Annotated in this window: 88 protein-coding genes, 1 tRNA gene, 1 other RNA gene, 4 pseudogenes and 1 other annotated feature; of the genes and pseudogenes, 84 read left to right on the top strand and 10 right to left on the bottom strand. The window is 43.0% G+C overall.

Annotation, left to right across the window (positions count from 1 at the left end):
- The first annotated feature begins 445 nt into the window (after positions 1 to 445).
- Positions 446 to 2,689, top strand: a complete 2,244-nt coding sequence (locus ACESZG_RS14090) for a glucose PTS transporter subunit IIA (RefSeq protein ID WP_368210874.1) — start codon at positions 446 to 448, stop codon at positions 2,687 to 2,689.
- A gap of 290 nt (positions 2,690 to 2,979) precedes the next feature.
- Here ACESZG_RS14090 and ACESZG_RS14085 read toward each other — a convergent pair.
- A pseudogene (locus ACESZG_RS14085) lies at positions 2,980 to 3,042 on the bottom strand (DUF6783 domain-containing protein); the annotation flags it as partial.
- 92 nt (positions 3,043 to 3,134) lie between these two features.
- On the opposite strand from ACESZG_RS14085, the gene ACESZG_RS14080 reads away from it, so the two are divergent.
- Positions 3,135 to 3,968, top strand: coding sequence for a PRD domain-containing protein (locus ACESZG_RS14080; protein WP_025580122.1), 834 nt, complete (start codon positions 3,135 to 3,137; stop codon positions 3,966 to 3,968).
- An 85-nt stretch (positions 3,969 to 4,053) separates the two neighbouring features.
- On the opposite strand, the pseudogene ACESZG_RS14075 reads toward ACESZG_RS14080, so the two are convergent.
- Positions 4,054 to 4,335: pseudogene (locus ACESZG_RS14075) on the bottom strand (histidine kinase dimerization/phospho-acceptor domain-containing protein); the annotation flags it as partial.
- A 579-nt stretch (positions 4,336 to 4,914) separates the two neighbouring features.
- Between ACESZG_RS14075 and ACESZG_RS14070 the strand changes: the two are divergent.
- From ACESZG_RS14070 to ACESZG_RS14025, 10 genes are all read left to right on the top strand, one after another.
- Positions 4,915 to 5,970, top strand: a complete 1,056-nt coding sequence (locus tag ACESZG_RS14070) for a hypothetical protein (RefSeq protein WP_118574837.1) — start codon at positions 4,915 to 4,917, stop codon at positions 5,968 to 5,970.
- A 154-nt stretch (positions 5,971 to 6,124) separates the two neighbouring features.
- Positions 6,125 to 7,549, top strand: coding sequence for a GGDEF domain-containing protein (locus ACESZG_RS14065; RefSeq protein ID WP_368210875.1), 1,425 nt, complete (start codon positions 6,125 to 6,127; stop codon positions 7,547 to 7,549).
- 123 nt (positions 7,550 to 7,672) lie between these two features.
- Positions 7,673 to 8,365, top strand: coding sequence for an MgtC/SapB family protein (locus ACESZG_RS14060; protein WP_368210876.1), 693 nt, complete (start codon positions 7,673 to 7,675; stop codon positions 8,363 to 8,365).
- Between the two features lie 293 nt (positions 8,366 to 8,658).
- A complete protein-coding gene (gene glgX, locus ACESZG_RS14055) occupies positions 8,659 to 10,743 on the top strand; it encodes a glycogen debranching protein GlgX (protein WP_368210877.1) in 2,085 nt (694 codons plus the stop codon).
- Positions 10,744 to 11,024: 281 nt separating this feature from the next.
- Positions 11,025 to 12,587 carry a hypothetical protein gene (locus ACESZG_RS14050; RefSeq protein WP_368210878.1) on the top strand — a complete coding sequence of 521 codons (1,563 nt, stop codon included), beginning with the start codon at positions 11,025 to 11,027 and terminating at the stop codon, positions 12,585 to 12,587.
- Positions 12,588 to 13,298: 711 nt separating this feature from the next.
- Positions 13,299 to 14,000, top strand: coding sequence for a TetR/AcrR family transcriptional regulator (locus ACESZG_RS14045; protein WP_373218590.1), 702 nt, complete (start codon positions 13,299 to 13,301; stop codon positions 13,998 to 14,000).
- Between the two features lie 97 nt (positions 14,001 to 14,097).
- Positions 14,098 to 15,540, top strand: coding sequence for a hypothetical protein (locus tag ACESZG_RS14040; protein WP_373218588.1), 1,443 nt, complete (start codon positions 14,098 to 14,100; stop codon positions 15,538 to 15,540).
- Positions 15,497 to 18,997, top strand: coding sequence for a YDG domain-containing protein (locus tag ACESZG_RS14035; RefSeq protein WP_373218586.1), 3,501 nt, complete (start codon positions 15,497 to 15,499; stop codon positions 18,995 to 18,997). The genes ACESZG_RS14040 and ACESZG_RS14035 overlap by 44 nt, the downstream gene beginning before the upstream one ends.
- A gap of 868 nt (positions 18,998 to 19,865) precedes the next feature.
- Entirely contained in the window at positions 19,866 to 20,237 is a 372-nt protein-coding gene (locus tag ACESZG_RS14030; protein WP_368210881.1) for a hypothetical protein, read from the top strand.
- 399 nt (positions 20,238 to 20,636) lie between these two features.
- Complete coding sequence (locus ACESZG_RS14025) at positions 20,637 to 21,269, top strand: hypothetical protein (protein ID WP_368210882.1); 633 nt, start codon at positions 20,637 to 20,639, stop codon at positions 21,267 to 21,269.
- Between the two features lie 86 nt (positions 21,270 to 21,355).
- On the opposite strand, the gene ACESZG_RS14020 is transcribed toward ACESZG_RS14025, so the two are convergent.
- Positions 21,356 to 21,913, bottom strand: a complete 558-nt coding sequence (locus ACESZG_RS14020; protein ID WP_373218584.1) for a hypothetical protein — start codon at positions 21,911 to 21,913, stop codon at positions 21,356 to 21,358.
- Between the two features lie 301 nt (positions 21,914 to 22,214).
- Here ACESZG_RS14020 and ACESZG_RS14015 point away from each other — a divergent pair, with 301 nt between their 5' ends.
- The 7 genes and pseudogenes from ACESZG_RS14015 to ACESZG_RS13985 all read left to right on the top strand — a co-directional run.
- Positions 22,215 to 22,940: a hypothetical protein gene (locus tag ACESZG_RS14015; protein WP_373218582.1), complete on the top strand. Its 726-nt coding sequence runs from the start codon at positions 22,215 to 22,217 to the stop codon at positions 22,938 to 22,940.
- Between the two features lie 8 nt (positions 22,941 to 22,948).
- A complete protein-coding gene (locus ACESZG_RS14010) occupies positions 22,949 to 23,116 on the top strand; it encodes a hypothetical protein (protein ID WP_373218580.1) in 168 nt (55 codons plus the stop codon).
- A gap of 9 nt (positions 23,117 to 23,125) precedes the next feature.
- On the top strand, positions 23,126 to 23,527 hold the full coding sequence (locus ACESZG_RS14005; protein ID WP_373218597.1) for an SOS response-associated peptidase: 402 nt from the start codon (positions 23,126 to 23,128) through the stop codon (positions 23,525 to 23,527).
- 16 nt (positions 23,528 to 23,543) lie between these two features.
- Positions 23,544 to 23,777: pseudogene (locus tag ACESZG_RS14000) on the top strand (DUF4186 family protein); the annotation flags it as partial.
- A gap of 212 nt (positions 23,778 to 23,989) precedes the next feature.
- On the top strand, positions 23,990 to 24,373 hold the full coding sequence (locus ACESZG_RS13995) for a hypothetical protein (RefSeq protein ID WP_368210891.1): 384 nt from the start codon (positions 23,990 to 23,992) through the stop codon (positions 24,371 to 24,373).
- A gap of 11 nt (positions 24,374 to 24,384) precedes the next feature.
- The gene (locus tag ACESZG_RS13990; protein WP_368210892.1) at positions 24,385 to 24,708 is read left to right on the top strand and encodes a CAP domain-containing protein; all 324 of its coding nucleotides are present in this window, start codon (positions 24,385 to 24,387) and stop codon (positions 24,706 to 24,708) included.
- 302 nt (positions 24,709 to 25,010) lie between these two features.
- Positions 25,011 to 25,199: pseudogene (locus ACESZG_RS13985) on the top strand (hypothetical protein); the annotation flags it as partial.
- Positions 25,200 to 25,300: 101 nt separating this feature from the next.
- Here the strand turns inward: ACESZG_RS13985 and pduL are convergent.
- On the bottom strand, positions 25,301 to 25,939 hold the full coding sequence (gene pduL / locus ACESZG_RS13980; RefSeq protein WP_055059495.1) for a phosphate propanoyltransferase: 639 nt from the start codon (positions 25,937 to 25,939) through the stop codon (positions 25,301 to 25,303).
- 342 nt (positions 25,940 to 26,281) lie between these two features.
- Between pduL and ACESZG_RS13975 the strand changes: the two genes are divergently transcribed.
- The 3 genes from ACESZG_RS13975 (at position 26,282) to ybaK (ending at position 28,781) form a co-directional block, all read left to right on the top strand.
- The gene (locus ACESZG_RS13975) at positions 26,282 to 27,460 is read left to right on the top strand and encodes a transglutaminase domain-containing protein (protein WP_368210894.1); all 1,179 of its coding nucleotides are present in this window, start codon (positions 26,282 to 26,284) and stop codon (positions 27,458 to 27,460) included.
- A gap of 75 nt (positions 27,461 to 27,535) precedes the next feature.
- Complete coding sequence (locus ACESZG_RS13970; protein WP_118330399.1) at positions 27,536 to 28,312, top strand: DUF4203 domain-containing protein; 777 nt, start codon at positions 27,536 to 27,538, stop codon at positions 28,310 to 28,312.
- A complete protein-coding gene (ybaK, locus tag ACESZG_RS13965) occupies positions 28,296 to 28,781 on the top strand; it encodes a Cys-tRNA(Pro) deacylase (RefSeq protein WP_144137191.1) in 486 nt (161 codons plus the stop codon). The genes ACESZG_RS13970 and ybaK overlap by 17 nt, the downstream gene beginning before the upstream one ends.
- A 41-nt stretch (positions 28,782 to 28,822) precedes the next feature.
- On the opposite strand, the gene ACESZG_RS13960 is transcribed toward ybaK, so the two are convergent.
- Positions 28,823 to 30,463 (bottom strand): ABC-F family ATP-binding cassette domain-containing protein, encoded by a 1,641-nt coding sequence (locus tag ACESZG_RS13960; protein WP_008703297.1) that lies wholly within the window; start codon positions 30,461 to 30,463, stop codon positions 28,823 to 28,825.
- A 350-nt stretch (positions 30,464 to 30,813) separates the two neighbouring features.
- Here ACESZG_RS13960 and ACESZG_RS13955 point away from each other — a divergent pair, with 350 nt between their 5' ends.
- The 21 genes from ACESZG_RS13955 to ACESZG_RS13855 all read left to right on the top strand — a co-directional run bounded on the left by ACESZG_RS13955 (position 30,814) and on the right by ACESZG_RS13855 (position 57,951).
- Positions 30,814 to 31,221 (top strand): Rrf2 family transcriptional regulator, encoded by a 408-nt coding sequence (locus ACESZG_RS13955; RefSeq protein ID WP_008703296.1) that lies wholly within the window; start codon positions 30,814 to 30,816, stop codon positions 31,219 to 31,221.
- Positions 31,222 to 31,497: 276 nt separating this feature from the next.
- Positions 31,498 to 35,034, top strand: a complete 3,537-nt coding sequence (gene nifJ, locus ACESZG_RS13950) for a pyruvate:ferredoxin (flavodoxin) oxidoreductase (protein WP_118574845.1) — start codon at positions 31,498 to 31,500, stop codon at positions 35,032 to 35,034.
- Between the two features lie 505 nt (positions 35,035 to 35,539).
- Complete coding sequence (locus tag ACESZG_RS13945; protein WP_368210895.1) at positions 35,540 to 38,275, top strand: YfhO family protein; 2,736 nt, start codon at positions 35,540 to 35,542, stop codon at positions 38,273 to 38,275.
- A 160-nt stretch (positions 38,276 to 38,435) separates the two neighbouring features.
- A complete protein-coding gene (locus ACESZG_RS13940) occupies positions 38,436 to 39,371 on the top strand; it encodes a glycosyltransferase family 2 protein (RefSeq protein ID WP_368210896.1) in 936 nt (311 codons plus the stop codon).
- A 13-nt stretch (positions 39,372 to 39,384) separates the two neighbouring features.
- Positions 39,385 to 39,801: a GtrA family protein gene (locus tag ACESZG_RS13935; RefSeq protein WP_008703288.1), complete on the top strand. Its 417-nt coding sequence runs from the start codon at positions 39,385 to 39,387 to the stop codon at positions 39,799 to 39,801.
- A gap of 24 nt (positions 39,802 to 39,825) precedes the next feature.
- Positions 39,826 to 40,878, top strand: coding sequence for a nicotinate-nucleotide--dimethylbenzimidazole phosphoribosyltransferase (cobT, locus tag ACESZG_RS13930; protein ID WP_118339418.1), 1,053 nt, complete (start codon positions 39,826 to 39,828; stop codon positions 40,876 to 40,878).
- Positions 40,878 to 41,420, top strand: a complete 543-nt coding sequence (locus ACESZG_RS13925; protein WP_329286370.1) for a bifunctional adenosylcobinamide kinase/adenosylcobinamide-phosphate guanylyltransferase — start codon at positions 40,878 to 40,880, stop codon at positions 41,418 to 41,420. The genes cobT and ACESZG_RS13925 overlap by 1 nt, the downstream gene beginning before the upstream one ends.
- Positions 41,421 to 41,465: 45 nt before the next feature.
- Positions 41,466 to 42,242, top strand: coding sequence for an adenosylcobinamide-GDP ribazoletransferase (locus tag ACESZG_RS13920; protein WP_062807718.1), 777 nt, complete (start codon positions 41,466 to 41,468; stop codon positions 42,240 to 42,242).
- 10 nt (positions 42,243 to 42,252) lie between these two features.
- Complete coding sequence (locus ACESZG_RS13915) at positions 42,253 to 42,633, top strand: bifunctional adenosylcobinamide kinase/adenosylcobinamide-phosphate guanylyltransferase (RefSeq protein ID WP_329286374.1); 381 nt, start codon at positions 42,253 to 42,255, stop codon at positions 42,631 to 42,633.
- Positions 42,626 to 43,225 carry a histidine phosphatase family protein gene (locus tag ACESZG_RS13910; protein WP_329286376.1) on the top strand — a complete coding sequence of 200 codons (600 nt, stop codon included), beginning with the start codon at positions 42,626 to 42,628 and terminating at the stop codon, positions 43,223 to 43,225. The genes ACESZG_RS13915 and ACESZG_RS13910 overlap by 8 nt, the downstream gene beginning before the upstream one ends.
- A gap of 307 nt (positions 43,226 to 43,532) precedes the next feature.
- Positions 43,533 to 44,864, top strand: a complete 1,332-nt coding sequence (gene ssnA / locus ACESZG_RS13905) for a putative aminohydrolase SsnA (protein WP_008703281.1) — start codon at positions 43,533 to 43,535, stop codon at positions 44,862 to 44,864.
- Between the two features lie 113 nt (positions 44,865 to 44,977).
- Positions 44,978 to 47,977 carry a putative selenate reductase subunit YgfK gene (gene ygfK / locus ACESZG_RS13900; RefSeq protein ID WP_144137155.1) on the top strand — a complete coding sequence of 1,000 codons (3,000 nt, stop codon included), beginning with the start codon at positions 44,978 to 44,980 and terminating at the stop codon, positions 47,975 to 47,977.
- A gap of 428 nt (positions 47,978 to 48,405) precedes the next feature.
- Positions 48,406 to 50,988: a selenium-dependent xanthine dehydrogenase gene (xdh, locus tag ACESZG_RS13895; RefSeq protein ID WP_022380732.1), complete on the top strand. Its 2,583-nt coding sequence runs from the start codon at positions 48,406 to 48,408 to the stop codon at positions 50,986 to 50,988.
- A gap of 2 nt (positions 50,989 to 50,990) precedes the next feature.
- Positions 50,991 to 51,482, top strand: coding sequence for a 4Fe-4S binding protein (locus tag ACESZG_RS13890; RefSeq protein ID WP_062807715.1), 492 nt, complete (start codon positions 50,991 to 50,993; stop codon positions 51,480 to 51,482).
- A gap of 339 nt (positions 51,483 to 51,821) precedes the next feature.
- Complete coding sequence (gene xdhA, locus ACESZG_RS13885; RefSeq protein WP_173680888.1) at positions 51,822 to 54,095, top strand: xanthine dehydrogenase subunit XdhA; 2,274 nt, start codon at positions 51,822 to 51,824, stop codon at positions 54,093 to 54,095.
- Positions 54,096 to 54,110: 15 nt separating this feature from the next.
- Entirely contained in the window at positions 54,111 to 54,995 is an 885-nt protein-coding gene (gene xdhB / locus ACESZG_RS13880; protein WP_173705337.1) for a xanthine dehydrogenase subunit XdhB, read from the top strand.
- Positions 54,992 to 55,492 (top strand): xanthine dehydrogenase subunit XdhC, encoded by a 501-nt coding sequence (xdhC, locus tag ACESZG_RS13875; protein WP_022381429.1) that lies wholly within the window; start codon positions 54,992 to 54,994, stop codon positions 55,490 to 55,492. The genes xdhB and xdhC overlap by 4 nt, the downstream gene beginning before the upstream one ends.
- The gene (gene yqeB, locus ACESZG_RS13870) at positions 55,489 to 56,367 is read left to right on the top strand and encodes a selenium-dependent molybdenum cofactor biosynthesis protein YqeB (RefSeq protein WP_368210897.1); all 879 of its coding nucleotides are present in this window, start codon (positions 55,489 to 55,491) and stop codon (positions 56,365 to 56,367) included. The genes xdhC and yqeB overlap by 4 nt, the downstream gene beginning before the upstream one ends.
- Positions 56,327 to 57,043 carry a selenium cofactor biosynthesis protein YqeC gene (gene yqeC, locus ACESZG_RS13865; protein WP_368210898.1) on the top strand — a complete coding sequence of 239 codons (717 nt, stop codon included), beginning with the start codon at positions 56,327 to 56,329 and terminating at the stop codon, positions 57,041 to 57,043. The genes yqeB and yqeC overlap by 41 nt, the downstream gene beginning before the upstream one ends.
- Positions 57,044 to 57,049: 6 nt before the next feature.
- Positions 57,050 to 57,736 (top strand): NTP transferase domain-containing protein, encoded by a 687-nt coding sequence (locus tag ACESZG_RS13860; protein ID WP_368210899.1) that lies wholly within the window; start codon positions 57,050 to 57,052, stop codon positions 57,734 to 57,736.
- Positions 57,737 to 57,750: 14 nt separating this feature from the next.
- Positions 57,751 to 57,951 (top strand): DUF6783 domain-containing protein, encoded by a 201-nt coding sequence (locus ACESZG_RS13855; protein WP_373218572.1) that lies wholly within the window; start codon positions 57,751 to 57,753, stop codon positions 57,949 to 57,951.
- A gap of 27 nt (positions 57,952 to 57,978) precedes the next feature.
- On the opposite strand, the gene arcC is transcribed toward ACESZG_RS13855, so the two are convergent.
- The 4 genes from arcC to dpaL form a co-directional block, all read right to left on the bottom strand.
- Positions 57,979 to 58,923, bottom strand: a complete 945-nt coding sequence (gene arcC, locus ACESZG_RS13850; RefSeq protein WP_008703267.1) for a carbamate kinase — start codon at positions 58,921 to 58,923, stop codon at positions 57,979 to 57,981.
- A 201-nt stretch (positions 58,924 to 59,124) separates the two neighbouring features.
- Positions 59,125 to 60,318, bottom strand: coding sequence for a knotted carbamoyltransferase YgeW (gene ygeW, locus ACESZG_RS13845; protein WP_008703264.1), 1,194 nt, complete (start codon positions 60,316 to 60,318; stop codon positions 59,125 to 59,127).
- A gap of 206 nt (positions 60,319 to 60,524) precedes the next feature.
- Positions 60,525 to 61,835, bottom strand: coding sequence for a YgeY family selenium metabolism-linked hydrolase (locus tag ACESZG_RS13840; RefSeq protein ID WP_025581111.1), 1,311 nt, complete (start codon positions 61,833 to 61,835; stop codon positions 60,525 to 60,527).
- 145 nt (positions 61,836 to 61,980) lie between these two features.
- Complete coding sequence (dpaL, locus tag ACESZG_RS13835) at positions 61,981 to 63,210, bottom strand: diaminopropionate ammonia-lyase (RefSeq protein WP_118574855.1); 1,230 nt, start codon at positions 63,208 to 63,210, stop codon at positions 61,981 to 61,983.
- Positions 63,211 to 63,468: 258 nt separating this feature from the next.
- Between dpaL and ACESZG_RS13830 the strand changes: the two genes are divergently transcribed.
- The 41 genes from ACESZG_RS13830 (at position 63,469) to ACESZG_RS13630 (ending at position 114,552) form a co-directional block, all read left to right on the top strand.
- Positions 63,469 to 64,710, top strand: a complete 1,242-nt coding sequence (locus tag ACESZG_RS13830) for a DUF1015 domain-containing protein (protein ID WP_022381423.1) — start codon at positions 63,469 to 63,471, stop codon at positions 64,708 to 64,710.
- A 124-nt stretch (positions 64,711 to 64,834) separates the two neighbouring features.
- Positions 64,835 to 65,329: a hypothetical protein gene (locus ACESZG_RS13825; protein WP_373218569.1), complete on the top strand. Its 495-nt coding sequence runs from the start codon at positions 64,835 to 64,837 to the stop codon at positions 65,327 to 65,329.
- Between the two features lie 164 nt (positions 65,330 to 65,493).
- Positions 65,494 to 65,567, top strand: a tRNA-Pro gene (locus ACESZG_RS13820).
- A gap of 88 nt (positions 65,568 to 65,655) precedes the next feature.
- Positions 65,656 to 65,919: a binding site (T-box leader), on the top strand.
- Between the two features lie 94 nt (positions 65,920 to 66,013).
- Positions 66,014 to 67,669, top strand: a complete 1,656-nt coding sequence (locus ACESZG_RS13815) for a 2-isopropylmalate synthase (protein WP_025579023.1) — start codon at positions 66,014 to 66,016, stop codon at positions 67,667 to 67,669.
- A 405-nt stretch (positions 67,670 to 68,074) separates the two neighbouring features.
- A complete protein-coding gene (gene pflB / locus ACESZG_RS13810; RefSeq protein ID WP_055057724.1) occupies positions 68,075 to 70,330 on the top strand; it encodes a formate C-acetyltransferase in 2,256 nt (751 codons plus the stop codon).
- Positions 70,331 to 70,348: 18 nt separating this feature from the next.
- Complete coding sequence (pflA, locus tag ACESZG_RS13805) at positions 70,349 to 71,089, top strand: pyruvate formate-lyase-activating protein (protein WP_173703081.1); 741 nt, start codon at positions 70,349 to 70,351, stop codon at positions 71,087 to 71,089.
- Between the two features lie 462 nt (positions 71,090 to 71,551).
- Positions 71,552 to 74,065 (top strand): methyltransferase domain-containing protein, encoded by a 2,514-nt coding sequence (locus ACESZG_RS13800; protein WP_368210902.1) that lies wholly within the window; start codon positions 71,552 to 71,554, stop codon positions 74,063 to 74,065.
- A gap of 192 nt (positions 74,066 to 74,257) precedes the next feature.
- Positions 74,258 to 75,094, top strand: a complete 837-nt coding sequence (locus ACESZG_RS13795) for a cell wall hydrolase (RefSeq protein WP_243097383.1) — start codon at positions 74,258 to 74,260, stop codon at positions 75,092 to 75,094.
- A 435-nt stretch (positions 75,095 to 75,529) separates the two neighbouring features.
- Positions 75,530 to 77,020, top strand: a complete 1,491-nt coding sequence (gene thrC, locus ACESZG_RS13790) for a threonine synthase (protein WP_022381416.1) — start codon at positions 75,530 to 75,532, stop codon at positions 77,018 to 77,020.
- Positions 77,021 to 77,258: 238 nt separating this feature from the next.
- Positions 77,259 to 77,440: non-coding RNA, 6S RNA (gene ssrS, locus ACESZG_RS13785), on the top strand.
- Between the two features lie 78 nt (positions 77,441 to 77,518).
- Complete coding sequence (locus tag ACESZG_RS13780) at positions 77,519 to 78,580, top strand: aldose epimerase family protein (RefSeq protein ID WP_025579028.1); 1,062 nt, start codon at positions 77,519 to 77,521, stop codon at positions 78,578 to 78,580.
- 231 nt (positions 78,581 to 78,811) lie between these two features.
- Positions 78,812 to 79,708 carry a YihY/virulence factor BrkB family protein gene (locus ACESZG_RS13775; protein ID WP_025579029.1) on the top strand — a complete coding sequence of 299 codons (897 nt, stop codon included), beginning with the start codon at positions 78,812 to 78,814 and terminating at the stop codon, positions 79,706 to 79,708.
- Between the two features lie 109 nt (positions 79,709 to 79,817).
- Entirely contained in the window at positions 79,818 to 80,696 is an 879-nt protein-coding gene (locus ACESZG_RS13770) for an undecaprenyl-diphosphate phosphatase (RefSeq protein WP_195981110.1), read from the top strand.
- 42 nt (positions 80,697 to 80,738) lie between these two features.
- A complete protein-coding gene (locus ACESZG_RS13765) occupies positions 80,739 to 83,438 on the top strand; it encodes a DNA translocase FtsK (protein ID WP_243281260.1) in 2,700 nt (899 codons plus the stop codon).
- A gap of 13 nt (positions 83,439 to 83,451) precedes the next feature.
- Positions 83,452 to 84,543: a chitobiase/beta-hexosaminidase C-terminal domain-containing protein gene (locus ACESZG_RS13760; RefSeq protein WP_195480719.1), complete on the top strand. Its 1,092-nt coding sequence runs from the start codon at positions 83,452 to 83,454 to the stop codon at positions 84,541 to 84,543.
- Positions 84,544 to 84,593: 50 nt separating this feature from the next.
- A complete protein-coding gene (gene rlmH / locus ACESZG_RS13755; protein ID WP_195382511.1) occupies positions 84,594 to 85,073 on the top strand; it encodes a 23S rRNA (pseudouridine(1915)-N(3))-methyltransferase RlmH in 480 nt (159 codons plus the stop codon).
- 38 nt (positions 85,074 to 85,111) lie between these two features.
- A complete protein-coding gene (locus tag ACESZG_RS13750; protein ID WP_022381410.1) occupies positions 85,112 to 85,648 on the top strand; it encodes a DUF2284 domain-containing protein in 537 nt (178 codons plus the stop codon).
- Between the two features lie 73 nt (positions 85,649 to 85,721).
- The gene (locus ACESZG_RS13745; RefSeq protein ID WP_020993926.1) at positions 85,722 to 86,006 is read left to right on the top strand and encodes a YabP/YqfC family sporulation protein; all 285 of its coding nucleotides are present in this window, start codon (positions 85,722 to 85,724) and stop codon (positions 86,004 to 86,006) included.
- Entirely contained in the window at positions 86,000 to 87,184 is a 1,185-nt protein-coding gene (locus tag ACESZG_RS13740; RefSeq protein WP_118330373.1) for a sporulation protein YqfD, read from the top strand. Before ACESZG_RS13745 ends, ACESZG_RS13740 begins: the two co-directional genes overlap by 7 nt.
- Positions 87,185 to 87,324: 140 nt before the next feature.
- Positions 87,325 to 88,335, top strand: a complete 1,011-nt coding sequence (locus ACESZG_RS13735; protein WP_008703224.1) for a PhoH family protein — start codon at positions 87,325 to 87,327, stop codon at positions 88,333 to 88,335.
- Positions 88,332 to 88,826 carry an rRNA maturation RNase YbeY gene (ybeY, locus tag ACESZG_RS13730; protein ID WP_022381407.1) on the top strand — a complete coding sequence of 165 codons (495 nt, stop codon included), beginning with the start codon at positions 88,332 to 88,334 and terminating at the stop codon, positions 88,824 to 88,826. Before ACESZG_RS13735 ends, ybeY begins: the two co-directional genes overlap by 4 nt.
- Positions 88,827 to 88,930: 104 nt before the next feature.
- Entirely contained in the window at positions 88,931 to 89,788 is an 858-nt protein-coding gene (gene proB / locus ACESZG_RS13725; RefSeq protein WP_195981111.1) for a glutamate 5-kinase, read from the top strand.
- Positions 89,789 to 89,880: 92 nt separating this feature from the next.
- A complete protein-coding gene (locus ACESZG_RS13720) occupies positions 89,881 to 90,102 on the top strand; it encodes a DUF896 domain-containing protein (protein ID WP_008703220.1) in 222 nt (73 codons plus the stop codon).
- Positions 90,080 to 90,637, top strand: coding sequence for a 5-formyltetrahydrofolate cyclo-ligase (locus ACESZG_RS13715; protein WP_008703219.1), 558 nt, complete (start codon positions 90,080 to 90,082; stop codon positions 90,635 to 90,637). The genes ACESZG_RS13720 and ACESZG_RS13715 overlap by 23 nt, the downstream gene beginning before the upstream one ends.
- A gap of 14 nt (positions 90,638 to 90,651) precedes the next feature.
- Positions 90,652 to 91,902 carry a glutamate-5-semialdehyde dehydrogenase gene (locus ACESZG_RS13710; RefSeq protein WP_195382508.1) on the top strand — a complete coding sequence of 417 codons (1,251 nt, stop codon included), beginning with the start codon at positions 90,652 to 90,654 and terminating at the stop codon, positions 91,900 to 91,902.
- 137 nt (positions 91,903 to 92,039) lie between these two features.
- A complete protein-coding gene (locus tag ACESZG_RS13705) occupies positions 92,040 to 94,085 on the top strand; it encodes an LPXTG cell wall anchor domain-containing protein (RefSeq protein WP_373218562.1) in 2,046 nt (681 codons plus the stop codon).
- A 151-nt stretch (positions 94,086 to 94,236) separates the two neighbouring features.
- Entirely contained in the window at positions 94,237 to 95,136 is a 900-nt protein-coding gene (locus ACESZG_RS13700; RefSeq protein WP_008703215.1) for a M14 family zinc carboxypeptidase, read from the top strand.
- Between the two features lie 153 nt (positions 95,137 to 95,289).
- A complete protein-coding gene (miaB, locus tag ACESZG_RS13695; RefSeq protein WP_373218560.1) occupies positions 95,290 to 96,690 on the top strand; it encodes a tRNA (N6-isopentenyl adenosine(37)-C2)-methylthiotransferase MiaB in 1,401 nt (466 codons plus the stop codon).
- Positions 96,691 to 96,811: 121 nt separating this feature from the next.
- The gene (locus ACESZG_RS13690) at positions 96,812 to 98,131 is read left to right on the top strand and encodes an MATE family efflux transporter (RefSeq protein ID WP_055052823.1); all 1,320 of its coding nucleotides are present in this window, start codon (positions 96,812 to 96,814) and stop codon (positions 98,129 to 98,131) included.
- A 289-nt stretch (positions 98,132 to 98,420) separates the two neighbouring features.
- Positions 98,421 to 98,738: a metal-sensing transcriptional repressor gene (locus tag ACESZG_RS13685; RefSeq protein WP_373218559.1), complete on the top strand. Its 318-nt coding sequence runs from the start codon at positions 98,421 to 98,423 to the stop codon at positions 98,736 to 98,738.
- Positions 98,739 to 98,857: 119 nt separating this feature from the next.
- A complete protein-coding gene (locus tag ACESZG_RS13680; RefSeq protein ID WP_373218557.1) occupies positions 98,858 to 101,512 on the top strand; it encodes a heavy metal translocating P-type ATPase in 2,655 nt (884 codons plus the stop codon).
- Between the two features lie 19 nt (positions 101,513 to 101,531).
- Complete coding sequence (gene rsmH, locus ACESZG_RS13675) at positions 101,532 to 102,587, top strand: 16S rRNA (cytosine(1402)-N(4))-methyltransferase RsmH (protein WP_008703205.1); 1,056 nt, start codon at positions 101,532 to 101,534, stop codon at positions 102,585 to 102,587.
- 292 nt (positions 102,588 to 102,879) lie between these two features.
- On the top strand, positions 102,880 to 103,512 hold the full coding sequence (locus ACESZG_RS13670; protein WP_008703204.1) for an RNA polymerase sigma factor: 633 nt from the start codon (positions 102,880 to 102,882) through the stop codon (positions 103,510 to 103,512).
- Positions 103,499 to 103,867 carry a hypothetical protein gene (locus ACESZG_RS13665; RefSeq protein WP_020993919.1) on the top strand — a complete coding sequence of 123 codons (369 nt, stop codon included), beginning with the start codon at positions 103,499 to 103,501 and terminating at the stop codon, positions 103,865 to 103,867. Before ACESZG_RS13670 ends, ACESZG_RS13665 begins: the two co-directional genes overlap by 14 nt.
- On the top strand, positions 103,851 to 104,477 hold the full coding sequence (locus ACESZG_RS13660; protein ID WP_055057709.1) for a hypothetical protein: 627 nt from the start codon (positions 103,851 to 103,853) through the stop codon (positions 104,475 to 104,477). Before ACESZG_RS13665 ends, ACESZG_RS13660 begins: the two co-directional genes overlap by 17 nt.
- Entirely contained in the window at positions 104,474 to 105,097 is a 624-nt protein-coding gene (locus ACESZG_RS13655) for a PrsW family glutamic-type intramembrane protease (RefSeq protein WP_186995302.1), read from the top strand. Before ACESZG_RS13660 ends, ACESZG_RS13655 begins: the two co-directional genes overlap by 4 nt.
- Positions 105,098 to 105,249: 152 nt before the next feature.
- Positions 105,250 to 105,558: a hypothetical protein gene (locus tag ACESZG_RS13650; RefSeq protein WP_025579052.1), complete on the top strand. Its 309-nt coding sequence runs from the start codon at positions 105,250 to 105,252 to the stop codon at positions 105,556 to 105,558.
- A 32-nt stretch (positions 105,559 to 105,590) separates the two neighbouring features.
- Positions 105,591 to 108,872, top strand: coding sequence for a hypothetical protein (locus tag ACESZG_RS13645; protein ID WP_373218553.1), 3,282 nt, complete (start codon positions 105,591 to 105,593; stop codon positions 108,870 to 108,872).
- 274 nt (positions 108,873 to 109,146) lie between these two features.
- Complete coding sequence (locus tag ACESZG_RS13640; protein WP_373218551.1) at positions 109,147 to 110,403, top strand: RNA-guided endonuclease InsQ/TnpB family protein; 1,257 nt, start codon at positions 109,147 to 109,149, stop codon at positions 110,401 to 110,403.
- Positions 110,404 to 110,737: 334 nt separating this feature from the next.
- A complete protein-coding gene (locus ACESZG_RS13635; RefSeq protein ID WP_226840180.1) occupies positions 110,738 to 111,082 on the top strand; it encodes a hypothetical protein in 345 nt (114 codons plus the stop codon).
- Positions 111,079 to 114,552 carry an Ig-like domain-containing protein gene (locus ACESZG_RS13630; protein WP_373218549.1) on the top strand — a complete coding sequence of 1,158 codons (3,474 nt, stop codon included), beginning with the start codon at positions 111,079 to 111,081 and terminating at the stop codon, positions 114,550 to 114,552. The genes ACESZG_RS13635 and ACESZG_RS13630 overlap by 4 nt, the downstream gene beginning before the upstream one ends.
- Positions 114,553 to 114,636: 84 nt before the next feature.
- Here the strand turns inward: ACESZG_RS13630 and ACESZG_RS13625 are convergent, their stop codons facing one another.
- Positions 114,637 to 115,020, bottom strand: a complete 384-nt coding sequence (locus ACESZG_RS13625; protein ID WP_161234471.1) for a cation:dicarboxylate symporter family transporter — start codon at positions 115,018 to 115,020, stop codon at positions 114,637 to 114,639.
- Between the last annotated feature and the right edge of the window lie 323 nt (positions 115,021 to 115,343).

Genomic DNA, 115,343 nt, shown 5'->3' with positions numbered 1-115,343 from the left:
TGAATGGGTGTACATTTCTGTAGATCTGAATGGATTAAAATGGGAAGACAGAGTGATCAAGTTGAACGTGCAGCCTGCAGCAGTGGGAAATCAATAAATTTCTATCAGATCAGAAGGATGCAGAGAATGTTGCGGCTTTGAAAAATAATAAATGGTCATTACAGAGATCGATTCATGAAATGCAAAAATATTTTGTAAAAAATTTTCCTGAGTATCTTGACAGGGAATAAATAATCCTTTATAGTATAGCACAGATTTGGTGTGTTACTGGACAGGCAGGCATTAACCGGTCATAAATGTTATTTTTTAATGTTTATGGGGGTTAGTGCCTTTTTTTGATGTATTCTTTGTGGTAAAACGCGGAATAATCATATGTCAGAAGGTTTTAATCTCCCGGAAACAAGACGGTTTATTCGCACGAATAAGGAAAAGGAGACAAAAGAACATGAAAGACAAGATTTTTGGAGTTTTGCAGCGTGTGGGAAGATCCTTTATGCTTCCGATTGCAATTCTCCCTGTTGCAGGTTTGCTGCTTGGTATCGGCAGTTCCTTCACAAATGAAACAACTATCGCTACCTATGGATTGCAGAAGATCCTGGGAAGTGGAACATTATTTAATTCTCTTCTGATCATTATGAACAAGGTTGGAAGTGCTGTATTTGACAATCTGCCGCTGATCTTTGCTGTTGGTGTTGCCATTGGTATGGCAAAGAAAGAGAAAGAGGTTGCTGCTCTTTCTGCGCTGATTGCATATTTCGTTATGAATGTGGCTGTCAGTGCCATGCTTCTTATCAACAATGAAATCACAGCAGACGGTCAGATAGCAGCAGATGTACTGGAAGGAACCATTACTTCTGTATGCGGGATCCAGTCTCTGCAGATGGGTGTATTCGGCGGTATTATCGTAGGTCTTGGTGTTGCGGCACTTCATAACCGTTTCCACAAAATTGTGCTTCCGAATGCGCTGTCATTCTTTGGCGGCTCAAGATTTATACCGATCATTTCCACGATCGTATATATGTTTGTGGGAATCCTGATGTATTTTGTATGGCCGGCAGTTCAGAACGGTATTTATGCTCTGGGCGGTCTGGTAACAGGCAGTGGATATCTGGGAACTCTGATTTTTGGTATTATTAAACGAGCATTGATCCCCTTTGGACTGCATCATGTATTTTATATGCCATTCTGGCAGACCGCAGTGGGCGGAACTATGGAAGTTGCAGGACAGGTGGTGCAGGGCGGACAGAATATCTTCTTTGCGCAGCTTGCTGATTCTGCAAATATAGCACATTTCAGTGCGGATGCAACCAGATATTTCTCTGGTGAGTTTATCTTTATGATTTTTGGTCTTCCGGGAGCAGCGCTGGCTATGTATCGCTGTGCAAAACCTGAGAAGAAAAAAGCGGCAGGCGGACTTCTTCTTTCCGCAGCGCTGGCATGTATGTTTACTGGTATCACTGAACCGCTGGAATTCTCATTCCTGTTTGTAGCTCCGGCATTGTTCGTAGTTCAGGTGATCCTGGCAGGTGCGGCTTATATGATCGCACATATGCTGAATATTGCAGTAGGACTTACTTTCTCAGGAGGTTTCCTTGACCTGTTCCTCTTTGGCATTCTGCAGGGAAATGCAAAAACAAGCTGGCTGAGGATCATTCCGGTTGGTATTATTTACTTTATCCTGTATTATGTAATCTTTACATTTATGATCAGGAAATTTAATTTCAAGACTCCTGGACGTGAAGATGATGATACAGAGACAAAGCTTTATACAAAAGCTGATGTAAATGCAAGAAAAGAAGCCGGAAAGACAGCCGGTGCAGCTGCAGCAACCTCCGGTGATCTGGTAAGTGAACTGATCACCAGAGGCCTTGGCGGAAAGAAAAATATCGTAGATGTTGACTGTTGTGCGACCAGACTTCGTATCACAGTTGCAGAGCCTGAGAAAGTTCGTGATGAACTTCTGAAACAGACAGATTCCAGAGGAATCGTAAAAAAAGGACAGGGCGTACAGGTTATCTATGGACCTCATGTAACTGTTATCAAGGCGAAGCTGGAAGAATATCTGGAGACTGCTCCCAACGAATTCGCAGATGAGACACAGGATAATGTACAGGTACAGGAAAATGCTGCAGCAGGAAATGCAGATGGACAGAACAGTGCAGAGGTTGAGGACAAAAATGCAGGTACAGCACAGTCCTTGGCACCTGTAAAAGAAGAAAAGATCAGAAAAACAGCAATCATTTACAGCCCTGTAGACGGAATCGCAGCAGATCTTTCTACTGCACCGGATGAAGGATTTGCAGGAAAAATGATGGGTGACGGTGCAGTGGTGACACCAACAGAAGGTACTGTATATGCACCTGCAGACGGTGAAGTTGAGTTTATTTTTGATACAAAACATGCTATAGGTTTCCAGACAGATTCCGGTATCCCTATGCTTCTTCATATGGGAATCGACACTGTAAAACTGGAAGGAAAAGGCTTCGAAATCCTGGTAACAGAGGGTCAGAAAGTGAAAAAAGGTGATCCGATGATGAAACTGGATTTGGAGTTCTTAACAGCCAATGCTCCGTCCATCACTTCCCCTATCCTTGATACTGAACCGGAAGACAACCAGAGGATCAGACTTCTGGCAAACGGTGAGATTAAGGCTGGTGAACCGTTGTTTGCGGTGGAGACACTGGAATAATATTGTTATCAAAAAACAGTTGGATGATCAAAAGAGATGACATCTTGATTATCTGACTGTTTTTTTACCCTTTTTGCAGGGGGGATCTGGAAATCAAAAATGTAACAAATTTGTGTGACGGGTAGGATTCTTATTCAAAATATGGTAAACTATAGCAGTTCTGGTAAATAATGCATCTTAATCCAGCCCATCAGAGTATGAAATCCTGCGTCAGATATCTTTGTTGTGCGTCAGCACGCCTGCAGATATTTTCCTTGTCTTTCGTATTCTGCTGAACTGTCTTAAATGCATTATTTACTAGAGTGTGTTTGAAAAATGCTTTTCGCAAGATGTATGTTACAATTTGTAGTATTATTTTGCGTAAAGCATTTTTAAACATGTTTTATGATCAAAGAGAAAATTATTATAATGGCAATAAATTTTTATAGAGGGGATTACGACAGAGATGTACAGAGTTAGCAAGGTATTAAATAATAATGGTGTTATAGCCATTGATATGGATGAAAATAAGGAGTATGTGATTCTTGGCAAAGGTGTTGGCTTTGGAAAAAAGGTCAGCCAGCGTTTTGATAAGCCGGAGGGATGCACTACATATCGTCTGGAACAGGAGACAGAGCGTGGATCTGCGAAGGAACTGGTAAAGGGAATAGAGCCGGAGTATCTGGAGATTGCAGATGCAATTCTGACAGAGTCACAGAAAGTGTTTGGAGATTCCATAGACAGAGGAATTCTTTTTCCACTTGCTGACCATATTTCTTTTGCAGTCGCCAGAATCCGCAGAAATGAGCAGATCAGCAATCCGCTGACAGAGGATATCAAGGTTCTTTTCTACAGTGAATTTAAAGTTGCGGAAACACTGAAAACAATTCTGAGAGAAAGACTTCAGATAGAGATTGATGATCATGAGGTTGGATATGTGGCATTGCATATTCATTCTGCAATTGGTGACGAGAAGGTATCTGTTGCCATGCAGACTGCGAGAGCAGTGAGAGAGTGTATAGATATGATCGAGAAAGCAACAGGTAAGCCAATCGATGTACTGTCACTGTCCTATAATCGTCTGATGAACCATATGAAGTATATGGTAGCGCGTGCATCTACAGGAGAGAAGCTGAATCTGGACATGAATGAATATATGCTGGATCAGTATCCCCAGGCCTATAAGGTTGCCACTGACATCTGTAAAAACCTGGAAGGATGTATTGGACATAAGCTGGATGAAACAGAGACAGGATATCTGGCAATGCATATCCAGAGAGTGTATAAGGATGCGGTATGATAATCAGTGAAGAAAGAAATTCCCTGCCCGGCCGGAAATATTTTATTTCTGGTCTGAACAGGGAGTTTTTTTTATCAATTTCCAGCAGACCAATGATCCCATTCAGCGGTGTGCGCATATCATGTGACATGCGGGAAAGAAAATTGGACTTCTCTGCGTTGGCGCGTTCGGCAGTGTCAAGAGCTTCTTTAAGGAGCTTCTGGTGCCGGATTTCTGATTCCACCACATCGTCCACATTCAGAAATCCCAGAACAATGATACCGGAGTCTTCGTTTTTGATAAAGCGGAACTGATAGTAGTGGATACCATCCCTGTCATTTATCCGGTAATTTCCCTTGTATTCGGACTGACCGGACAAAACACCCATTACATTGCCCAGTTCCAGGGATTCTTCCAGCATTGTACGGTCATCCGGATGTACACGCTGCCGGATGTAGTCTGAGAGGAAAAGATCATAGGGGTATGTATCCTTGTGTTTTTTGTCCTGATCAGGGACATCATTGTCTTCACAGGCCACTGCAATTACGAAATCCCGATAGTCATCGGCGTTTCCGTTTCTGGCAATGAGCAGATAATAGTAATGGACAGTATCTGTGACAAGCCTGAAATGGAATTTGAAAGAGGCTTCCTGAGAGAGTCTTTCCAGCAGGGTTTCATAATTCAGGTGTCTGGACACATAGGAACGCTCATCCGGATGAGTGTGTGTTCATAATTTTGTACTCCTGATGTTTAGTATTTCAAAGTATACTCTTTTTACCCCAAAATAGCAATAAGCAGCCTCTTTTTCATTCCCTGTAAAATATCTTTAAGTAAAGTATATACTTTACTTAAAGATATTTTATAATATTCATGTTATAATGGTTTTGTAAAGTCATTACTTTCATTTTTGTTAAATATTTTGAAATATTAAATATAATATATAAATTTAATTAAAGGAGGTTTTACTATGGAAATTGGAGGCTTTTTCCCCTATCAACCTGTTGGCTCTGAGCCAAACAATTATGTGGAGCATACCTGCCCTGATCCCGGGGACACCGCTCATCTAATGTCCGGCCGTTGTGCCATTTATTACTGTCTGAGGGATCTGATGTTAACAGATCAAAAGCGTGTGGCATATCTGCCTTCCTATGACTGCGAAACAGTTCTGGGCTGCTTTGTAAAAGCAGGATATGAAATTCATTATTATGATTTTGACAAAAATCTTTCCCCTGTGTTTGAGGAAGAGATGATCCCGCAGATCAGTGTTCTCCTTGTCTGTGGATACTATGGTTATCCTACCTATGATGAGAACTTTGTCAAAAAATGTAAAGCCAGTGGCGTTTCTGTAATAGTGGATACTACCCATACAGCATTTTCTCCATTGCCGGCCTGTCCGGATGCTGACTATATTGCGGTCAGTCTCCGAAAATGGATGGGTGTTGCCTCCGGTGGTCTTGCCATCAAGCGAAAGGGTACCTTTGGCGTAAAACCTATTCCTATCAATAAAGAACAGTTTTCCCTTAGAGATCAGGCTCTTCAATCCCGAGAGACCTACGAGCATACGGGAAATGAGGATTATAATAAAGAAGGCAATGATGTTTTCTGGAAAGCGGAATTTATGCTTCGTGAGATTTTCGATATCCAGGAAGGGGATGAAGCTTCCCTTAAAACGATTCTTCATTATCCATTCCGGGATGCCATCCGTAAACGCCAGGAAAATTACCGTTACCTTCTGGAACACCTGCCGGAACGCTCCGATATCCGCCCGGTATTTCCTTATCTTTCAGATGATATCTGTCCTATGTTTTTCCCTTTCTTTGTGGAAAACCGGGACGCCCTTATCAAGCATCTGGCAGACAGGCATATTCCGCCTAAAGTATACTGGCCTGTACCACCTTTTGTAAAGGTTGAAGACTATCCAGGAGCTCAATATATTTATTCCCATATCATGTCTGTCAGCTGTGATGAGCGCTTTAACACGGACGATATGCAGAAAATTGTAGAAGCCTTTGAAAACTATTAAAGATCTTAAAGCATTTTGAGAATATCCGTTTGATAAATCTAATCAGGCCACAGACTGGAAATCACCAATCTGTGGCTTCTTCATCTTCCCAGGTTGACATCCCATCTGCCGTTTGCTACACTAAAACCACATATCTGACAAAGGAACGGGAAATATGAAGAAGAAAAAAATTATAATTTTATCTATTATGATAATTGTGGTTGCCTTACTCCTTGAAGCGAGCATTCTGAAATATGTTAATGACAGAAATGCCCATAGAACATCAAAGGTGCTTCTTGATCGTGTGATTACTGTGCTTGATAAAAATGATGAGAGCAGGAACGAGCTGATCGAATCGTTAAAGGACGATTATATTGTAAGGGCTAAAGCAGTGTCATATATGATTGATGCCGATCCGGCGGTAGAATATGATGTGGATGAGCTGCAGAAAATAGCAAAACTAATGGCTGTTGATGAGATACATCTTTTTGATGATCAGGGAACTATTTACAGTGGTTCTGCACCCAGGTATTTTGGCTATAATTTTGATTCCGGTGCGCAGATGGAGTATTTTAAGCCCATGCTTAAGAATAAATCGCTGACCATGTGTCAGGATGTTACTCCCAATACTGCAGAGGGAAAGAAAATGATGTATGCCATCACCTGGAACGAAGACGGAACCAAGATGCTCCAGGTGGGAATTGAGCCAAAGAGACTTCTCAATGAAATAAAGCAGAATAACATTTCCAATGTAGTTGCCGGAATGCCGGTATATAAAGCCATGGAAATTATGGTCGCAGATGCGGATACACAGGTAATAGAAGGATCCACGGACAGTAGCAAATTAGGGAAAAAACTGGAAGATGTGGGGATATCAGCGGATCATGTCAGTGCTGACGGTGCGACTGTAACACAGATCAGAATGGATGGAAAGCACTGCAGATGCATGATGCACCAGAATGATAACTATATTGTTATTGTAACTGTAGAGGATTCATTTTATCAGCAGGGCGGCATGATTGCTATTTTTATAGTAGGTGCATATTTGGTACTGGCATCCTGCTGTATAACCTATATGTTTTCCAAAGTGATGAAAGAAAGACTGGAAAAAGAAAAACTGATATACACCTCAAATACGGATGAGCTTACCAGATGTTTAAACAGGCACGCATATGAAAATGATATGAAAAAGCTTAATCTTAGTGAGGAATGGGTATACATTTCTGTAGATCTGAACGGATTAAAACGGGCAAATGATTCTTATGGCCATATGGCAGGAGACGAGCTTATATGCGCAGCGGCAGATTGCATGAGAGACAGCTTTCATGAGTATGGAAAGGTATACAGAATCGGTGGAGATGAATTTGCTGTTATCATTACAGAGAATACAAGACAGATGGAAGAACTGATACATGGCTTCGACTCCAATGTGGCAAACTGGCATGGAAAGTTTGTTGATTCAATGACTGTTTCGTACGGATGGGTTTTCAGCACAGAGAGAAACTGGGGTAGTGCATATGAAATCTCAAAAGCTGCAGATGCAAGAATGTATCAGAGTAAGGAACGCTACTATAAGGAAAGCGGTGCAGACAGAAGATAGGCAGTTTTTCCTTCAAATATTTGCAGAAAACCAAAACTCTGTCGGAATACATCGTTTACTAGAAAAACAGAAGAGACATCACCAGTTACCGTGGTAATAAACAGCACAAAGGAGAATAGAAATTTGAGTCATATACCTGCAATTGTTGATTATCTGAAAGAATTAAATATATTATCTGTAATAGTCAGGATACTTCTTGCCATTATCTGCGGAGGAGTTATAGGAATTGAGAGAAGACGGGCTCACCAGCCCGCAGGAATGAGAACATATATGTTGGTATGTATGGGTGCAGCTATTGTCATGGCAACGGGACAGTATATGTACGACACTTTCAAAACCGGAGATCCTTCCCGGCTTGGAGCCCAGGTGATCAGCGGTATTGGTTTCCTGGGTGCCGGAAGTATTATCACCTCTGGAAAAACGAAAGTAAGAGGCTTGACAACCGCAGCAGGATTGTGGGTTTCGGCCTGCATTGGTCTTGCCTTGGGCATTGGATTCTACAGTGCAGGTTTGATTGCTACGCTGGTCGTTTATTTTATCATGGCGCGACTAAAAAGACTGGAGTATCGATTTCTGGTAGATGATATTTATTTGGAGATTTATTTGGAGTATGACGATGCGCTTTCTGTTTCTGATATCGCACAGCAGGCTGAAAGAAACGGCCTGAAAATCGAGGAGGTGCAACATGGAACCAAAGGAAAAGGATTCCAGAAGGCATTGATCACTTTCAGAAATACCCAAAATGAAAGCAGGGATCATGTCCTAAAAATACTTGAGCATGTGGAAGGCGTGAAGTACGTAAAATATATATATTAATGTTGATCTGCGCCCAATGCTTCTTCCTCAGATAAGATTTTTTTCGTATCAGAAACTCCATCTTAAAATTTCTGCTATATTTTCCTTACCAAAGAGATTTTTCTTGCGCCATCTTGAAGATCTTTTTGGTAATGCTAACATACGGAGCTGCCAGCTACAGCTCCGCGGATTTTCTCCTTCGTGTTTCCGCGGCTCTGACCTATGGGGGTTAGGGCTGCGGATTTTGTTTATTATTAAAGATAATTGTGATATGATACAAAAAACAAAGAATTTGCAGGAAAGGATGGATAACTATGGATGATAAAAGGATTGCCGCCGCAGAACGTAAACACCTCATTCCTCTGGACAGCATCAACGGATATGAAGTCCGTCCCGGTTTCTACGGGATCAATGGGGCAACCGCCCTCAGGGAAGGTGTAAATTTTACCATCTGCTCTATGGAAGCAACAAGCGTGGAACTGCTTCTGTATTACAGAGGAGAAAAAGAACCATATGCGGTTCTTCCTTTTCCCAAACACTACCGGATCGGCGGCGTGTATTCCATGATTGTTTTTGGACTGGATATCTTTGATTTCGAATATGCCTATCGGGTAGATGGTCCATATGAGCCCAAAAAAGGTCTTATTTTTGACAGATCAAAGCCACTTCTGGATCCTTATGCAAAAGCAGTCACCGGACAAAGCGTATGGGGCGAAAAGCCTAATCAAGACCATGAGTACCGGGCAAGAGTGGTTGTCAATGATTTTGACTGGGGCGATCATGTGGATCCGGTCAGACCGATTGAGGATCTGATCATATACGAGCTTCATGTCCGCGGATTTACCCAAAATCCTTCCTCCAATGTCGCTCATCCCGGCACCTTTGAGGGAATCCGGGAAAAAATCCCCTATCTCAAGGATCTGGGGATTACCGCTGTGGAATTAATGCCTGTTTTTGAGTTCGATGAAACCATGGGAAAGAGAGAGGTTAACGGCCGGACTCTTCTGGACTACTGGGGATATAATCCGGTAAGCTTTTTTGCCCCGAACACCAGTTATACAGCCAAAAAAGAATTCAACCGGGAAGGGGATGAGCTGAAAGACCTGATCAAAGATCTGAATAGCAACGGTATCGAAGTGATCCTAGATGTTGTTTTTAACCATACGGCAGAAGGAAACGAAAATGGTCCCTTTTTCTCATTTAAAGGATTCGATAACCGCATCTATTATATTCTGACTCCGGAGGGCTGGTATTATAATTTCAGTGGATGCGGAAACACACTGAACTGTAATCATCCAGTAGTGCAGCAGATGATCCTTGAGTGCCTGCGGTATTGGACGATCGAATATCATGTGGACGGTTTCCGGTTTGATCTGGCCAGCATTTTGGGGAGAAATGAAGACGGTTCTCCTGCAAGCCAGCCTCCACTTCTGAAAAATCTTGCGGAAGATCCGATCCTTCGGAACGTAAAACTGATCGCAGAAGCCTGGGATGCCGGTGGACTTTATCAGGTCGGCAGCTTTCCGGCCTTTTCCCGCTGGGCGGAATGGAATGGTAAATACCGGGATGACATGAGGAGTTTCCTGAAAGGAGATTACTGGTTTGCCAAAGCAGCAGCAAACAGGCTCATCGGATCACCGGATCTGTATACCGGACAGTATCAGGGATATGCATCCTCTATTAATTTCCTTACCTGCCATGACGGATTCTCTCTTTGGGATCTCTACTCCTACAATGAAAAGCATAATGAGGACAACGGCTGGAACAACACTGATGGAAATGATGACAACCGAAGCTGGAACTGCGGAGTGGAAGGCGAGACAGAAGATGCGGAAGTCCTCAGGCTTCGCTTCAGGATGATAAAAAATGCCTGTGCAGTACTGATGTGCAGTCGTGGTACTCCCATGTTTCTTGCAGGAGATGAGTTTGGAGATACCCGTTTTGGAAACAATAATCCATATTGTCAGGACAACGAGATTTCATGGCTGGACTGGAAACGGCTGAAAACGAATCAGACCCTATACCAGTTTTTTAAAAAGATGATCCAGTTTCGGAGGGCGCATCCGGCAATCCGAAATAACCTGGCTCCTTCAGATACCGGCTTTCCTGCAGTAAGCATCCATACAAACCAGCCACGGGATAACTCCATCAATCAGGACACAAAATGTCTGGCAGTCTGCTATGCCGGAAAGACTGATCAGGGAGAGGATCTAGTATATGTAGCGCTGAATGTATTTTGGGAAAAACAGCGATTTGAGCTTCCAAAGCTTCCGAATGCCTATGAATGGAGACGTTTTGTAGATACTGCATTGGACGAGGCAGACGAAGTAACAATTACCGAATACTGGCTCCAGCCGCGTTCTGTGGCAGTATTTATCGGTACACGAACGGAAATATAGTTTTTCGCAAATTTTCTCTTTCATTTTTTTAATCTAAAATGACTAAAGAAGAATCATTATTTGATACAGAATTTGTTTAAAATCAGCTTACTCCACAGGTAGTAGCATAACCTTTTTAAACCTCCACGGAATTTCTGCGGAGGTATTTTTTACAAATTGAGTCAAGAATGCTTGTGACTTCAGTCATGAGATGAATTGGCTCAGGGGCTGCTGTTTTTTCAAAAAAAGTATTTTTCTTCATATTGATCTTAATCAATATGATCAGGAAGGAGGAATCCTTTATGCATATGCTCAGACTAAGGCTGCTGGTGGACTACCGCACAGAACCGATCGTGGAAAAACGTTTCCGGATCCTTGCGCATATCAGCAACCAGCTCCGCAAGCATGTCAAGAAGCAGCTGTCCAGGCTGGATAAGGACAGGGTGTATCAGGCATTGAAAAAAGAATACGGACGTCTGAAAAAACTGGATCCCGACAATCATAAGGAGGTGGCTGCGGACCTGGCGCGCGTCTCCGGTCTTATGGATGAGACTATCAATGAGCTGGGACTGACCAAAAGCGGGCTGGAAAAATATGCCAGTGTCATGCAGAGACGGTATAAGAAAAATATCTCCTCCCACCAGGTGCAGGCAGAGGTCGCCCATATCCTCAAAGGCCTTGAGAAAGTACTGTACGGGGACGGCAAAGATATCCATTATAAGAAAGAGCGTGACTTCACTACGATCCCGGGAAAGAGCTGTTCCAATGGCGTGATCCTCCATTTTGACCAGGACGATGAAAAACATGAGGTAAACTGCTATATCACCTGGAACGGCATCACCATCCCGGTAAGATACGATCTTTCAAAGGCCGACCTGCCGGGCGGCAGGAACTATGTCAACGAATCCCTGTCCTCCGGCAAGATCTGCTACTGCGAGATCAAAAGGATCTGGTTCCGTTCCGGATATAAGTATTATGTGGACATTTATATGAAAGGGGAGGCTCCGAAGAAGGTGGAGCCCGGAAAGTTCGTCATGGGCATTGACGAGGGGACTTCCACGGTCGCTGCTGTATCCGGGGATGCCGTGTTCCTGGAAGAGCTGGCTCCCCAGTGTGTGGATTACAATAAGGAGATTTCAAAGCTCCAGAGACAGATCGATGTTTCCACCAGAAAGACGAACCCGGACAAGTTCAAGGAAGACGGCACCTGCAGGAAAAGATCCGAGTGGAAGGAAAAACACTGGACATTTTCCAAAAACTGTCTCAGGAAAAAGGCGAAGCTGCGGGAACTGTACCGCAGAAAATCGGCATATGCCAAATGCCGGCATGAAAACCTGCTGAACCGGATGATACAGTCCGCATCCTCTTTCGTGAACGAACCCATGGAATTCTCCACACTGGCAAAGAGGTCAAAGAAGACGGAACGGCAGGACAAACTGTCAGAAGTAAAAAAGAAGGACGGTTCCGTAAAGATAGTCCGTAAGTATAAACGTAAGAAGCGGTTTGGGAAGTCTGTGAACGACCGCAGTCCGGGCCTGTTCCAGACCAGGCTGAAACAGAAATGTGTCCAGTATGGACTTGCCTATATGGAAACTGATAAATGGAAGTACCGTGCAAGCCAGTATGACCATGGCCTGGATGCGTATATCAAAGTAGAGCTTTCCAGACGGTTTAAGACCGTAGCAGGGCAGGTCGTACAGAGGGACCTCTACAGTGCGTTCCTCCAGTCCTGCATGGGCACCCCGGAAAAACCGGACAGGGAAAAATGCCTGCAGCTGTTCGGACAGTTTGTAAAGATGCAGACGGAACTGATCATGAAGATGAAGGCCTCCGGACAGTCACGTCCGGCATGCTTTGGATTCTGATAAACGGCAGATCCTGCCGGAATATCCCGTAAACCACCGTTTCCCAGAAAACACGTTGATCCGGCCACAGGGGGCAGAAACCACTCCTTCGGTTGCAAGTACAGGACACAGGCCTCTGGTCTGTGACCCCTCGAAAGCTTAGTCCGTAAACTGGAAGAGAGTCATGCAAAACTAAGGGACAGACCATGCCTGGAAGATCGGCCGTCTGCCGCCCGGGGGCTATACCTGCAGGGGTCCGCCTGCTGTAGTGAAGCTCGGGTCCTCTTCAAGTGCTTCCCTTTCGGGGAGTGCGGGAATCCCGCGACTTTAGTCGTGTGGAGGTTTCAAAACAAAGATCCTGCGATACACCGTATCTTATAGCGTTTTCTTATATTTTCCCCGCATATTGCCGGTTTCCGATTCTTAACATCTGCTTATGCGCTGCCGGAGTATTTCCAAGATATATATATATCAATGGATTTTCCGCTGATATCACCCCAGTATCCTCCGCGGAATAGACGGCATCCCTGAACTTCATTTCCTAACGGGGCAGCAGGTAGATTTACTGCAACGGCATTGCCACGGAGAGCTGACTGCCGGCAATGATTTTGCGGAGCACGTAAAACAAAAGCTATATTCCTGTTTTGAAAAATCAGATAATAGTTGCGATTAATCAGATTTTGCTATATAATTGATTACAGTCAAAAGTGCAAACAATATTGTGATTGGAGAATGAAAATGCCAAAAGGATTACAGCATAAAGGAATTGTCAGAAGAAACAAAATGCTATATGCAGCAGTACAGCTTTTTTTAAAGAATGGATATGAAAAAACCACAACAGCTTCGATTGCAAGAGCAGCAGGAATGGCACCATCATCCTTTTTTGCAGCGTTTGAGAATAAGGAGGCGTTATTACTGACGTTGGTAAAGACCATGTTTAGTAGCCAGTTTGAAAATACAGGAGTTATATTGGGGGAGAATGCCGACCCATTACTTATTTACGGGGTCGAAACATCCCTGCAGATGTATATAGCAGAAATGTCAGAGCCACTGCGTGAATTATACGTGGTAGGATATACGCTTCCCACTACATCGGAATACATTTATCTTAGTACGGCAAAGAAACTGCAGTTTATTTTTGCAGAATACATGGGAACCGCGGAGCTGAAAGATTATTATGAAATGGACATTGCCTCGGCAGGAATTACCAGGGGATTTATGGCCAAAAAGTGTGATATGTATTTTACCATGGAAGATAAATTAAGAAGATTTCTCAAATGCTGTTTCACTTTGTACAAGGTGCCTGAAGAAAAACAGGAGGAAGTTATAGAACAGGTTTTAAAGTTAGATTTAAAATCTATGGCCGAAAAAATTATTGCTGATACAGTTAAAAAAGCAGAAGAAGGATTTGAGTCAGTACTAAATGATATATAAGTAACATTTGTCTTCGGCTTAAGAAGAAGCAGCTGTCTCACAGGAAATCAGAAAAACAGGAGAAACAATTAAAAAGCTTGAATACGGAGGGAGAAAGATGAAAAAAATCAAATTCGCAAAAAAGAGCAGAAAACTATTTTCCGCGATCCTGGCAGGAGCAATGCTTACCACGTCTGTGATACCGGAATCTTTTGTCTGGGCGTCAGAGGAAGTGCAGGAATTTAGAGACAGTGAGAGCCTGGGCTTTGGATTCACATCAGATCCTATGCCCGGGGCTGGTGGAGATGGGGAAAATCAGGCGCTTTCTGATTTTCAGGATATGCCAGATGTTCAAAATGGAAATGATACAGTGGATATGGAAAGTGGATTTACAGACGAGAGTGATTCTTTTGGCAGCAATGGCAGAGATTCTTCTGTAGGATCTGACTTCCAGAGCCTGGCATCTGTAGAAGAACTGCAGGAGCGGATCAACGCTATTCCAACTGTGGAAGAATTTCAGAACCTGGCAGATGGTACTACGGTGGAAGGAAGCACCTTGAATCAGGCACAGACAGATGTGTACGCAGAAGCCCAGGATATTGCGGAAAAACTGGAGCTGCTTTCGGAAGAAGAGCAGGGGCTGGTGGATGTAAGCAGGCTAGAAGCGCTGTTTGGATATTTTAATGGGATGACGGAAGAATTGGAAACTACAACTAATGTGATTGATCCGGTGACATCTGGAAGTGTAAGCATTACTTCTGGAGGAACATATACATTAAACGGTGGTGCCTACACTACGCCTGATAGTGCAATTATTATAGATACAGAAGAATCAGTTACCTTGAATATTGCCGGTAATATTACGGCATCAACACAAACTCCTCCAAATACTAGAGAAGTTACACCTTTTATCAAGATTGAAAAGAATTGTAAGAAATTAGAAATAATTAATAACGGAAATTTCGAGGTGAAACTTAACAATGGTAGTGTCAGTCTTTTAAAGGATAGTAGCAATGACGGAGTGGATCAAATTAATTTTACAGGAGGCACTTACAAGGCTTCAACAGATAAGGTGTCTATGATTTATTTCCAGGGAACTATAGAATTTCAAAATGCTGTTTTTAAAGCAACTGGGTCAACACGAGATAGTGGACACATTGCATATAGCACTGGAACTAGCACTGGAACTGTGAAAATTCATAAAGGAACACATATAGATGCCGGAAATTCCAGAATATCCAATCACCAAGATGCTTGTATTGGTGCAAAAATTGTACAAATGGATGGAGGTACTATAACCGGAAACGTCAAAAATGGTCATATTAGCGGAATAAAAGCAAATAATGTGCAGTTTACTGGGGGAGTAATAGAAAATTGTGAAGCGGCAATTCTATATATGGATTCGAAACAGATAGAAGGAATAAAGATTGGTGGGAACGCAACTTTTAAAAATAATGATTCTGATATTAATCTTTTAAAAGGACAGGTATTTACGATACAGGATGACTTTAAGGGAAATGCAACTGTATTTTTTTGGACAGACTGGGATTACACTTGGTAAGATTACGACTTCTGGGATATCAAAATCTATGCTTGGCAGGATTACTTCGAAGAATGGTGGTTATTCTGTAAACTACGCTGAGGATGATAATGGTGGATACTTGTTTTTATCGAAACATACGCATACTTGGAGCTATTCATCATATGATAATAAGATTATCGCAAAATGTACTGACGCTAACTGTAAGAACGAATTGGAGCTTTCACTCACAGCGGCGAATTCTGATTATTCAGGTGAAGCATATGCTGGGGCAGAAGTAGAAAATAATATAAGTTATGTTACAGGTAAAAAGGCAGATATCGTATATTATCTGGAAGATGGAAACACCACGACAAACGCTGAAAACAGTGGTGCTGCAAGTGATGGAGCTGCTCCGGTATATGTAGGAAATTATGTTATAAAAGTTTCGGTTGAAGATCAGACGTTAAGTAGTGCTTTTAAAATAGAAAAGGCACCGGTTACTCTAAATAATTTCAGCCTTGAAGGTTGGGAATATGGACAGGCTGAACATACACCGCAGGTAACGGTTAAGTCAGATGAAAAAGACATTACACAGTTATACAATAAATCTCAGATTACCTACAAATATTACACGGATAAAACATGTACAAAAGAAACAACCAAAGCAAATGGTGCAGGCACAGACGGAGCAGTACCAAAGAATGCAGGTACTTATTATGTAAAGGCAGCTGTGCCAGAAATGGATAATTATAAAGCGAACAGTGCAGTAGTGGGCTTTACAATCACAAAGAAATCCATAAAGGCAACCGTAAGCGCAGCGGATAAAACTTACGATGGAATCGATTCTGCCACTGTAAATGCAACAGTGGATCAGAGTGAACTGGTATCCGGTGATAGCATTACCATTACAAACCTTACAGGTACTTTTGAAGACTGGAATGCTGGATCTAATAAAAAAGTAACAGTACACAGTTCAGCAGATTCGATTTCAGGAACTGGTGCTGAGAATTACGATGTACAAATTGCACAAGAGACAACAGCCTCTATAAGTAAGCTGGTTGCAAAGCTTACATGGAGTAAAACAGACCTTACATACACCGGCACCGCACAGAGCGTGACGGCGACAGTTACAAATAAAGTCTCCGGCGATACTTTTAACATTACTTATGATGGAAATACACAGACAGAGGCAGGAGATAACTATACGGCAACGGTAACAGATCTTGGAAATGATAACTACACACTTGAGGGTGCAACCGATATTTTCCAAAAATGGAGCATCAGATATCTGCAGACTTCAACGGCTGCACAGGTTTCCGGAACGAAAGGTAAGAATGACTGGTACGTAAGTGCAGTGAAGCTTGTACCGGACAGTGGATACCAGATATCGACAGACAAAACAAACTGGAAGGATTCGATTGGGGATTACACGGATCAGGGAGAACATTCTGTAACCTATTATCTGAAAGATGCAAAGGGGCACATTACAGACAAAAAAACAGCAACCTTCAAAATTGATACCGAAGTACCAACAGGAAAAATTGAAATTGGAACAAATACATTTAGCGGTTCTCCGAATCCTGTTGCTTACGATTACTGGTTCAGGAATAATGCCACTGTTGATATCACAGGAGCAGATTCTACCAGTGGAATTGCCTCAATAGAATACCAAAAGGTGAAGGCAGATGAATCCTATGATGTAAATGGCACATGGATTACATGGGATGCGGCTAATAAACTTTCCCTGACAGAAAGCGGCAAGTATGTGATCTATGCGCGTATTACTGACAATGCAGGAAATCAGACCATCATCAATTCAGATGGAGTGGTTGTATTTAAAGATTCTGTAGTTGTGGATTCTTCCATCGACTACACAAAAACAACCAAAACTTCCGTGGACGCGAAGGTAACATTAAATGGAAACACCGTAGCGTCTGTAAAAAATGGGGAGAACATTTTAACAGCAGGAACGGATTATACAGTTTCCGCAGATAAAATCACGTTCAGCGGAGAATATCTTGATACTTTGGCGGTTGGAACTTATACACTGACTGCTGCATATCATCCGCAGGGAGAAATACAGTATACAGGCGGTGACAAACCTGCTGAAAGCCAGATCGCGTTAAAGGTAAAACAGAAGACAGTAAATGTAACATACCAGACAGCAAATGTAAAAATCACAAGTGTTTTGGATAAAGAGTATGACGGACAGCCTGCAGATCTGGTGTATACAACAAACAGCACTGCCAGTGTCAAAGTTGAGTACAACGTAAATGGAATCTGGCAGACAAAAGCACCAACATATGCCGGTACTTATGAAGTGAAGGTCAGTGTACCTGGAAACAGTTATTTTACCGCTGCTTCAACAACAAAGACCTATACCATTAAGCCAAGAGGAGTGGAGATCTCCGGAATTACCGCAAATAAGAAGGTATATGATGGAACTAAGGATGCAGAATTGGATTACAGCAAAGTTGTGTTTGCAAGGTTGATTGAAGGAGATGCCCTTACGGTAAGTGCAGAAGGTACATTTGCTGACAGTAATGCAGCAAAAGGGAAAACAGTTACGATCACAAACCTGGTACTGGGAGGCAAATCGGCAAGTAACTACGTCCTGACCGCTGACGGACAGCAGGCAGGTACCATAGCGGATATCAATCCCAAAAGAATAACGGTAACAGCGGATAATCTGAAGAAGATCGTTGGCGGGGCAGACCCTGTCCTTACTTACACAGCCAGTGGTCTGGTAGGAGAGGATACCCTGTCCGGAATTGTCGTGAAACGAAAAGCGGGGGAGAAGGTGGGAACATATGCGATCAAAGTTTCCCAGAAAAAAGGCTCAAACCCAAATTACAGGATCACATTTAAGAAGGGTATCTTCACGATCCAGCAGGCCGACCAGTCTAAACTGAAAGGAAAGGATATTTATCGCCTGAAACTTCCGGTATTCTTTGCAAAAGGAAAAGCCAATAAGAACAGCATTACCCTTTCCTGGAAGAAATATGCCGGTGCAACAGGATACGATGTTTACTGGAGTTATTGTGACGGCAGAATAAACTATAAAAAGGTTGGAACTGTCAAAAGCGGAAAACTTTCCATGTCCCATAAGAAGCTGAAGAAAGACCATGAATATAAGTACTTTATTGCAGCTTATAAGATGGTGGAAGGAAGAAAAATCTATATTGCCAGATCCAATGACGTGCATGTTGCCCTGAAACAGGCTTCCACAACAAACGCAGCTTCCATCAAAGTAAACCGGACGGAGATTACCTTATCAGTTGGAAAAACTTTCCAGTTAAAATGCAGTCTCAAAGCCGAAGACAACAGGAAAGATCTGGTTTCCCATACCAGTCCCTTCCGTTATTACACCACTAACAGCAAAGTGGCAACGGTAAACAAAGACGGCGTGATCAAGGCAAAAGGCAAAGGAGTCTGCACTATATACATATTGGCCAACAACGGAGTGTACAAAAAAGTGACGGTAACAGTAAAATGAGAAGAATGTCAGAAAGCAGATTCGCAGAATATTAAGTTCCTCAAAAACACTTCCTCAAACAGAAATAATATTTAACCAAAAACCTCTCTTGTAAAGCAGGAGAGGTTTTTTCGTATCAGAATTAAATTTTTCTTTTCCATTGTAGAATCAGCACATCAAAAGTCTGTCACCTTCTGACCGTTTTTCTCTTTATTTTGTCTCCGCGGAAACCAATCCTTAATTTTTCTGCAAGCCAAATGATTAACATAATATTTTTACGGTAACCTTAATAAGATTTCTTATCCTACAATATTGTCTGTGGCTTCTGCTATGCCGCGGAATTTTATCAGTTTTTAGTCAATTTTTAAACAATGACAGAGGATAATGCTGTTTTGTCTTACAAAAAAGTGAATTCGAATTCACTTTTTTCAGGTGATCCAGCAGGGTACCTGTAAAACAGATTTGTCATATTGTGTTTGAATATCCTGGGATCTGAAGACGTGGAAATGATATTAAAAAGAGCAGAGACTTTGTAGCACAAAAACCCCACCGCTTAGCAGGCAGTGGGGTTTTCTTAAGACAGCTTATACTCTTTGGGGATGGTTTTTCCGTTTCCTTTCATGTATGGTTTAATATAGACTGTCTTTCCAGTCTTATAGTGTCTGCAATGTCCGCGGACGCACCAGGTTTCCGTCAGTCTCTGGCGGGTTTTGCTGCGGAGTCTCCTCGTCAGTTTTTCATTTGAGGAAAGGACCCGGATGCCGTTAAGCGAAATGACACGTGGGGATTTCCTGGCCGGTTGCTTATCCGCGGAAATCTTTTTCCTGCTTTTCCCTACGTCTGCTTTATTTTCCATTTCCTTATGACGGAAGATATTTTTACCTCTGAAGTGGAACGGTTTGTTGCCGGAAGAAAGGTATCCCTGATCTGGGCATCACCGGACTGCACCCATTTCAGCAAAGCGAAAGGAAAGACTCCAAGGAAACAGGGGATACGGATGCTCCCGTATGCGGTATATTTCCATGCAGCACAGATCCATCCGGAAGTGATCTGTATGGAGAACGTGGCAGAGATCCAGGGCTGGTGTCCGATCGAGGACAGGGAAGATGTTTCCGGTTTTGGACAGCCGGGAACTTTGCGCCGCAGACTACGGTGCCCCGACCACAAGAAAGCGCTGGTATGCAGTGATCCGAAACGATCACCGTGCGATACGATGGCCAAAACCCACCAACAGCAAAATGGACAGTTTTCTTTTGCATAAGGCAGCTTCGGCTGTCTTTTTTTCGTATTTTCCGTATCAGAATTTAATTACGCTGCATATATATTTTGTATGATCCATACTTTTGGACTTTTCGTATAACTGTTCATAGTTTATAATAATTCTTAGATAAATACAAAAGCGAAAGCATTAGATCGTCGCATTGTCGCGTTTAATGATGAAGTGGGCATATTCTATTTTATTCACTTGAAAATATGGTGGAATGGGATTGTTTTGCCTAAAACTGCGGCATTTTTGATTAAAACAATATCCAAAAGCATCGAAACAAGCGTTTTCGGTGGCTGATGGATGACTTTATTCAATGACCTCGCATTATTCCTATTGTATGTTAAGCTTTGTGGTACTATACTGAATGTATAAAAAATGAAGGAGGAGCTTCTCATGAAGAAAAACTTTAAGAAATTATTGGCATTAACTCTCGTATTTATCATGGTGCTCATACCGGTGCAGGTATCTGCCAAAACTCTTATCCCGGAAAGAGTAATTTATCTTCCTGTCCATACCGGAGTAGTGGAAAATATAGGATTTTATCCACCGGATAAAAAGCCCAAGATCACCCTGTCAAACAAAAAAATTGGAACAATAAAAAAAAGTGTTAATGATATAGGGTTTATCAGTTTCGATTTTGTTCCCAAAAAAGCTGGAAAAACGCTTGTTACTATGAAAATAACCGAAGGAACATCTAAGTTCTATTTTAAAGTTGTGAATTACAAAAACCCGGTTTCTTCCATAAAACTTGGAAAAACAACCATTAAAGGAAATAAATTCAATAAAACAGACAAACTTTCTCTCAGTTACAGCAAATATGCTAAGCAGAGTAATTCGCTTAAAATCGTACCAAAAAAAGGCTGGCGCGTAAGAGGCTTCTATTCTTTGGATAAAAAAGGAGAAACAACTTATTATTCCGGAAATAAGTTCAAACCGATCGGAGGAAAGGGAAATTGCACCCTTCGTATTGTCTTCGCATCAGTAAATGTTAACGCACAAACCTATATTGATATTGATTTTAAATAATCATTGGCAAGACATAACTTTGATTGAAAAACATAGTTAAAAAAGGAGATCCATCCCTTCGGCATGAGTCTCCTTTTTTCATGACATTATTTAAACCAGAGCAAAACCCGTTCCTGTTGTCCTGTCTTTTCATTAACTACGTCAGCACAGATCTTAAAATCCGTGCCGTTGATCGGAATGGTAGATCCATTGTTTACATCTTCAGATTTGAACCAGCTTTTTTCCATATAGGAAAGGCCCTGTTTCTTCATATACCACCCCTTTTTTAATTTAAAAGTTACTTTTACCTTCTTTTTTGCAAATTTGGAATATGGGATTACTCGATATGCTTCTTTATCAAAACGTTTTCCGGAAATAGATGTATTTCCGATCTTCACTGAAACAACAGGATTTGTATATTTTCTTACAGTAAGAGTACATTTGCGGATTTTGTTCCCACCTTTTGCTGTAATAACAGTTTTTCCTGTCTTTTTGGGGGTTACATTTATAGAGGAATAATCAAACGATGCTTCTGCGACAGATGGATTGCTGCTTCTTATGGAAGTTACATTTTCAGCTGTTTTTGTAAAAAACCCGATCCACGGATTTGTAAAAAAATAATTTACTGAAGGATTTTTCACTGTCCTTCCAGTATACAATGTCACGGTTTTTCTACCTCCAAAATACTCTGGCACTCCAGCTTGCACCGGAACCGCTGATAAAACCAAAATAACAATCAGTGAAAATGTTAAAATCTGTTTCCATATTTTTTTCATTTTTCTCTTTCCTTTCTGTATATGTATTTGCAAATACTAGATAACTTAGTATTATACTCGCAGTCACAAGAAATTCAAAGTTTTATGCAAACAACTCGTTGTTCTTTTTCTGACAAAATACACATATCTGTGTCTTACCATACAAACATGTGGTATAATAAAGACAGCAAAATACAGAAAGGAAAAAGCCATGGGAAATGAAGCAGGGGAATGGATCATTCATGGAGTAACATGGGATGATCCAAAATGCATCCACGATGTGGATGAAGCAGTCGAATATATCAACCGGGTTGGTTTTCTTCCTCTTTTTAAGAACGAAATTCCGGGGTTTTCTCTGGAGGAACGGACAGTGGCAGAATATTGGTGGTCTGATGATCCGGTGAGGGATCCGTGGAGATGGAGGATTGCTATTGCAAAAAAGCATGATGTTCTTTACGGGAAATTTTTTGCCAAAAAAGCCGGGTTTATTTCCAAAAAATGGCTGCCGGTATTTGCCAACTACCGCAGGGACGGCTATGATTTTGATGCTCTGTTTGAGGATGAAAAAGCACCGATCAAACATAAGAATATTATGGATCATTTTATGGAAAATGATGCAGAAATCTACTCCTACGAATTGAAAAAATTGGCTGGATTTGGAAAAGATGGCGAAAAGGGATTTGACGGAGCCATTACCAGCCTTATGATGCAGACATATCTGTGTAACTGCGACTTTCGGAAAAGGATCAATCAAAAAGGCGTGGAGTACGGCTGGGATGTGGCTGTGTATTCTTCTCCGGAACACATTTATGGATATGACCATGTTACTTCCTGTTATAAGGAAGATCCGCGGACATCCTGGGGGAAAATTGTTGATCATATGAAGCAGCTTTATCCAGAAGCCGCGGATATGCAGATAAAAAAAATTCTAAAATAGGAGAGAATATGTGCAGCAGATATTATATAGATCCCGATATGATGGAGGAGATTTCCAGAGTGGTACAGAACATAGATGGGAGGATCCGGCTGACACAAGGAGATATCCGTCCGACCGATGTCGCACCGGTCATTGGACAGTCAGAACATGGACTGGAACTGGGTATATGCAGATGAGGATATCCCCTGTCAAAAGGCAAAAATCCGGTCATCAATGCAAGGGTGGAAACCGTCATGGATAAACCTTCCTTTCAGAACGGAATCTTATATCACCGGCTGTTGATTCCGGCAGGCGGGTTCTACGAATGGAATTCCCTGAAAGAAAAGAGTACCTTTACCAGACCGGATTCCTCTGTGCTGTATATGGCAGGATTCTGTGACTGGTTTGAGAATGAACGAAGATTTGTGATCCTGACTACCACAGCGAATGATTCCATGAAAAAAATCCATGATCGCATGCCTTTGATCTTGGAAAGGGAACAAATTGCAGATTGGTTTGATAATAACAAAATGCCTGTACTTCTGCACCAGGCACCGACTCTGCTTAATCGACAGACGGAATATGAACAGCAGAGTCTGTTTTCATAGAAAGTGGTGAGTTTTAATGACAAAGGATGAATGGTACAAGCAACTGTTCGAGAGACTTGGAAACTCCAGATTTTGGAGCAGATTTCATCTTAAGCAGAATGATATTGATTATATTCATGAAAAAGGACTGGATACGATCCGGAAACACGCAGAGGATTTCATTACAAAACGGGAGGCTCCTGCATATATCCCAAATGATGGAAAACAGACACCCATGCGCGGTCACCCGGTATTCATCGCACAGCATGCTATATTGTATATTACAAAGAAGCTGGAAACAGTAAATGGATTAAGTTAAAAACGCTTGGTAGTACCAAGTCCAGCTACACCCATACATCTTCTAAGAAGCATCCAATTATCGTTGGACAGAAATATCAATATACTGTCAAAGCGTACAATAGGGATACGAAGAAGTATGGAAGCTACAATACAAAAGGGCTGACTGTAACAGCATCATTAAAGATGGTAACCGGTATTGAAGCCAAAATCGAGGGAACAACAGTTAAACTTACATGGAACAAAGTAAGCGGTGCGGACAAATATGCCATTTCTTCAAAAATCAAGGCAGGCGACAAATGGAGCAAGATTGTCACAGTCAAAGACACCTCATCTTTCGTTGACGTAAATCCATGTGTAGACTGCACAAACTATTATTCTGTAAGGGGTTATTCCAGCAGCACTAAGACATATGGAGTTATGAATAAAACAGGAGTAAGCATTTATGTGAAAGACAGCGACGAAGTTAGACCAACAATAACGCCAGGGCCAACAGATACTCCTGACCCAGATGATGAAGTTGACCATGCTACACCAGAACAGAAAGCACAGGAAGTATCAAGCTTGTAAATACAGAAAGAATGAAAGCTGGTTTACAGCCGTACAAGTATGATTTAAGACTTGAAAAGGCCGCGATGGTAAGGGCTAAAGAGATTGCGGTTAAGTTTTCGCATATAAGGCCGGATGGAAGAAATTCTAGCACTGCTGTTTCAGAAGCTGGCGTCGGATGTCCATCAGGGGAAAATATTGGTATGGGTACATCAAGCGCACCAGAAATATTTCCTACTCCAAACCGTAATGGATATAAATTTGATGGATGGGCTACTGAATATGGAGAAAAATACCACTATATGACAGCAGCTAGAAATGAAAAATTTACCGCAACTTGGATTTCTGATAACTAAAAGAGATAAGACAAATAAACAGAATCATCTGCTCATTTCGTATGACGACAAACCAGAACCTGCAGATGACTCCGAGTGGGGAAAGGAGTATGCTCGTACCCTCCAGCACTTCGAAATCCTTAAGGCAAAACTAAATGTATCCAGAGAGCATGCTATCGATACCTTTGATCGGCTGACAGAAAGCGACACGAAAATTCTGGATAAAATGTACCATCTACATGAGCTCAACCGGATCATGCTGGAACATAATCTGGATACCGTAGTGATCCTGGGACATCTGAACCCGGACGGTGACGCTGCCGGTTCAGTTCGGAAAACTTTACAGTATTATGATAGAAGACTGTGCAAAGCCGGGAGAAGAGGTACAGGAACTTATAAATATCTTTCAGTCTTTTATAAGTGATGCTATCTCGAATTTTAATTCGGATCTGTATTATCAGAACCCTGACTATCTGGAGTGGTCGTATCGTGAAGGGGAGCTTTTGGATTAATGCCTGAAACGCATTAAAATTGGTTCCGCAGTATCATCAATTGAATGTTACTGTGGAACCTTTTTATATTCATCTGCTATTTTAGCCGGGTAAGTCGGATTTTATCTGCGTATCCCTGACAGTTCGTCTTCTATCCACTTATCTGTGTTGAAGTTACTGTCAAAGAACCTGACGATTACGCCGTAAGGTTCTGTATCACTGTTGAATGCGTTGGCTTCATCAGTGTCTACGTGCATTGCCAGGTGATAATTTCTGTGGACTCTGACTACTACATCTGCGTAGATAAGTGCGCGTCCGTAGCTTTTGGTCAGGACGAAGACTTCGTCATTGTCTTTGATATGCAGGGCAAGTGCTTCATCCGGAGTCATGTGGATGTGGCGTTTGGCTACGATGACCCCTTTGGGGATTTCGATATCACCGCATGGACCGGATAAAATACAGCCGGGAGTTCCTTCGATATCACCGGACTGGCGTATTACGCTTGGAATCCCCAGTTTTCTGGTGTCTGTAAGGGACATTTCTACCTGCGTGTCGCTGCGGAAAGGACCGAGAAGTGCCATGTTTTCGAAAGTACCTTTCGGTCCTTTGACAGTTACTCGTTCCCGGCACAGATATTGTCCGGGCTGGCTTAATTCTTTGATAAAATGTGGTTTGCTTCCCTCTCCGAATAATTTTTCAAAATCTTCCTGCGAGATATGCAGATGTCTGGCAGAAGTTTCTATAGGTATTTTGATGCTCATTTATTACAATACTCCCTCAATATGTTACTTGTATATGTCTGTCTGACATCCTGTTGTCTGATGGGATACAGAGCAATTATACTTACTTTTTAGTGTATCTCTTTAATTGGAAATATGCAATGTTTATCTTGTAAGAAGGACAATTTTTATTATAAAATAGTGTTAACTTACTTTTATCGGTTTACAAGGAGAAGTGTTCTGGGCTATAATAAGATACATTAGAATAACAGTTACTGTGAGCGGAGTGAACAGTAACGAATAACAATTCTAAATGTGACAAAACAGAATGAAATAGTAATGTAATATCAGACTTATAGAATAATAACCAAGAAGGATTATTGAATGAGCAAAAAGAGATTTTCCGGGCTGCGTCTGATTCTTATGGTACCTGTGGTGGTGCTTCTGGCCGGTGGACTGATCATCGGCGGAAGAGCTTTGCAGGAACCGGGGGAAGTAAGGACTCTTAAGAGACAGGAGGTAGCGCAGACGGATGAAGGACATCAGGAGTATTATTTCGGCCTTCTTAATGAGAATGAACAGAGAGGCTACCGCGAGATCCTGGAGGGGATCAGAAGCTTTGAGGATAAATTTTATCTGTCTCTCTCAGGAGATAATGAGATAGACAGAGTGTATCATGCAGTGCTGAAGGATCATCCGGAGCTGTTCTGGGTACATAACCGGGAGAAAGTTTATAAGACGACTTATTCGGGCAGAGATTACTGTCAGTTTTCTCCGGGATATACTTATACAGAGGAGCAGAGACAGGAGATCACGCAGGCTATGGAGAATGCGTATCAGGAGGTGTTATCGCAGATTCCGGATGGTGCTGATGATTACACGAAGGTAATGACTGTTTATACTTATGTCATAGACAATACAGAATATGTGATCTCTGATGATGACCAGAGTATAGCAGGAGCTTTCTGGAAGAAACAGGCGGTATGTGCGGGCTATGCGGGAGCAGTGCAGTATCTGCTGGAGCGTCTGGATATCCCCTGTATTTATGTGGAGGGTGATGCTGCAAACAGTACCCAGGGACATGCCTGGAATATTGTAGAGCTGAACGGACAGTATTATTATGTGGATGCCACCAATGGGGATCAGCCGGACTTTCTGGAGGGTGATGCCACGCTGCTGGCAGAGCATAAGACAACGATCTATGATTATCTGTGTCCGTTCCCACAGGAGTACGAGGAGAATTATACGGTCTCTGATGAGTTTCCTGTTCCTGCGTGTACAGCGACTGACATGAATTTCTATGTGAGAAACGGCGCCTGTTTTGATACCTATGACTGGAGCAGTGTATATGACCTGTGCAGACTGCGCATTGACAGTGATGCTGCGGTGGTACGCTTTAAGTTTGGCAGCCAGGGGGCTTATGATGAGGCATATATGGATCTGATCGACAGTAATCATATCCAGGATATCGCAAAATATTATATGGAAGTCCATGGGCTGTCACAGATTTCCTATCATTACGGCGTGATCGACAATATGAAGACCTTATACTTCATGTTCTGACGGGTTTAGTTCAGATGTGTCAGTTGATGATAAGGAACGCTATAAATATATAACTAAAAGGAGTGACTGAAAATTATGGTTAATATGACAGATATATTTGGAAATGCGCTGAGTATTGCCGGGAGTTTTATGGATTCAGATCTGGTGAATCGTTTTATGATGGTAATATTTGCAGTGATCCTTGTGTTTGGAGTGCTGAACTGTATTCTGGGATACAGGCTTCTGCGTTTCTGGATGATGCTGGGAGGTTTTCTGGTAGGCGGCGGTCTTGCGCTGGTGGTTGTACATACAATGGGAATACAGGAGAAATCAACAATGCTGATCGCAGCACTGGCGGCAGGAGTTGTGTTCGCAGTGATTGCATTTCTGATCTATAAGGCAGGTGTGTTTATCCTGGCAGCAGGTATCGGCTGGGCGGCCAGTATTTATTTCCTGCATCCTACCAGCTCCGCAGTATTTTTTGCATGTATTCTGATCGGCGTAGCTCTTGGTTCCATGGCGGTGAAATACTGCAGGGAAGTGCTGATCGTGGCTACAAGTCTGATCGGTGGTATTATGGCAGGAGTTTCCCTTGCACAGCTTGGAAATCTGGCAGATATTCCCTATGGACTGGGAATGAGTGTGGGATTTGCAGTTCTGGGTATGCTGATTCAGTTTGCTATCAACAAACCGGTTTCTGATGAAGAGGATGAAGAAACGGTTGATGAAGAAAGCACTGAGCAGATTTACAGGCGAAATCAGAACCTGAGACAAGACCAGAGTTTTGAGCAGTCTCAGGACAGAGACATGGAGGAATCAATATATGCCAGAGGACAGAAAGGACAGGCGAGAAAAAATGGCAAAAGAAGCTAAGACAAATGCAATGAGAATGCTGGACAGACAGAAGGTTAAATATGAGGCGTTCTCCTATGAATGTGATGAATTTATTGACGGGGTCCACAGTGCGGATAAGATTGGAGCACCCTATGACCAGTCTTTTAAGACTCTGGTAATGGAAGGAAAGAGCGGCGGCTATTTCGTTTTTGTAGTTCCGATTGAAAAGGAAGTTGACCGTAAGGCGGCTGCAAAGGCTGTCGGTGAGAAGACAGTGGACATGATCCATGTGAAGGATATCACAAAGATTACCGGATATGTGAGAGGCGGCTGCAGCCCGCTGGGAATGAAGAAACCTTATCCTGTTGTGTTTGATGCATCTGCAGGAGAATTTGAAGAGATTTATGTGAGTGGCGGCCGTATCGGACTGACACTGAAGGTTCCCCTTGCTGATCTGCTTAAGGTGACAGGCGGAAAGCTGGCGGATATTATCATGAAGACAGAATAAAATAACAGGGTACGGCTAAGCCGTACCCTGTATTTTATTCTTTAGTTATCGGAAGCGTCCTCTTCGTTGATCTCGAATACGTGACGTTTCTTAGCCATCTCATCACTTGCCAGATATTCATCGTAAGTAGTGATCTTGTCGATCATGGTTCCGTTTGGAAGGATTTCCATGATACGGTTGGCTGTTGTCTGTACGAACTGATGGTCATGTGAGGTGAAAAGGATAACACCCGGGAATTTGATCAGACCGTTGTTCAGTGCTGTGATGCTCTCCATATCGAGGTGGTTGGTTGGCTCATCCAGGATCAGGATATTTGCACCGGAGATCATCATCTTGGAAAGAAGACAGCGGACTTTCTCACCACCGGAAAGAACGCGTACACGTTTGATGCCGTCTTCACCGGGGAAGAGCATACGTCCGAGGAATCCACGAACATAAGTAGCATCCTTGATCTCGGAATACTGTGTCAGCCAGTCTGTAATAGTAAGGTCATTATCGAACTCTGCAGTGTTGTCCTTAGGGAAATATGCCTGGGAAGTGGTAACACCCCATTTATAATTTCCTTCATCCGGTTCCATTTCACCAACTAAGATCTTGAACAGAGTAGTGATTGCCTGTTCGTTGGCACCGACGAAAGCTACCTTGTCATCATGTCCGAGTGTGAAAGAAATGTTATCCAGAACTTTTACACCGTCGATGGTCTTGGAAAGGTTCTCCACCATAAGGACTTCGTTACCGATCTCGCGGTTTGGACGGAAGTCGATGTATGGGTATTTACGGCTGGACGGACGCATATCGTCAAGCTGGATCTTTTCCAGGGCACGTTTACGGGAAGTTGCCTGTTTGGACTTGGAAGCGTTGGCACTGAATCGGGAAATAAATTCCTGAAGTTCTTTGATCTTCTCTTCTTTTTTCTTGTTGGCTTCCTTCATCTGTTTGATGAGGAGCTGGCTGGACTCAAACCAGAAGTCGTAGTTTCCGGCATAGAGCTGAATCTTGCCATAGTCGATGTCTGCTGTATGAGTACATACTTTATTTAAGAAGTAACGGTCATGGGATACAACGATGACAGTGTTGTCAAAGTTGATCAGGAATTCTTCGAGCCATTCAATAGCGGGCAGGTCAAGGTGGTTGGTAGGCTCATCCAGAAGAAGAATGTCCGGATTACCAAACAGTGCCTGCGCCAGAAGAACTTTGACCTTCTGGCTTCCTGTAAGGTCAGCCATCTGGGAATAGTGGAGATCGGTTTCAATTCCAAGACCATTCAGAAGAGTAGCAGCATCAGATTCTGCTTCCCATCCGTTCATCTCTGCAAATTCACCTTCCAGTTCACTGGCACGGATACCGTCTTCATCAGTGAAGTCCGCTTTTGCATAGATAGCATCTTTTTCTTTCATGATCTCATACAGTCTCTTGTTACCCATGATAACAGTATCCAGAACTGTATATGCATCATATTTGAAGTGATCCTGCTGCAGGAAAGAAAGACGCTGGCCCGGAGTGATAACAACGTCACCGTTGGTAGGCTCTAACTGTCCGGAAAGGATTTTAAGGAATGTGGACTTACCGGCACCGTTTGCACCGATGAGACCGTAGCAGTTGCCCTCAGTAAATTTGATATTTACATCTTCGAAGAGGGCCTTTTTACCTACGCGCAATGTAATATTGTTTGCTGAAATCATATCATACCTCTTTTTCGTGAAATTATTGTTTTGCAGTAACTGTCCGGCAGATTGTTTATGGAAAACGTATCTTTCGCAGGAAACAGTTACATTATTTCCTATTATATAAGTTACAACCGTTTATCATTGTACCGTAAATTGGGAAATTTGCAACTGTTTTTTGCTTTTTTGGGTTCTTTTATTTACAAAAAAAAGAAGCACTGTTATAATATAGAATAATATAGCCTCTTGACGGACAGAAATATGAGGCATTGATATGACAGAAATAACGATTACTGTTTCCATTGTTTTATGCAAAACAGCGATGTGGACAGTAAAGGATAATTAATTTTAGAGAGGTTGCAAAGACTATGTTTATTACAAGAGAGTGCGATTATGCAGTTCGAGTGGTACGTGCGCTTTGGGGAGAGAGCAGACTGAGCGTATCCGATATCTGTGAGAAAGAAGCAATCACAGCTCCTTTTGCCTATAAGATCCTGAAGAAACTTCAGAAGGCAGAGATCGTGAAGGGATACAGAGGCGTACATGGTGGTTATTCTCTGAACAGGGGACTGGATGAGCTGACTTTATATGAGGTTTATTCGGCGATTGATCCGGATATGTTTATCATCGAATGTCTGGATCCGAAATATAACTGTGTCAGAGACGGACAGGATGGATTGCCATGTCTGGTACATAGAGAATTGTTATCTGTACAGGATGAACTGATAAGTCTCCTTAAGAGAAAAACAATACAGCAGATCATGGAGGAGGCGTAGAGCCTCCTTTTTTTACTTTTATCTGCCTGATTTGTCCGAAATTTGGCATATCTGCATAATGTTAGTTATATGCAACTCGAAAAATGCACATATTTGCTACTGAAATAACAGAAAATCTCTGCTTTGTACCTCAGAAGATACAAAATATGTCAAAACAAATTGGACACAGGCAGAAGATTATGTTATAATCTACAATGAAATTTGAGGTATATTTTACTTATGCCTTGAAATAAATAATTAATTTTTTCATCAACCTTTAAGGAGGAAAAACAAACTATGGCAAGAAAGATGAAAACCATGGATGGTAACCATGCAGCTGCTCATGCTTCATATGCATACTCAGATGTAGCCGCTATTTACCCGATCACTCCTTCATCTGTTATGGCGGAAGCAACAGATGAATGGGCAACCCAGGGAAGAAAGAACATTTTCGGACAGGAAGTTCAGGTAACTGAAATGCAGTCTGAGGCTGGTGCAGCAGGTGCTGTACACGGATCTCTGGCAGCAGGTGCTTTAACAACAACATATACAGCATCTCAGGGTCTGTTACTTATGATCCCGAACCTTTACAAAATTGCCGGTGAGCAGTTACCTGCAGTATTCAACGTATCTGCACGTGCACTTGCTTCCCACGCACTTTCAATCTTCGGTGATCACTCCGACGTTATGGCCTGTCGTCAGACCGGATGCGCAATGCTCTGCGAATCTTCTGTACAGGAAGTTATGGACTTAACACCTGTTGCTCACCTTTCAGCAATCAAAGGTAAAGTTCCGTTCATCAACTTCTTCGACGGATTCCGTACATCTCACGAGATCCAGAAGATCGAGACATGGGATTATGAAGATCTGAAGGATATGGCAGATATGGATGCAATCGCTGCATTCCGTAACCATGCCCTGAATCCGAATCACCCATGTCAGAGAGGTTCTGCTCAGAACCCTGATATCTTCTTCCAGGCAAGAGAAGCATGTAACCCATACTACGATGCTCTTCCGGCAGTAGTACAGGAATACATGGATAAAGTTAACGCTAAGATCGGTACAGATTACAAATTATTCAACTACTACGGAGCTGCTGATGCAGAACATGTAATCGTTGCTATGGGATCTGTAAACGATACAATCGAAGAAACAATCGATTATCTTGCAGCAGCAGGAAAGAAAGTCGGTGTTGTTAAAGTTCGTCTTTACAGACCATTCTGTGCACAGGCACTCATCGATGCAATTCCGGATTCTGTAAAACAGATCACAGTTCTTGACAGAACTAAAGAGCCGGGTGCACTTGGCGAGCCACTGTACCTTGACGTTGTAGCAGCATTAAAAGACAGCAAATTCGGCGGCGTAAAAGTATTCTCCGGACGTTATGGTTTAGGTTCCAAAGATACTACACCTGCACAGATCGTAGCTGTTTATGAGAACACTGCTAAAGAGAAATTCACAATCGGTATCGTTGATGATGTTACTAACCTTTCCCTTGAGACAGGTGCTCCGATCGTAACAACTCCTGAAGGAACAACAAACTGTAAATTCTGGGGTCTGGGAGCTGATGGTACAGTAGGTGCCAACAAGAACTCCATCAAGATCATCGGTGACAACACAGACATGTACGCACAGGCTTACTTTGATTATGACTCCAAGAAGTCCGGTGGTGTTACAATGTCCCACTTACGTTTCGGTAAAAAACCGATCAAATCCACATACCTGATCCACAAAGCAAACTTCGTAGCATGCCATAATCCATCCTACGTAAACAAATACAATATGGTTCAGGAACTTGTTGACGGTGGTACATTCCTCCTTAACTGTGCATGGGATATGGAAGGTCTTGAGAAACATTTACCAGGACAGGTAAAAGCTTTCATCGCTAACCACAATATCAAATTCTACACAATCGACGGTGTTAAGATCGGTATTGAAACTGGCATGGGACCAACACGTATCAACACAATCCTTCAGTCTGCATTCTTCAAACTTACAGGAATCATTCCGGAAGAGCAGGCAATCGACCTTATGAAAGCTGCTGCTAAGGCAACATACGGACGTAAGGGTGATGATGTGGTACAGAAGAACTGGGCAGCTATCGATGCCGGTGCTAAACAGGTTGTTGAGATCCAGGTTCCGGAAAGCTGGAAAGATGCTGAGGACGAAGGCCTTCATATGACTCATGCAACAGAAGGACGTCAGGACGTTGTTGATTTCGTTAACAATATCCAGGCTAAAGTAAATGCTCAGGAAGGTAACTCCTTACCTGTATCTGCATTCAAGGATTATGTAGACGGTACTACACCATCAGGTGCAGCTGCATATGAGAAACGTGGTATCGCAGTTAACGTTCCTGTATGGAATCCAGAAAACTGTATCCAGTGTAACAGATGTGCTTATGTCTGCCCACACGCAGTTATCCGTCCTGTAGCTCTGACAGCTGAAGAAGCAGCTAATGCTCCTGAAGGCATGAAGACATTAGACCTTACAGGTATGAAAGAATATAAATTCACAATGTCCGTATCCGCACTTGACTGTACAGGATGTGGTTCTTGTGTAAACGTTTGTCCAGGTAAGAAGGGTGCGAAAGCACTTGCTATGGAAAACCTTGAAGCAAGCGCAGACGAGCAGAAATACTTTGACTACACAGTGAAACTGCCGGTTAAAGAAGATGTTATCGCTAAATTTAAAGAAGCAACTGTTAAAGGCAGCCAGTTCAAACAGCCTCTGCTTGAGTTCTCTGGAGCTTGTGCAGGATGTGGTGAAACACCATACGCTAAACTGATCACTCAGCTGTTCGGTGACAGAATGTACATCGCAAACGCAACAGGATGTTCTTCTATCTGGGGTAACTCCTCACCATCTACACCATACACAGTAAACGCTAAGGGACAGGGTCCTGCATGGTCCAACTCTCTGTTCGAAGATAACGCTGAGTTTGGTTATGGTATGCTTCTTGCTCAGAGAGCTATCCGCGATGGCTTAAAAGCAAAAGTTGAAGACGTTGTTGCTAACGGAACAAACGAAGACGTTAAGGCAGCTGGTCAGGAATGGCTGGATACATTTGCTGTAGGTGCTACAAACGGCGCTGCTACAGACAAACTTGTTGCTGCTCTTGAAGCTTGCGGATGTGACAAAGCAAAAGAAATCCTTGCTCAGAAAGATTTCCTGGCTAAGAAATCCCAGTGGATCTTCGGTGGTGACGGATGGGCTTATGATATCGGATTCGGTGGTGTTGACCATGTTCTTGCTAGTGGACGTGATATCAACGTTATGGTATTCGATACAGAAGTTTATTCTAACACAGGTGGACAGTCTTCCAAGTCTACACCTACAGGTGCTATCGCTCAGTTCGCTGCAGGCGGTAAAGAGACTAAGAAGAAAGATATGGCTTCCATCGCTATGAGCTATGGCTATGTATATGTTGCTCAGATTTCCATGGGTGCTGACTTCAACCAGACTGTAAAAGCTATTGCAGAGGCTGAGGCTTATCCGGGACCATCTCTGATCATTGCTTATGCTCCATGTATCAACCATGGTATTAAGAAAGGTATGGCAAAAGCTCAGACAGAGGAAGAATTAGCAGTTAAGGTTGGATACTGGCATAACTTCAGATTCAATCCTGCAGCTGAAGGAAACAAGTTCTCTCTTGATTCCAAGGCTCCGAGCATGGAAGATTATCAGGCATTCCTTGACGGTGAGGTTCGTTACAACTCTCTGAAACGTCAGAATCCTGAGAAGGCTGCAAGACTGTTTGCTAAGAATGAGGCTGAGGCTAAGGCTAGATTTGAATATCTGCAGAAGCTGATCGCTCTTCATAGCGCTGAATAATCTTTTCGGTTTTTGAACGATTGATAAACAATAATATAAAATAAATAGATAGAGCTATTTATAGTGTCCAGACGATATATGGGCCGCGGTACTTTTGTATCGCGGCTCTTTTTATGTGTTGGAACAGGGGGACGCCGGGGAATGACAGAACATCTGAGGCTCAGTCTCGGAACCATGGAATTTCTAAGTATTTGAAAAGCCGCTAAGGGCATTCAGAAATTGCTCAAACTCGCTTTGCTCAGACAGTGAGCAATTTCTGAATAACGCGGCTTTCCAAATACTAAGAAATTACATGAACCCTCGAGATTCGCCTCAGATGTTCTGTCATTCCCCGGCTGATTGTTGGCTGAGACTTAATGTCTGACGGAAGGGAGGAGTGAGGGTGCATGCAAAGGGAGAGGAGAAGTTGGGATATAAAGGGATGGGGATGTGTTTGACAAGGAGGAGATATTTGATTATAATCATCATGGTGTTTTAGAGGATTGATATAGATATAGGAGTTGTTATGAGGAGATTTGCGAGTAAGGATAGTAAGAGGGATTTCTATATATTATATACGCTGGTTTTTGGGGTTATTGCGGGGTTTATTTATTATCAGTTTGCGGGGAATGGGAAGTCTTTGGTGTGGAGTCATGACGGGATTCCGCAGCATTTGAATTCTCTGGCGTATTATGGGCGGTATCTGAGGGAGGTTCTGCATACGATTTTTGTAGAGCATAAGCTGGAATTGCCTATGTGGGATATGAATATCGGGTATGGTTCGGATATTCTTACAACTTTGCATTATTATGTGATCGGGGATCCGCTGACTTTGTTGTCTGTGTTTGTGCCGGCGGATAAGACGGAGGTTTTGTATGAGGTTCTGATTTTTCTGAGGATTTATCTGGCGGGGATTTCTTTTAGTGTTTTTTGTTTTTATCATAAGAATCCGAAGCAGGCGACGTTTATGGGGACGTTGATCTATATTTTTGCGGGATGGACGATTTATGCGGCTATGAAGCATCCGTATTTTTCCAATCCTATGATTTATCTGCCGCTGGTTCTGATGGGGATTGATAAGATTTATAAGAGGGAGAAGCCATGGCTGTTTATCTGGGCGACTGCGGTTTCGGCTATGTCGAATTTCTATTTCTTTTATATGATCTGTATTTTTATGTTTATTTATGCGGCTTTCCGGTATTTTGGGATTTTCAGTGAGAGAAGTGTGAAGGATGTTCTGGGATGGCTGGTGAAGTTTATCGGCTATTATGCGGTGGCTTTGATGATCGCGGCGGTTATTTTTCTTCCGGTGATCATGACGATTTTTGGTACGGACAGGTTTCAGGCTGAGAATTATGTGCCTCTTTTATATGATAAAATTTATTATGAGAAGTATCTGGGTGATCTGATCGGGGAGAATATGATCCAGTGGGGGGTTGCCGGGTATTCTGCTGTTGCTATGGCGGGTGTGTTTGTGCTTTTCTCCAGGAAGAAGAAGTATCTGGATCTGAAATTAGGATTTGGGCTGTTGAATCTGTTTTTGCTGGTGCCTTTTGCAGGGCATGTGCTCAATGGTTTCTCTTATGTATCCAACAGGTGGATCTGGGCTTATGGGATGATGATCGCGTATATTTTCGTGAAGGCATATCCTGAGCTGTTTACTCTGACTGTGAGGGAAAAGAAGAAGATTTTTGTCATGACGGTGGCGTATTGTGTGCTGGCTCTGTTTGCGAAAGCTGCCAGAACGCAGAGAAATATGGCAGGTGTGCTGGTTCTGGTATTGGCTGTGTTTACGGTTACCTCTTTTGGAAATATTTTTCTTCAGGGGAAGTATATGTGTGGGCTTCTCAGTGCTTTGCTTGTGGTGAGCATTATGTTGAATGTTTCTTATCAGTATTCTTATGAGAAGGATTATCTGTCAGAGTTTGCAGCCGAAGAGGAGTCGCTGGATAAGCTGGAGTCGAATACGGATAAGGCGGTTCTTGCTGCCGGGGATTCAGGTGTCTATCGTTATGACCAGTATGGGGCATTGCCCTATGATAATACTTCTATGTATATGGGTACGAACAGTACTGCTTATTATTTCAGTCTTGCAAACAGCAGTATCAGTGATTTTTTCAGTGAAATGTATCTGAATACGCCATGGGAGCAGCATTATGAGAACCTGGACGGAAGGACGATTCTGGACAGGCTGGCTTCTGTGAAATATTTTGTGATAAGTGGTGATAATTTCCGCTATCTTTCCTATGGATATAATAAAGAGAAGGGCTCTGCAGGAAAGGGAAAAAGTGAGTGCAGGGCTTATGAGAATGAGAATGCACTGCCTCTGGGTTATACTTATGACAATTATATTCCTGAATCGGAATATGAGAAAATGGATGTGGTAAAAAAGCAGCAGGCTTTGATGGACGGTGTGGTGCTTGAGGAGAGTACACTGCCTGAGGCATCTGTTGATGCTGATAATGAGAATATCCAGTATCGTATGGAGACAGGGGATGGTTGTGCTCTGTCTAAGGGAGCAATCAGGGTGACGAAGGAAGGGGCGCAGCTGAAGCTTGTGTTCCATGGTCTTACGGACAGTGAGAATTACCTGATCGCAGATAATCTGGATTATGACAGTCTTTCACCGAGAGAACTGATTGGTAACAGTCAGTGGAAGAAGATGTCTGAGTATGACCAAAATAAGGTTCTTGATGAGGACAGCCGGTGGCGATACTGGAAGGAATCAAAGGAAGCGGCTATGACAGTCAGCTCCAATGATGTGACCAAGACCATAAAGATTTTTACGGATAAGTATAATGCCTACAGTGGACGGCATGATTTTCTCTGCAATATGGGATATTCCAGATCAGGGGTTCGTACTATGACGATCACCTTTGCCAATACAGGTGTTTATACCTATGATAAATTAAGAGTTGTGAGCCAGCCGGTGCAGGGGATTGAGGAAAAAACTGTGAAGCTGGGTGAAGAAGCTCTCGAGAATGTAAAAATGGGAACGAATGAGATTACAGGGGATATCAGTGTTTCCGAAAAGAAAGCTCTTGTGTTGTCTGTTCCGTACAGTAAGGGATTTACGGCTTATGTGGACGGGAAAGAAACGAAGCTTCAGAAGGCGAATACCATGTTTATGGCTCTGGAACTGGAACCTGGTTCACATGAGATACGCCTTACATATTGTACGCCTTATCTGAAAGCGGGAATGCTTCTTTCTGTTCTGGGGCTGGTTATATATGTAATGCTGGTGTTCAGGAAGAAAAAGTAATCCAAATTCCATTGTTGCAGGCAGCCTGAAATAAATTTGTTAGAATAGACATTTTTGTAAATTTGTGTATAATAAAATAGAAAATATTTACAGGAATAACAGACAGTGAATGAGAAATTGGTCTGTTGTAAATGAATGAAACAAAATGAGGAATGACATCATGAGTAAATTATCAGTGGTACTTCCGGCATATAATGAGGAGCTGATGGTTGGGAAAACCTGTCGGGTGCTGGCGGAAGTTCTTACAAAAGCGAAGATTCCCTATGAGTTGGTGGTTGTAAACGATGGTTCCGGCGACCGGACATGGGAAGAGATTCAGAAGGCAGGAGAGAGGGATGCGAATGTGACAGGCATTCTTTTTTCCAGAAATTTCGGAAAGGAAGCAGCGATTTTCGCAGGGCTTGCGCAGGCCTGTGGAGATGTGGTGGCTGTTATGGACTGTGACCTGCAGCATCCGCCGCAGACACTTATTGAGATGTACAGGCTGTGGCAGGAAGGCTATGAAGTGATCGAGGGCGTGAAGGCAGACAGAGGAAAAGAGGGCTTTTTACATAAAGAATGTGCAGGATTTTTCTATGATATCATGTCTAAGGCAACTAAGGTGAATATGAAGGATGCCTCGGATTTTAAGATGATGGACAGGAAGGCTGTGGACAGTATTCTGTCTATGCCTGAGAGGAATATGTTCTTTCGGGCTACCTCTTCCTGGGTGGGATATAAGACTACCAGCGTGGAATTTGAGGTGCAGGAGAGAGAGGCCGGCGTTTCCAAGTGGTCTCCGTGGTCTTTGGTGAAATATGCGTTCACAAATATAGTGGCATTTACTACTTTTCCGCTGCAGTTTGTTACAATCACAGGAGCGATATGTTTTATCTGTTCGCTGGTACTTATGGTCTATTCGCTTGTGCAGTATTTTACAGGTTCTGCAGTGGAAGGTTATACCACCCTGCTGATGGTGCTGCTTCTGGTGGGAAGCGCCATGATGATCAGTCTTGGGATCATTGGATATTATATTTCCAAGATTTATGAAGAAGTAAAGCGCAGACCGAGATATATTATTTCAAAAGTAATTAAGAATGGAAATATACAGGACTGAGAGGATATATTTTATGAAGCAATGGATCAGAAAAATGTATGAAAGTTCCGTTATCCGCTATATTTTCTTTGGCGGATGTACCACTATGGTAAATCTGGTCAGCTTTTTCATTCTCAGAAAGCTGAAGGTGGAGCTGAATATCGCCAATATTATTTCAATCATCCTGGCGATCCTGTTTGCCTATGTGGTAAATTCGAAGTATGTTTTTCAGGATAAATGCGAGACATTGAAGGATCATGTTCAGCCATTCTGCAAATTTGTCAGTGCCAGACTGGTCACTATGGTGATCGAGGTTGGCGGTGTATGGCTGCTTGTGTCAGTGATGGGGCTTAATGATATGATCGGGAAATTCCTGACACAGTTTATTGTGTTGATACTGAATTATGTATTCAGTAAATTTTTTGTGTTTACAACAGGGAAATCAAAATAATGAAGGAAAAGAGAGGGAAAACTCATGACTCTGGAAGAAGCTATTGCAAAGATTAAGCCATTAGATCACAATGCCATGGAGATTGCACAGAAAAGATGGGACAGTATTGCAAAACCACTGCATTCTCTTGGAAAACTGGAGACTCTTTTGATCCAGATCGCGGGAATTACAGGAAACGCAGAGGTGGATCTTTCCAGGAGAGGTCTGATCGCCATGTGCGCGGATAATGGCGTGGTAGAAGAGGGTGTGACACAGACCGGACAGGAAGTTACTGCCATCGTTGCCGAGAATTTTCTGAAATATGACACATCTGTCGGTGTGATGTGTAAGCAGAACCATGCGGAGATTTTTCCGGTGGATATGGGGATGGTGACGGACACAAAAGTCCGCACAGACCATAAAATTGCCTATGGTACACAGAATATGACCAAGGGTCCTGCCATGACAAGAGAACAGGCTGTAAAGGGGCTTGAAGCAGGCATTGACATGGTAAGGGAACTGAATGATAAGGGCTACCGGATTCTGGCAACAGGGGAAATGGGAATCGGAAATACAACCACCAGCAGTGCAGTTGCTTCTGTGTTGCTGAAACAGCCGGTGGAAGAGATGACAGGGCGCGGCGCAGGTCTGACCAGCGAGGGACTTATGCGCAAGATCAATGCGATCAAAAAAGCCATTGCATTAAATGAACCAGATCCTGAGGATGCTATTGATGTTCTGGCAAAGGTAGGCGGTCTTGATATCGCTGGAATGGCAGGTGTCTTTCTGGGAGGTGCGGTTTATGGTATTCCTGTAGTCATGGACGGATTTATTTCCTGTGTTTCTGCGCTGATCGCCATGCGTATCTGCCCGGCTGCGAGGGATTATATTCTTGCATCCCATGTATCAAAAGAGCCTGCTGCCCATCTGATCCTTGAGAATATGGGGAAAGAGGCAATCATTCATGCGGATATGTGTCTGGGCGAGGGAACCGGAGCAGTAGCTTTATTCCCGATCCTTGATCTGGCAACAGCTGTTTATCATTCTATGAGTACTTTTGATGATATCCATGTGGAACAGTATGAGGAGTTGAAATAATGCTGACGCTTGTGACAGGGGGGAGCGGGAGCGGAAAATCCGCTTTTGCGGAAGACAGGGTGCTTTCTTTCGGAGATGCACAGAGGATTTACATAGCGACCATGCACCCTTTTGATGAAGAGAGCCATAAAAGGATCGAGAGACACCAAAAGATGCGTGCAGGAAAAGGTTTCGAGACAGTTGAGTGCTATACAGGGCTCAAAAATGTGAAACTGCCTGCCGGATGTGTGGTGCTTCTGGAATGCATGTCGAATCTGGTGGCAAATGAAATGTTTGAAGAGCAGGGAGCCCATGACCGGACAGTTTCGGAAGTTACAAAAGGGATTGAGAATCTGCTGGAACAGGCTGCTCATGTGGTGATCGTTACAAATGAGATTTTTTCAGATGCGGTTGTGTTTGATGGAGATATGGATTCTTATCTGGAATATCTGGGAAAAATCAATCAGGCTGCTGCGCAGAGAGCTGATGAAGTGGTGGAAGTTGTATATGGGATACCAGTCTTTCACAAATCCACAAATACCTGCAGCAATCTTTGCAAATAATATATTTGACAGGATTGCCATAATATGAAAAAGAGGAATTGATCAATGAAATCTTTATGGAATAATTTTAAGGTGGCATTTGCCATGTTTTCTAAGATTCCCATGCCCCGCGCTGACTGGACAAAGGGAAATATGAAGTATATGTTCTGTTTTTTTCCGTTTATCGGAACTGTGATCGGCGGGCTGACTATGCTGGTGGCGTATCTGGGACTTCGGTTTGGGTATCAGCCGGGATTCGTGACAGCAGTGCTGGTGCTGGTACCTGTATTTGTGACAGGCGGGATCCATGTGGATGGTCTTTTGGATACTTCGGATGCCCTGAGTTCCTGGCAGGAGAGAAGCAGAAGGCTGGAGATTCTTAAGGATTCCCATGCAGGTGCTTTTGCCGTTATTACTGCGGCGGTATATTTCATTGCCTGGTACGGCGCTTACAGTCAGTTGTTTAACAGTGCAGAGAATATGAGGGCGATCGGAATTCTGAGCCTTGGCTTTATGGTTTCCAGATGTCTGTCAGGGATCGGAGTTATTACCTTTCCGAAAGCAAAGGCAGACGGTACAGTTGCTGAGTTTTCCAGAAATTCTTCAGATGTGCTCTCGAGAAATGTGCTGATCGTCTATCTGGTGCTTCTGGCTGCGGGAATGATCTTGATCCGGCCTGTATGGGGAAGTCTGGCTTTTGTGGGAGCTTTGCTGATTTTCTGGTATTATCATCATATTGCGATGAAGTACTTTGGCGGGACAACCGGGGATATTTCGGGATTTTTTCTTTGTATCTGTGAAGTTGGGATGGCATTGATCCTGGCGGTGGTTTCTAATTTTTGAGGAGAAGAGTATGGAAATGATAATCGGCGGTGCATATCAGGGAAAGACTGAATATGCCAAGAAACAGTATCCACAGTTAAGGTGGAGTGACGGCGGTTCTGTCACAGAGGAGGAACTGATGAATGCTCAGGGTGTGACTGGTTTTCAGCAGTATATCCGCAGTGAACTGGAGAATGGAAAAGATGTGTCAGATCTTGCGGAAAAAATCATCTGTAAGAATCCGGATATTGTCCTTGTCTCTCAGGAAGTAGGGTACGGGGTTGTACCTGTGGATGCTTTTGACAGAAAATACAGAGAGGCTGTAGGGCGTGTATGTACGAAGCTGGCAGCATACAGCCATAAAGTGACGCGCGTGATCTGCGGGATCGGAACGGTGATCAAAGATGATTAAGTTATGGCTGATCAGACATGGAAAAACAGAAGGGAATAAACTTTCCAGATATATCGGCACAACGGATGAGCCGTTATGTCAGGAGGGAACAGAGTTTCTGCATAAGATGGATTATCCAAAGGTTCAGGCGGTTTATGTAAGTCCTCTGAAACGATGCGTGCAGACAGCAGAGATTCTTTTTCCGGGAGAGCCGGTACATATTATTGAAGAGCTGGCAGAATGTGATTTCGGAGAGTTTGAAAATAAGAACTATAAAGAGCTGGAAGGTAATCCGCACTATCAGGAATGGATTGACAGCAACGGTACTCTGCCTTTTCCGGGAGGAGAAAGCAGGGAAGGGTTTAAAAGCAGAAACCTGAGAGGATTTGACAGGGTTGTGTCCGGATGTATCCGCAGCCATGTGGCAGAGGCGGCACTTGTCATCCATGGCGGTACGATCATGAATATCATGGAAGAGTATGCAGATATACAGAAACCATTTTATGAGTGGCATGTGAGAAATGGCGGCGGCTATGAGGTGGAGCTGGATGAGAATCTCTGGAAGAATGGACGAAAACAGCTCAGGGTTAATTCTGCGATTATGAAAGGATAACTCTCCTATCTTACAAAAATTGTTGACAAACCTGAAAATTTGTCATAAAATCAGCTTCATCAGAAAACAGGAAAATCAAAAAAAGAACGAGGTTGTTCATTGTCATCAATGACTGCCCCGTTCTTTTTTTATCTGTTCACCGGAGATAGTATAAAACCTAAAAAAAATTTGAAAAACCAAAAAGTTTTTGTGAATTCTACTTGCATTATTCGGAGAAGTATGTTACAGTATTAGTACATAATTCCTAAACGAAAGGTAAAAAGCAGTATCGAATTGGTAGTTTTTGACAAGTGAAAGGAGGAACTATATGCTGGTAATTGGTAATGGAAGAATGATCACACAGGACGCATCCAACCCATTCCTGGAGAATGGTGCTGTAGCAATGGATGGTAACACCATAGTAATGGTGGGGGTAACTGAAGAGGTAAAGAAAGTTTATCCGGATGCTGAATTTGTTGATGCGAAGGGTGGGGTTATCATGCCGGCATTTATTAATGCCCATGAGCATATCTACAGCTCCTTCGCAAGAGGCTTAAGCATTAACGGATATAATCCTCAGGGATTTCTGGATATTCTGGATGGCTTATGGTGGACAGTTGACCGTCATCTGACACTGGAGCAGACAAAGCTTTCTGCATATGCTACATACATTGATTCTATCAAGAATGGTGTAACCACAGTGTTTGACCACCATGCAAGCTTTGGCCATATTACAGGTTCCCTCAATGCGATCGAGGAAGCTGCGAAGGATTTAGGTGTGCGTACCTGCCTCTGCTATGAGATTTCTGACCGTGACGGAATGGAGAAATCCAGAGAATCTGTAATGGAGAACGTGAATTTTATCAAGCATGCACTTGCAGACGACAGTGATATGATCGCCGGAATGATGGGTATGCATGCATCCTTTACAATCTCTGATGAGACAATGGCTCTCTGCAATGAACTAAAACCGGAAGGTGTTGGATATCACATCCATGTAGCAGAAGGCATTTACGATCTCCATCAGTGTCTGAAAGAGCATGGCAAACGTATTGTTGACCGTCTTCATGACTGGAACATCCTTGGACCGAAGACTTTGCTCGGTCACTGTATCTATGTGAATGAACATGAGATGGATCTGATCAAAGATACAGATACCATGGTTGTACATAACCCGGAATCTAACATGGGTAATGCATGCGGATGTCCTCCAACTATGAGAATGGTACAGAAGGGAATCCTCACAGGTCTTGGTACAGACGGATATACTCATGATATGATGGAATCCTGGAAGGTTGCAAATGTTTTACACAAACACAGCCTCTGCGACCCGAACGCAGCCTGGGGAGAAGTTCCACAGATGCTTTTTGAAGGAAATGCAAAGATTGCAAACAGATACTTTAAGAAACAGCTCGGTGTCCTGAAAGAGGGTGCGGCAGCAGACGTGATCGTGATCGATTATGATCCGCTGACACCAATGAATGAAAGCAACATTAACGGACATCTGATGTTCGGTGTAAACGGAAGCATGGTCCAGACTACTGTATGTAACGGTAAAGTCCTGATGAAAGACCGCGAAGTCCTTGTATGCGACGAGGCAAAAGTTATGGCAGATTGCCGTCAGGCTGCAAAAGAACTTGCAGATGATATTAATGGTTAATCTGTAAAGAATTGTAAAAAAGATAAGTTTTCTGCCTGGCAAAAATAAATGTAAATAAAATATAGAACGGATGGAGAGAAGCCATACCGTATGAAATAATGGAGGATCGGATTATGAGTGAAGTCATGACCTGTATGCCCTTTGAACAGTTAATGAACTGGGTATTAGAAGAAAAGAAAACAAAAGGAACAGTTTTCGGACAGCACAGAGCTTATGCAGCGGAAACTGACAGGAAGCTGAATATATTTGAGAGAAATCTGGAAACACCGATCGGACCTGCTGCAGGACCGCATACACAGTTAACACAGAACATTGTTGCTTCTTACTATGCAGGCGCACGTTTCTTTGAGCTGAAAACAGTTCAGAAGATGGACGGTGCAGAGCTTGCAGCCTGTATCAACAGACCATGTATCCTTGCAGATGATGAAGGATATAACTGTGAATGGTCTACAGAGCTTTATGTTCCTCAGGCAATGGGAGAATATATTAAAGCATGGTTTATCCTGCATGTGATCGCCAAAGAATTTGATCTGGGTGCACAGGACGGATTCCAGTTCAATATTTCCGTTGGATATGATCTTGCAGGGATCAAAGAGCCAAAGGTTAATACTTTCATTGACAGTATGATGGAAGCAAAAGATACTGAAATCTTTAAAGAATGTAAACAGTGGTTATTGGACAATGTAGATAAATTTGAAAAAGTTACAAAAGAGGATATTGAGGCGATTCCGTCTGATATCTGTAATTCCGCAACAATCTCTACTCTCCATGGATGTCCTCCAAACGAGATTGAGAGCATTGCAAATCATCTGTTTAAAGAGAAACATCTGAACACATTTATCAAATGTAACCCGACTCTCCTGGGATATGAATTTGCCAGAAAGACCATGGATGACATGGGATATGATTATATGGTATTCGGTGATTTCCATTTCAAAGATGACTTACAGTACGAAGATGCGATTCCGATGTTTAAGAGACTGCAGGCACTTGCAGATGAACTGAACCTTGCGTTTGGTGTGAAGATCACCAATACATTCCCTGTAGATGTTACAAGAAATGAACTTCCAAGCGAAGAAATGTATATGTCCGGAAAATCTCTTTTCCCGTTATCCATTTCTCTTGCAGCCAGACTTTCCCGGGAATTTGACGGAAAACTCCGTATCGCTTATTCAGGCGGTGCTGATTACTATAATATCGACCGTATCGTCGGATGTGGTGTATGGCCTGTAACAGTGGCAACTACACTTCTGAAGCCGGGCGGATATCAGAGATTTACCCAGATGGCAGAGAAAGTAATGGCTGACGGTGTGAAAGAATGGAAAGGCATTGATGTAGCTGCACTTGAGCAGCTGGCCGAGGATGCGAAAAAAGATGCTCACCATGTAAAGAGCATCAAACCGCTTCCTAAGAGAAAAACTGATTCAGAGGTTCCGCTCCTTGACTGTTTCTTTGCTCCATGCGAAGAAGGATGTCCGATCCACCAGGATATCACAACCTATGTGAAGCTGGCAGGAGAAGGCGATTATGCACAGGCATTAAGAGTTATCCTTGAGAAAAATGCACTTCCATTTATCACAGGTACTCTCTGTGCGCACAACTGTATGTACAAATGTACACGTAACTTCTATGAAGAACCTGTAAATATCCGCAACACTAAGCTCATCGCAGCACAAAACGGATATGATACAGTGATCGGTGAGATCAAAGCAGGCACAGCAGACGGTAAGAAAGTAGCTGTTGTAGGTGCAGGTCCTGCAGGTATTGCTTCTGCATACTTCCTTGCAAGAGCAGGTGCTTCTGTAACAGTATTTGAGAAAGAAGAGAAAGCCGGCGGCGTGATCCGTTATGTGATCCCGGGATTCCGTATCTCTGATGATGCAATCGATAAAGATGTTTCCTTCATCCAGAAGATGGGTGTGGAGATCAAAACAGGTACAGAAGTGAAATCCGTACAGGAATTAAAAGCACAGGGTTATGACGCAGTGATCGTTGCAACAGGTGCAAATAAACCGGGTACTCTGAAGCTTGAAAAGGGTGAAACCATCAATGCTCTGAAATTCTTAAGAGATTTCAAAGCAACTGGCGGTAAGGTTGCGCTGGGTAAAAACGTAGTTGTGATCGGTGGCGGTAACACTGCCATGGATACTGCAAGAGCTGCGAAACGTACAGAAGGTGTAGAACATGTTTACCTGGTATACAGAAGAACCAAACGCTATATGCCAGCAGCAGAAGATGAGTTACTGGAAGTACTGGAAGAGGGCGTAGAGTTCAAAGAACTTCTTTCTCCTGTATCTCTGGAAAACGGCAAACTGCTCTGTAAGAAGATGGAACTTGGCAGTATGGATGCTTCCGGACGTGCAGGTGTAACAGAAACGGGCGAAACAGAAGAAGTTTTGGCTGATACAGTGATCGTTGCAGTTGGCGAGAAAGTTCCGACTGAGTTCTATGAAGCAAATGGTATTGCGGTCAATGAGCGCGGAAAAGCCCGCATCAATGATAAGACAATGGAGACAAGTGCAGAAGGCGTTTACGTTGTCGGTGACGGTGCAAGGGGAGCTGCTACGATCGTAGAAGCGATCCGCGACGCACAGGTTGCTGCAAAAGCAATCCTTGGACATGATATTGTAAAAGGACAGCCTGTACCGGGAACAGAAAAAGACTGTTACTCCAAAAAAGCAATACTCAAAGAAAGCAAGGACGCTGCGAGCGAAAGTGAGCGCTGTCTGACCTGTAATAAAGTCTGTGAGAATTGTGTAGATGTATGTCCAAACAGAGCAAACATCTCCATCAAAGTTCCGGGAATGGCAATGAATCAGGTGATCCATGTAGATTATATGTGTAACGAATGCGGCAACTGCAAGAGCTTCTGTCCATATGCAAGTGCACCGTACAAGGATAAATTTACATTATTTGCTTCTGAGGCAGATATGGCAGACAGCACAAATGATGGATTTGCAGTGATCAATCCGGAGACAAAAGAGTGCAAGGTTCGTCTCCTTGGTCAGATTTCCGATTGCAAGGCAGATGATGCAAATGATAAGTTGTACGAAGGTCTTCGCAGACTGATCTGTGCAGTAATCGATGATTACAGCTATCTGATCATGAAATGATGATCCTAGTACATCGTTTTCGAAATAACTATACCACTCACTTGTCTGCGAATCCGATTGCACAGGTATAAAAGCCTCAGCGTAGCCCGCTACGCCTGCGTTTTTATACCAGCACACTCGAATCCGCATCCTACGCGATTGGTATAGTTATTTACGAAACGCTGTACTAGAGCGTGTCTGAAAACAGGAATAAAGAGCTGTAAAATAATTTTAAATTTGTAATATCAGATAACTTATAAAGAAATATTTAACTCTGTCCACAGCAGAAAAAGGCTGTGGACAGCGTTGCATATCAGGCTGAATCGCGGCCGCATGTTACTTTTATAATAAATTCATGCGGTATCACAGGCAGATAAAAAACAGAAAGAGGTAAACTCTGGCTGACTGCCCTAATTGGCAGACGTGCGAAAAAGAAAGGAGAGTCCGATATGGCAGTATTTACAGTCAATGGACAAAAGGTCGAACCGACCGGAAATCAGAAACTACTGCGCTTTTTGAGGGATGAACTTCATCTGACTTCAGTGAAGGACGGCTGCAGTGAAGGAGCCTGCGGAGCCTGTACAGTTATAATTGACGGAAAAACATGCAAGGCATGTGTGCCGGACACAGATTTACTGGATGGCAGGACAGTGATCACAGTAGAAGGACTGACTGAATGGGAGAGGGAAGTCTATACCTACGCTTATGGAAAAGCAGGTGCTGTTCAGTGTGGATTCTGTATTCCGGGTATGGTAATGTGTACAAAGGCTCTTCTGGACGTGAACAAAGAGCCCACAGATGATGAGATTAAATATGCACTGCGCAATAACTATTGCCGCTGCACGGGCTATGTAAAAATTATGGATGCAGTAAGGCTGGCTGCGAAAGTTTTAAAGACGGGTGTGATCCCGGATGATCTGGATCCGGACTGGAATATAGGACATAGAGTATCCAGAGTGGATGTGGAGGAGAAAGTACTGGGAACCGGCAAATATCCGGATGATTTTTACTTTGACGGAATGCTGTATGGGGTGGCACTCAGAAGTAAATATCCACGTGCACGTGTACTTGAGATCGATACAGCAGCAGCAAAGGCACTTTCCGGGGTAGAAGCGGTATTAACAGCAGAGGACATTCCGGGAGAGAATAAGATCGGACATCTGAAACATGATCAGTATTCACTGATACCTGTAGGGGGTCTGACACATTATCTTGGAGATGCCATTGCCGTTATTGCTGCAAAAGACAGAGAAACAGCTGAGAAAGCTAAGAAACTGATCAAAGTAAAATATGAAGTGCTGCCTCATATTCGTACAATTGAGGAAGCAGCGGCAGAGGATGCACCGAAGGTATTTGATGAAGAAGAAAATAATATCTGTGCACATAAACATATCAGCAGAGGAAATGCAGATGAAGCAATCCGTAATTCCAAATATGTGATCAGTCATCATTTTGAAACCCCATGGACAGAACATGCATTTCTTGAGCCTGAGTGCGCAGTGGCTTTGTATGATGAGGACGGAGATATTTTCGTATATTCCACAGATCAGTCTGCACACCAGACATTACATGAGTGTTCCCTGTTACTTGGAACGGACAGAGTAAAGGTACAGAATGCACTTGTAGGCGGCGGATTCGGCGGAAAGGAAGATATGACAGTACAGCATCTGGCTGCGCTGCTCACTTATGCTACTAAGAAACCGGTGAAGATGAAACTGACCAGAGCAGAATCCCTGCTGGTTCATCCGAAGCGTCATCCGTTTTATATGGATATGACCATGGGCTGCGATGAGAACGGCAATATCATGGGGGTAAAAGCGAAAGTAGCATCAGATACAGGTGCATTTGCCTCACTTGGCGGTCCTGTGCTGGAACGTGCATGTACTCATGCGGCAGGTCCCTATCATTATGAGAATTTCGAGATTGAAGGAACTGCTTATTATACCAACAATCCGCCTGCCGGAGCGTTTCGCGGTTTTGGTGTAACCCAGACCTGTTTTGCAACAGAAACCCTGCTGAATATGATGGCAGACAAAGTAGGTATCACTCCATGGGAAATCCGTTACCGCAATGCGATCCGTCCCGGTGAGACGCTTCCGAATGGTCAGATCGTAGATAATTCCACAGGTCTTGTGGAGACACTGGAAGCTGTAAAGAAGAAGTATGATGCTGCTCTGGAAGAAGGAAAACCGGTGGGAATCGGCTGCGCCATGAAGAATGCCGGTGTCGGTGTCGGTATCCCGGATACAGGCCGCGTGAAACTCGTATTTGAGAAAGATAAAAAGCTGCACATCTATTCCGGCGCTTCCTGTATCGGCCAGGGACTTGGTACAGTCCTGACACAGATGGTAGTCACCAATACAGATCTGAAGCATGAAGATATTGTATATGAGAGAAGTAATACCTGGTTCGCACCGGATTCAGGTACAACTTCCGGCTCCAGACAGACTCTGGTAACAGGGGAAGCCTGCCGCAGAGCCTGCGATAAGGTTATGGAGGACCGCAATGCAGGTAAGACCATTGATGATGTGATCGGTAAAATTTATTATGGGGAATATCTTGCAAAGACAGATCCTCTTGGCGCAAATGTGCCGAATCCTGTTTCCCATGTAGCCTACGGCTATGCGACGCAGATGTGTATCCTGGATAAAAAAACAGGTAAGATTGAGGAAATGGTTGCTGCACATGATGTGGGCAAGGCAGTCAATCCACTGTCCTGCGAAGGTCAGATTGAGGGCGGCGTAGTGATGTCCATAGGATTTGCACTGAGAGAGCATTATCCGATCGATGAGAACTGTAAACCAATTGACAAGTATGGATCTCTTGGCCTGTTCCGCTCTCATGAGATTCCGAAAATCGATGCCATCGTTGTTGACAAACCGGGACTGAATGTAGCCTGTGGTGCCATTGGAATCGGTGAGATCACCTCTATCCCAACTGCACCTGCAATTGCAGATGCATATTTCAGATGGAATGGTGAAAGACAGTACAGTCTTCCTCTGACCGGAACACCATATGAAAGGAAGTGCTGAATATGGCAGTAAAGAAGAAATTTCCATATCGCGCGGCTGTAGTTGCATGTAATGGGGGATGCAGATCAGCCGAAGGTGAGGCCGGCTGTGCAGATGGATGTATCGGATGTAAAGCCTGTATAGATAAATGTAAATTCGGAGCCATTTCCATCAATGAGTATGGTGTGGCGGAAGTGGATGAGGAGAAATGCATTGGCTGTGGTGCCTGCGCAAAAGTCTGCCCACAGAAAGTAATCCATGTCCATGAGTGTGCAAACTACATTGTGATAAAATGTTCCAATAAGAAAAAAGGTGCAGAAGCAAAGAAACAGTGTGACGTCAGCTGTATCGGCTGTGGAATCTGCGAGAAGACCTGTACAGCCGGTGCGATAAAAGTAAAAGACAGCTGTGCTGTGATCGAAGAATCCATATGTCTGAGCTGTGGTATGTGCGCAGTGAAATGCCCAAGACACGTTATCCATGACCTGCATGGAATATTGACAGAAATACGTTAAGTAAATCAGGTTACTGTTCACTTTGTTCTTAGTAATACATTACAAAGGATATTCTCAGTGAACAGTAACCCAATCAAACAACTTCGTTAATAGGAAAATAATACGTAAAAATTGAATAAAAGATTGCAATTTCATATCCAAATATGCTATACTTAAATCAGAAAACAGATAACAATTATGCAAATAAAAAGTAAATTCGCCTGATGTCAGAAAAAAGGTGAAGGAAAGTAGCATGGTTCGGAGCCGGACATAAGTCCTGAGGGGAACAGACAGATACCTTGGGGTGTGTCCGGCTCCTTCTATATAATAACCAAAAATAAATACAGAGAAGGTGAAAACATGATTGGAAAGAGTGTTCCAAGAGTAGATGCCTATGACAAAGTTACAGGACGTGCAAAATTTACTGATGACCTGGTTCCTGCCAACTGTCTGGTGGCAAAAATCTATCACGCAAAGATCGGAAACGGTATCGTAAAATCAATCGATACCAGTAAAGCAGAGGCTCTGGACGGCGTAGTAAAAGTGGTTACTTTTAAAGACGTACCGAATCATTGTTATCCTACGCCGGGACATCCCTGGTCTGTGGAGCTGGCACATCAGGATGTTGCAGACCGCAATATCCTTACCGGAAGAGTCCGTTATTACGGAGATGATATTGCTGCTGTAGTGGCAGAAGATGAAATCACAGCCCAGAGGGCATTGCGCCTGATCGAAGTTGAATATGAAGAATATCCGGTAGAAATCCATCCGCGTAAATCCATGTATGGAAGCAAACCGCCAATCCATCTCGATAAAAAGGACAATGTACTTGTCCGTTCCAATTACTTTATCGGAAATGTGGAAGAAGGGCTGAAGGAATCCGAAACAGTTATAAAACGCAGTTATAAAACCCCGATCGTGCAGCACTGCCACATTGAGAATCCTATTTCCTGTGCATACATGGAAAATGGCAGGATCATAGTTGTGACTTCCACTCAGATTCCGCATATTGTCCGGCGTGTGATCGGGCAGGCTCTTGGAATCCCATGGGGAAAGATCAGAGTCATTAAGCCATACATAGGTGGAGGATTCGGAAATAAGCAGGATGTGCTGTATGAACCGTTAAATGCGTTTCTTACCACGCAGGTTGGCGGCAGACCGGTCAAACTCGATATAACCAGAGAGGAAACTTTCTGCAACACCAGAACCCGTCATTCTATTGAGTATGATCTGACGGCAGGTGTTGACAGTGAGGGGTATCTTCTGGCAAAGGATATGCTGGCTATTTCCAATCAGGGAGCATATGCCTCCCATGGACATGCCATAGCAGCCAATGGCCTGACTGCCTGGAGGCTACAGTATGCATGTCCGAATATCAAAGGAGAGGCATATACTGTCTATACGAATACACCGGTAGGCGGAGCGATGCGTGGATACGGGATCCCGCAGGTATGTTTTGCAATTGAGTGCTTTATGGATGATATTGCAAAAGAGATCGGGATGGATCCTCTGGAGTTCAGAAAGAAAAATCTTATCAAAGGATATTATGAGGATGCTTATCTGAAGCCGATCGCAGCAAACACCAACGGGATTTTTGAATGTCTGGAAAAAGGTGCAGATTATATCCACTGGGAAGAAAAACGAAAAGAATATACAAACCAGACAGGTAATATCCGCAGAGGCGTCGGAATGTCACTTTTCTCCTATAAGACAGGTGTATGGCCGATTTCACTGGAAATTGCAGGTGCAAGAATGACTCTGAATCAGGATGGAAGTGTTGGCCTGATGCTGGGAGCTACTGAAATCGGTCAGGGCGCTGATACGGTATTTTCCCAGATGACGGCTGAGGTTTTAAATATGGATATCAGTGATATTCATATCCAGACAGTCCAGGATACTGATGTAACGCCATTTGATACCGGTGCCTATGCATCCAGACAGTCGTTTGTAACAGGAACAGTTGTTAAAGACTGCGCAAATCTTCTGAAGAAAAAGATTCTGGATTATGCAAAAGAGCTGTTGCCTGAAGAGACAAGGAAACTGAGGCTTGATCATGGGTGGATCATGGCAGGAAAGGATCCTGCAATATCTCTTGGAAATCTTGCATTGGAGAGTTATTACAGTCTTGGCAATTCTTCTGTTATTACAGCAGAGGTTTCCGAGCAGGTAAAGAAAAATACGATTGCCACAGGATGCTGCTTTGCTGAAGTGGAAGTCGATATAAAGCTTGGCAAGATCAAAATCCTTCATATCATTAATGTGCATGACAGCGGTAAGCTTATTAATCCGAAACTGGCTGAAATGCAGGTACAGGGCGGTATGTCTATGGGAATGGGATACGGTCTGTCGGAGCAGCTCATTCTGGATGAAAAAACAGGAAGACCACTGAACGGAACCCTGCTGGACTATAAACTGATGACAATGATGGATACTCCTGATATCAAGGCGGATTTTGTGGAACTTGATGATCCGATTGGACCTTTCGGAAACAAAGCACTGGGTGAACCGCCGGCAATTCCGGGTGCACCGGCAATCCGTAATGCAGTACTTCATGCAACAGGTGTAGCCTTTAATGAAAATCCTCTGACACCACAGAGACTGATCGATGGCTTTATAAGGGCCGGACTTATTTAGAGGGGAGGGGATTTTATGTACGATATTGAGAACTATTATCAGGCTGAAAGTGTAAAAGATGCTGTGAGATTACTGAATGAACATCCGGATGCCAGGATCATTTCCGGAGGAAGTGATGTGCTGATCAAAATCCGGGAGGGAAAATTTGCCGGAACTTCTCTGGTGAGTATCCATGGGATCAAAGAAATCCAGGGTGTAAAAATGGCGGATAACGGAGATATTTATATTGGTGCCGGAACTGTCTTCTCACATATAACAAATGATGCAATTATCAGGAAATATATTCCGGTTCTTGGCGAGGCTGTAGATCAGGTAGGAGGACCACAGGTACGAAATATTGGTACTATCGGTGGAAACATCTGCAACGGAGCAGTCAGTGCGGACAGTGCACCGACCGTATTTTCCCTGAACGCACTGCTGAGGCTGGAAGATGGAAAGGAAGGCCGTCTTGTACCTGTAAAAGATTTCTATCTTGGACCCGGCAGGGTGGATCTGCGGCAGGGAGAGATCCTGACCTATGTGATCATTCCTGCAAAAGAATATGAAGGGTATCATGGTCATTATATTAAGTATTCCATGCGAAATGCCATGGATATCGCAACGATCAGCTGTAGTGTGGTGAGCAAGGTAGATCAACAGGCAGGAGTGATAGAAGATGTGCGCATTACCTTTGGAGTTGCAGCTCCGGTTCCGTACCGCTGCACAAAGGCAGAAGAGGCTTTGAAGGGCATGAAGATAGAAGAAAGCCTGTATGAAAAGACAGCACAACTGATCCGGGAGGAAATCAATCCGAGAGATTCCTGGAGAGCATCCAGGGCATTTCGTCTTCAGATCGGCGGAGAAATTGCGGCACGGACTTTGAGACGTACCGTAGAACTTGCAGGAGGTGACCGCATATGAAAAAGCAGATGCAGCTTGTACGATGTACAGTAAACGGAAGAGAAGTTGAAGAATATGTAGATGTAAGGGAGTCACTGCTTGATATGCTTCGCAACCGCCTTGGACTGACTTCTGTAAAAAAGGGCTGTGAAGTAGGAGAATGTGGTGCCTGTACAGTAATCATAGACGGAGAGACTATTGACTCCTGTATTTATCTGGCAGTCTGGGCGGAGGGTAAAAATATCCGTACACTGGAAGGTCTGGAGAAAAACGGAGAACTTACCAGGATTCAGGAGGCATTTATCGAAGAAGGTGCCATACAGTGCGGTTTCTGCACTCCCGGATTTATCATGTCTGCCACTGTTTTACTGGAACATGGAGAGAAATTATCAAGAGATGCGATTCGGAAACATATGGCAGGAAATCTCTGCCGCTGCACAGGTTATGAGAACATTGTAAATGCGGTGGAAAAAGTAATGGATGAAAATGAGACAAGAAGAGGAAAGACAGTAAGATGACAAACAGATACACAAATGTCCCAAAATCTGACAATAAACCGGAAAATGTTGTAATAATAAGAGGTGGCGGTGATCTGGCCAGCGGTACGATCCACAGATTATACCGATGCGGCTATCGTCTTCTGGTACTGGAATGTGAGAAACCCACTGCGATCAGGCGAATGGTTTCTTTTTGCGAGGCTGTTTACGACGGGCAGTCTTCTGTGGAAGGAGTTCTCTGCAGAAAAGTTGACAGTGTAGAGGAATGCGAGGCAGTCTGGAAAGCCGGGGAGATTCCTCTTATAGCAGACACAGAAGGAACTGTCCTTAAGAAATACAGACCTGCAGCACTGATAGATGCAATTCTTGCAAAAAAGAATCTTGGAACCACCAGAGAGATGGCAGATCTAACCGTTGGTCTTGGACCGGGATTTGTGGCAGGTGAGGATGTGGATTATGTAGTGGAGACTATGAGAGGCCACAATCTTGCCAGGATCATCACAAAAGGCGCTGCTATGCCAAACACAGGAGTTCCGGGTATCATTGGAGGATTTGGAAAAGAGCGCGTGCTCCATGCTCCTGCTGCAGGGGAAATCCATTGTATCTCAAAGATTGCAGATATCGTGGAGAAGGATCAGGTCCTTGCCTGGATCGGAGATACACCTGTCAGGGCTTCTCTTACAGGAGTTTTGCGTGGCATGATCAGAGATGGATTTACAGTGCCGAAGGGGATGAAAATTGCAGATATTGATCCGCGCAAAGAACAAAAGAAAAACTGTTTCACGATTTCCGACAAGGCCCGCTGTATTGCCGGCAGTGTATTGGAAATCCTGCTTTCAGAAGGAGTGATGCCATATGAAGCACCAGATCGATTTTCTGGAACTGCTGCAGATTGATTATGAAAAATACCCTGTGATCGCTGTAGTTGGCGGCGGCGGCAAAACCAGCCTGATCTACCGTCTTACAGATGAACTGATCGATAAGGGAAAGAGAGTGATCATTACCACGACCACCCATATGGCAGGAGAATCTGAACTTCCGTTTGCCAGGGGCGGAGATGCAGTCAGGGTAAAAGAACTTCTGGACAAAGAAAGATATGTGATTGCTGCGGAATATGAGGAGGACACAGGTAAATATGCGTCTCTGACAGATGAAAAACTGGAAGAACTGAGAGAATTATGCGATGTAATGCTTGTGGAAGCGGACGGAGCAAAGCATCATCCGGTAAAAGTCCCGGAGAAATGGGAGCCTGTAATCCCCAGATGTGCGGACATTGTGATCAGTGTGATCGGGCTGGACTGTCTGGGGCAGCCAATCAGTCAGAGTGCTTACCGTATGGAACGTACCTCGGAATTTCTCAGGAAAAGTCTGGAAGCTCCGATCACTGAAGAAGATATTGTAAAGATTGCGACTTCTATCTGTGGACTTTTTAAGGATGTGGAAGAAAGAGTATACAGAGTGTATCTGAACAAGTCAGATATACTCAGAGAGAAAGAACCTGCAGAGCACATTGTTGAGGAACTGGAAAGGAAGAATACAGTAGCGGCTTACGGAAGCCTTTTGGAGGAATAAATTATTTTGAAAATTGCAATGATCATGCTGGCGGCTGGAAACAGCCGCCGTTTTGGGGCAAATAAACTGTTATATGAAATAGACGGAATACCTATGTATCGACATGTGCTGGAACAACTGGATGATACAAAGAAGAAAATAGAAAATATCTATTCGGAATATTCAGATATTACAGAGGATAATAATAATGATAATAATTCAGATAGTGTTCAGTCAAATAACCTGTACAGAAATAATATTACAGCAAAAATAATCTGTAATATTATTGTTATTACTCAATATGATGCCATTGCAGAAGCAGTGAAAACAAAGGAAATACAGGTTTTGTATAATCCCCATCCGGAAGATGGAATTTCTTCCTCTGTAAAAATCGGTCTGAATGCCAGCCTGGATGCAGATGCAGTGCTTTTTACTGTGTCTGATCAGCCCTGGCTTACCAGTGAGACAATCTGTAAACTGATCCATGTGTTTTTAAACACTTCCAAAGGAATCGCCTGTGTTTCCTGTCAGGGGAAAATGGGAAATCCATGTATTTTTGACAGGAAATATTACAATGAGCTGCTTTCTCTGGAAGGGGATAAAGGCGGTAAAAAAGTGATCATGAAACATCTGGATGATACGCAGATTTATGAGATAGAAGCAGGCAGGGAACTGGAAGATATTGATTATTATGAATCTATAGCAGTCCACTAGAGCGTGTCTGAAAAATGCTTTCCGCAAGATGTATGTCAAAATATACCGAAAAGTGGGGCGTGCAGATTGCAGGAATGATTTTCCAGACACTCTGGTCCACTCATCACAAAAAAAGTTCCGGGCAAGGTCACCGGAACTTTTTTGCGCAATTATTTCGCTATATAGCAGATATCCTGAATATGTGGCAGTTATATATATCAGTATTAAACAGCTGATATATAATAAGATATCTGCTGAACAGATTAAAGATGGATTTTGGTTCCGGTTTTTCCCTGGATACCGTCTTTGGCTTTCTGAAGTAAAGTGATCATGGCAGTTCTTCCTTCTTTGGAGCTTGCAAAATCAACGGCAGCCTGAACTTTCGGGAGCATGGAACCTGGAGCAAACTGTCCCTCATTAATATATTTCTTAGCGTCATCTACAGTGATGTCATCCAGCCATTCTTCGTTTTCCTTGCCGAAGTTTACAGCAACCTTCTCCACTGCTGTAAGAATGATAAGCATATCTGCATCCAGCTCTTTGGCCAGGAGACAGCTTGCATAATCCTTATCAATAACTGCTGATGCACCTTTGAGATGATGTCCGTTAAGAACAACGGGAATTCCGCCTCCACCGCAGCAGATAACGATTTTATTTGCATCCACAAGACTGTTGATCGCATCCTGTTCAACGATTTCAACAGGCTTTGGAGATGCAACTACACGACGATAACCACGCCCTGCGTCTTCTTTCATGATATGTCCATATGCCTTGGCCTGATGGTCTGCTTCCTCTTTTGTCAGGAATTTGCCGATCGGCTTGGATGGATTTTCAAAAGCAGGATCATTGGGATCTACACGAACCTGAGTGACAACAGTGACGACAGGTGTGCGGACAAATCCTCTGATTCGAAGTTCCTCTCTCAAAGCATTCTGCAGATCATATCCGATGTAAGCCTGACTCATGGCAACACAGACAGAGAGAGGAGTGTTTGGCTGATTCTCATCTTCTCTGGAGAGAGCAGACATGGCATTGTTGATCATGCCAACCTGTGGCCCGTTTCCATGTACAACAACAACCTGATGACCTTCTTCGATCAGATCGCATAATGCTTTTGCAGTAGTTTTTACAGCTACCATCTGTTCCGGGAGAGTATTTCCCAGAGCGTTCCCACCGAGCGCAATAACGATTCTTTTTCTTGTAAACATTTGTAAAAACCTCCTGATTTTAAAGGCAAAGAGGGCCGCCGCAATAAAGATTGTGTGCTTTCTGCGACAGCCCCGCCTGCTATACAATATGATGAGTACTATTTTTCAATATATTTAAATTCTGAAACTGCTTTCAAAATTAAATATCTGTTTGAAAGCAGCTGGAATATTACTGCAATCCAACTGTTAATCTGCGCCTGATTATTTCAGGATTCTTGGAGCTGCTTTGACTTCAAGTTTCTTCAGGATATCCTGTGGATTTTCAAATTTGGAAAGCATGATCATAGCAGCGATGATGTATGGTTTGAAGCTTGCTTCTTTGTATAACGGGATTCTGTAACGATCGAATACAGAAGCGTCAACCTCACCTGTTTCGCAGCTTACACCTGTAATATCAGCCGGCAGGCAGTGCAGGTAAAGAGCTTTTCCGTCTTTTGTTGTTTTCATAAGTTCTTCTGTGCAGGCCCAGTCTTTGTGCTGTGCATTCTGTGCAAGAAGTTCTTTCTCTAATTTATCGATTCCGTCGAAGTCGCCTTCTGCATAAAGGTCTGTACGTTTTTCCATAGCTGCAAATGGAGCCCAGCTCTTTGGATATACGATATCAGCATCTTTGAAAGCTTCAGCCATATCGTTTGTCTTTGTGAAGGATCCGCCGTTTTTCTCAGCATTCTTCTTGGCAATCTCTTCAACTTCCGGCATTACATCATATCCTTCCGGATGAGCAAGAACAACGTCCATGCCGAAACGTGTCATCAGACCGATAACGCCCTGCGGAACGGAGAGTGGTTTACCATAGGATGGAGAGTAAGCCCATGTCATAGCGATCTTTTTGCCTTTCAGATTCTCAACACCGCCGAATTCATGGATGATGTGGAGCATATCTGCCATACACTGTGTCGGATGGTCAACGTCGCACTGAAGGTTTACAAGAGTAGGTCTCTGCTCAAGGATACCGTCTTTGTTTCCTTCTGTAACAGCTTCCATGAATTCTTTCTGGTAAGCATGTCCTTTTCCGATGTACATATCATCACGGATACCGATCACATCAGCCATGAAAGATACCATGTTTGCTGTTTCGCGAACAGTTTCACCATGAGCGATCTGAGATTTCTTTTCATCAAGATCCTGTACTTCCAGACCAAGAAGGTTACATGCGGAAGCAAAAGAGAAACGTGTACGTGTGGAGTTATCGCGGAAGATAGAGATTCCAAGACCACTCTCGAATACTTTTGTGGAGATATTGTTCTCTCTCATGAAACGGAGAGCATCAGCAACTGTGAAAACAGCTTCCAGTTCATCATCTGTTTTGTCCCATGTCCAGAAGAAATCGTTGTTGTACATTTCTTTGAAGTTTAAGCTGTTTAATTTATCAATGTAATCCTGTAATGTTTTCATAAAATCAATACCTGCTATGCTTTGATAGCTTATCCTTTCCTGATATGAAATAATTGAATCTCTGCGTTTGGCAGAACACCGGTTATCCGGCTGTATCTGTTTATCTTGTGTCCCTGCCTGTTACAGCAGGGATTCTGTCCGGACACATATTAAGCCTTTAGGATGATAGGAAATCCGTCGCCTAAAAAAATTTGAAAATCTATTTATTATTTGCAGTATGCAGTTGGAAGAGCAGCGTATACAGCAGCGCATCTTACAAGGTCGATCTTCCATGTTTTTTCGTTCGGAGCATGAGCCTGTGCTTCTGCACCAGGTCCGAATCCGATACAAGGAATGCTGTTACGTCCCATGATTGTTACACCGTTAGTAGAGAATGTCCATTTGTCTGTAAGCGGACGAGCTTTTCTCATGCCTTCTGTCTCAGCATTTCCGAGACGCTCTTCGCCGTACAGTCCTTTATATGCTTCTTCCAGAGCCTGTGTTACTTTGTGATCTTTCGGGATTACCCATGTCGGGAAGTAGCACTCGATCGGATATACAAGGTCTGTATAGGACGGACGGTTGTATTCATACATGGATACTGTTACGTCGTCGCCATATTTCTGTACAGCCGGAAGAGCACGGATCTCATCCAAGCAGCTTTCCCATGTTTCGCCTGCTGTCATACGACGGTCAAGAGATACAGAGCAGGAGTCAGCTACTGCACAGCGGCTTGGGGATGTGAAGAAGATTTCGGAAGTAGTAACAGTGCCACGTCCAAGGAAACGTGCTTCTTCCCATTCAGGGTTGTATTTCTCATCAAGCATTTTTACAAGACCTTTGATCTCTGTGGTATCAGCAGCATCGTTTTCGTTTAATGCGCGGATATCCTGGAGAATATCAGCCATTTTGTAGATTGCATTGTCACCACGTTCCGGAGCGGAACCATGGCAGGAAACACCCTTTACATCTACGCGGATTTCCATACGTCCACGCTGTCCTCTGTAGATACCGCCGTCTGTTGGTTCTGTGGAAACAACGAATTCAGGACGAACACCATCTTCATGGATGATGTACTGCCAGCAGAGACCGTCACAGTCTTCTTCCTGTACAGTACCTGTCACAAGTACCTGATATTTATCGTTTAAAAGACCAAGGTCTTTCATGATCTTAGCACCGTATACTGCAGAAACAATACCGCCCATCTGGTCAGATGTTCCACGTCCGCCGATTTCTTCATCAGATTCGAAACCTTCGTATGGATCAAATTCCCAGTTCTTGATATTACCGATACCGACTGTATCAATATGAGCGTCAAAACCAATGAGAGTTTTACCTGTTCCCATGTAGCCGAGGATATTGCCCATCGGATCGATCTGAACTTTGTCGAATCCGACTTTTTCCATTTCCTCTTTGATTCTCATGATATGTCCTTTTTCTCCGCAGCTTTCGCCAGGAATGCGAACCAGATCGCGAAGGAACTTAGTCATATCATCCTTATAACCCATTGCAGCTTCGTTAATTTTTGCGTAATCCATTTTTTTACCCTCCCAATATGTATAAAATATTATGATGTTAGGGTCAAAAGGTATTTTGCCCCTAATCTGATATCATATTATTAGTTACTGGTATATCATTTTCGAGATAACCATACCACTTACCTGTCTGTGTTCACCAAAAACATCATTTACTTAAAGATTCGTCTGTTCCGTATAATCCGTCCCATACGATCTCGCGGTAGCGAACAGGGTCAGTGTCACCTTCTGTGGAAATAACAAGTACTACGGAATTCTCATCCAGTTTCAGCGCTTCTTTTAAGTCTTTTGCATCTTCATCGTGAAGAGCAGTGAAGCAGAAACCAAGCGGAACGGAACCGGATTCACCGGAGACAACGTGTGGATCATCTCCCAGTGGATTAGCGTAGATACGTGTTGCCTTTGCGCTCATCCAGTCAGGACAGGATGCAAATACATCTACGTGATTTTTCAGGATATCCCATCCGATCGTATTTCCCTCACCGCATGCAAGACCGGCCATAATTGTCTGAAGATCACCTGTAACATTTACCAGATTTCCTGTCTTTGCAACAGCGGAGCGGTACAGGCAGTCAGCAGCACTTGCTTCACAGACAGCCATAACCGGCGGGTTATCTTTATATTTATGAGCGAAATAACCGACTACGGCACCTGCTAAAGAACCAACACCGGCCTGAACAAATACATGTGTCGGACGTTCAACACCCATTTCTTTTAACTGCTGGTCAGCCTCAAGAACCAGTGTTCCGTATCCCTGCATGATCCAGGATGGAATTTCTTCATATCCGTCCCATGCGGTATCCTGAACGATGATACCATGTTCTGTTTTGGCAGCTTCTGCTGCAGCCATTCTTACGCAGTCATCATAGTTTACTTCTTCGATCGTAACAGTAGCACCTTCTTTGGCAATGTTATCGAAACGAGTCTTTGTTGTTCCCTTAGGCATTCTTACAACTGCTTTCTGTCCAAGGCGGTTAGCTGCCCATGCAACTCCACGTCCATGATTACCGTCTGTTGCAGTAAAGAATGTAGCCTGTCCGAATTCTTCTCTTAATTTATCAGAAGAGAGAACATTGTATGGCAGCTCGCTGATATCACGTCCAAGTTCTTTTGCGATATAGCGGCCCATTGCATAAGAACCTCCAAGTACTTTGAAAGCATTTAAGCCAAAGCGATAGGATTCATCCTTACAGAAAATATTTTTTACTCCTAAATATTTTGCAAGGGATGAAAGGTTCTGAAGAGGCGTCACACTGTACTGTGGGAAACTTCTGTGGAACTCATTTGCTTTCTTTACATTTTCTTCGGACATCAGTTCCAGGTGTTTATCATCTGATTTCGGAACCTCGTTTACAGTCCATTTTAATCCTTCTGTCATAAAATGACCTCCCTTAAAAATTATCATTTGGTTTCCTTAACTTGTGATTCTATCATACCATATATTTTAAAAATTGCAATAGAAAAATACAAAAATTTTTAGGTTTTTCAAAAAAAAATTAGGTTTCATAATTTGTACATTGATATAAGGATTTGGATATGATAAAATAATGAGTAATGTTCGTTTTATTTTTACAGGATAGACAGTAAAGTGGGTATAAAAGAGCAATACAAAAGATACAGAAGAGGAGAAAATATTATGGCAGTATTTCATGCATTCCGGGCACTTCGACCTACACCGGAAAAGGCTGCTGATGTGGCAGCACTTCCATATGATGTGGTAAACCGGGAAGAAGCAAAATCAATCGGAGATGAGAATCCCCTGTCCTTTCTTCATATTGACAGACCGGAAATGGATCTGGAACCTGAGACAGATCTGTATGATGATCGGGTTTATGAAAAAGCAAAAGAAAATCTTGACAATATGGAAGAAAAGGGAATTCTTGTTCAGGATCAGAAGGCCTGTTACTATATATATGAACTTGTAAGAAAAGGAAAAACACAGACCGGTATCGTAGGATGCAGTTCCATTGATGATTATATGAATGGTGTAGTGAAGAAACATGAGCTTACCAGAGAAGATAAGGAACAGGACAGGATCCACCATGTAGATTCCTGTAATGCAAATACCGGTCCTATTTTTCTGGCATGCAGATATCCGGATTCTCTGCTTACACTGATGAATAACTGGAAAGATCATCATGAAGCAGCATATGATTTTACAGAAGAGGATCAGATCACACACAGAGTATGGGTGATTGATGAAGATGAGGTCATTTCTGAAATAAATAAGGAATTTGCAGGGATTGATTCTCTGTACATCGCAGATGGACATCACCGCGCAGCTTCCGCTGTAAAAGTAGGTTTAAAGAGAAGAGAACAGAATCCGGGATATACAGGGGAGGAAGAGTTTAATTATTTCCTGTCTGTTGTATTTCCCTATGACCAGCTCTGCATTCTTCCTTATAACAGGATTGTAAAAGATTTGAACGGCCTGACTGTAAAAGCATTTCTGGGCGCCCTGAAGTTCAACTTTGAACTGATGCTGATGCCGGGATTTCCATGCAAGCCTGTAGAGAAGCATTGTATGGGAATGTATGTGGACGGACAGTGGTATCACCTGAAAGCATGGCCGGATATCTATGAGAAGAAGGACGTGGTCGGACAGCTGGATGTATCCATTCTTCAGGAAAAAGTCCTCAGACCAGTCCTGGGAATCGAAGATCCGCGCACAGACCAGAGAATCTCCTTTGTGGGCGGAAGCCATAAGGCAGCAGAGCTGGCAGAGATTGCGGACAGAACCGGCGGTGTAGCCTTTGTCATGTACCCGACATCTATGGAAGACCTGATGAAGATTGCAGACGAGAACAAATTAATGCCTCCAAAATCCACCTGGTTTGAGCCAAAGCTTCGGAGTGGGCTGTTTATACATAAGTTATAATTTGCCGAAGATGTCTTATAAAAATATTATAATAATTTCGCTGTAGACTTTTCCTTCCTTCAATGGTACAATTGGTTCTATACAGAAGAGAACGAGACGTACTATAACGAAAGGAGGGAAGAATGTGGAAGATGCGGAATTGAGAAATATCCTTTTTTCTATACAGGGAAGCATTGCCGGTTTTCAAAATGATATGTCCGATGTAAAGAACGATATCGCAGATATGAAGACAGATATTGCAAACATGAAGACGGATATCACGAACATGAAGACGGATATCACGAACATGAAGGCAGATATCACAAACATGAAGACAGATATTGCGAACATGAAGACAGATATTGCGAACATGAAGACGGATATCACAAACATGAAGGCAGATATCACAAACATGAAGACGGATATCACGAACATGAAATCAGATATTGTGCAACTCAAGGGAAGCGTAAAAACTATAGAACTTAAACTGGAAAATGAAATTGACAGAAAAATATCTGCCCTATTTGATGCACATATGGATGAGCTTCGCTATAGAAAGGAGAATAAGAAAACTCGAGAGAAAGTTTTTGAACTGGATATGCGTGTAGACAATTTGGAAAAAGCCATCATGCCAGCGTAACTGTAACAGATGATTGTAAGGCTTGTACATAGGATAAACAGGAAGAAATTTTATAACATAAAAAAGTACATGAAATTTCTTCCTGCTAAATTTGTATAATTTTTGTAAATTTTTCAAAAAACAGTTGAAATCACAGAAATAATTTGTTATACTAACTTGCGTTACGGGGTATGGCGTAGCTTGGTAGCGCGCACGGCTGGGGGCCGTGAGGTCGCAGGTTCAAATCCTGTTGCCCCGACTGACATATGGTTAAATCGTTTGTAGTATATTTACAATGAATGATTCAGACGTATGTTCATTTTAAAAAAGCCAAATAAAGTTATAAGTAAAATGCAATGATAAGGAATAGTACACCCGGACCGGAGCACAGAGAACTGCTGGTTGCTGAGAAGCAGTGGAAGGAAATTGTGGAACTCGCCTTTGAGCAGCTGCCTGAAATTATACAAGAGTAGGTGCAGACGGTTTCCACCGTTATATGGAGAGGATATAAGAATACCGGATATCCGGAGATTCCGTATCCCATGAGTGTATGACATTGTTCATAAATAAGAGTGGTACCGCGTAAGATGATAATATCTTTCGTCTCTTGCAGATAAGTCTGTGGAGATGGAAGATTTTTTTATGTCTTTTTACAGTCAATCCCCACAGTCCAAACATAATATTTACATAACGGAGGAAGAAAAAATGATGAATCCAAGCAAATATCAGAGACAGTATTTTATGCCGCCTGTTAAATGCATGAAATGGGCAGAAAAAGAATATGTGGACAAAGCACCTGTCTGGTGTTCTGTAGACCTTCGTGACGGTAATCAGGCACTGGTGATTCCGATGAGTCTGGAACAGAAAATTGAATTCTTTAAACTTCTTGTAAAAATCGGTTTTAAAGAAATTGAAGTAGGTTTCCCGGCTGCTTCTGAAACAGAATATGAATTTCTGCGTACCCTGATCGAGCAGAATCTGATCCCACAGGATGTAACTATTCAGGTTCTGACTCAAGCCAGAGAGCATATCATCCGCAAAACTTTTGAAGCTGTCAAAGGCGCACCAAAGGCAATTGTACATGTGTACAATTCCACTTCTGTAGCTCAGAGAGAACAGGTATTTAAGAAATCCAAAGAAGAAATCTTAAAGATTGCAGTGGATGGTGCCGCATTATTAAAGAAACTGGCTGATGAAACAGAAGGAAATTTCCAGTTTGAGTACAGCCCTGAAAGCTTTACAGGCACAGAACCGGAATACGCTCTAGAAGTATGCAATGCAGTTCTTGATGTATGGCAGCCTACAGCAGATAACAAATGCATCATCAATCTGCCTGTAACTGTACAGCATTCTATGCCGCATGTATATGCAAGCCAGGTAGAATATATGTGTGAAAATCTGAAATACCGCGAGAATGTAATCGTATCTCTCCATCCACACAATGACAGAGGATGCGGTGTTGCAGATTCTGAAATGGGATTACTTGCAGGTGCAGACAGAATCGAGGGTACTCTGTTCGGAAACGGTGAGCGTACCGGAAATGTAGATATTGTTACACTTGGCATGAATATGTATTCTCAGGGTGTAGATCCAAAACTTGACTTCTCTGATATGCCGCATATCTGTGAAATATATGAAGAATGTACCGGAATGAAAGTAGGCGAAAGAAGTCCGTACAGTGGTGCACTTGTATTTGCCGCATTTTCCGGCTCTCATCAGGATGCAATTGCCAAGGGTATGCACTGGAGAGATGACAAGGATCCGGATCACTGGAATGTTCCGTATCTTCCGATCGATCCGACAGATGTGGGAAGAAATTATGACGCAGATGTTATCCGCATCAACAGCCAGTCTGGTAAAGGTGGCGTGGGATATATCCTTGAGACCAAATTCGGTCTTAACCTTCCTCCGAAAATGCGTGAGGCAATGGGATATGCCACAAAAGCTGTTTCAGACCACAAACATAAAGAACTTCATCCTGACGAAATTTTCAATCTGTTTAAACAGACCTTTGAGAATATCACAGAACCGTACAGTATCAATGAAGTACATTTCCAGCAGAAAGATGGTGGTATTGTAACAAAAGTTACCTCTACTTTCCGCGGAAAGACAATCACTACAGAGGCATCCGGTAACGGACGTCTTGATGCAGTCAGCAATGCACTGAAGAAGGCATATGAGCTGAAATATTCCCTGGAAACATATCAGGAGCATGCGCTGGAGCGCAGTTCAAGTTCCAAAGCTATTGCTTATGTCGGTATCAAAAAGCCGGATGGAACCCTTGCCTGGGGTGCAGGCGTAGACGCAGATATCATTCGCGCATCTATTGATGCACTTGTAACAGCGATCAATAACCGTTAGATTGTTCCGACACGCCCGATTCTGTCCTGCTGTTTTTTGACTTCTGCAGGTCAGGCTAATATCCGCTTGGCAGGGAATAATATAGTTTACATAAAATATCAAAAATCAGATACCGGTCAGATTGTCCAGAGGACTTCCTGACCGGTATTTTTTTGTATTTATAAAAATACAAGAAAGTCTTAATGTACGCGATAAAGTACAATAAAGAAGCAAACTCCGATGAAAAGCTATCAGAATTGTATTTAATTAAAATCATAAGGGAAATTAATTGACATAACACTCATGTTTACGTATACTGACTGCATGGGCAGAAAAGTGTCCTAAATAAGTACAATTTACATTTTATTATCTCACTCCAGGCCAGTGAGAGATGCGCGGAAATATTTTAGAGAAAGAGGTAAAAGAATGAAAAATTTCGAACAGTGGAATGGCTTTAAGGGCAACCGTTGGAAAGAAAAAATCGATGTACGTAACTTTATTGGAATGAACTATACACCATATGACGGTGATGCTTCTTTCCTGGAAGGACCTACAGAAGCTACAAACAAACTGTGGGGCAAGCTCCAGGCACTTCAGAAAGAAGAACGTGCCAAAGGCGGAGTTCTTGATATGGAGACAGAGGTAGTTACATCTCTGACAGCATATGGTCCCGGATATATTGATGAAGAAACAAAAGACCTTGAAAAAGTTGTTGGTCTTCAGACAGATAAACCTCTGAAACGTGCTTTCATGCCATACGGCGGTATCAAAATGGCAGAGCAGGCTTGTGAAACTTACGGATATAAAGTAAGTGACAAGATTAAAGATGTTTTCCACAACTATGAATTTAAAACTCACAACCAGGGTGTATTTGATATCTACACACCTGAGATGAAAGTAGCACGTCACAACAAGATCCTTACAGGTCTTCCGGATACTTACGGACGTGGACGTATCGTTGGCGATTACAGACGTGTGGCTCTGTACGGAATCGACGCTCTGATCGAAGGAAAACAGAAAGACTTCGCAGCATGCGACCGTCAGGGTATGAGACGTTATGACTTCCAGCTTCGTGAAGAGATCGCTGATCAGATCCGTGCTCTGAAAGGCATGAAAGTTATGGCTGAATCTTATGGATATGATATCTCCAAACCGGCCAAAGATGCAAGAGAAGCTTTCCAGTGGCTGTACTTCGGATATCTTGCAGCCATCAAAACTCAGAACGGTGCTGCAATGAGTGTCGGACGTATTTCCACATTCCTTGATATTTATATTGAAAGAGATCTTCAGAACGGAACTCTTACAGAGAAAGAAGCTCAGGAGCTTGTTGACCACATGGTAATGAAATTCCGTATGGTTAAATTTGCACGTATCCCTTCTTACAACCAGTTATTCTCCGGTGACCCGGTATGGGCAACTCTGGAAGTAGCAGGTATGGGACAGGACGGACGTTCCATGGTAACAAAGAACGACTATCGTTTCCTGCACACACTGGAAGATATGGGACCGGCTCCGGAACCAAACCTTACAGTACTTTATTCTTCAAGACTGCCTGAGAACTTCAAGAAATATGCTGCAAATATTTCTGTTACAACAAGTTCTGTTCAGTATGAGAATGATGATGTTATGCGTCCGGTATGGGGCGATGACTACAGCATCTGCTGCTGTGTATCTGCTACAGAGACAGGTAAAGAGATGCAGTTCTTCGGTGCTCGTGCAAACCTTGCAAAATGCCTTCTTTACGCGATCAACGGCGGTGTTGATGAGAAGACAAAACAGCAGGTAGGACCAAGCTATCAGCCGATCACTTCTGAATATCTTGACTATGATGAAGTAATCGCAAAATATGACCAGATGATGGACTGGCTGGCTCATCTGTATGTCGGAACACTGAACATGATCCACTACATGCATGATAAATACTACTATGAAGCTGCAGAGATGGCTCTGATCGATACAAAGGTTGAGCGTTCTTTCGCAACAGGTATCGCAGGATTCTCTCATGTAGTAGACTCCCTGTCCGCTATCAAATATGCAAAAGTTAAAGCTATCCGCGATGAAGACGGCATTACAACAGATTTCCAGGTTGAGGGTGACTTCCCACGTTATGGTAATGATGATGACAGAGCAGACGAGATCGCAACAACTCTTCTGTCTACATTCCTTGAGAAACTGAAACACATCCATACTTACCGTGATTCCAAGCCAACCACATCTATCCTTACTATTACTTCCAACGTTGTTTATGGTAAGGCTACAGGATCTCTTCCGGATGGAAGAAAAGCAGGGGAACCTCTTGCACCTGGCGCAAACCCATCTTACGGTGCAGAGCAGAACGGTCTTCTTGCTTCCCTGAACTCTGTTGCCAAGCTTGACTATGAAGATGCTCTTGACGGTATCTCCAATACTCAGACAATCAATCCTGATGCTCTGGGACACAGTGATGACGAACGTTCAGAGAATCTGGTACATGTACTTGACGGATACTTTGATCAGGGTGCTCATCACCTCAATGTAAACGTATTTGGTAAAGAGAAACTGATCGACGCTATGGAACATCCGGAAAAAGAAGAGTATGCAAACTTCACAATCCGTGTATCCGGATATGCTGTTAAGTTCATCGACCTTACAAGAGAGCAGCAGTTAGACGTTATTGCCAGAACCTGCCACGACAGAATGTAATTAATGGATGATGATATAATGGATAATAAACAGATAAAAGGCTATGTTCATTCTTTGGAAAGCTTCGGGTCCGTTGATGGACCCGGAGTAAGATATGTGATTTTTTTTAGCGGCTGTGCCATGAGATGTCAGTTCTGTCATAATCCGGATACCTGGAAGATGAAGCAGGGAGAGCTTTATACGGCAGATGAGCTTCTTAAGAAAGCTTTACGTTATAAGGGCTACTGGGGCAGCAAAGGCGGTATCACTGTAAGCGGTGGTGAGCCATTGCTTCAGATGGATTTTCTTACAGAATTTTTTAAGAAGGCAAAGGCAGAGGGTGTGCATACGAATCTTGATACCAGTGGAAATCCTTTCACTGATCAGGAACCATGGCATTCCGGATGGCTGGAGCTTATGAAGTATACAGATCTTGTAATGCTTGATATCAAGCAGATTGACGAGCAGGAGCATATTAAGCTTACCGGTCATTCCAATAAGAATATTCTTGCGATGGCGCGGGAACTTTCTGATATGAAAAAACCTGTATGGATCCGTCATGTGCTTGTGCCGGACGGAAGTGATAAGGATGAATATCTGCACCGGTTAGCTGATTTTATCCATACTCTTTCCAATGTGGAGAGAGTGGAGGTGCTCCCTTATCATACGCTTGGTAAGTTTAAATGGGAGAATCTGGGGCTTTCTTATCCACTGGAGGGGGTTAATCCTCCGACGCAGGAAAGGATTGATAATGCCCGGAAGATTCTTGGAGCTATCTGAGTAAAAATATATAGCTGTCATATCCTCTTTTTGGGGGTATGGCAGCTTTGTTTTTGGTTTAAAAAGGGGACGCGAAGCAGGCGTATAGTTGTACCGGATACGGTTTCGGCATCTAAGAGATTCTAAGCCCTCGAAAATCCGCTAAAAGCATGAGACGAAAAGTCCGGAATTACTCGCTGTCGCTCAGACAAGGGACTTTTCGTCTCATAACGCAGATTTCCGAGGACTAAGAATCTCTAAGATGCCTGCAAATGCATCCGGTACAACTATACGCCTGCTTCGCTGGTTTTGGTTAAGATATAATACAAGGTGGAGTGTGAATTATAAGAAGGACTTTGTTTATATAAAAATGAATTGAGATGTGAAATATATCCCCCGGGAGGGCTTGTTGGGGGGAGGGTGGATTTGATATAATTTGGGTCATATATGATTATAAATTGCGTGCATGGAGGTTGGCATAAGGTGAAGGATTTATTATCGGAGATTGAGAGTTACTGGACTACCCGGGCTGAGGGGTATTCTGAAGTTAATCATAAGGAATTGAATGGGATGCAGAAGGGGGCATGGCTTGAGGTGTTGAAAGAGCAGTTCCCGGAGAAAGCGAAGGATGAGATTAAGATTTTGGATATCGGAACAGGACCTGGATTTTTTCCTGTTATTCTGGCTGAGGCGGGATATAAGGTGACTGCTGTTGATTATACGCAGGAGATGTTGGATACCGCGAAGAGGAATGCCGGTAATCTTTGTGAGCGGATTTCTTTTTATAAGATGGATGCTCAGAACCTGGAATTTGAGGATGATGTGTTTGATGTTGTGATCAGCAGGAATCTGACATGGAATCTGAAGGATCCTAAGAGAGCTTATGAAGAGTGGTGTCGTGTACTGAAACCGGGCGGAAATCTTCTTAATTTCGATGCAAACTGGTACGGTTATCTTTATAATGAGAAGAAACGCCTGTCTTATGAAGAAGACCGAAAGAGTGTGGAGAGTGAGCATCTGGATGATCATTACCTCTGTACGGATATTGACAGAATGGAGAAGATTGCACTGCAGATGCCTCTTTCTTCTATTAACAGACCGTCCTGGGACAGGAAGTTTCTGAAGGAGAACGGGTTTGAGTCTGTGGCAGTGGATACCGGGATCTGGCAGCGGGTGTGGAGTCAGGAAGAGAAGCTGAATTATCATTCTACGCCGATGTTTATGATCAGCGCTGTGAAGAAAGAGAAAGATATCTGGTCCGAGAATGACAGAACGGATGATTCTGATAGCAGATATGACAGAGAAAGAGATTTGGAGGATGCCGCGTTGTGTACTGCTCCGGGTACGAAAAAGAGCGGATTCCTGAAACTGGGCGGAGGTGAGTTTTCGCTTCCTTATACAGTAATCTGCGGTTCTCATCCCGGAAAGACAGTTCTGATCACCGCTGCGGTCCACGGAGGAGAATATGTGGGAATCCAGGCTGCTGTTGAGCTTGCAGATAAACTGAAGCCTGAGAAGATCCATGGAAGAGTGATCCTGGTTAAGACTGTGTGCAGGAAGGAATTTGAGGAGAGGAGCGGCAGTATCTGCCCGGAGGATGAGAAGAATCTGAATCGTGTATTTCCGGGGAATCCGCAGGGAACCAGGATGGACCGTCTGGCGTATGAGGTGGTTCAGAAGCTTCACAGTGCAGCAGATTATTATATTGATCTTCACAGCGGGGATGATTATGAGCAGCTTACGCCTTATATTTACTATGCCGGATGTGCAGATGAAGATGTGGTTCAGATGTCAAGGAAGATGGCAGAGCAGGCAGATGTTCCCTATATGGTAAAGTCTAATGTGGCATCCGGTGGTTCTTACAATTATGCTGCCACATGTGGCATTCCCAGTGTTCTGATCGAACGTGGCCAGATGGGAGGCTGGAGTCCGGAGGAGGTTCATTCTACAAGAAAAGATGTGCGTAATATTCTGTGTGCGCTGGGTGTTTACGATGGCATGAGAAGTTACAGTAATTATTATCCCATGGAAATTGAAGATGTGCGTTATCAGTCTGCCAGTGTATCCGGGCTGTGGTATCCTGCCAAAAAAACGGGAGATATCATTAAGGTTGGAGAGTATCTTGGCTGTGTTAAGGATTATGAGGGAAATATTCTGGAGACAAGTTTATCCGATTTAAATGGAGTGGTTCTATATCAGGCGGGAAGTCTTCAGGTTATTAAGGATGGTCCGATGATCGCATATGGCAGTTTCAGCAGAAGAAAGGATGAACGCAAGGAAAAGATCACAAATTACTGGGCGAAAAGAAGCGACAGTTTTATGGAACAGAGAAGAGCTGAGCTTCACAGTGATATGGCTGATAAATGGCTGAAAGAGATCGGGACTTTTCTTCCTGATGGAAAATTAAGGATTCTGGATGTGGGATGCGGTGCAGGCTTCTTTTCCATTCTTTTAGCAAAACTGGGACATGAAGTTACAGGAATCGATCTGACACCGGATATGATCATTCATTCCAGGGAACTGGCAAAAGAAGAGAACGCCTCCTGTACGTTTGAAGTAATGGATGCGGAAAATCCGGATTTTCCTGATGGTACCTTTGATGTAATCGTGTCCAGAAATCTTACCTGGACACTTCCGGATGCAGCAAGAGCATATAAAGAATGGATTCGTGTGCTGAAAACGGGAGGAATCCTGATCAACGCAGATGCCAATTATGGTGCAGATGATTTCTCAGATACTGCTGATCTGCCTGCCAATCATGCTCATTTTACAGTAGGCGATGCCATGATGCAGGAATGCGAGGAAATTAAACGCCAGCTTCCTATCAGTTCCTATGTACGCCCTGCCTGGGATCTGGAGACACTGGGAAAACTGGGTATCAACAGATTCTCCATTGATCTGGGTATCAGCAGCAGAATTTATACAAAGAAAGATGAGTTTTATAATCCAACCCCTATGTTCCTGATCTGCGGCGAAAAAAATAAATGTAATAATTGAGAAAAATGAAGCATATATTAAAGGGAGATTTCATTGATGGAACCTTCCTTTTTTCTTTTTTGCAAGCCAAAATGTTACAAAAATATGAAAAAAGCTTGACAAAATCAACTATATTAAATATAATTTTCTTATAAGTTACAGAAATGTTACAGCCATAAAACCTGTAATTAAAAAACTCAAGGAATGATAAGTATGAAAGTTCAGAAAAAAGAGTCAAAACAGTCCGGCAATCCGGCGCGGAGTCTGATACTGGTTACAGTGTGTACCTGTACGGCGATTGCGTTTGCAACAGGCGGCAGAATAGCAGATTTTAATGGAAAAAACAAAGTATATGCAGCTTCTGAAAATAGGGAGAAAACTTTTTCCTCTGATGCTGACGAAACAGATGTACTGCCAACAGGAATTGCAGGAGTAGTATCCGGAATGAATGATACAGCTTCTCCCAAAAAATCAGTCACACGTATCGGAACTTCCTGTGAACAGGTAATGGTCGGTCAGAGAATTAAAGTTATTGAAGATAATATGGCAGAATTCGATGTCAGCTCTTCTATGGAGAGCAGCATCAATGAGTTGGATGCAAGGACAGCGGCTCTTGCAGAGAGTGCCCGGATGATGTCGGATGAGGACTATGATACATTGCTTCATATTGTAGAAGCTGAAGCAGGTACTGAGGATGTCAAGGGACGCATTCTGGTTGCCAATGTGATCATGAACCGTATAAAGAATAAGGAATTTCCCGATACAGTCACAGAAGTGGTATGGCAGAATACCAATGGTGTTCCGCAGTTTTCACCGACTTATGACGGACGTATCAATGAAGTAACTGTTACAGATGAGACAAGAGAAGCCGTCAGACAGGCTCTTGAAGGTGTGGATTATTCAGAAGGAGCACTGTTTTTTATCCAGAAATCTGAAGCTGAAAGCCAGAATGTCTCCTGGTTTGAGAAAGATCTGAAAAGGCTGTTTAAATACGGCGTACATGAATTTTATACCTATCCGGATTCAGCAGAAAGTTCCACAGGATCGTAATAAACGATACTCTTCATATGACTCATTTAACAGGATTGCGGTAATACTGCTTAAAATATGGACATATTCTTCGGGAACAAAAGAATATGTCCATATTTTTGATTTATAGTAATCGATCATAGATACTGTTCACTGGAAATATCCCGCGAGGTGTTTTTTGTGAGCGAAGGTCACAGAAAAACCAAGACATACTGCGCGAATTTATGCGATTAGCATAAATTCTGTGCATCGCGAAGCGTGTTGCTGTGAACAGAGTGAACAGTAATCAATCATAAAAAGATAGAAAAAGAGAAATAATTTAGGATAGTATTTTGCTAAAGTATATGCTATAATGTGCTCAATTGGCGAAATGAATAACTGTAACTGTTCAGCGGTTTATTATTACTGCCAATATACTGAACAGTTACGAATAACTTTGGAAAGGCAGGAAATATCATGCAGGTATTATACAAAAGCACAAGAGGAAAAGAAGAAACCGTAACAGCTTCTATGGCTATTTTAAAGGGGCTTTCTGAGGATGGCGGCTTATTTGTGCCGACAGAGATTCCGAAGCTGGATGTCCCAATGGATGAGCTGGCAAAGATGAGCTATCAGGAGACAGCATATGAAGTAATGAAATGTTTCCTTACTGATTTTACAGAAGAAGAATTAAAGAACTGCATCAACAATGCCTATGATGAAAAATTTGATACAAAAGAGATTGCACCGCTTCATGAAGCAGACGGAGCTTATTTCCTTGAGCTGTATCATGGTGCGACCATTGCGTTTAAGGATATGGCATTATCAATTCTTCCACATCTTATGACTACAGCTGCTAAGAAGAATCAGGTAAAAAATGAGATTGTTATTCTTACCGCTACTTCCGGAGATACAGGTAAAGCGGCAATGGCCGGATTTGCAGATGTTCCGGGAACCAAGATCATCGTTTTCTATCCGAAACATGGTGTAAGTCCTATCCAGGAGAAACAGATGGTAACTCAGAAAGGCAACAATACATATGTTGTGGGAATTACCGGAAACTTTGACGATGCACAGACTGCCGTAAAGAAAATGTTCAATGATAAGGAACTGGAAGCAGAACTTGATGCTGCAGGATATCAGTTCTCATCTGCGAACTCTATCAATATCGGACGTCTGGTACCGCAGATCGTTTATTATGTATATGCATATGCATCACTTGTACGTCAGGGCAAGATCAAAGACGGTCAGGAGATCAATGTGGTAGTACCTACCGGAAACTTTGGAAATATCCTGGCTGCTTATTATGCAAAACAGATGGGACTTCCGGTTCACAAACTTATCTGTGCCTCCAATGATAACAAGGTTCTGTATGATTTCTTCCGTACAGGAACTTATGACAGAAAGCGTGACTTTATCCTTACAACCTCACCGTCCATGGATATTCTGATCTCCAGCAATCTGGAACGTCTGATCTACCGTATCGCAGGCGGTGATGCAAAAAAATGTGCAGAGCTGATGCAGTCTCTTACTGCAGGCGGCGAGTATACCATCACAGAAGACATGAAGGCACAGCTTGCAGACTTCTATGGCAATTACTGTACAGAAGACGAAACAGCAAAAACAATCGCAGAAATCTTCAAAGACAGTCATTATGTGATAGATACCCATACTGCAGTTGCAGCAGGTGTTTATGACAAATATGTAAAAGATACCAATGATACCACACCAACTGTCATTGCATCCACAGCAAGTCCATATAAATTTACAAGAAGTGTAATGGAAGCACTTGGAGCAGATACAGACGGTAAGGATGATTTTGCATTGGCTGATGAACTGAGTGCGCTTTCCGGAGTGAAACTTCCACAGGCAGTTGAGACGATCCGCACAGCACCGGTGCTTCATAACCGGGTGGTAGATGCGCCGGATATGCCAAAGGCAGTAAAAGATATCCTTGGAATCCGATAATCGTTACTGTTCACTCCGTTCACAGTAACGTAGCCAAAATTCCAGATTGCCTGCGGCAATGGAATTTTGGCTTGTATGTCTCGGGATTTTGGCATATTCATGCCAAAACACCTCGCGGGATAGTGGTGTGTGAACATTAACCGATAATCTCCATATTATAAAAAATATAATTAATTCTACATTTTATGTTGAAAAAGAACATATACTGGAGTATAATAAAAATCAGTTAAAAACAGTGAATATCCTGAAATGTACGAGGCCCCTTCTTTTTTTGAACCTACATCGACTTTAACGGGAACCCAACATCGCAGGCCGGATGTCAGGCCGTCATTATGCAGCGGAAGACAGAAGGTCTGTTGAGGATACCCACCTAGCTATGGCTAGGCGTCAATGGGAAGGGAACGGCATTTCGGGAACTGTAAAAATGAGCCGTAGAGAGGCTCTTTTTTATTATCTTTTGGATTTAATATTATTTTATGATACGGGAGGTTGGAAACAATGGGTGTTTCTGAAAGAAAGTTCGGTGTATTACAGACTGGGGAAACAGTAAAAATTTTTCATCTGGAAAACAAATCCGGGGCATATGCGGAAGTGACAGATTTTGGAGCAATCCTGGTTAAGGTCTGCGTACCTGATAAAGATGGTACTTTAACAGACGTAGTACTTGGATATGATGATCTGGCATCTTATGAAGTAAATGGATGCTTTTTCGGTTCAACCATCGGCAGAAACGGAAACCGCATCGGCGGTGCGAAATTCTCTGTCAATGGCAAAGAAGTAGTTCTTGCTCAGAATGAGAATGACAATAATCTTCACAGCGGTCCTGACGGATTTGAAAAAAAGCTCTGGAAAGTGGCTGAGATTTCCGATGATAAAAACAGTGTTATATTTAACCGTATAAGTCCGGATGGCGAGAATGGTTTCCCGGGAGAATTTGATGTGTCTGTAAAATATGAGTTTACGGAAGACAACGAACTGAGGATCCATTATCAGGGAATCTGCGATGAGCCGACAGTTGCCAATATGACAAATCATTCTTATTTCAATCTGAATGGTGAGGGAAGTGGAACCGCCATGGATCAGTATCTTACAATCCATGCAAAATATTATACACCTGTAGCCGACAGTCATTCCATTCCTACAGGAGTGTATGAGGAAGTTGCAGGGACTCCCATGGATTTCAGAACTGCCAAACAGATCGGGCAGGATATTGAAGCAGAATTTGAGCAGCTGAAATTCACAGGCGGATATGACCACAATTATGTGACAGACAATTATGCAAAAGGAAACAGAAGACTAATCGCAACCGCATACAGTGATAAAACCGGAATTGCCATGGATGTCACTTCCGACTGTCCATGTGTACAGTTTTACGCAGCAAATTTTGTCGAAAATGAACATGGTAAAAATGGTCATACTTACAATAAGCGGGATGCTTTCTGTCTGGAAACGCAGGTTGAACCGAATGCGGTCAATGTTGAAGATTTCCACTCCCCGATTCTTAATGCAGGTGAACAGTATGATTCTGTGACTGCTTATCATTTCTACATCAGAAAGTAAAAATCTGACCATAAAACTAATTACATATTGATCCGGTTTTTTTCATATCTACAGCGTTCCAGCATGAAAAGAACCGGATTTTATTATCCATAATTCATGTTTGTCATAACGGCAGTTTCATGGTATGATAGTAAACAGAGATATTTGAAACAGTTATCTTTATAATTACAGCAATCACCATAAATGCATTATCTAAAATGACTGCTGTAAAATAACAGAATGGAGACATATATGAAAAAGAAAAATAAAACCCGGTCTGTTACAGGGCTTTTATTCGGGTTTATGGAACGTGTATCCGGAGATCACGTAGGAGCTTATGCGACACAGGCAGCGTATTTTCTGATCATGTCTTTTATTCCCTGTATTCTGTTTCTGACTACACTGGTACGGTATACACCTCTGACCTATAATGTAGTCAGGGATGCGATCGTTGCTTTTATTCCGGAGAATCTGCAGAGTTTTGTTCTGGGGATCGTGGTAGATGTATACAAAAGAAGTACTGCAATTGTCCCTTTGTCAGCAATTGTGGCACTGTGGTCTGCCGGAAAAGGAATGCAGTCTATCATCAATGGATTAAATACCATTTATCACGTAAAAGAAACCCGTAACTGGCTGTTAACCAGAATTTATGCAGTATTCTATACTTTATCACTGGTGATTGCGGTAATCGTGTCTCTACTTATGCTTGTACTCGGAAACGAAATACAGAAAGCTGTATCAAGATATATTCCTTTTCTTGGAAGAGTTCTGGGAAAAATACTGGGGGCAAGAGCACTGTTGGTATTTGGTGTGTTGTTTCTGGTTTTTCTTATGTTGTATAAGGTTCTTCCGAACAGAAAAGCCACATTCAAAAGCCAGATTCCCGGAGCCTTGATCATAGCAGTTGCATGGTCGATATTTTCATACGGATTCTCTTTTTATTTTGAGATTTTTCCGGGGTTCAGTAATATGTACGGAAACCTTGCGACGATCATCATGGTCATGGTGTGGTTGTATATCTGTATGAATCTTCTGTTATACGGTGCAGAGATCAATGCTTATTTTGAAAAAGAATTCCGGATTGCACATAAATCGGTACAGGAACTGCTGGCACATGAAAAAGAAAAAAAACAGCAGGAAAATGAATGAATTTTGGCTACGTTGTGAACATGACAGTCAGGGGGCTTTTTATTGTAAAGCCTTTCTGAGTGTGCTATAATAAACCATAATTTTGGAGAAACAAAAAGGAATCAGTTCTATGATCGTTGTATATTTGATATTTTTGGCTGTCATTCAGGCTGTGACGGAATTTCTTCCTGTCAGCAGCTTGGGACATTTATGCATATTGGAACAATATATGGGAATCGGTCACGAAACCGGATTGCTGTCAGAAACGATGCTCCATCTTGGAAGTGCGGCAGCAATTATATTTTTGTTCCGCAAAGATTTAAAAAAAATCGGACTGGGACTTCTGGGGATGTTTATGGATATGATCGGTAATCTGAATCTATATATCCATAACAAGAAGACAGGGGAAAGTTTGGGCTATGCCAGAATAGTCACCGGAACATATCGGAAAACAGGTGCACTTCTTGTGATTTCCATGATCCCAACAGCACTTCTGGGACTTACAGGAAAACGGCTGGCTCTTCTGGCCGCAGACTCTCAGATTGTTCCGGGAATCGGATTTTTACTTACAGGCGTATTTCTTCTGGTAACAGATCTGAATAAATCCGGTGGAAAAAAGGGACCGAGAGAGGCTTCTTATGACAGCGCCATGTGGATTGGAATTTGTCAGGGGATTGCTGTCTTTCCAGGGATTTCCAGAATGGGATTTACGTTATGTGCTGCACTGTTATGCGGATATAACCGCAAATTTGCGGTTCGTTTTTCTGTTTTTATGAGTCTGCCTGCTATCATAGGTGCTTTTTTTACGGAAATCGGAAATTTTGGTGCTTCTGAAATGACGGCAGGACTTGGATTTACCTATGTATTTGCAATGATCATCGCCGGTTTTACGGGATGTCTTGTTATCCGAAATACAATAGCCATGACTCAGAATATAAAATTACGCTATTTTGCATATTATTCATTTATAGTCGGTATTATTACACTGGCATTAAATTTTGCCCTGTAAAGGGAAGATATTTACGAGAAGATCAAGGAGGGGAGCCTTAGAATGGCAGCATCAAAGAGTAAGAATACCGGGCATTCGGGAAGAAATACAAAAAAGAAGACAGCAATGGAACAGGAAGTCGGCAGATTTCAGACAGAAATCATATTATTTGTGATTTTGGCCGCATGTGTAATCCTGATGGCAAGCAATTTTGGAGCAGGTGGTTTTGTGGGAGATGCGATCAGTAATTTCTGTTTCGGACTGATGGGACTGATGGCATATCTGTTTCCAATCGTATTTTTCCTTGAATCAGCATTTATTCTGATCAATAAAACAAACCGGCTGGCATATAAGAAACTTGCAGCGGCGTTTGTGATGTTTCTGTTTCTGTGTGGGGCAGCGCAGCTTCTCACAGACGGATATATGCAGAGTACAACTTTGCTGGATTATTATGCTTTAAGCGCAGATTATAAAACAGGCGGTGGTCTGATCGGAGGAGCAATCTGTATTTCTGTCACATCTGCTTTTGGAACTATCGGCGGATATGTGATCATTATACTGGCATTTGTTGTATGTATGATCATTATCACACAGCGCTCTCTGCTCGATTTTGTAACGCGGCTGGTTATGAAGGTGTGTGATTTTGTAAAAGATAGACATATGCGCTATATGCAGGGGCAGCCTGAACGTGAGCGATATAGAGAAGAACGTGCCAGAGAACGTCAGCTTATAAGAGAACAGCGGCGTGAAGAAAGAGTCCGCAGACTGGAGGAAGAAATTGGCGATGATGAATTTTCAGATGATGACTTTCTCATGGATCCTTCGGAAGCAAAAAAAATGAAAAAAGGCGGCTTTCTGGAAGGAACCAAGCTGACAGGCTATTCTGAACAGAAGCCAAAGAAAAAGGGGAAACTTCTGAAAAAAGCAGCAGATACAGATAAAGCAGCAGCAGAAACAGCCGAAGCTGCGGAGAATACCGAGAACACAGGGATTAAATCCTCTGATGATGCGGATAATAAACCATACATCGATGCTCCGATGAATTTTGAGATTCACAGAGCGGATACATCCCCGGATACATACGAGGCAGATAATGAATCACAACAGCAGGAAGACCTTCCATTTGAAGATGCTGTCACTGACCGGAAGGAATCTGTGGTTTCAGAACCGGAGGAAGATCTGCCCCCTTTTCAGGATGAGAAGGCAGTGCGGCCGCCTTCGAAAAACCCCAAATCTTCTGAAAAGGAGATACAGAGCGGAATTGTAAACATTCAGCATGAGATCACCCGACAGGAAGCAGCCGTAAAAAAAGAATATAAATTTCCAGCCTTAAATCTGCTGAAGAAAGGAAACAGCAAAGCTCAGGGGGATTCTGATGCCTATCTGCGTAAGACTGCAAAAAAACTCCAGGAAGTACTTCACAATTTCGGCGTGAACGTGACTGTCATTAATGTGAGCTGCGGACCAACAGTTACCCGTTATGAACTTCAGCCCGAGATGGGAGTAAAGGTCAGCAAAATTGTAGGTCTTGCAGATGACATCAAACTGAATCTTGCCACTCCTGATATCCGTATTGAAGCACCGATCCCCGGCAAAGCAGCAGTGGGCATTGAGGTTCCCAATAAAGAGAACAGTACGGTTATGCTCAGAGATCTGCTCCAGTCAGAAGAATTTCAGAAGGCAAAATCCAAACTTTCTTTTGCAGTAGGAAAGGATATTGCAGGTAAGACTGTAGTTGCGGATATTGCCAAAATGCCACATCTTCTCATCGCAGGTGCAACCGGTTCAGGTAAATCAGTATGTATCAATACACTTATCATCAGTATCCTGTACAAGGCAAATCCGGATGAAGTAAAGCTTATCATGATCGATCCTAAAGTAGTAGAGCTCAGTGTGTATAACGGAATTCCACATTTGTTTATTCCGGTTGTGACAGATCCGAAGAAAGCAGCAGGCGCATTAAACTGGGCAGTACAGGAGATGACAAACCGTTACAATACATTTGCGGAGTACGGTGTCCGTAATCTGCATGAATATAATAGAAAAGCAGAGCAGATCAAGGCGGTAGGAGCTGAAGAAGAACCTGTGAAAATGCCGCAGATCGTGATCATCGTGGATGAGCTTGCAGACCTTATGATGGTTGCGCCCGGAGAAGTGGAGGATGCTATCTGTCGCCTGGCCCAGCTTGCACGTGCGGCAGGTATCCATCTGATCATTGCCACACAGAGACCGTCTGTAAATGTTATCACCGGTCTGATCAAGGCGAATATGCCTTCCAGAATTGCTTTCTCTGTATCTTCCGGTGTGGATTCCAGGACAATTCTGGATATGAACGGAGCCGAGAAGCTTCTTGGAAAAGGTGATATGCTCTTTTATCCTCAGGGATATCAGAAGCCTGCAAGACTTCAGGGTGCATTTGTATCTGATGATGAGGTAAGTGCTGTGGTTGAATTTCTTGCAGATAAAAATCCGGGTGTCCAGTATAACCAACAGATTGAGCAGCAGGTAAATTCTCCTGTAACAACAGGTATGTCCGGAGATGAAAGGGACATCCATTTTGAAGAAGCAGGTAAGTTTATCATAGAGAAAGAGAAAGCTTCTATTGGTATGCTGCAGAGAATGTTTAAGATTGGTTTCAACAGAGCGGCAAGAATCATGGATCAGCTCTGCGACGCAGGTGTAGTGGGACCGGAAGAGGGAACAAAACCGAGAAAAGTTCTTATGTCTATGGAGGAGTTTCAGAATTATCTGGAAAATCAGTAAGTGAGGACTGTCTATGAAATGTCCTAAATGTCATAAAGAGGTGGAAAAAGGCTCTCTGTACTGCCCCTATTGCCTTGCGGAGATACCCTGGGTAAGAGAATTCAGCACAGTGGAAACTCTGATGAAAAAGGAGCAGCAGAACCGCCCATCCGAAAAAAAACAGAAAACAGAAATTATAAAATATTTCAAACATCCAAAAAGAAGAAAGCTGAAATTCAGCAGAAAACAGCTTCTATGTCTGCTTCTGTGTGCGGCGACACTGCTGGGGTTCTTTTGTTATCGGCAGTTAAATACTTTTTCTGCCTTATATTCCAGGGCAAAAAAACAATATGCACAGCAAAACTATGAAGAAGCACAGCGGATTGCAGAATATGCTCTGGATAAAAATCCCAAAAATGAAGCCGCCAATCTTCTTCTGGCCAAAAGTATGGAGAAATCAGGCGATAAACGATCTGCACTTCTTGTTTTGCGCCCGTTTATCCAGAACAAAACTGCGGGAACAGGAATATATAAAGAGTATGTGAAGCTTCTTACACAGGAGGGAAAGACCAACGAAGTCAGACTGATCCTGAAATCTGCTGACAGAGAGGTGCAGAATGCCTGCGCAGAATATATCTGCGAAACACCTGTATCAAATCCTGCACCCGGAACCTATACTACAACGCAGACTCTGAAACTGGAAGGTAACTGCCAAAAGATTTATTACACATTAGATGGAAGCACACCTACCAGAAAGAGTAAAGTATATACAGAACCTATTATTCTGAGGGAAGGCACAACTGAATTAAAAGCCTTTGGTGTAAATGATAAAAACATCGAAAGTGATGTGATCAGCAGAAAGTATGTGATTGTTTTAAATGCACCGAAAGCCCCTAAGGTAACACCTAAATCAGGGGATTACAATAAAAAAACAGAGATTAAGATCACTGTTCCGGATGGATGTAAGGCATATTATGCATTTGATTCTGAACCGGATCTTAACAGTACTGTTTATGAACAGCCAATCTCCATGCCTGTGGGTTACCATAGGCTGAATGTTATTCTTGTTGCAGCAAATGGCAAGACCAGTAAAATGACTGCTATGGAATATTATCTGCAGTACTAAAAATACTGTGATTTTATCGCTGATTTTATTAAAATAGAAGGAAGAAGATCATGGAAATCCGTATTGTTACAGTTGGAAAGATCAAAGAAAAATATCTGTGTGACGGAATCGCAGAATATGCCAAACGGCTGAGCAGATACTGCAGGCTGACTTTCTGTCAGGTAGCAGATGAAAAAACACCGGATAAAGCGTCAGAAGCACTGAACACACAGATTAAAAATACAGAAGGCGAACGTCTGATGAAACATATACGCGAACAGGATTATGTTATCGCACTGGCAATTGATGGAAAAACGCCGGATTCTGTAGAACTCTCTCAAAAAATTGAGAAACTGGGAGTTTCCGGTATCAGTTCCATTGCATTTGTGATCGGAGGTTCCTTAGGACTGAGTGAGAGTGTTCTGAAACGTGCAGATTATAAGCTCAGCTTTTCCAGAATGACTTTTCCGCATCAGCTGATGCAGATGATCCTTTTGGAACAGGTATACAGAAGCTACCGCATTATGAATCACGAACCCTATCATAAATGAACGAATGTACCAACAAGTCCAAAAGAAAGAAGAAAACTATGAACACAGAAAAATTTGAAGAATTTATTTCACAGTACCCGATTTTTGAATACCGCATACTGGACACAAAAGATATTACAATTCAGGAACGCGTGCGCACGATCTGCCAAGAAGAATGCGAACGTTATGATTCTACCTGGGCCTGTCCCCCCGCAGTAGGAACCCTGCAGGAATGTGAAAAAAAAATAAAAAGTTATCCTCAGGCTGTTTTCTTTTCCAGTGTAGCGGAAGTTTCGGATATCATGAACATGGAAGAAATGCTTTCTACAAGACGGGCACATGAGGACCTGACTACAGAGGTGGGAAAATATCTGAATAAAGAAGGGTATGAAACTTATATCCTGTCTACAGAATCCTGTGACATCTGTGAAAAATGTGCCTATAAAGAGGGAAAGCCATGCAGATATCCTGACCGGATGCATCCATGTCTGGAAAGTCATGGTGTAGTAGTAAATGAGATTGTAGAGCGTGAATCTATGGAATATAATCTGGGTGGAAATACAATTCTGTGGTTTTCTATGGTTTTGTTTCGATGATTGCTGCTGAAACGTGTTTTAAAGAAAGTTCTTCCGGCATAGACTGATAGTAAAAGCCGGGGGAGCTTTTTTTATGAAAAAAGCAGGACAATGGAAAAACCGGATGGTGCTGGCATTAGAACTTCCGCCTGATCTGGCATATAATGAAACAATCGTCACACTGACCGGTCAGACGGAAGCTGTTATTGAAAATTATAAATCTGTTTTTAAATATACACCTTCTGAAATTGTGATACAGTCTTTTTGCGGAAAAGTGACCATATCCGGGAAAAATCTTGAAATCCGCTGGTACAATTCCAGTGCAATGAAAGTGACGGGAAGTATTTATGATATAAAAGCGGGTGACAGCGAATGTTGAAATTTTTGAAATTAATATATGGTTATGTGATCATCCTTGTAAGAGGAGAAAATCTGGAACGCTTTCTGAATCTCTGCAAAAGCAGAAAAGTTTATATGGAAAAGATCCGGTACAGAGAGGACGGCCAGCTTATGGCACAAATGCAGGCCGCTGATTTCTTTCGCCTGAGACCTCTCCGGAATAAAACAGGTGTACATATTCAGATCATACAGAGACGGGGAATGCCCTTCTTTTTTTTAAGGAATAAAAAAAGAAAGGCTTTTTTTACAGGCATGATTCTGGGAGGTATCCTGATATTTTTTTTGACAGGGAGAATCTGGAATATCCATATTGAAGGAAATGTCAGAAACAGTACCGGAGAAATCCTCGATTTTCTGGATAAGCAGGATATAAACCATGGGATGTCCAAAAAAAAGATCAACTGTTCAGAAGTTGCAGCAGCTGTACGGAAAAACTTTCCGGAGATTACCTGGGTATCTGCCAGAATAGAAGGAACCCGTCTGATTCTTAATATCCAGGAAGGAATTATCCCCCAAAAAACCAACAGTAATACCTCACCCTGTAATCTGCTAGCAGACAAGGACGGAGTGATCACAGATATGATCGTCCGAAGGGGCATACCGGTAAAAAAGCCCGGGGATTCCTGCAAAAAAGGGGAACTTCTGGTATCCGGGGAACTTCATATCATGAATGACAGTCAGGAAGTCCTGCGAAAGGAATACGTTCATGCAGATGCGGATATTTTTATTTCCAGACAAATTTCCTATTATCAGGAATTTCCATTAAAATACCGTACAGAAATCCCTGCCGGCAAAAAGAAAAAAGAAATGTACTTCCGGTTTGGGCACTGGTATCTGGGATTGTATCCGACATTACATACAGGTCAGAAACGTATCACAGAGGAAATTCCTCTGCGTATCACAGAAAATTTTATACTTCCCGTATGGATCGGATGGACCGAAACTACTGATTATACAATAAAAGAAGAAACCTATACCAGGAAAGAAGCCGAGAAGGAAGCTGTGCGAAGATTTCATCAATATGAAAAGAAGCTGCTTCAAAATGGCATTAAGATCAGTGAAAATCATATTACTACCAGGCTGACAGAATCTCTGTGCATTACCGGAGGAACCCTGCTTATCATCGAACAGACAGGCGAAAAAAGCCGGATAACATAAAATTCCATAAAAATTTGTATTTAAAAAGTTGCAGGGAGGTGTTACAATGGATGCATCTGGTTTTAACCGGACTTTGATTATCGTCCATAAACGAGGCAATAATCCATTATTAACTTATCAACAGGAAAGGACATCACAGGATGGCTGGCAATATTATTGAATTACACACAGAAGTCCCCGCAGAACTGGAAGCAAATGTATTTGGCCAGTTTGATGAGCATCTTAAGCTGATTGAGAGAACACTGAATGTGACAGTGATCTCCAGAGACGGAATCCTTAAGATACTTGGCAATGAACAGAATGCGGCTTCTGCGAAGAAACTGATAGAAGAACTGACAGTACTTGCAAAAAGAGGCAACACGATCACGAAACAGAATGTCAATTATGCTCTTTCTCTGGCAATGGAGCAGAGAAACGAAGTTCTCACGGAAATAGACAAAGATTTTATCTGTAACACCATACAGGGCAGACCTATTAAGCCCAAAACACTGGGGCAGAAAGATTATGTAGAACAGATACGCAAAAAAATGATCGTGTTCGGTGTAGGTCCTGCCGGTACCGGCAAAACCTATCTGGCGATGGCAATGGCTGTCACAGCCTTCCGAAATGAGGAGGTCAGCAGGATCATCCTGACACGTCCTGCTATTGAGGCCGGTGAGAAGCTGGGATTTCTTCCGGGAGATCTGCAGAGCAAGGTAGATCCTTATCTGAGACCACTCTATGATGCACTGTACCAGATCATGGGAGCGGACAGCTTTGCGAAAAATATGGAGCGTGGCCTGATCGAGGTTGCACCGCTTGCATATATGCGCGGACGTACACTGGATAATGCATTTATCATTCTCGATGAAGCACAGAATACTACTCCGGCACAGATGAAGATGTTCCTGACACGTATCGGATTTGGTTCCAAGGTTATCATCACCGGAGATGCCTCGCAGAAAGATCTTCCAAGAGATACCACATCCGGACTTGACGTGGCAATGAAAGTACTGAAAAAAATAGATGACATTGGCTTCTGCCAGCTTACCAGCAAGGATGTTGTCCGTCATCCTCTGGTACAGCAGATCGTACAGGCTTATGATGCCTATGAGAAGAAACAAAAACCTGAAAGACCGGCAAGACGCAGAAACGGGGTAAATGAACGATGAACATGCAGATTGATTATGAGACAGAGCGTGAACTGGGGATCGACTATGAGACACTGGCAGTAAAGGTAGCTGACAAGGTTCTTGAAATGGAAAAATGTCCCTATGATGCACAGGTGAATCTTGTACTTACAGATAACGAAGAGATTGAGAGAGTTAATACTGAGTTTCGCGATATCGCAAGACCTACGGATGTTTTATCCTTCCCTATGATTCCTTTTGAGACACCGGCAGGATATGATATTGTGGAGGAAGATGAATCTTACTTTGATCTGGATACAGACGAACTTCTTCTTGGAGATATCATGATCTCAGTTGACAAGGTATTTGCGCAGGCAGAGGAATACGGACACAGTGTGACAAGAGAATTCTGTTTTCTGGTTGCACACAGTATGCTGCATCTGCTGGGATATGACCATATGACTCCCGGGGAAGCGGCAGTCATGGAGGCAAAACAGGCGAAAGCCCTGGAGGAGCTTGGGATTACACGCTGATCTTCAAATTCTGTTATTACAGGCAATTTCTGATGGATTTTGTCTCGTAACTGTAAAGACACTGAACAGTTACAAAAAATATATTTATATGGAGTAACAAAAAGATGGATTACCGGGAACGACTTAAAGATAAAAAACGTATTGTAATTAAGATCGGTTCTTCTTCCCTGACTCATTCGGAGACAGGAAGACTGAACCTTCGCAAACTGGAAGTGCTGGCAAGAGAGCTCAGTGACCTTCGCAATCAGGGAAAAGATGTCATACTGGTTTCTTCAGGAGCTATAGCAACAGGTGTGGCAGCTCTTGGAATGCATGAGAAACCCACAGAACTGAAAGGAAAACAGGCATGTGCAGCAGTAGGACAGGCCAGACTGATGATGATTTATCAGAAACTTTTTTCTGAATATAATCAGCTTTCCGCTCAGATTCTTATGACCAAAAATACTATGGTTAATAATATTAACCGAAAGAATGCTCAGAATACTTTCGATAAACTGCTCAGTCTGGGAGTGATTCCCATTGTAAACGAGAATGACTCCATTTCCACCTATGAGCTTCAGAATCTGGAGAAATTCGGAGATAATGATACATTGTCTGCAATGGTTGCCGCACTTGTACGGGCAGATCTGCTGATCCTGTTATCAGATATTGATGGTCTTTTTACAGATGATCCCAATACTAATCCTGATGCAAAATTCATTGATGTGGTAGAAAATCTGGATGATAATCTGCTTAACATGGGAAAAGGTACTTCTGGAAGTAAGGTAGGAACCGGCGGAATGGCTACTAAGCTGACAGCAGCACAGATCGCTTCTGCAGCAGGCGTAGATATGGTGATCGCAAACGGAGCCGATTTCCATATTATCCATAAGATTACAGAGGGACGCAAGTACGGTACGCTGTTTGTAAGCCAGTCCAAAGAGGAAGTTTATCTGATCGATATTATTGACAGACTGTTATAATACCGGAAATTTACCGGTGCCAAATGACATTCACAGAGTAAATGGCAGTGTTTACAGACAGACTGCCGCAGACAAAAACAGGAGGAAGAACTATGGAAGTTGAGAAAATCGACCGCATTAATGCACTTGCACATAAAGCCAAAAGTGTGGGGCTTACTGAAGAAGAGAAAAAAGAAAGAGAACTGCTGCGCAAGGAATATATTGCATCTGTCCGCATGAACCTTCGCGCTCAGCTGGACAATGTGGATGTTCAGCAGGAAGACGGAACAATCATTAATCTGGGTGAAAAATATGGAATCAAAAAAAGACATTAGAAAGAAGATTTTCGCAGAAAGAAAGCTGCACACAGATGAACAGATAGAGGCAATGAGCCGCACGATCACTGACAAAGTGACCGCACTTCCTGCATTTAAGAATGCGGACCGCATTCTGGTATATGCAGATTACAACCATGAAGTTGTCACAGAGTATCTTATAAAAGAAGCATGGAAGGCCGGCAAGGAGGTTGCAGTTCCCAAGGTTGTGGGAAAGGATATGGTATTTTATAAGCTGACAGACTTTGCCCGGCTGGAACCCGGATATTTTGGGATTCCTGAGCCTGTATCGGGGGAGATCGTCAACTGGTCAAAGGCTCTTATGATCATGCCGGGAGTGGCTTTTGACAGAGCAAACCACAGAGTCGGATACGGCGGTGGCTTCTATGACCGTTATCTTGAGAAACATCCGCAGCTTGAAAGAGTTGCCATTGCATTTTCTTTTCAGATGTTGCCGGAGGTTCCCACAGAACCTACTGATATCTGTCCGCAGATCATAGTAACAGAAGAGGAGATATGCTATCTTACTGACTGAAAGGGGAACTGAACATGAATGAAATGCTGAACCGCCTTGGCATGAATGCGAAGGCAGCTGAAACAGAAATGAGAAATCTTTCTACAAACAAAAAGAATGAAGTACTTCTTGCAGTAGCAGACAAACTGGTAAAGGATGCACAGGCTCTGATCAATGCCAACAGGCTGGATGTGGAAACTGGAAAAAGGAATCATATGCCTGAGGGGCTGATCGACAGGCTTCTTCTCACAGAGAGCAGGATTGAAGGAATGGCAGAGGGCCTGCGCCAGGTATCAGCCCTGGATGATCCTGTCGGGGAAGTAACCGGGATGAAAAAACGCCCAAACGGACTGCTGATCGGGCAGAAGAGAGTACCTCTTGGCGTGATCGGAATTATCTATGAAGCAAGACCGAATGTAACTGCGGATGCATTTGCACTCTGCTTTAAGACCGGTAATGTAGTAATCCTGAAGGGTGGAAGTGATGCGATCCATTCCAACGAGGCCATTGTAAACTGTATCAGGGAAACTTTGAATGAACAGGGCGTGACAGAGGATGCGATTCAGCTGATTTCTGATACATCCAGAGAGACAGCAGCAGAATTCATGAAGATGAACCAGTATGTGGATGTACTCATCCCGCGAGGCGGCAGAGGCCTGATCAAAGCCGTAGTGGAGCAGAGCACCATCCCTGTGATTGAGACCGGTACTGGAAACTGCCATATTTATGTGGATGAAACCGCAGACCTTGAGATGGCAGCAGACATTATCATGAATGCCAAGATTCAGAGAGTAGGCGTCTGCAATGCCTGCGAATCTGTTCTTGTACATAAAGATGTAAAGGATGCCCTGCTTCCAGTCCTTGCAAAGCGTCTGCAGGAGAAACATGTGGAGATCCGCGCAGATGAAGCGGCTTATGCGTTGATCCCGGGAGCTGTACACGCAACAGAAGAAGACTGGGGCAAAGAATATCTGGATTATATTCTTTCTATTAAAGTGGTTTCTTCTGTGGAAGAGGCGATTGCTCACATCAATAAATATAATACAAAACATTCAGAGGCAATTATTACCAATAATTATGAACATGCACAGAAGTTTCTGGATGAGGTGGATGCTGCGGCAGTTTATGTCAATGCCTCCACACGTTTTACAGATGGATTTGAATTCGGTTTCGGGGCAGAGATCGGTATCAGCACACAGAAGCTTCATGCGAGGGGACCTATGGGACTTCTGGCTCTGACCACAACGAAATATATCATCTATGGAAACGGACAGGTACGCCCATAGACAGCACATTGATTTTTTCTGAGGGATGTGCTATACTTCAATTCAGATTTGGGATTACTGACTGCTTCGTGGGGAATAAGAAATCGGATGGTGTCAGTAGTGATTTTAACTAAAACTCATCTATGGGAGGACATACAATGAGAAAAAAACAACTTTTTGCATTATTAATGGCAGGTGCCCTGTCTGTAGGAATGGCACCGACAGCCACATTTGCAGCAGATACTGCTGCTGAGACATCAGCCGAAGGCGAACTGGAAGGTGAACTTGACTCTGCAGATACAGAAGAACCTTCTGAAACTCCTGAGGAACCAGCCGAAGATCCAGCCGAGACACCGGAAGATCCGGCCGAAACTCCTGCCGAAACAACAGCTGATCCTACAGAGGCACCGGCTGCTGAAGAAACTGATGAGCAGGCTGCTGAGGCAGGATCTGCGATTGTGATTGGCGAAAATTCCTTTACTTCTCTGGAAGAAGCGTTCGCAGCAGTACCGGACTGTGAGGATATGATAAATGGTGAGCCTACTTATGTAAAATTAAAAGGAACCATTGAAGTCAACAACACAATAAATGTCCCTGAAAAAAAGAATATCATGCTGGTTGCTGCTGAAGATAATACTACGATCAAACGTGCAGCAGGCTTTACTGAGAGTATGTTTACTGTTAATGGTGGTAATCTTCAGATGGCAGGCGGTTCTGTGACTGATTCAGATGGAAATGCTATCGGTTCAGGCAGTTTAACTGTTGATGGTACAGGCGATGACGTTACCGGTTCGATTGTAGAAGTAGCAAGTGGTAATTATGCATTAATTGACGGTACAACTCTGACAGGAAATACCACAACCGGAAATGGCGGTGCGATCAACAATGCTGCCGGTGCAAATGTATATCTCCTGGGTGGTACTATCACAGCAAACTCCGCAGCAACAGGCGGTGCAATTTACAGTGAAGGAACTGTCAATATTCGTGGAACCGTAAGTGTTACAGGAAATACGGTTACAAATTCTTTTGAAGCTACAAGTAACCTTGTGCTTGCCAAAGACGGTGTGATCAATGTAAGCGGTGCTGTTACAGGTTCTGCCATTGGTGTTGCTGTTCAGGAGGCTAACGCCGGAAGAACAGTCGTAAAGCTGGGTGACGCTGTTACTGATGTGAAACTGGCGGATGTTCTTTCTCAGATTACATATGAGGGAGATTCCAGCCTTAAAATCGGAGAAGACGGAACTTTAGTCAGTACAACAGAACCGTCCCCTACCCCAACTCCTGCAGAAGAAAAACTGAAAGTAACAGGAAAAGAATGCAAATGGTCCGGAAGTGGTACTATTAAAATTAAGTTCCAGTCAAATGTAAAAGGTACCTATTATATTGACTGGGTAAAACGTGGTGAGAAAGCACCGACAATCGATACTTCCAGAGTAGGTGCTCCTATTGAGGCTGATACAAATGTAACAGCAAAAGTTACTGATCTTCCTGACTATGATGTTGATATTTATGTATGTGTGATCAGTGATAAGGATAAGAGTAATTATGGCTCTGTAATGTTCCAGCCTGATTCAAAGGAACGTCCTGTTACACCTACACCATCTCATACTCCGGTAGTACCCGATGTAAAAGAGAGTGTTGTACAGGGATTTGAGAAAGCACTTGTGTTCTATCCGAATACTTTCTATGACTTCAAGGTAATCGGTGCAGGTACACAGAACAATAATCCGGGAGAAGGTGATGTCAGATGGGTACCTGTAGGATGGAGTATGTCTTCTAACCCGTCAACCTGGAACACATCCTGGAAAATTGGTGCCAAGAGCGGTATTTATACAGATGCCGAGAAAGCATATACTATTTACATTAAATATGCAAAACAGGTATACAGTGGAAATGACTGGCAGGAAACAGATGCTTCCGAAGTTCTGCCCTATCAGTTCAAGGCAGCTCCTCTGACACAGGCCACTACCACACCAGGTGCAAACGGAACAAACGGAGACGGAACCGGATCCGGCGACGGAACTACAGATGGAGGAACTACAGATGTAACTCCGACAACCTATGCAGACGGAACAAACGGAACAGCGAAATCAGCAGTATCCACAGGTGATGAATCACCGATCGGAACTATGCTGGCTCTTGCTGCTGCTTCTGTTCTTGCAGGTGGTTATGTACTGATAAGAAGACGTAAAAAAGAAATGTAAATATAATTCAATTATTTTTAAGAGACAGGTCTTATGGCCTGTCTCTTTTCATATATATAATAATAAGGCAGCCATTCAGCCGTCCATACAGGTCAGAATCCGGAATCTGATCCAGGCTGCTGAACATTTGCCAAAAAGGAGGAAAGAATGTATGTCAACAGAACAGATGGGAACATATGAAAAAATATACTTCGCATTGTGGGAACTCGGACAGAGATATGGAAATTTTGTCCAGTTCAGAGTGATCGGAAGAAGTCATGATGACAGAATGATCCCCATGCTTGAGATTGGAAAGGGTGATACCTGCATTATCTGTCTGAGCGGAGTGGAAAGCGGAGACAGAAATCTCCCGGAATATCTTTTGTCCATTGCAAAAGATTACTGCAGATCCTATGAAAGCAACTGGACCATCGGAGAAAGTTATGAAGTTCGTAAACTTCTGGATAAGGTTCGTATCTGTATGATCCCCATGCTGAATCCTGACAGCTATGAGATATGTGAATACGGATATGGTGCCATACATAATCCCATCCACAGACAGATGCTGAAAATGCAGGACAGGCCTGTGGAAGAATATGAATGTAATGCCAGGGGAATTGATCTGCGCAGAAATTTTCCGACTAATTATTATCAGCGGAAAAGAGTGAATCAGGAGCCTGCCAGTGAGAATGAGACTCGTGCCCTGATCAGTATTTTTCAGGAATATTCAAGCCTTGGCCTGCTTACATTCAGTTATTCCAGAGGGAAGATCGTTTACTGCAGACAGGAGAAAGGCTTTGCCTACAATCAGAAAAATTACAGACTGGCAAGGCATTTACAGAAATGTTCCGGCTATCGTCTGGAAAAAGGGATTGCAGGTGGTGCGAGAGTCAAAAAAGCCGGAGCAAAACCTGAGATGGGATCTCCGGAACAGTTTTATGCGGAAGTAATCCGTCAGCCCTCTCTGGCAATTGAGATTCCGGAATACCGCAAGGACGATATGGAAGAACTGCGTCTGATTCCACTTGAATATCTTTATTCTTTAAACAGCGGCATATTGGCAAACGCATAAATCCGTCACACAGTCAAAGAAAAACAGTCTCTGAAAATAAAAAGTAATAAAAACATGTAAAAACAGAGATTAGCGTTTGACATAAAGCCATAGATTCTGTATGATAAAAAGAGTGCCCCGAAATGTTGTAAACAGAAAGATGAGGAATCAATAGTGAATAATAATACACAGGAAAGTAAAATACAGTTAGAATATATCAATAAATGTACAGAGCTTGTGAAGGAAAAATATGAAAAGGCGCCAGCTTTCTTTATCCAGAATGCAGGCTGCCAGATGAATTCCCTGCAGACGGATACAGTGGCCGGTATCGTGAAACGTATGGGCTATACAGAAGTATCCAGAGAAGAAGATGCAGATGTTGTCATCTATAACACCTGCACAGTCCGGGAGAATGCAAACCTGAAGATTTACGGTCATCTTGGCCATCTGAAAAGTATTAAGAAAAAGAATCCTGAACTGAAGATTATATTGTTTGGCTGCATGATGCAGGAGCCGGAAGTAATTGAGAAGATCCACAAAGAATATTCTTTTGTTGATCTGGTTTTCGGTACCCATAACTTCCATAAGTTTCCGGAGCTTTTCTACAGAAGCTTAAATACGGAGGGACAGATCATTGATGTCTGGAAGGAATCTGATGAAATCGTGGAGGGTATGCCTTCTGACCGTAAATATTCCTTTAAAACGGGTGTCAATATTATGTTTGGCTGCAATAATTTCTGCAGTTACTGTATTGTACCATATGTAAGAGGAAGAGAGAAGAGTCGCGAACCGGAGGCGATCATAGAAGAAATCAAAGGTCTGGTGGCTGACGGTGTAACGGAAGTTATGCTTCTGGGACAGAACGTTAATTCCTATGGAAAGACACTGGAACATCCGGTTACTTTTGCACAGCTTCTGAAACAGGTGGAAGCAATTGAAGGATTAAAGAGAATCCGTTTCATGACTTCTCACCCGAAGGATCTGTCTGATGAACTGATCCGGACAATGGCAGAGAGCAAAAAAGTGTGCCATCACCTTCACCTTCCCATGCAGTCCGGAAGCAGCCGCATCTTAAAGATCATGAACCGCCGTTATGACAAAGAAAAGTATCTGGAACTTGTAGGCAAGATCCGTAAGGCAGTACCGGATATTTCCCTGACTACAGATATTATCGTTGGTTTCCCGGGAGAAACGGAAGAGGATTTCCAGGATACTCTGGATGTTGTGGAGAAATGTGATTTTGATTCTGCATTTACCTTTATTTATTCCAAAAGAAGCGGCACACCTGCTGCCAAAATGGAGAATCAGGTACCTGAGGATGTAGTAAAAGACCGTTTTGACCGTCTTCTTGCTCTGGTTCAGGAAAAAGGCCGAAAAACCTCTTCACGTTTCGAGGGAACTGTTCAGGAAATCCTTGTAGAGGAAGAAAGCAGAGAAAAAGGTATCTTTACAGGAAGAACAGAATATAACCTTCTGGTCCATTTCCCGGGATGTCAGGATCTGATCGGTAAATATGTAAAAGTAAAACTGGATACCTGCAAGGGATTCTATTATTTCGGAAGCCTTGCAGAATAAAAACATTGAAAAATACTAACTGTTTACGAACAGTAATATAAAGGACTTCTACAGAAGCCCATATCAATTTGGATATAAAGGGTGGAAGATAAAAGTGAAACAAAATAAATACGAAATAGATATGTGTAACGGAACCATCATGGACAAGCTGATTTCCTTTTCACTGCCGCTGATGCTGTCCGGAATCCTGCAGCTGATGTTTAATGCTGTGGATATCATAGTGGTGGGAAGATTTAGCGGAAGTCAGGCACTTGCAGCCGTAGGCTCAACCACAGCACTGATCAATGTGTTTACCAATCTGTTTATTGGTATCTCACTTGGTGCGAATGTACTTGCTGCCCGGTTCTATGCGGCAGGAAAAGACCGGGAAATGTCAGATACCGTTCATACGGCTGTAACTCTTGCACTGGTAAGCGGTATCGTCATGGCATTTGTGGGACTGATTTTTTCCAGATGGGCTCTGGAACTGATGGGTACCCCGGATGATGTGATCGGACAGTCTGCACTGTATATGAAAATCTATTTTCTGGGTATGCCGTTTTTTATGCTTTATAATTATGGAGCTGCGATTCTGCGGGCTGTAGGAGATACGAAACGTCCACTGATCTTTCTGGTTATTTCCGGTGTTGTAAATGCAGTACTGAATCTGATCCTCGTGATCATGTTTCATATGGATGTGGCGGGCGTAGCCATTGCTACTGTGATCTCCCAGTTAATTTCCTGCATTCTGGTACTCAGATGTCTGCGTACATCGAAAACCAGCTACCAGCTTCATTTTGGAAAATTAAGGATCAATACTGTCTATTTAAAACAGATTTTCCAGGTTGGGATTCCGGCCGGGATCCAGAGCACAGTCATTAATCTGTCAAATGCTCTGCTTCAGTCCTCGGTTAACTCCTTTGGATCGACCGCCATGGCAGGGTATACGGCGGCCAATAATATTTTCGGTTTTCTGTATGTGGCGGTGAACTCTGTCACACAGGCATGTATGAGCTTTACCAGTCAGAACTATGGTGTGCATAAATTTAAACGTATGGATAAGGTTCTGGTCGACTGTCTTATTATTTCCGTAGTTACCTCCTTTTCCCTTGGATGCGGTGCATATTTCTTCGGTTCTGAGATTCTTAAGATTTATACTGCCGATCCGGAAGTGATCCGCTGCGGACTGGAAATCCTGTCTTACACTACCGTACCTTATTTTCTCTGCGGGATTATGGATCTGTTTCCGGGTGCCCTGCGTGGAATGGGACATTCCGGCGTTCCAATGATCCTGTCAGTGATCGGAACAGTAGGAACCAGAATCGTATGGATCTTTGGAATATTCCCGCATCACAGATCACTGGCTGTTCTGTTTATTTCCTATCCTGCATCCTGGATGCTGACGATCATTATGCAGGTCACCTGTTTTTATTTTGTCAGAAGAAAAGTGCATAGAGTATAGGTCTTTGAGCTTTTGCGAAAAATAATTACCGGCAGAATATTACCGGCGGTTATTTTCTGTGAGAGCTCTTTTTTGTATTACTGCTGCTTACTCTGTTCACGGTAATCTTTGTTACTGTTCACACACCACTTGTTTCCGATATGAAAAAACAGTATTGACAAATACCCCATAAGGGTATATAGTGACTATTATAAAGATACCCCATAAGGGTATTTTGGAATCGTTATATATTTCAGAAATTTATATAAAACAGAATCTATTCATAAAAATCAGAAGGAGGATTTCCTATATGGCAGAAACACAGGAGAAAAAAGTCTGTCCCTGTTGCACTAAACATACAATGCGTTCTGAGGAGGAGAGAAAGAAGCTGATCAATCGTCTTAAACGTGTGGAAGGACAAATCCGAGGGATTATCGGTATGCTGGAGAATGATGCGTACTGTAACGATATCCTGATCCAGTCCGCAGCAGTCAACGCAGCAGTGAACGCATTTAACAAAGAACTGCTTGCCAGCCATATCCGCAACTGTGTGGCAAGAGATATCCGCAGGGGCAAGGATGATACAATCGATGAGCTGGTGGCTACTTTGCAGAAACTGATGAAGTGAAAGCTGTGTGTCCAGATTATTATAGAATCAGAGTACAGCAGAACAAAGATCCGGGAACTGCAAAGCAGCAGAGCAGGGGATATCAGGTAAGGGACAACAAGTCGTAAGGAGGAATAGAAATGGAACAATACAATGTAACCGGAATGAGTTGTGCGGCCTGTAGCAGCAGAGTGGAGAAGGCCGTATCCAAGGTTCCGGGTGTGACATCCTGTTCGGTCAGTCTGCTGACTAACTCCATGGGAGTAGAAGGAACTGCCGGTGCAGGTGCGGTCATCAAGGCTGTACAGGATGCAGGTTATGGAGCATCCTTAAAGGGGGCATCCGGGGAGCAGATATCTGCTTCTGCGGCAGAGGAAGCACTGGAAGACCATGAAACACCTGCACTGAAACGAAGGCTGATCGCATCTGTAGGCTTTCTGCTTGTGCTGATGTATTTTTCCATGGGACATATGATGTGGGGCTGGCCTCTTCCGGCATGGTTTAATGATAATCATATTGCCATGGGACTGATGCAGCTTCTTCTTGCCGGAATCATAATGGTCATTAACCAGAAATTTTTTATCAGCGGATTTAAGAGTCTGTGGCATCGTGCACCAAATATGGATACCCTTGTGGCACTTGGCTCCATGGCATCCTTTTTGTGGAGTGTTTATGTACTTTTTGCAATGACAAGGGCACAGGTGGACGGAGATTCGGCAGCAGTTATGAATTACATGATGGAGTTCTATTTTGAATCTGCAGCCATGATCCTTACCCTGATTACAGTTGGAAAAATGCTGGAAGCCCGATCTAAGGGAAAGACAACGGATGCGCTGAAAGGTCTGATGAAACTGGCACCTAAGACAGCAGTTGTTGTCCGGGACGGACAGGAAGCTACGGTGCCCATCGAACAGGTCCGAAAAGGTGATGTTTTTGTGGTACATCCCGGTGAAAACATTCCGGTGGACGGAGTGGTCCTTGGAGGAAACAGTGCGGTCAATGAGGCTGCACTTACAGGGGAGAGTATTCCTGTGGACAAGAATCCGGGAGATGCAGTCTCTGCTGCAACTGTAAACCAGTCCGGGTTTATCCGATGTGAGGCAACCCGGGTAGGCGAGGACACTACTCTTTCCCAGATTATTAAGATGGTCAGTGATGCGGCTGCAACAAAAGCGCCTATTGCCAAAATCGCAGACAGGGTTTCCGGAGTTTTTGTTCCGGCAGTTATCAGTATTGCGGTTGTCACCACCATTGTCTGGCTGTTGGCAGGAAAAGAGTTCGGATATGCACTTGCCAGAGGTATTTCTGTTCTGGTCATCAGTTGTCCCTGTGCCCTTGGACTTGCCACACCGGTTGCCATCATGGTAGGAAACGGAATGGGAGCCAAAAACGGAATCCTGTTTAAAACAGCAGTATCCCTGGAGGAAGCAGGTAAGATCCAGATGGTTGCATTAGATAAGACAGGAACTATCACAAAGGGTGAACCGCAGGTGACAGATATGATCCCTGCAGAGGGAATCTCAGAGGAAGAACTTTTAGGCTGTGCCTATGCACTTGAGAAGAAGAGTGAACATCCTCTTGCGAAATCCATTATTGCCAGAGCAGAGGAGAAAAAGACTGTCTTGCAGGAGGTTTCTGATTTTCAGGCTCTTCCGGGAAACGGCCTTCGTGCAGTATTAAACAGTGACGTGCTTACAGGCGGAAATATGAAATTTATCAGCAATGAGACATCTGTATCATCAGAATTGATTTCAAAAGCCCAAAAGCTGGCAGAAGAAGGAAAAACACCACTTCTTTTTGCAAAAGGCGGGAAGTTTCTCGGCATGATTGCAGTGGCAGATGTTATCAAAGAAGACAGCCCTCAGGCAATAAAAGAACTGCAGAACATGGGAATCCGGGTAGTAATGCTTACCGGTGATAATGAACGCACAGCAAAAGCGATCGGAGCACAGGCAGGAGTGGACGATGTAATTGCAGGTGTTCTTCCGGATGGCAAGGAAAGTGTGATCCGTTCTCTGAAGGAACAGGGAAAGGTTGCCATGGTAGGAGACGGAATCAATGATGCCCCTGCACTTACCAGGGCAGACATCGGTATCGCGATCGGTGCAGGAACAGATGTTGCCATTGATGCCGCAGATGTGGTATTAATGAAGAGCCGGCTCAGTGATGTACCTGCTGCCATACGTTTAAGCCGGGCAACATTGAGAAATATCCATGAGAATCTTTTCTGGGCATTCTTCTACAATGTGATCGGTATTCCACTGGCAGCCGGTGTATGGATTCCGATTTTCGGATGGACACTGAACCCCATGTTTGGTGCAGCTGCCATGAGCCTTTCTAGTTTCTGTGTGGTAACCAATGCACTGAGACTGAATCTCTTTAAGGTACATGATGCTTCCAGAGACAAAAAAATAAAACAGAATGTGGAAGAAATCCATTACATTTCAGCTAATGCAGAAATGAAAAATGTAACAGAAAACAAAAGTCTAAAGGCAGAGAATCCAGACTTTTGCAACAGTGAAATTCATGATCCAAAAGATCAGGAAAATATAAAAGAAAACAAGGAGAACAAAGAAATGACAACAATCACAGTAAACGTAACAGGAATGATGTGTGGACATTGTGAAGCACATGTGACAAAGGCAGTAAAAGAGGCATTTGGAGTGGAAGATGTAGTTTCCTCCCATGAAAAAGGAACCACAGTGATCCATGCTCCGGAAAAACTGGACGAGGATAAGATCCGCGAAGTGATCAAAGAAGCCGGCTATGAAGTAACCGGTATCACACAGGAATAAAAAACAAAAAGGGGATTTTATGGAAAACCAGAACCAGACACCACATAAAAGGCGTGTCCGTTATAAAGGAAAATATCCGAAGAAATTCGAGGAGAAATACAAGGAATTACAGCCTGAGAAATATAAAGATACCATTGAACACGTGATTCAGAAAGGAAATACCCCGGCGGGAATGCATATCTCCATTATGGTTAAGGAAATCCTTGATTTTCTTAATATCCAGCCGGGCGAAACCGGATTTGATGCCACATTGGGCTATGGCGGCCATACGAAAGCAATGCTTCAGTGTCTGAATGGCAAGGGCCATATTTATGCAACAGATGTAGACCCTGAGGAATCCGCCAAAACAAAGAAACGTCTGGCAGAGCAGGGATTCGGGGAAGAACTGCTGACAGTAAAGCTTCAGAACTTCTGCACCATTGATGAGATTGCCAAAGAGGTTGGAGGATTTGACTTTATTCTGGCAGATCTCGGTGTTTCATCCATGCAGATTGATAACCCCAAAAGAGGTTTCTCTTTTAAAACAGACGGACCTCTGGATCTGCGCCTGAATCAGGAAACCGGCATCAGTGCAGCCCAGCGTCTGGATACCATTTCCAGAGAGGAGCTTGCGGGAATGCTCTGTGAAAATTCTGATGAACCATACTGTGAGGAACTCGCCAAAGCCATTACCGATGAGATCCGCAGAGGCAATCATATTGATACTACCACAAAACTGCGTCAGGTAATCGAAAAAACTCTTGATTTCCTTCCTGAAAAGGAAAAGAAAGAGACAATTAAGAAAACCTGCCAGCGAACCTTCCAGGCATTGCGTATTGATGTTAACCATGAGTTCGAAGTACTGTATGAATTTATGGAGAAGCTTCCGGATGCTTTGCGTCCGGGCGGACGAGTGGCAATCCTTACCTTTCATTCCGGTGAGGACAAGCTGGTAAAGAAAGCTCTCAAGGCAGGATACAAAGATGGAATTTATTCTGACTATGCAAAAGATGTGATCCGCCCCTCAGCCAAAGAGTGCACACAGAACCCAAGAGCTCGTTCCACAAAGATGCGCTGGGCTATAAAGGCTGAATAAAGTTCTAATAAATGTTTGTGAATTACTCGGTAACTGAGTTACCAGAGCATCTGAAAAAAGGCGGGATACCGCCTTTTTTCATGGTGCATCCATGGCGCCACTACTGTTTGCTCTTTAGAGCTATACAGCTGCTTTTATTATTTCCGGTGTTTTCAGTCCGGTTACGGACAGTTCTTTTGCACTGTCCACTGTAAGAAATCAGATAACACAGGAAAGTATACAAAGTTGCATTATTTTATAGAATTGCTATGAACTATGAACAATTGACGTATTTTGTAAACAAAAGTATACTATGCTTATTAAAAGAACGAAGGAAAGAAGCCCGGAGATTACACCTGACAACAGAGGAGTAATATGGGGAAAGGAATTGAACGGTATGGCTACTGATGAAGAGCTTTATGGGCAATATCTGAGCGGTGACGAGACAGGACTTGAACTATTGATAAAAAAATACGGCGACCCATTGACCTTATACATCGATGGTTATCTGCATGATGTCCATGAAGCGGAGGACTTAATGATGGAAACCTTTTCCTGGCTGTTTACGAAAAAGCCCCGCATCCGGGATGGATGTTTTAAGGCTTATCTCTATAAAGCGGCGCGGCACATGGCTTTACGCCACAAAAGCAGACGGCGGATTATCTTCAGTCTTGACGACCTGACCAGAGAACCGGAGGCGCAGACACTGGTGGAGGAGGTCATCCGCACAAAGGAACGAAATCAGATCCTGCATCTCTGCATGGACGAGTTAAATTCAGATTATCGGGAAGCTCTTTATCTGACCTATTTTGAGGGTATGAGCTATCAACAGGCAGCTGAGGTCATGGGGAAAAGTGTAAAGCAAATCACAAATATGGTGTACCGGGGAAAAGAGCGTTTACGTGGATTATTGCAACGGGAGGGTATTACAGATGTTGAAAAATGAGGAACGGATTGTTGAGGTAAAACGGCGTATTGAGGAAAAAGAACGACAGCAGAGACTGCGGCACAGACGGATTGTCTCCGCATTCTGCATAGCGGCATGCCTTGCAGTGATCGTTGGTGTTTCCTTTGTCATGCCAGGTATTGTCGGACAGATTACGCCCGGTACTTCTTCCGGCTTTGAAACGGCAGCAACAATTTTAGGCGGCGGCACTGCACTGGGATATATGGTAATCGGACTGTTGGCTTTTATTCTCGGCGTTTGCGTGACTATTCTGTGCTTCCGCATCCGCCAGCTGAACAAAGAGGAGCAGACGGAGGAACAAAAGGGGGACAATGGGGATGGAGCTGATCAGTAATCTTTTTCAATTCGCTGTCACCCTGCTGGGCTTTTGTCTAAGTGGTATCTGGTATCTGAAAGATCGAAAACAGACCTGTTTCCTGCTGACCTGCTTTTACGGTTGCTTTGCCCTTGGCTCTCTTTACTGGACGCTGTATCTGCTTCTGTTTTCTGAAACACCGCAGGTCTTTTATGTGTCAGAGTTCGGCTGGGTAGCCAGTGTGATTTTCCTTTATCTTCTGCAATACACCCTTTCTTCTGATGAGGAAAGAAGATTTTCGACAGGAAAAGCCCTGATCGCCCCTTTGACCGGTATTCCGCTTTGTGTGTTTTACTGTACCTTTGGAGATATTCTTTCCAATCTGCTCTGGTGTGGCATGATGATCGTTGTTTCTTATCATTCCATTCGGGGTCTTGCTTATGCACAGATACAGACGGGAACAGCGTGTAAGATGCGGTATTTCCACATTGGAGTACTGTGCTATGTGGCGGTGGAGTATGTCCTTTGGATCTCTGGCTGCCTGTGGCCGGGCTATTCCATTTCCGCTCCCTATTGCTGGTTTGATTTTCTGCTTACAGGCAGCCTGTTTGCGCTGCTGCCAGCCACAGGAAAGGCGGTGCAGGCATGACATATATTGAAAATGTATTTCTTTGCATGGCTTCGCCCCTGCTGATTGCCGCGCTGTGTATGGGAAAGCGGCAGAGAAAATTCTTTCTGTTCTGCTTTGCCGGGATGGGTGCATGTCTGCTTTCCGCATACATCAACACCTTTTTCGCTGCACTTTACAGAGCGGACACCTTTGCAGCTACCACAGAGATCGCCCCGGTGGTGGAGGAAGTGATGAAACTTCTGCCATTGCTCTTTTATCTGCTGATATTTGAGCCAAAAGCGGAGCGAATCAAAAATGCCGCTGTGATCACAGCTCTTTCCTTTGCCACATTTGAGAATGTCTGCTATCTGATCCAAAACGGAGCCGGTCATTTTTCTTTTATTTTCTTCCGGGGTATTGGAACAGGAGCCATGCACGTGATCTGTGGTGCCATTGTCGGCGGTGGTCTTGCATATGTGTGGCAGAGAACATGGCTGAAGATTGCCGGAACCTGCGGCCTGCTGGGAGCGGCAATCACCTTTCATGCAATTTATAATCTCCTGATCGCCTACGGCGGTGCAGCACAGTATATTGCTTATCTGCTGCCTGTACTGATCCTGACAGCGGGAAAACTGATTTTCCGCAGTTCGATACAATAATATAACCTGATTTTCCGCTTTTGGGAGCTGTTTCGGCAGCTCTCAAATTTTTTTGAAAAAATTTGATTTTCAGGTGAGAGTTTTTCGCTTTTTTTGTACCTATATAAGTGAAAGACTTTTTAGGACTTTTTTGTGAAAGGAGGTTGGAAGGTATGTACGATACCAAAACCCGTATCGAATTGGTAAAAAAGCGAATGCATGAATACCACCGCCGCCAGGAGCGGCGCGCAGTCTGCCGGCTGTCTGTTCTGTGTACCCTGTTATTCCTGTCTCTTGTGGGAGCAACGGGGATAATGCAAAGCCAGCCAATAAACGTTACGGGAATGTACGGCACAATTCTGCTGCATGAGGACGCAGGCGGCTATGTGTTGGTGGCTGTCATTTCCTTTAATGTGGCAGTCGTGATTACCGCATTATGTATCAAATTCAGAAAAAGAGGACAAAAGAGTCAAGACGCATAAGATCATGTATAAAGAAAGGAAAGGTGGAAAGCATGAGGAAAAAGTTATTAGCCGGGATTCTGGCACTTGCATTGTGTTCTACAAATATGCCCCCCCAGACCATATTTGCGGAAGAATTTACTTCCGGAAATCAGGATGTAGTGTCTGAGGAAGAAACTCCGGAGATTTTTACCAATGAGGAGCTGGAAGCGGCAGGAGAGACAGATGAGGAACTGTCTGTATTCAGTTCAGACGAGGTTCCTGAATTTAATGATGCCCCCGATGAGGCAATGGCTGCTGCGGAAAATGAACAAGCTGGAGAAATTGATTTAACTACGAGCAATAAAGTTGTGAATGGAGTTTATACTATAAGTTCGGCAGGAGATCACAAATTCATATGTAGCCAGGAAACAGGAAATAGAATTGTGGTTGATGGAGCAAATATTTCGGCGAAAGACAAAATCAACATTTATCTTATTAACGTAAGTATCAATACAAGTGTTGATTCGGCACTGCGAATAATGAGAAATGTGGAGGCTGCAGTCACTATCCATTTAACAGGCACAAATAGTCTTATAACAAAGGATAACAGGTGTGCCGGTTTACAGAAAGATAACAAAGCTCAGCTTATAATAAAAACCAATAATTCAGACGCTACTGCAGGAATCTTAAATGCTCGTAGTATCGATGGGGATGGCGCCGGAATTGGTGGCGGCTATTACGGCACCGGCTCTTGCAGTAATATTATTATTGATAGTTGTTCTGTAATTGCTAGTTCTAAGTATGGTGCTGGAATTGGTGGCAGCAAGCAACGCGCTGGCAGTGATATTACCATTAAGAGTAGTTCTGTAACTGCTAGTTCTACGGATGGTGCCGGAATTGGTGGCGGCGGTTACGGCGGCAGTGGCAGTGATATTACCATTAAGAGTAGTTCTGTAACTGCTAGTTCTACGGATGGTGCCGGAATTGGTGGCGGCAGTTACGGCGGCAGTGGCAGTGATATTACCATTAATGGCGGCTCGGTAAAAGCCTCTTCTGTATCCGGTTCCCCAACAAACGAAGGGAAAGAGGTTTACTGTTGTACTATTGAAAATCCCGAAAATGCGAACGTAACAATCAAAACTGGAACAGGTTCTAGGGTATGGAATTGGAAGCCTGTAAACCATTCCTCTCTCGACCCTGATGACACTAATCTGTATGTTTGGCTACCCAAGCTCGAAAGCAATTCTACAAACAGCTATTTGATTATACTTGCCCCAGAAAACAGTTCAGAATTTCGAACACGGAATTATTCATTCGACACCGTTACCAACACATTTAAAGCTGCTCAAGTTGTTAATGATTTTATATTTAAGTCCCCTGTAAATCTTATTTACGATGGTCAGCCTAAAGAAGCCTCATTGAAGTTTAAATTTAAACCTACACATGAAAATAACAGAAAAATCTCATTGGTATATTATAAAGGTAACTACAATGATATCAATGAGAACACTCAACCACTCCAAGGTGTTCCTGTAAATGCAGGCACATATACCGTAAAGGCTGAGATAGAGGCAAGTAAATCCTATTTTGCACATAAAGGATTAGTAAGTCCAAAATGGACATTTACTATTGAAAAAGCCCCTGTAGCACCAGGAGCAGATTCTAATGAAACTCCTATATTCGTTCTATGGTCCTGTAAAAAGATCAGAGACATTACCAATCCTTTTTCGGCTGACTGGAAATGGGATAACAATGTTAATCCTGATCAGGAATTACAAGTTGGAAAACCCATTACAGCTACCGCAATTTACAATGGCGACGATAAGGGGAATTACGAAAAAGAATCTATTACTTACACAATCATCAGAAGTCAATGCACGCACGAACACACCGCCGGACGTTATTACTCCTCTCCATCCTGTACTTCCAGCGGGTATAGCGGAGATACCTACTGCACAGACTGTAATGAAACACTTTCCTATGGTTATACCATTTCCGCATACGGCCATGACTATGACAACGGCGTTATCACTACAGAACCAACTACAGAAACTGACGGAATCATAACTTACACCTGTAAACGATGCAAACATCAGGATACAAAAAATCTCGGAAAGCTTGGTGACGGGGAACCTTACATTGAGGGAAGTTTCCAGAAGAAAAGCTGGGATACTGTTAATGATCTGATCAAGACATCCAAAGAAAAAGATACCATCTCCATTATCATGAATGGTGCCAGGACACTTCCTGCTTCCGTTTTATCCGGGATAAAAGGAAAAGATATTTCCCTGAATCTTGATATGGAGAATGGTTTCATCTGGAAGATTAACGGTACTTCCATTACAGCAGAAACACCTGCAGATACCGATCTTTCTGTTACAAACACAGCAGAATATATCCCGGCAGCATTATACAGCCTGATCTCCACAAACCAGAATGATTTCGGTTTCCACCTTGGAAGAAACGGAGCTTTTGATTTCCCGGCTGTGCTTTCTGTAAAAGCAGATGCCTCCTGTGCAGGGCTTATGGCAAATCTGTTCTGGTATGATGTTGAGAACGGGGTTCTGCAGTGTATCCAGACGGTAACTGTAGGCGGTGCATTTGAGGACAGTATTCCATATGCTGACTTTACCCTTTCCAAAGGACAGGATTATTTCATAGCATTTGGTACAGAATCCCTCAATGGCAGAGTTATTCACACAGACGGAAGTATCACAGATGAAAACGGTACATACCTGCGACCTGCCGACACAAAGATTTCCAGCTACTCCATTGACAGAAACAAGCTTACTGTCAAACTTGCCAAAGGATGTGCCGGTGCTCAGGGTTATGACTTCGTGATCAGCAAGAAATCAGATATGCTCAAAACCGGAAAGTTCAGCAAAACAGTTTCCTCATCCGGCAAGCCACAGGCATCTTTCAGATATCTTTCAAAAGGTACCTGGTATGTGGCAGCCCGAAGCTGGGTTCTGGATGCACAGGGCAATAAGGTCTATGGTTCCTGGACAAAGATCAAGAAGATCAAGATCACTGTTGTCACACCACAGCAGCCAAAGATCAAGAATATTACTGTAGAAGGAAACACTGTGACTGTTACTTACACAAAATGCAAAAATGCCACAGGTTACGAAATCCTGCTTGGAAACAAATATAAGACTTCCGCAGGTGAGAAATATCCGGTTAAGAAATATCTGAAACGTACAGAAGGCAAAAATACCGTAACTGTAACCTTTAAAAATGTAAAGAAAGGCACCTGGTATGTGACGGTACGTTCCTGGAATAGAACCTCCAAGAACAAGTCCAGAGTTTACAGTCCATATTCCACAATGAAGAAATTCAAGACAAAGAAATAGGTTCTCTTTCTTAGGATAAAAAGCGGGAATCCTCGGCAATTCAATTTAAAAAGAAAATATGTTCGATATTTTGTTGCTGAATCTTTAATATTATGCTATGATATATGTATGAAAAATAATCATACATATTGTTGTGCTTGTGTGTAATATTAATTATCCCATGGTGTGGACAGTAAAAAATACCAACAGAAGATATTAAATGCAGGGAGAAAATCGTATTCGCAGGTACATCAAACATCAGAGCAAAGCTTACTGATACGATGGAGGAGAGGAAATGCTGCTGTCAAAGAAAACATCCATAAAGGTCAGCCGGGAATATGCGAATCTCATCGGACATATGTGCTATGCAGCATCCAAGCTCTGGAATGTCTGTAATTACGAGCGTCAGCATTACAAAGAAACTGGGATGGAGCAGTATCCGGACTGGTATTATCAGAAAAAAGCCCATAAAGAGAATCTGTGGTATAAACAGCTCCCGTCCCAGACCGCCCAGGAAGTCTGTAAGCTGCTGGACAAGGCATGGAAGTCTTTTTACGCCCTGAAAAGATCCGGAGGGATTGAGACTCCCAGACCGCCGCGGTTTAAGCAGGAAAGTATCCCCATTACCTATATGCAGATGGGGATCGTGCATGAGCGGGATACGGACAGAGTCCGCCTGTCCCTTCCAAAGGCATTAAAAAAATATATGGAAGAAACGTATCAGATCCATGAAAACTTTCTTTACCTTGAAAATAAGATTTTCAGGGGCATGGATCAGATCAAACAGCTGCGGATCTACCCGCCGGAGAAGGGAAACTGTAAAATTATTGTTGTTTATGAGATCCCTGACCAGGAAGAACTTCCACAGAACGGACATGAACTGTCTATTGATCTGGGGCTTCATAACCTTATGACGTGTTATGATTCCGAAAATGGGAAGACGTTTATCCTGGGCAGAAAGTACCTTGAATTGGAAAGATATTTCCATAAAGAGATCGCAGGGGTGCAGGCCCAGTGGTATGGACAGCAGTCCGAAAAGGGAGTCAAACATCCGGTCACGTCAAAACATATCAGGAAGTTATATAAGAGAAAACAAGACTCAGTAACGGATTATCTGCACAAGATTACAAGATATGTTGCAGAATACTGCCGGGAACAGGGGATCATCTGTGTCGTTACAGGGGATATCCGGAACATCCGGAGAGAAAAAGACCTGGGACACAGGACAAACCAGAAGTTCCACAGCCTGCCGTATAACAGGATCTACATCATGCTGGAATATAAGCTGAAAAGATATGGGATCCGTTTTGTAAAACAGGAAGAAAGTTATACCAGCCAGTGCAGTCCGCTGTCACCGGAAGTAGGGAAAAGATATGCGGAACCGTCCAACCGGAAAGAGAGAGGATCATATAGGGATGGAAACAGAGTCTATAATGCAGATGCGGTAGGCGCATATAATATCCTGAGAAAATATCACTCCGTATCCGGAGTAAAAAAAGAACTGTCCGTAACCGGACTGAAAACACCGGAAATAATAAAAGTAGCTGTATAGCTCTAAAGAGCAAACAGTAGTGGTGCCATGGATGCACCCTGAAAAAGGCGGTATCCCGCCTTAATTCAGATGCCCTGGTAACTCAGTTGCCGAGTAATTCACATGTTACAGTGGAATGATAAAACGATGTCATCTGAATATATAAAAAACAGGGCAGATCTTCCGCAGTTTCGATACAATAATATAACCTGATTTTTCTCTTTTGGGAGCTGTTTCGGCAGCTCTCAAATTTTTTTGAAAAAATTTAATTTTCAGGTGAGAGTTTTTCGCTTTTTTTGTACCTATATAAGTGAAAGACTTTTTAGGACTTTTTTATGAAAGGAGGATGGAAGGTATGTATGATACAGAAAAGCGTATTGAATTGGTAAAAAAGCGAATGCATGAATACCACCGCCGCCAGGAGCGGCGCACAGTCTGCCGGCTGTCTGTTCTGTGTACCCTGTTATTCCTGTCTCTCGTGGGAGCAATGGGGATAATGCAAAACAAGCCAATAAACGTTACGGGAATGTACGGTACAATCCTGCTGCATGAGGACGCAGGCGGTTATGTGTTGGTGGCTGTCATTTCCTTTACTGTGGCAGTCGTGATTACCGCATTATGTATCAAATTCAGAAAAAGAGGACAAAAGAGTCAAGACGTAGAAGATCATGTATTAAAGAAAGGAAAGGTGGAAGTATGAAGAAAAAGTGTTTCAAAAAAACTGTCTCATGGGCATTGAGTATCGTTATGTCCGCAACGATGGCGGTAACTCCGGTATTGGCAGACACTTTTACAGATGACAGCCAGTCGATAATCTCCGGGAATGCAGAGATTCCGGCAGTTGATGTGGAGTCTGATACGAACTGCGGAGATACAATGGGGGATTCGGACTGTATTGAGAAAGAATTGACAGAGTTTCAGGATCCCCTTTTTATGGAAGAAGACTATGGGGATGCGGAGTCTGCGAGATTTTCCAGCGGAAATGATGCAGAAGTTGTAAGCGATTTTTACGATGACAGTGTTCCGGCTGCGCAGACAGAAGAAAAAGCGGTTGTTTACCTGGATCCGACACGGGGAAACAATAATAATACTGGAGAGAGTGATACGGCTGCTGTACAAACTCTTTCGAAAGCATTAGGGCTTGTTGCACAAAATGGTGTTATTTATCTCCTTAATCCTGTGACGGTCGATAGTCAAATGACACTGAGCAATGTGACATTTCGCCCGGGAAAAAGCAATATGTTAGGTATGCTGTATATAAGTGGTGATGTAACGCTAAATAATATAAAAATATATAACGAAACACCGGATGGTAGGTCTTGCCAGTTCTCTAATGATCCTATTAGGGTGACTGGAACGTTGACTATAGGGAAAGGTACTAGGATTGAATCGTTCCTGGGAAAAAGTTGTATTTATGTATCACAAGGTACTTTAAATCTGAATGGTGGTAAAATCCAGGGAGATACGCAGAACACAGTTAAGCATGGCGGTGAAATATATGCGAAAAATGCAACTGTCAATGTGTATGAAGGTATAATCAGTGGACATAGTGCAACGTATGGCGGTGGAATATATGCGGATAACTCAAGTATTAACATAAACGGAGGTCAAATCATTGACAGTCAGGCAACAAAAGGCGGTGGAATATATGCGAATGGGGGAAATGTTTATATTAATGGAGGTCGAATCAGTGGACATCGTGCAACATATGGAGGTGGAATATATTTGGACCAAGCAAGCATTTACATAAAGGAAGGTGGAATCAATGATAATCAGGCAACAAAAGGCGGTGCGATATACACAGAGGGAACGAAAGCTGGTAGTTGTCTGCTTAATATAGAAGGTGGAACTATCAGCGACAATTGTGCGAATGAAAGCGGAGCCGGTATTTTCGCTATATGTTCTAAGGGAACTCGAGATGATATGAAAGTGGAAATTTTCGGTGGAACGATAGCACATAATTACAGTGGAACAGGAGAGAATCTTGAAGAAAATGCGATCGTCTTGATGGGGGAGGATCCGAATCTGACTGAAGATACCGGTTTCGCAGATCTGTATCTTAGCGGCAGTCCGGTAATAACGGGAAGCGTAACACTTGCCGATGATTATTGTGCTGCAGACAGCAAAAATTATAGTCCGCTTATTCATGTGGACGATTCATTTAACGTAAACAAACCTATTTTAGTAAGTCCTATATATGGTGACGATCCAGATACGTCAGTAGTTATATATGATAGTGAATCTATAGCCAAGAATTATCAGTCACACTTTTGTTCTAAAGAAGGCAGTAACAGGGAGCTGGTAAAAAAAGGAGCAACTTTAAAATGGGTAGTTAAAGTTAATGTTAGATTGAGGACTTTTGCTGACATTACTGCTTTTCCTGTGCTTAATCCAGAAAAAAGTATTTATCTTATAAAGGGAGAAAAAGTGAGTCCAAATGATGTTCCTAAAGCGGCAGTGATACCTGGTTACGTAAGAACTGGATGGCTTAATGTAAGTGACAATACTACCTGGGATCCTGCTTCTGAGATCACAGACAATATGATAGTACGGGAAGTATGGGCTCTGGTAAAGCCAATAGTCCAAGTTTCAGCGGATAAAGAAAAAGGCTGTCCGTCTTCTAAAATTGTTTTAACGGCAAAGGCAACGCATGTGCTTGACGATAAAGGCATTACGTACAGCTATCAATGGTATAAAGATAATCAGACTCTGGATGGTCAGACAGGAGGAACTCTTACAGTCTCTGAGGCGGGAACCTATAAGGTGGAGGTAACAGCTACAAGTCAAGCAGGAGCGACATCTAAAGAAACAGCATCTATTGTAATTCCTGCGTTTGAACATTCTTATTCCTGGCAGTCTGATAAAACAAACCACTGGAAGCACTGCAGCATTGGAAATGAGGATACAGCACAGGAAGCACATCAATTTGATGGCTGGACAGTAATAAAGCAGGCATCAATCGGAGTGGAAGGAGAGAAGGAAAGAAACTGTAAGGTTTGTGGATACAAAGAAACGGCAACAATCCCGGCAATCTATATCCCAAGTTACCCGGTAACAGGTATTAAGGTATCTCCGGATACACTTACTCTTAACAGAAAAGATGAAACTGCACAGCTTACCGCTGAGGTAATTCCGTCTTATGCAGATAATACGCGGGTAAAATGGAAGTCCAGTGACGAAAATGTGGTAACTGTAGACGAAAAGGGTAAAGTAACTGCAGTTGGAAATGGAACAGCTACGATCACAGTCACATCCGTAAGCGGAAATTACACCGCAACCGTAGCCGTAACCGTAAAAATTCCTGTAGAAATTGAGAAGATCTCGATTGAAGCAGAGAAGGAAACACTGACGAAGCTTGGTGAATCCACAGAATTGAAAGTTAAGATCGAACCTGAGAACGCAGACGCCCAGAAACTGATCTGGAAATCTGAAAATGAAATGATCGCTGCTGTAGATGAGAATGGTAAAGTAACAGCAATCGGAAATGGAATGGCAATAATTACAGTAACTACAGAGGATGGAAAAAACACAGCTTCAATAACGATCACAGTGAAGATTCCTGATGAGCCTGTAATTAACAAAACAAAAGGGTTCGGACGCTTAAAAGTCCGTTCTGTAAACCAGACGAAAACTTCCATAACCTTAGAATGGAGTAAACTTGATGGTGTGGACGGATATTTGGTATATGGAAACCGCTGCAATACAAATACAAAGACGTACAAATACCAAAAGCTTGCCACTATTACGAACGGACGTACATGGACACATAAAAACCTGAAAAAAGGCACTTTCTATAAATATATCGTAAAAGCATATAAGATAGTAGATGGAAAAAAGGTAGTTACTGATACATCTGTCTCCATACATGTAATCACACAGGGCAGCAAATACGGAATTGCAAAATCTGTTTCCGTAACTAAGATCGGAAACAAAAAGAATGTTTCAAAAATAACCCTAAAAAAAGGAAAAACAGCACAGATCACAGCAAAAGAAATAAAAAAGGACAAAAAGATCAGACACCACAGAAAACTCTGCTATGAAAGTTGCAATACAGCAGTAGCCACTGTCACCCCGGAAGGGCTTATCCAGGCAGTTGGTAAAGGAACCTGTACGATATGGGTATATGCACAAAACGGTGTATATGTAGCACTGACGGTTACTGTGAAATGATAAAACATGATATCATCTGAATATATATGCGGCCACCAGTTAATCCGGTGGCCGTATGTTTTATATATTCAGATGACAGGAAAATTATTTCCGCAGTTTTTCTTCATCCAGCAAGTTTAGTTTTTTTGCAGAAAGTACAAGCTCTGTCTGCAGAAACGCAAGATTGCAGGCTGTTAAAAATGCATCCATAAGTAACTCTATACTGATCACTAATGCAATTCCTGCAGAAGGGATTCCTAATTGTGTAAATAAAATGGTATAACAGGATAAACCTCCGCCGGGGATTGGCGGTGTTGCAATTGTCAGAATCGTACTGGTTATAATGGAGGTTATGATCCAGATGATGGTTATCTCTGTGCCAAAGCTCTGACCAATACATAGGGATACAATAAAAAACTGAATCGCCACACCTGGCATAAAAATGATTTGTCCGATAGAAACACCAAAGTTAATTAACTTTTTATCTATGAATAGATAAGGCTAAGTTTGAACGATACCGAAAAAGATATTCCCCTTATGGTACCGTTGCCAGCCTTTATCTATGGGTAATCGCAGGAGGTGCGATTCCTGAGCTTACTGATCCTGCACCAGCGAAGAAAAAATAAAGATAGAACAGAAGGAATAAACTTATGGAATAAGCTTTATCACAGGGCAGATGATGCAATGTTGAATGACCGCGCGTCGCATTCTCGTTACTTCAGTAGTGATGAGTTAGAGCTTGAATGAAAAAGTAAATTCTACATTCTAACACACCTTGATTTTATGCGGGATTAAATTCTATTTTCGGAGAT

Source organism: Blautia sp. Marseille-P2398 (genome assembly GCF_964240315.1).
Lineage (GTDB): Bacteria > Bacillota > Clostridia > Lachnospirales > Lachnospiraceae > Blautia_A > Blautia_A wexlerae.
This window is presented reverse-complemented; position numbering and strand designations above follow the sequence as displayed.

Excerpts from the sequence above, each read along its gene's own strand:
- ACESZG_RS14015 (WP_373218582.1), top strand. The coding sequence starts at position 22,215 with ATGGGAAATGAAGCAGGGGAATGGATCATTCATGGAGTAACATGGGAT.
- ACESZG_RS13705 (WP_373218562.1), top strand. The coding sequence starts at position 92,040 with ATGAGAAAAAAACAACTTTTTGCATTATTAATGGCAGGTGCCCTGTCT.
- ACESZG_RS14025 (WP_368210882.1), top strand. The coding sequence starts at position 20,637 with ATGAAGAAAAACTTTAAGAAATTATTGGCATTAACTCTCGTATTTATC.
- ACESZG_RS13700 (WP_008703215.1), top strand. The coding sequence starts at position 94,237 with ATGTCAACAGAACAGATGGGAACATATGAAAAAATATACTTCGCATTG.
- ACESZG_RS14050 (WP_368210878.1), top strand. The coding sequence starts at position 11,025 with ATGCATATGCTCAGACTAAGGCTGCTGGTGGACTACCGCACAGAACCG.
- ACESZG_RS13890 (WP_062807715.1), top strand. The coding sequence starts at position 50,991 with ATGGCAGTAAAGAAGAAATTTCCATATCGCGCGGCTGTAGTTGCATGT.
- ACESZG_RS13795 (WP_243097383.1), top strand. The coding sequence starts at position 74,258 with ATGAAAGTTCAGAAAAAAGAGTCAAAACAGTCCGGCAATCCGGCGCGG.
- ACESZG_RS13775 (WP_025579029.1), top strand. The coding sequence starts at position 78,812 with ATGAAAAAGAAAAATAAAACCCGGTCTGTTACAGGGCTTTTATTCGGG.
- ACESZG_RS13750 (WP_022381410.1), top strand. The coding sequence starts at position 85,112 with ATGAACACAGAAAAATTTGAAGAATTTATTTCACAGTACCCGATTTTT.
- ybeY (WP_022381407.1), top strand. The coding sequence starts at position 88,332 with ATGAACATGCAGATTGATTATGAGACAGAGCGTGAACTGGGGATCGAC.
- ACESZG_RS13975 (WP_368210894.1), top strand. The coding sequence starts at position 26,282 with ATGAGCAAAAAGAGATTTTCCGGGCTGCGTCTGATTCTTATGGTACCT.
- ACESZG_RS13735 (WP_008703224.1), top strand. The coding sequence starts at position 87,325 with ATGGCTGGCAATATTATTGAATTACACACAGAAGTCCCCGCAGAACTG.
- ACESZG_RS14070 (WP_118574837.1), top strand. The coding sequence starts at position 4,915 with ATGGAAATTGGAGGCTTTTTCCCCTATCAACCTGTTGGCTCTGAGCCA.
- ACESZG_RS13710 (WP_195382508.1), top strand. The coding sequence starts at position 90,652 with ATGAATGAAATGCTGAACCGCCTTGGCATGAATGCGAAGGCAGCTGAA.
- ACESZG_RS13940 (WP_368210896.1), top strand. The coding sequence starts at position 38,436 with ATGAGTAAATTATCAGTGGTACTTCCGGCATATAATGAGGAGCTGATG.
- ACESZG_RS13770 (WP_195981110.1), top strand. The coding sequence starts at position 79,818 with ATGATCGTTGTATATTTGATATTTTTGGCTGTCATTCAGGCTGTGACG.
- rlmH (WP_195382511.1), top strand. The coding sequence starts at position 84,594 with ATGGAAATCCGTATTGTTACAGTTGGAAAGATCAAAGAAAAATATCTG.
- ACESZG_RS13925 (WP_329286370.1), top strand. The coding sequence starts at position 40,878 with ATGCTGACGCTTGTGACAGGGGGGAGCGGGAGCGGAAAATCCGCTTTT.
- ssnA (WP_008703281.1), top strand. The coding sequence starts at position 43,533 with ATGCTGGTAATTGGTAATGGAAGAATGATCACACAGGACGCATCCAAC.
- pduL (WP_055059495.1), bottom strand. The coding sequence starts at position 25,939 with ATGAGCATCAAAATACCTATAGAAACTTCTGCCAGACATCTGCATATC.
- ACESZG_RS13830 (WP_022381423.1), top strand. The coding sequence starts at position 63,469 with ATGGCAGTATTTCATGCATTCCGGGCACTTCGACCTACACCGGAAAAG.
- ACESZG_RS13815 (WP_025579023.1), top strand. The coding sequence starts at position 66,014 with ATGATGAATCCAAGCAAATATCAGAGACAGTATTTTATGCCGCCTGTT.
- ACESZG_RS13935 (WP_008703288.1), top strand. The coding sequence starts at position 39,385 with ATGAAGCAATGGATCAGAAAAATGTATGAAAGTTCCGTTATCCGCTAT.
- arcC (WP_008703267.1), bottom strand. The coding sequence starts at position 58,923 with ATGTTTACAAGAAAAAGAATCGTTATTGCGCTCGGTGGGAACGCTCTG.
- ACESZG_RS13745 (WP_020993926.1), top strand. The coding sequence starts at position 85,722 with ATGAAAAAAGCAGGACAATGGAAAAACCGGATGGTGCTGGCATTAGAA.
- ybaK (WP_144137191.1), top strand. The coding sequence starts at position 28,296 with ATGGCAAAAGAAGCTAAGACAAATGCAATGAGAATGCTGGACAGACAG.
- xdhC (WP_022381429.1), top strand. The coding sequence starts at position 54,992 with ATGAAAAAGCAGATGCAGCTTGTACGATGTACAGTAAACGGAAGAGAA.
- ACESZG_RS13945 (WP_368210895.1), top strand. The coding sequence starts at position 35,540 with ATGAGGAGATTTGCGAGTAAGGATAGTAAGAGGGATTTCTATATATTA.
- xdhB (WP_173705337.1), top strand. The coding sequence starts at position 54,111 with ATGTACGATATTGAGAACTATTATCAGGCTGAAAGTGTAAAAGATGCT.
- ACESZG_RS13910 (WP_329286376.1), top strand. The coding sequence starts at position 42,626 with ATGATTAAGTTATGGCTGATCAGACATGGAAAAACAGAAGGGAATAAA.
- ACESZG_RS13655 (WP_186995302.1), top strand. The coding sequence starts at position 104,474 with ATGACATATATTGAAAATGTATTTCTTTGCATGGCTTCGCCCCTGCTG.
- ACESZG_RS13780 (WP_025579028.1), top strand. The coding sequence starts at position 77,519 with ATGGGTGTTTCTGAAAGAAAGTTCGGTGTATTACAGACTGGGGAAACA.
- ACESZG_RS13740 (WP_118330373.1), top strand. The coding sequence starts at position 86,000 with ATGTTGAAATTTTTGAAATTAATATATGGTTATGTGATCATCCTTGTA.
- thrC (WP_022381416.1), top strand. The coding sequence starts at position 75,530 with ATGCAGGTATTATACAAAAGCACAAGAGGAAAAGAAGAAACCGTAACA.
- ACESZG_RS13920 (WP_062807718.1), top strand. The coding sequence starts at position 41,466 with ATGAAATCTTTATGGAATAATTTTAAGGTGGCATTTGCCATGTTTTCT.
- pflB (WP_055057724.1), top strand. The coding sequence starts at position 68,075 with ATGAAAAATTTCGAACAGTGGAATGGCTTTAAGGGCAACCGTTGGAAA.
- ACESZG_RS13855 (WP_373218572.1), top strand. The coding sequence starts at position 57,751 with ATGCTTTCCGCAAGATGTATGTCAAAATATACCGAAAAGTGGGGCGTG.
- dpaL (WP_118574855.1), bottom strand. The coding sequence starts at position 63,210 with ATGACAGAAGGATTAAAATGGACTGTAAACGAGGTTCCGAAATCAGAT.
- glgX (WP_368210877.1), top strand. The coding sequence starts at position 8,659 with ATGGATGATAAAAGGATTGCCGCCGCAGAACGTAAACACCTCATTCCT.
- pflA (WP_173703081.1), top strand. The coding sequence starts at position 70,349 with ATGGATAATAAACAGATAAAAGGCTATGTTCATTCTTTGGAAAGCTTC.
- ACESZG_RS13680 (WP_373218557.1), top strand. The coding sequence starts at position 98,858 with ATGGAACAATACAATGTAACCGGAATGAGTTGTGCGGCCTGTAGCAGC.
- xdhA (WP_173680888.1), top strand. The coding sequence starts at position 51,822 with ATGATTGGAAAGAGTGTTCCAAGAGTAGATGCCTATGACAAAGTTACA.
- ACESZG_RS13715 (WP_008703219.1), top strand. The coding sequence starts at position 90,080 with ATGGAATCAAAAAAAGACATTAGAAAGAAGATTTTCGCAGAAAGAAAG.
- ACESZG_RS13650 (WP_025579052.1), top strand. The coding sequence starts at position 105,250 with ATGTACGATACCAAAACCCGTATCGAATTGGTAAAAAAGCGAATGCAT.
- rsmH (WP_008703205.1), top strand. The coding sequence starts at position 101,532 with ATGGAAAACCAGAACCAGACACCACATAAAAGGCGTGTCCGTTATAAA.
- ACESZG_RS13960 (WP_008703297.1), bottom strand. The coding sequence starts at position 30,463 with ATGATTTCAGCAAACAATATTACATTGCGCGTAGGTAAAAAGGCCCTC.
- ACESZG_RS13720 (WP_008703220.1), top strand. The coding sequence starts at position 89,881 with ATGGAAGTTGAGAAAATCGACCGCATTAATGCACTTGCACATAAAGCC.
- ACESZG_RS13630 (WP_373218549.1), top strand. The coding sequence starts at position 111,079 with ATGAAGAAAAAGTGTTTCAAAAAAACTGTCTCATGGGCATTGAGTATC.
- ACESZG_RS13970 (WP_118330399.1), top strand. The coding sequence starts at position 27,536 with ATGGTTAATATGACAGATATATTTGGAAATGCGCTGAGTATTGCCGGG.
- ACESZG_RS14045 (WP_373218590.1), top strand. The coding sequence starts at position 13,299 with ATGAAAATGCCAAAAGGATTACAGCATAAAGGAATTGTCAGAAGAAAC.
- ACESZG_RS14080 (WP_025580122.1), top strand. The coding sequence starts at position 3,135 with ATGTACAGAGTTAGCAAGGTATTAAATAATAATGGTGTTATAGCCATT.
- ACESZG_RS14090 (WP_368210874.1), top strand. The coding sequence starts at position 446 with ATGAAAGACAAGATTTTTGGAGTTTTGCAGCGTGTGGGAAGATCCTTT.
- ACESZG_RS13690 (WP_055052823.1), top strand. The coding sequence starts at position 96,812 with ATGTGTAACGGAACCATCATGGACAAGCTGATTTCCTTTTCACTGCCG.
- ACESZG_RS13635 (WP_226840180.1), top strand. The coding sequence starts at position 110,738 with ATGTATGATACAGAAAAGCGTATTGAATTGGTAAAAAAGCGAATGCAT.
- cobT (WP_118339418.1), top strand. The coding sequence starts at position 39,826 with ATGACTCTGGAAGAAGCTATTGCAAAGATTAAGCCATTAGATCACAAT.
- xdh (WP_022380732.1), top strand. The coding sequence starts at position 48,406 with ATGGCAGTATTTACAGTCAATGGACAAAAGGTCGAACCGACCGGAAAT.
- yqeB (WP_368210897.1), top strand. The coding sequence starts at position 55,489 with ATGACAAACAGATACACAAATGTCCCAAAATCTGACAATAAACCGGAA.
- ACESZG_RS13840 (WP_025581111.1), bottom strand. The coding sequence starts at position 61,835 with ATGGATTACGCAAAAATTAACGAAGCTGCAATGGGTTATAAGGATGAT.
- ACESZG_RS14010 (WP_373218580.1), top strand. The coding sequence starts at position 22,949 with ATGTGCAGCAGATATTATATAGATCCCGATATGATGGAGGAGATTTCC.
- ygfK (WP_144137155.1), top strand. The coding sequence starts at position 44,978 with ATGAGTGAAGTCATGACCTGTATGCCCTTTGAACAGTTAATGAACTGG.
- ACESZG_RS13640 (WP_373218551.1), top strand. The coding sequence starts at position 109,147 with ATGCTGCTGTCAAAGAAAACATCCATAAAGGTCAGCCGGGAATATGCG.
- ACESZG_RS13955 (WP_008703296.1), top strand. The coding sequence starts at position 30,814 with ATGTTTATTACAAGAGAGTGCGATTATGCAGTTCGAGTGGTACGTGCG.
- ACESZG_RS13665 (WP_020993919.1), top strand. The coding sequence starts at position 103,499 with ATGTTGAAAAATGAGGAACGGATTGTTGAGGTAAAACGGCGTATTGAG.
- ACESZG_RS14040 (WP_373218588.1), top strand. The coding sequence starts at position 14,098 with ATGAAAAAAATCAAATTCGCAAAAAAGAGCAGAAAACTATTTTCCGCG.
- ACESZG_RS13685 (WP_373218559.1), top strand. The coding sequence starts at position 98,421 with ATGGCAGAAACACAGGAGAAAAAAGTCTGTCCCTGTTGCACTAAACAT.
- ACESZG_RS13660 (WP_055057709.1), top strand. The coding sequence starts at position 103,851 with ATGGAGCTGATCAGTAATCTTTTTCAATTCGCTGTCACCCTGCTGGGC.
- ACESZG_RS14035 (WP_373218586.1), top strand. The coding sequence starts at position 15,497 with ATGCAACTGTATTTTTTTGGACAGACTGGGATTACACTTGGTAAGATT.
- proB (WP_195981111.1), top strand. The coding sequence starts at position 88,931 with ATGGATTACCGGGAACGACTTAAAGATAAAAAACGTATTGTAATTAAG.
- ACESZG_RS14065 (WP_368210875.1), top strand. The coding sequence starts at position 6,125 with ATGAAGAAGAAAAAAATTATAATTTTATCTATTATGATAATTGTGGTT.
- ACESZG_RS13760 (WP_195480719.1), top strand. The coding sequence starts at position 83,452 with ATGAAATGTCCTAAATGTCATAAAGAGGTGGAAAAAGGCTCTCTGTAC.
- ygeW (WP_008703264.1), bottom strand. The coding sequence starts at position 60,318 with ATGAAAACATTACAGGATTACATTGATAAATTAAACAGCTTAAACTTC.
- ACESZG_RS13670 (WP_008703204.1), top strand. The coding sequence starts at position 102,880 with ATGCTTATTAAAAGAACGAAGGAAAGAAGCCCGGAGATTACACCTGAC.
- ACESZG_RS13765 (WP_243281260.1), top strand. The coding sequence starts at position 80,739 with ATGGCAGCATCAAAGAGTAAGAATACCGGGCATTCGGGAAGAAATACA.
- ACESZG_RS13915 (WP_329286374.1), top strand. The coding sequence starts at position 42,253 with ATGGAAATGATAATCGGCGGTGCATATCAGGGAAAGACTGAATATGCC.
- ACESZG_RS13645 (WP_373218553.1), top strand. The coding sequence starts at position 105,591 with ATGAGGAAAAAGTTATTAGCCGGGATTCTGGCACTTGCATTGTGTTCT.
- yqeC (WP_368210898.1), top strand. The coding sequence starts at position 56,327 with ATGAAGCACCAGATCGATTTTCTGGAACTGCTGCAGATTGATTATGAA.
- nifJ (WP_118574845.1), top strand. The coding sequence starts at position 31,498 with ATGGCAAGAAAGATGAAAACCATGGATGGTAACCATGCAGCTGCTCAT.
- ACESZG_RS13990 (WP_368210892.1), top strand. The coding sequence starts at position 24,385 with ATGAAAGCTGGTTTACAGCCGTACAAGTATGATTTAAGACTTGAAAAG.
- ACESZG_RS13995 (WP_368210891.1), top strand. The coding sequence starts at position 23,990 with ATGGTAACCGGTATTGAAGCCAAAATCGAGGGAACAACAGTTAAACTT.